This is a genomic window from Bacteroidota bacterium (assembly GCA_016721765.1).
In the GTDB taxonomy this organism is placed as follows: Bacteria; Bacteroidota; Bacteroidia; order UBA4408; family UBA4408; genus UBA4408.
Genome location: JADKHO010000002.1, coordinates 1,038,085 through 1,127,087, shown reverse-complemented (window position 1 = coordinate 1,127,087; position 89,003 = coordinate 1,038,085). Strand labels below are relative to the sequence as shown.

The 89,003-nt window shown below is 33.9% G+C and carries 63 protein-coding genes (1 of these 63 running past the window's edge); 28 read left to right on the top strand and 35 right to left on the bottom strand.

Translation table 11 applies throughout. The features are described from left to right. Positions 1–200, bottom strand: a 200-nt coding sequence (locus IPP32_12880) for a hypothetical protein (GenBank protein ID MBL0048979.1), incomplete at its 3' end; no start/stop codon positions are given. A gap of 70 nt (positions 201–270) precedes the next feature. Between IPP32_12880 and IPP32_12875 the strand changes: the two genes are divergently transcribed. Together IPP32_12875 and IPP32_12870 are read left to right on the top strand one after the other, a co-directional pair. Next, entirely contained in the window at positions 271–819 is a 549-nt protein-coding gene (locus tag IPP32_12875) for a T9SS type A sorting domain-containing protein (GenBank protein MBL0048978.1), read from the top strand. Positions 820–825: 6 nt separating this feature from the next. Then, the gene (locus IPP32_12870; protein ID MBL0048977.1) at positions 826–1,884 is read left to right on the top strand and encodes a hypothetical protein; all 1,059 of its coding nucleotides are present in this window, start codon (positions 826–828) and stop codon (positions 1,882–1,884) included. A gap of 251 nt (positions 1,885–2,135) precedes the next feature. On the opposite strand, the gene IPP32_12865 is transcribed toward IPP32_12870, so the two are convergent. The 3 genes from IPP32_12865 to IPP32_12855 all read right to left on the bottom strand — a co-directional run bounded on the left by IPP32_12865 (position 2,136) and on the right by IPP32_12855 (position 3,629). After that, positions 2,136–2,579, bottom strand: coding sequence for a hypothetical protein (locus IPP32_12865; GenBank protein MBL0048976.1), 444 nt, complete (start codon positions 2,577–2,579; stop codon positions 2,136–2,138). A gap of 444 nt (positions 2,580–3,023) precedes the next feature. Further along, positions 3,024–3,323, bottom strand: a complete 300-nt coding sequence (locus tag IPP32_12860) for a hypothetical protein (protein ID MBL0048975.1) — start codon at positions 3,321–3,323, stop codon at positions 3,024–3,026. Between the two features lie 24 nt (positions 3,324–3,347). After that, complete coding sequence (locus IPP32_12855; protein MBL0048974.1) at positions 3,348–3,629, bottom strand: hypothetical protein; 282 nt, start codon at positions 3,627–3,629, stop codon at positions 3,348–3,350. 145 nt (positions 3,630–3,774) lie between these two features. On the opposite strand from IPP32_12855, the gene IPP32_12850 reads away from it, so the two are divergent. The 8 genes from IPP32_12850 (at position 3,775) to IPP32_12815 (ending at position 9,802) form a co-directional block, all read left to right on the top strand. Then, positions 3,775–4,089, top strand: a complete 315-nt coding sequence (locus tag IPP32_12850) for a hypothetical protein (protein ID MBL0048973.1) — start codon at positions 3,775–3,777, stop codon at positions 4,087–4,089. Continuing rightward, positions 4,062–4,598 (top strand): hypothetical protein, encoded by a 537-nt coding sequence (locus IPP32_12845; protein ID MBL0048972.1) that lies wholly within the window; start codon positions 4,062–4,064, stop codon positions 4,596–4,598. Before IPP32_12850 ends, IPP32_12845 begins: the two co-directional genes overlap by 28 nt. Next, positions 4,595–4,993, top strand: a complete 399-nt coding sequence (locus IPP32_12840) for a hypothetical protein (protein ID MBL0048971.1) — start codon at positions 4,595–4,597, stop codon at positions 4,991–4,993. Before IPP32_12845 ends, IPP32_12840 begins: the two co-directional genes overlap by 4 nt. 653 nt (positions 4,994–5,646) lie before the next feature. Next, complete coding sequence (locus IPP32_12835; protein ID MBL0048970.1) at positions 5,647–6,861, top strand: site-specific integrase; 1,215 nt, start codon at positions 5,647–5,649, stop codon at positions 6,859–6,861. Positions 6,862–6,975: 114 nt separating this feature from the next. After that, positions 6,976–7,557 carry a hypothetical protein gene (locus IPP32_12830; protein MBL0048969.1) on the top strand — a complete coding sequence of 194 codons (582 nt, stop codon included), beginning with the start codon at positions 6,976–6,978 and terminating at the stop codon, positions 7,555–7,557. Positions 7,558–7,621: 64 nt separating this feature from the next. Then, complete coding sequence (locus IPP32_12825; GenBank protein MBL0048968.1) at positions 7,622–7,828, top strand: hypothetical protein; 207 nt, start codon at positions 7,622–7,624, stop codon at positions 7,826–7,828. 854 nt (positions 7,829–8,682) lie between these two features. Next, a complete protein-coding gene (locus IPP32_12820) occupies positions 8,683–8,967 on the top strand; it encodes a helix-turn-helix domain-containing protein (protein ID MBL0048967.1) in 285 nt (94 codons plus the stop codon). A gap of 379 nt (positions 8,968–9,346) precedes the next feature. Next, positions 9,347–9,802 carry a hypothetical protein gene (locus IPP32_12815; protein MBL0048966.1) on the top strand — a complete coding sequence of 152 codons (456 nt, stop codon included), beginning with the start codon at positions 9,347–9,349 and terminating at the stop codon, positions 9,800–9,802. Between the two features lie 319 nt (positions 9,803–10,121). Here the strand turns inward: IPP32_12815 and IPP32_12810 are convergent, their stop codons facing one another. Further along, positions 10,122–10,889 carry an HNH endonuclease gene (locus IPP32_12810; protein MBL0048965.1) on the bottom strand — a complete coding sequence of 256 codons (768 nt, stop codon included), beginning with the start codon at positions 10,887–10,889 and terminating at the stop codon, positions 10,122–10,124. Between the two features lie 483 nt (positions 10,890–11,372). Next, positions 11,373–11,618 carry a hypothetical protein gene (locus IPP32_12805; GenBank protein MBL0048964.1) on the bottom strand — a complete coding sequence of 82 codons (246 nt, stop codon included), beginning with the start codon at positions 11,616–11,618 and terminating at the stop codon, positions 11,373–11,375. A gap of 54 nt (positions 11,619–11,672) precedes the next feature. On the opposite strand from IPP32_12805, the gene IPP32_12800 reads away from it, so the two are divergent. The 11 genes from IPP32_12800 (at position 11,673) to IPP32_12750 (ending at position 23,008) form a co-directional block, all read left to right on the top strand. Further along, positions 11,673–12,149, top strand: a complete 477-nt coding sequence (locus tag IPP32_12800; protein MBL0048963.1) for a DUF2442 domain-containing protein — start codon at positions 11,673–11,675, stop codon at positions 12,147–12,149. Between the two features lie 92 nt (positions 12,150–12,241). After that, positions 12,242–12,844 (top strand): hypothetical protein, encoded by a 603-nt coding sequence (locus tag IPP32_12795; protein ID MBL0048962.1) that lies wholly within the window; start codon positions 12,242–12,244, stop codon positions 12,842–12,844. A 521-nt stretch (positions 12,845–13,365) separates the two neighbouring features. After that, a complete protein-coding gene (locus IPP32_12790; GenBank protein MBL0048961.1) occupies positions 13,366–14,574 on the top strand; it encodes a hypothetical protein in 1,209 nt (402 codons plus the stop codon). Continuing rightward, on the top strand, positions 14,549–15,376 hold the full coding sequence (locus IPP32_12785) for a hypothetical protein (protein MBL0048960.1): 828 nt from the start codon (positions 14,549–14,551) through the stop codon (positions 15,374–15,376). Before IPP32_12790 ends, IPP32_12785 begins: the two co-directional genes overlap by 26 nt. 257 nt (positions 15,377–15,633) lie before the next feature. After that, positions 15,634–16,056 (top strand): T9SS type A sorting domain-containing protein, encoded by a 423-nt coding sequence (locus tag IPP32_12780; protein ID MBL0048959.1) that lies wholly within the window; start codon positions 15,634–15,636, stop codon positions 16,054–16,056. A gap of 262 nt (positions 16,057–16,318) precedes the next feature. Beyond that, the gene (locus IPP32_12775; GenBank protein ID MBL0048958.1) at positions 16,319–16,723 is read left to right on the top strand and encodes a hypothetical protein; all 405 of its coding nucleotides are present in this window, start codon (positions 16,319–16,321) and stop codon (positions 16,721–16,723) included. Positions 16,724–16,838: 115 nt separating this feature from the next. Beyond that, a complete protein-coding gene (locus IPP32_12770; protein MBL0048957.1) occupies positions 16,839–17,243 on the top strand; it encodes a hypothetical protein in 405 nt (134 codons plus the stop codon). Beyond that, on the top strand, positions 17,183–18,040 hold the full coding sequence (locus tag IPP32_12765; protein MBL0048956.1) for a T9SS type A sorting domain-containing protein: 858 nt from the start codon (positions 17,183–17,185) through the stop codon (positions 18,038–18,040). Before IPP32_12770 ends, IPP32_12765 begins: the two co-directional genes overlap by 61 nt. A 157-nt stretch (positions 18,041–18,197) precedes the next feature. Then, complete coding sequence (locus tag IPP32_12760; protein MBL0048955.1) at positions 18,198–20,870, top strand: hypothetical protein; 2,673 nt, start codon at positions 18,198–18,200, stop codon at positions 20,868–20,870. Between the two features lie 2 nt (positions 20,871–20,872). Then, complete coding sequence (locus IPP32_12755) at positions 20,873–22,522, top strand: metallophosphoesterase (protein MBL0048954.1); 1,650 nt, start codon at positions 20,873–20,875, stop codon at positions 22,520–22,522. Between the two features lie 81 nt (positions 22,523–22,603). Continuing rightward, entirely contained in the window at positions 22,604–23,008 is a 405-nt protein-coding gene (locus IPP32_12750; GenBank protein MBL0048953.1) for a hypothetical protein, read from the top strand. A 579-nt stretch (positions 23,009–23,587) separates the two neighbouring features. Here the strand turns inward: IPP32_12750 and IPP32_12745 are convergent. The 5 genes from IPP32_12745 to IPP32_12725 all read right to left on the bottom strand — a co-directional run bounded on the left by IPP32_12745 (position 23,588) and on the right by IPP32_12725 (position 34,585). Next, positions 23,588–25,948, bottom strand: a complete 2,361-nt coding sequence (locus IPP32_12745; protein ID MBL0048952.1) for a T9SS type A sorting domain-containing protein — start codon at positions 25,946–25,948, stop codon at positions 23,588–23,590. Positions 25,949–26,578: 630 nt separating this feature from the next. Next, positions 26,579–29,623, bottom strand: a complete 3,045-nt coding sequence (locus IPP32_12740; GenBank protein MBL0048951.1) for a T9SS type A sorting domain-containing protein — start codon at positions 29,621–29,623, stop codon at positions 26,579–26,581. 125 nt (positions 29,624–29,748) lie between these two features. Continuing rightward, positions 29,749–30,576, bottom strand: coding sequence for a hypothetical protein (locus IPP32_12735; GenBank protein MBL0048950.1), 828 nt, complete (start codon positions 30,574–30,576; stop codon positions 29,749–29,751). 355 nt (positions 30,577–30,931) lie between these two features. Then, positions 30,932–31,054: a T9SS type A sorting domain-containing protein gene (locus IPP32_12730; GenBank protein ID MBL0048949.1), complete on the bottom strand. Its 123-nt coding sequence runs from the start codon at positions 31,052–31,054 to the stop codon at positions 30,932–30,934. 171 nt (positions 31,055–31,225) lie between these two features. After that, entirely contained in the window at positions 31,226–34,585 is a 3,360-nt protein-coding gene (locus tag IPP32_12725; protein MBL0048948.1) for a T9SS type A sorting domain-containing protein, read from the bottom strand. Between the two features lie 111 nt (positions 34,586–34,696). On the opposite strand from IPP32_12725, the gene IPP32_12720 reads away from it, so the two are divergent. The 3 genes from IPP32_12720 to IPP32_12710 all read left to right on the top strand — a co-directional run bounded on the left by IPP32_12720 (position 34,697) and on the right by IPP32_12710 (position 39,727). Further along, the gene (locus IPP32_12720; protein ID MBL0048947.1) at positions 34,697–36,496 is read left to right on the top strand and encodes a T9SS type A sorting domain-containing protein; all 1,800 of its coding nucleotides are present in this window, start codon (positions 34,697–34,699) and stop codon (positions 36,494–36,496) included. A 1-nt stretch (position 36,497) separates the two neighbouring features. Then, entirely contained in the window at positions 36,498–38,876 is a 2,379-nt protein-coding gene (locus tag IPP32_12715; protein MBL0048946.1) for a T9SS type A sorting domain-containing protein, read from the top strand. A gap of 272 nt (positions 38,877–39,148) precedes the next feature. Next, positions 39,149–39,727: a hypothetical protein gene (locus IPP32_12710; protein MBL0048945.1), complete on the top strand. Its 579-nt coding sequence runs from the start codon at positions 39,149–39,151 to the stop codon at positions 39,725–39,727. Here the strand turns inward: IPP32_12710 and IPP32_12705 are convergent. From IPP32_12705 to IPP32_12645, 13 genes are all read right to left on the bottom strand, one after another. Further along, positions 39,705–40,184 (bottom strand): hypothetical protein, encoded by a 480-nt coding sequence (locus tag IPP32_12705; GenBank protein ID MBL0048944.1) that lies wholly within the window; start codon positions 40,182–40,184, stop codon positions 39,705–39,707. The two genes, IPP32_12710 and IPP32_12705, sit on opposite strands and share 23 nt — an antisense overlap. Positions 40,185–40,186: 2 nt before the next feature. Beyond that, positions 40,187–52,927, bottom strand: a complete 12,741-nt coding sequence (locus tag IPP32_12700) for a hypothetical protein (GenBank protein MBL0048943.1) — start codon at positions 52,925–52,927, stop codon at positions 40,187–40,189. A 16-nt stretch (positions 52,928–52,943) separates the two neighbouring features. Then, complete coding sequence (locus IPP32_12695) at positions 52,944–53,696, bottom strand: hypothetical protein (GenBank protein MBL0048942.1); 753 nt, start codon at positions 53,694–53,696, stop codon at positions 52,944–52,946. 1 nt (position 53,697) lies between these two features. Then, positions 53,698–55,722 carry a hypothetical protein gene (locus tag IPP32_12690; protein ID MBL0048941.1) on the bottom strand — a complete coding sequence of 675 codons (2,025 nt, stop codon included), beginning with the start codon at positions 55,720–55,722 and terminating at the stop codon, positions 53,698–53,700. Positions 55,723–55,736: 14 nt separating this feature from the next. Then, the gene (locus tag IPP32_12685) at positions 55,737–58,769 is read right to left on the bottom strand and encodes a hypothetical protein (protein ID MBL0048940.1); all 3,033 of its coding nucleotides are present in this window, start codon (positions 58,767–58,769) and stop codon (positions 55,737–55,739) included. 42 nt (positions 58,770–58,811) lie between these two features. Then, on the bottom strand, positions 58,812–61,409 hold the full coding sequence (locus IPP32_12680) for a hypothetical protein (GenBank protein ID MBL0048939.1): 2,598 nt from the start codon (positions 61,407–61,409) through the stop codon (positions 58,812–58,814). Next, positions 61,406–62,095 (bottom strand): hypothetical protein, encoded by a 690-nt coding sequence (locus IPP32_12675; protein MBL0048938.1) that lies wholly within the window; start codon positions 62,093–62,095, stop codon positions 61,406–61,408. Before IPP32_12675 ends, IPP32_12680 begins: the two co-directional genes overlap by 4 nt. Beyond that, entirely contained in the window at positions 62,092–62,619 is a 528-nt protein-coding gene (locus tag IPP32_12670) for an OmpH family outer membrane protein (protein ID MBL0048937.1), read from the bottom strand. Before IPP32_12670 ends, IPP32_12675 begins: the two co-directional genes overlap by 4 nt. Before the next feature lie 16 nt (positions 62,620–62,635). Further along, positions 62,636–63,730, bottom strand: a complete 1,095-nt coding sequence (locus tag IPP32_12665) for a hypothetical protein (GenBank protein MBL0048936.1) — start codon at positions 63,728–63,730, stop codon at positions 62,636–62,638. A 12-nt stretch (positions 63,731–63,742) separates the two neighbouring features. Beyond that, positions 63,743–66,487: a hypothetical protein gene (locus tag IPP32_12660; protein ID MBL0048935.1), complete on the bottom strand. Its 2,745-nt coding sequence runs from the start codon at positions 66,485–66,487 to the stop codon at positions 63,743–63,745. Between the two features lie 405 nt (positions 66,488–66,892). Continuing rightward, positions 66,893–67,093, bottom strand: coding sequence for a hypothetical protein (locus IPP32_12655; GenBank protein ID MBL0048934.1), 201 nt, complete (start codon positions 67,091–67,093; stop codon positions 66,893–66,895). 25 nt (positions 67,094–67,118) lie between these two features. After that, the gene (locus IPP32_12650) at positions 67,119–67,766 is read right to left on the bottom strand and encodes a response regulator transcription factor (GenBank protein ID MBL0048933.1); all 648 of its coding nucleotides are present in this window, start codon (positions 67,764–67,766) and stop codon (positions 67,119–67,121) included. A 119-nt stretch (positions 67,767–67,885) separates the two neighbouring features. After that, positions 67,886–68,119, bottom strand: coding sequence for a hypothetical protein (locus tag IPP32_12645; GenBank protein ID MBL0048932.1), 234 nt, complete (start codon positions 68,117–68,119; stop codon positions 67,886–67,888). Positions 68,120–69,166: 1,047 nt separating this feature from the next. On the opposite strand from IPP32_12645, the gene IPP32_12640 reads away from it, so the two are divergent. Continuing rightward, positions 69,167–70,528 (top strand): alpha/beta hydrolase, encoded by a 1,362-nt coding sequence (locus tag IPP32_12640; protein MBL0048931.1) that lies wholly within the window; start codon positions 69,167–69,169, stop codon positions 70,526–70,528. Between the two features lie 887 nt (positions 70,529–71,415). Here IPP32_12640 and IPP32_12635 read toward each other — a convergent pair. The 8 genes from IPP32_12635 to IPP32_12600 form a co-directional block, all read right to left on the bottom strand. Continuing rightward, a complete protein-coding gene (locus tag IPP32_12635; protein MBL0048930.1) occupies positions 71,416–72,486 on the bottom strand; it encodes a hypothetical protein in 1,071 nt (356 codons plus the stop codon). After that, complete coding sequence (locus IPP32_12630) at positions 72,483–73,793, bottom strand: hypothetical protein (GenBank protein MBL0048929.1); 1,311 nt, start codon at positions 73,791–73,793, stop codon at positions 72,483–72,485. The genes IPP32_12635 and IPP32_12630 overlap by 4 nt, the downstream gene beginning before the upstream one ends. A 125-nt stretch (positions 73,794–73,918) precedes the next feature. Beyond that, positions 73,919–74,806 (bottom strand): hypothetical protein, encoded by an 888-nt coding sequence (locus IPP32_12625; protein MBL0048928.1) that lies wholly within the window; start codon positions 74,804–74,806, stop codon positions 73,919–73,921. Between the two features lie 3 nt (positions 74,807–74,809). After that, a complete protein-coding gene (locus IPP32_12620; protein MBL0048927.1) occupies positions 74,810–75,568 on the bottom strand; it encodes a hypothetical protein in 759 nt (252 codons plus the stop codon). 18 nt (positions 75,569–75,586) lie between these two features. After that, the gene (locus tag IPP32_12615) at positions 75,587–76,309 is read right to left on the bottom strand and encodes a hypothetical protein (protein ID MBL0048926.1); all 723 of its coding nucleotides are present in this window, start codon (positions 76,307–76,309) and stop codon (positions 75,587–75,589) included. 12 nt (positions 76,310–76,321) lie between these two features. Continuing rightward, positions 76,322–77,242, bottom strand: a complete 921-nt coding sequence (locus IPP32_12610) for a hypothetical protein (protein ID MBL0048925.1) — start codon at positions 77,240–77,242, stop codon at positions 76,322–76,324. Positions 77,243–77,246: 4 nt separating this feature from the next. Beyond that, positions 77,247–78,542 carry a hypothetical protein gene (locus IPP32_12605; GenBank protein MBL0048924.1) on the bottom strand — a complete coding sequence of 432 codons (1,296 nt, stop codon included), beginning with the start codon at positions 78,540–78,542 and terminating at the stop codon, positions 77,247–77,249. Between the two features lie 443 nt (positions 78,543–78,985). Beyond that, on the bottom strand, positions 78,986–79,561 hold the full coding sequence (locus IPP32_12600; protein MBL0048923.1) for a hypothetical protein: 576 nt from the start codon (positions 79,559–79,561) through the stop codon (positions 78,986–78,988). 475 nt (positions 79,562–80,036) lie between these two features. Between IPP32_12600 and IPP32_12595 the strand changes: the two genes are divergently transcribed. Then, the gene (locus tag IPP32_12595; GenBank protein MBL0048922.1) at positions 80,037–82,181 is read left to right on the top strand and encodes a T9SS type A sorting domain-containing protein; all 2,145 of its coding nucleotides are present in this window, start codon (positions 80,037–80,039) and stop codon (positions 82,179–82,181) included. A gap of 164 nt (positions 82,182–82,345) precedes the next feature. Here IPP32_12595 and IPP32_12590 read toward each other — a convergent pair whose 3' ends face one another. The 3 genes from IPP32_12590 to IPP32_12580 are packed head-to-tail and all read right to left on the bottom strand — an operon-like array spanning position 82,346 to position 84,665. Continuing rightward, positions 82,346–83,107 (bottom strand): ATP-binding protein, encoded by a 762-nt coding sequence (locus IPP32_12590; GenBank protein MBL0048921.1) that lies wholly within the window; start codon positions 83,105–83,107, stop codon positions 82,346–82,348. Between the two features lie 16 nt (positions 83,108–83,123). Beyond that, complete coding sequence (locus IPP32_12585; protein MBL0048920.1) at positions 83,124–84,320, bottom strand: IS21 family transposase; 1,197 nt, start codon at positions 84,318–84,320, stop codon at positions 83,124–83,126. A gap of 51 nt (positions 84,321–84,371) precedes the next feature. Next, positions 84,372–84,665 carry a helix-turn-helix domain-containing protein gene (locus IPP32_12580; protein MBL0048919.1) on the bottom strand — a complete coding sequence of 98 codons (294 nt, stop codon included), beginning with the start codon at positions 84,663–84,665 and terminating at the stop codon, positions 84,372–84,374. Between the two features lie 244 nt (positions 84,666–84,909). Here IPP32_12580 and IPP32_12575 point away from each other — a divergent pair, with 244 nt between their 5' ends. Beyond that, positions 84,910–87,000, top strand: a complete 2,091-nt coding sequence (locus IPP32_12575; protein MBL0048918.1) for a hypothetical protein — start codon at positions 84,910–84,912, stop codon at positions 86,998–87,000. Between the two features lie 125 nt (positions 87,001–87,125). Continuing rightward, a protein-coding gene (locus tag IPP32_12570; GenBank protein ID MBL0048917.1) for a hypothetical protein crosses the window boundary here: on the top strand, positions 87,126–89,003 show its 5' portion. The gene runs 279 nt beyond the window's last position; 1,878 of the gene's 2,157 nt are visible here — the first part of the coding sequence; it begins with the start codon at positions 87,126–87,128; its stop codon lies beyond the right edge, outside the window.

Genomic DNA, 89,003 nt, shown 5'->3' with positions numbered 1-89,003 from the left:
TTTGGCAGCTTTAGCGTATTGGCCAGTTTCACTGCACGTTTCGCATCGCTTATTGAGCTTTCAAAATTACCTTGCTCTCTATTTCGGATACTACTTTTAATTAAATCAGACAACTCTTCTTTGTTTTCAGCCACTGCCAAAGAAGTTGATAATAGAAATAATAAAAAATAAGGAATAAATTTTATAGGAGATAAAAACATAACACAAAAATAATTTTTAATATTATAAATTATTATTTTATTTGTTGCGTATTTCTACTAATTCATCGGCATGAAAACAATTTTTATCGTCACAATTGTTCTGATTTCATCAATGCAAATAGTATTCGGACAAGCTGAAATGAGAAGACCTGTTTTTACTGGTGGAGGCTCTACCAGTAAAGGTGTAGCATTGACTATGGGACAATCATTCGCTGGCAATAAAAAAGCTGGATGCAAAATAATACAAATTGGTGCACAGACAGGTGTTGATTGTGATTCTCTCACCTTTAATGGCAATTGTGATGTTCTTGGCTATTGGGTAAATGGAACTTATATATTAACCGGAATCAAAGAAAAAAACCTTTCAATTTTAACCAATGATTTTAATGTTTATCCAAACCCAACTAATGATTTGCTTTATTTGAGTTCAGCTAGAATGAATTCAGATTTTATTGTACAGCTATATTCCATGAATGGTGAACTTGTGATTACTGACTATTGGGTCAAGGGCGAAACAAAACTTCTCAACATAGAAAATCTTTCACCTGCTATTTATCTGATACGGTTCGTTTCAAAAGATTGGAAAACAATCAATAAAAAATTAATCAATAAACTTTAAAACAAGATGAAAAATTTAATCTTTTCAATAGCAATTATATTAGCAGCAACTTTTGCATTAAATGCACAAACCTCAGTAGTTCCAAATTCAATCAACTTGCAGGCCATAGCTCGTGATGGATCAGGTAATATAGTATCAGGCAATGGAACAACTAACAATATACAGGTAAGACTCACTTTTATTGATAGCATTTCCTCAATAGATACGCTAATAAAATTGATATACAATAGGCCTACTGATGCCTTCGGTCAATTTAATATTGAAGTTTCTCAGCAAACTATTACTTCACAGGTAAATGGTTCATTAACCAATATGAACCAAATTGACTGGAGTAAGGGTAAGAAGAAAATCAAAATTGAATACAATAGTTGTATTGCATGTACATGGAACGATTTAGGAGTTATTGATGCAGCTTCTACCTTTTATGCCTTTCATAGCAGAACAGCAGAGAAACTTACAACAACTGGAAATAATGGTGATGTGCTAAAAAGGGTTAGTGGACAATGGGTTGCTAGTAATGACAACGATAATCAAACGTTATCGCAATCGGGTAACACTGTAACACTTAGCAATAGTGGTGGCTCAGTTAATGTTGACCCAATTCAAGATTATGCAATATTAATTGATTCAGTGGCTAATGGAGTCAGTGGAGGAACCAATACTCCAGGTAGCTGGCAAACAAGAAGGTTAAACGAAATTTCTTCAGTATCAGGAACATCAATTTCTTTGCTTCCAAATAATCAAATACAATTGGCAGTAGGTAAATATTATATTGAAGCAAGTGCCCCAGCTCATCAAGTGGGTGGTCACGCATGTCGTTTTAGCAAGGTAAGTGGTACTGCCACTCCTCCTATATTGTGGGGTAGCACAGAGTATTCTTACAGCGGCGGGGGCACATCAAGGTCAATTATTAAAGGTGTAATAAGTGTTAATACATCATCTATATTTATTATTGAACACTTCACTGAAGTGCAAGCTAATGCAAATGCTTTAGGTGTTAATAGCACTGCTGGCATGGTGGGTCCTAGTATTTTTACGCAAGTTCGCATTCAAAAAATCCAATAATCAACTGAAACCAAGGTTATATTTTGACACATCTGTTATTGGTTAAGTTTATGACGAAGAGTTTGAACTAGTTTCAAATTTATTATGCTAAACACTAAAACATGGTGAAATTATTTGGGTGTATTCTAATTTTTTGGTAGTTGATTTAAAAAATGCTCCTAAAAAAGTAGGAGAACCAACTGAATGGAATATCGAAGAAATGTTGCCTTTGGCTTCTGAAATTCCATCCGCTGGATTACCAGCTAATTTGCCTAAACAGTGTTTCCACTTACATTATATCGTGCTACAAAAATCTCAGTATTTGCGGAATTAGTAAGGGTTATTCCGTTTCCAAAGTTAATCGTGGCATTGAATGTGCCTACAACGTATATTCGATCGTCCTTATCTATTGAAATTCCGTAAATAGTATTATCAAAATAGTGCCCATAAATTGTTCTCACCCATACCAATGAGCCCAAACTATCAGATTTTGCAATAAATCCATTCTTTTGATTTCCTGTCGTTACAGTTGTTCCGGAAAAGGCTACACTTCCACCACTAATACACCCAACATAATAAACATTGTGTCTACTATCGGTTGCTGTTCCATAAGCCTCAATTACGCAAGTCTCCGCGCTTAAGAAAAAATGAAGGGAATCCGCAAGGGTTCCCTTTTTAATTAGCTGGTAATCAGTATAATGAATTTTTAATTGCACCTCCAAAGGTCGGCCCGTCCACCCGATTTTTATATACCTGGAATCAACAAGATGCTCTAGCGCTGAAGTGATTTTGCCAGGTCTAAAATAATCATAAGTGGTCAATTTTTTGGAGCGTTGGAAGATCCTAATTTAGGAGCGCGGAATTCCAAACTTGAATTAATATTCGATAGGTTTTTCCATTCATCGAATTCGTGAAAAATTTTCAAGAGAATCGCCTTCCTTGCTCGCTCGTTGCCTAACTTTACTGTAAAGCATCTAAGTAGATGCACTTTAAACAATGGAGGTTCTTTTATTTGGTTGTGTTAAGTCCCGCAAGGCTGAGTTTCAAAAACTCACACAAAACCAATCCGGCATGAGTTGATGTACAAAGTTAAAGTAAAACGAACTTCTTTGATAACCTGGTAACTTTAGAGAGGAGCCAGGTTTTTTTTTACCTTATAGCTATTTTATACCTAACTTTTCGATGAACTCCTTATCATTTGGGTCATTAATGTACTTGAACATTTGTGCTTTTGACCATTTATCCATATCAATGATAGTAAATTTTCCTTGTACCGCTGCTGTAATAAGCGCTGATGCTTCTAATGGTTTTGGAAACTGAATTACAGCATGAGGATATTTTCCAAAAATGTATGCAGATAAAACATTTTCTGTGGGAGTTCCATCAAAAAAACGACTGTAAGATAAATTTTTAGCCGGTCCATTTGGATCAGACAAAGATTCTTGAATTAGAAAATACATATTACTATGTTATTATTAAAAGATTTAGGATTGAACTAATCTCAAACACTCGGCAGTTATATTCCTTGCTGAAATAAAATTATCATCTGCGGCACCATAAATTGAATAGTCTCCTTTAACGCAAATCGGTATCTCATTTTCCATTTCCCAATCGCTCTTTATAAGTCTTTCTAAATATTCCATCATTTCCTCATTGTTAGAAGATGCAATGAAAATATAATCAATTTGCTCATCGACCATATCTGAAACAAACTCATTATCTATTTTGCCGTCTACAATTATTTTTTTTGCTTCGCTTAAAGTCATCTGATTAATTTTGTTAAATCTAAACATTTTTACTCATTTTTTCTTTGGTACTCTAACGACATATCTTGTCTTATCCTGTATGTACTTTTGTTCTAAAATAAGTATATTGTGAATTCAAAATTGATTATAATACAATCTAAAAAATATGGAAAGAACCCTTGTATATACCGATGAGGTATCAGCACTTAAAGACTTTATTGATAAATACTGTAAAGTGGTTAGAATTGCTTGTGAGGAACTTGATAAAAAGGAATATGACTCAGAAGTACAAAAGCACTATTTCATGTTCCTTGAAAGATTCATTTTTGGATGGCGAGATATAAATTCAATTATGTTAATTGAGGGGGACAAATTCAATTCCCTGTTTTCTGTTCCCATTCTTGTCAGGGCGATTATTAATGACTGTATAGTGGTTCAATACTTGGATTCAAAATGGTCTTTTCGGATTCCGGTGAAATAGCTGATGATACAGAGTTCTTGAAAGTATGTTTCGATTTAGATGGTGCCTTTTTAAACGCTGTGTTTGAAATGGCGGCTCTTGGAGGGATGGGTGCCCCTGAATATAAAGCAAATATTAAGAGTGAATTTCCGGATTATTTTATAGATGGATCTGACAAGGTTCAACATGGAAAACTAACTACCAAGGACGCATACACTAAAGTTATTGGCAATGCACTGTTATCGGAGGATAGAAAAGCTAAGATGTTAGATTCCTACTATCTTTTTAAATATTATTCTCAATACGAACATTGCTCTCCACTCACCAAACATCGCTTGTATAAGGATGATAGGGTTAATTTTCATCAATTTTTGACCGCATTTGCTATAACTGTTTCTTGTGGACATTTAATTTTGCAAAGATTGAAATATGACGGTGCAAAAGTGGACGAATTAGCACAACTTTATGTCGATATATTTGAATTTTTTAATCAAAAACATGAAGCAGAAATCCAATCAATTCTAGAATGAAAAAACCATTTCCAACAGCAGAAGAGTTCCTGGATATTCAAGATAAATTTTTACTTGATATCAGGGATGAGTATGATTTAAAAAAAGTAGCATCAACTGAGTTCATTCAATTGCTTGTAAATTCAGGAGAAAAGGAGTCATACTACATTTTTGGCTACGATTTCAAGTTATCACCATTGCCTTTGAGCCATAAAACACCTGATTTATTGGTGATTTTTTTTAGAAAATATTCAGATGAACACAAGAATAAAATGGAACGTTTATTCAAAGACCTTGACACTAATTTTAGAGCATCAATGAAGGCAATGAATTTTAAGATTTCCATACATACGTTTAGAACACCTAATAGCAAGTTCGACAATGGCAAAAAGATATATTTTAAAAGATTAAAGTAATATCCCTTTAGTACGAGGGTCTCACAACTCTCTGATTTGTAAATACTTACAGGGGTGCTTCCTTTTACCCCTAAAATTTAACACATTTCTGGAGCGCTGGAGAAGCTTTTGTTGGGGTCTGGAGCGCTCAAGGTATTTGCATAGAACTGATGAAGTTTTTTTCAACCTTGTCTCAAAGCAGGAATCAATGGTTTCAACCTCTTCTCTAAAAACACCTCAACCGCTGCGACCCAATGATAATCTTTTGCATCTTTTACATTAAACAAGATCACCTCTGCGTCATCGGATGATTCCAAGTCTTTAATCGAATGAATATCATTTCAGGTATTATGAACACATATTTTATTTCAAGCGGAAGGGATGAAAAAAGGACGATTTTGAGTTTAGCAAGTAATAGGGGATAGGACCCCAAAAAGCCGCATTGAAGCGGCTTTTTTAGTGTAATAAATGCCCAAGTTGAATCTATACCCTCAGGGTTAAGGGTCTGAGTCAAGGAACTTCTCTTATGCCTAATGAAAATCATAATTAATTGAAAATCAGTATAAATATAAAATGCAACTACATTTATTAATGGAAAAAAGCCTAAAAATGTTTAAGCTATGTTTAACCCCTTTCGTTTTTTTTTGTATTTTTACGGGGCAAATGCAAAATGTATGACCAAGGCCAAAATCATCCTGTATAAAAATAAACGCAATAAAACCAAGCATCCTCTTGCTTTGCGCATAACCAAGAATAGAAAATCCAAGTATATGTATTTGGGCGTTTCAATAAGTGAAGAGGATTGGAATGCTGAGGAAAGCAGAGTTAAAAAATCTCATCCGAATTATAAGCAGATCAACCATCTGATATTAAAAAAATTAACCTCGTTGGATGATATCATTCTCGATTCGGAAGCCAATGAAAAAAATTCAACTATTCTTGAGATAAAGAAGCAAGCGAAGCGAGAGAAAGTGCATAATTCGTTTTTTGAATTTGCTAAGGAACAATTTGAAACCCTTAAAATGCTTGGTAAATATAATGATGCCATTAGCAGTGAATCCCGTATAAAATATTTTAAGGAATTTGTTGGCGGTGTTGATATACATTTCAAAGATATTACTGTTTCACTTCTGGAAAAGTTTAAAGTGTATTTAAAAGTACACAGGGGAGTGGGGGAGAGGACAATTACCAATTACATGATTAAAATTCGTTCCTTGTATAATAAAGCAATCAGAGAAGGGCTTGCTTATCAGGTTGATTATCCTTTCGGAGGTAATCAAATAAAAATCAGGATACAGGATGGTCTTAAAATTGGTTTGGATGAACAGGAGATAAAAGCAATTGAAAATTTGAACCTGATGGAAGGAACTCCCATTTCACATGCCAGAAATTTATGGCTCTTTTCTTTTTATATGGCAGGTATGCGCATTTCCGATGTGCTTAGGGTAAGGTGGAGCGATATTGCAACCGGTCGATTAAATTATACTATGGGTAAAAATAGTAAGGCGGTAACCGTTAAAATTCCGGATAAAGTAGTTTTGATTTTAAATCAGTACAGCGAACAAAAAATAGCAAATTCTGATTTTGTGTTTCCGGACTTAAAAAAGGCGGATCTTGAAAACTCTAGGGATTTGTATGTAAAAATTCACACGGCAACCCGGCGAGTGAACAATTATTTGAAGGAAATTGCGAAGCTGGCAAAAGTTGAAAAGCAGTTATCCTGCCATATTTCCCGCCATTCTTTTGGAAATATAGCGGGGGATAAAATTTCGCCACAGATGCTTCAAAAATTATATCGGCACTCTGATATTAGAACCACCATGGGCTACCAAGCTAACTTTATTCACAAGAGTGCAGATGAGGCGCTGGATGCAGTTTTAAATTTCTAATTTGAAAATGCAATTTTCTAAATCCTCCCATATTTAAATGGATGTTAGTGCTTTTTGATTTCGAAAAATGAGATAGGCATTTCGACTTTCTTCAATTTATTTAATACCTAAAAGGTGGATAAAGTAAAAATAACTTTCTTCGGCATTGGTTGCAGGGTAGCAATCGGCAAATTTAATCCTGAAGATTGGGAAAGGCTTCATGGGATAGCTGAAATACTCGCAGTTCCATTGAGTGAAGCAGTTTTTGATTCCACTTTTTTTGTGCATTTGGCTGACAGCAATTACAAACAATGGTTTGACTTGGGCAACCATTTCAAAGTTTTTGGATTGCTTAATAATTATCAAAGTACCATCGAAATTCGTATTAATGGCAAGAAGCAACGCAAAATTCTTTCGAATGACTTGATAGATGATAACTTGCTATTCCCGCTTTATAAAACTGATATTTTAGCATCATCGAAATTTCATCAGGACAAAGGTGATTTAATCATTGTAGAAAAAGAAATAGGAACGCTTGCAAATTATAGATTTGAAACTGAAAGCTTTTCGATTGATAAATTATATTTCTCCCTGCAGTCCATCCACCTGAGCATAGACATGAAATTTTCGCTTTTGACTAATTTAAGTTACGCTGGAAAAGAATTGATTAGTAAAAAGTCCGATACGCTTGTTAAGGAAAGATTTGCATTACTATAATTTGAGATTAAATTCAGTTTATCTTTGGAATACAATAGTTGTTTGAACCTTAATAAATTAAAATATGAAAGAACATAAAATTGGCACATACAAAGTAAGAGTTCGCAATTTAACTATAGAGGATGCAGTAGAGTTCAACACTACCACAATTGATAAGCATACACGAATTATTGAAGTATTTCACCCAGATGGCAAAAATGCTAAGGGAATTTATCAATCGGATGCCGAGTCAATAATTACTGCTCAAAAAAGAATTGAAGTTAACTTGTGATCATTTTCGAAAAGAATATCCTTAAATAATATACATAGGCCAAGATTTCATAAGCAAAAACCTTTTACAGGAAAGATTTGCTTTGATAGTTGCAACACATAAAATCTCTAACCAAAATTTTATTATCCTAACAATAAAACTAATCAAACACAGATTATAGGTTATTTTGAATTTATTTTTGCCACTATCCTGTTTAGTGCAGAATTAGCACCAAATCGAATTTCTTATTAGCGATTTTTTATTTTGTTTTTCTTGAATATCTGTGTGCAGAGAAAACATAAAGCATAAAATCAAAACCAAATCTTCTATTGGAATATTCAATTATGCTTTAAAAAACGGGATCGCTTAATTGAAATAAAATTCCTTAAGTATAACAAACGCTTTTTTATAATTAAAACAGGATGAATTCTTCCCGTTATAATCAAGATATGAATTAAGTTTTTGATTGAAAAATCAACACTTTCAAAATTAAATTCCTTCAGAATCAAAGCATTTTTCATTTTTATTAACAAATTGATTTTGTTTCATTTAAGCAACAAAATTGATTTCCGAAAAAAATAATTGCCGGTCATTGAATCCTATTTAATGTTACCGGAAAAGAATTTACATTCTTAAAAGCCGCGTCAAATCATAATAATCCGTAATTCTTCACTATGATATTACATGTTTAACAAATAGACATTCAAAATTATATGACTATTTTAAGAAAATTATTTATTGCCGGCAAACCTTTACCGGTAAGTCTTTTAAGCCATAACTGAAAGTTAGTAAATATTTTTTCCTCTCGGCAAAATCCTCTTTTTGAGATTTAATTTTATGTTGTAAAATTCACTTAACAACAATAGATTATTTAAATGGAATTAATCGTTATAGATTCAGAAGCATTTCAGCAATTAAAGATTGATATGAAAATGATGATAAAACAGGCAGTTACTGAAGCCAAATTTGAGCTATTAAAAAAGCAAGAAGACGATTTAGTAAGTTGGGAAGAAGCAAAGAAAATCTTGCCCTATAAATCAAAATCCTCATGGCAAGAATTCCGTGACAGCGGCAAAATAAAGTTCGAACAAATCGGTAGAAAAATCATGTACTCTAAAAAGAGCCTCATTGAGTTTTTGAAACAAAAGAATAAATTTTAACCAGATATAAATAAAATGATAGCTAGAAAATGTTTAAACCCAGAGTGCCCAAATCCGGATGTAGAAATCAGGCGCACAAATAAGCTCTTTTGTGACCTAAAGTGCAAAAATAGATATACTTATCTAACCAAATTATTTCTTAATCCCTATGAAATTGAAATGGCAAAACACCGGAATAACAACAACACCATTCTTAAATTCCTACTGAACAATGGTCATTCAAAAATTGGTGTTCTGGAACTGACTACACTCGGCTTTTATTTTCCGGCTTGCTTCGGTTCCACAAGAAACTATAACACATATGAAGTATTTCGCTTTAATGACATTGAAATATACCAAGACTCTAATTCTAATATTCACCTATCTAAAATTAATAACGATGACACAATTTGCTAGTACATTTAATTTTTATGCGCATCCTCTTTCAATACCGGAAATTGGTAGGCTTCAAATCCTTCAGGAAAAATTTAGTGGAACTACTTTCCTGTCGAAAGAAAGTCTTGCTGGTATATCTCCCGAAAAATATGCAGTAATTAAGGCAATTCAAGCTTCCCAAAAAATAAATCCATTAGGAGCTGCCACCGTTGAAAAAATTAAACCATTTACTGTTGAGGATTTTCTAATATGGGGATTAATTATAGGTGGAGTAATAGTAATTTTTATTGTTGCTAATCAAATTTATGATTCACGAAATAAGAAGGAAGAAGTGTTAGATTTTAGTAAGTTCAAATTAAGGAATACCGAAATAATACCGGAACAAAGAGAATCTTATGATAACACTAACGAAAACACCATTCGTATGAGTGAAGTCCTGGATGCTGAGGAAAACGACTAAATCTTTTCGTATTTGATCAGTCTGAAAAGCGCGTTAATTCTCATGGTAAAGCACTTATGTCAAAATAAGAAGCGTTGACATCGATCAGAATCAAATCATAGCTAATTCCTCCAATCAGATTAATTATCAAGTCAAATTTTAAGCCATCACCTTTTAAAAATTTCATTCCTGTGCCATTCCAAATTTTCACGTGATGGCATGTAGCTTTTATTTTGCGGTAATAAAATGCTTTTTCCAGCGAAAGATCGAATGCTGTTGATTGATGAATTTTCTGTAAAACTTGAAGATACTATTTCTTCATAATTATTATTGATGCTTATCAATCCCTGTCAAAGGCACGATGCAGATTAGGACATAAGGCAATGCCATTTGTAATCGTGTCATTGTGAGACAGGGCAAATGATTTTATGTGGCAGGCATCCACCATTTGAATATCATACCCAGAAACAATGCGCATACCGCTAATGCAGCAAGTGTAATTGTAGATCTGAGGCACAAGCTTTTTAAAGACTCCACCGCGCACAAAAATCTCCTCCTCATTTGCTTTTTCTATCTTATTCTGATAAACGCCTGCCGAATCATGTAGAATTTCCTGAGCCACTTGATTAAATAATCCAGACTGGTCATAATTTATATGACCGGCACTAAAATACTTCTGCAAAATCAAATGGTGAAGATATTCCCGGCTCTTTTTGTTTAACAATAAAACAAATAGAGCCTCGTCCAAATAAGCATAAGCAAGCACATCTTTTAACTGAGAAAAACTTCTGATGGAAGAAGAATTTGTAAGGGCAATTTCCTTTCCAACCCAAGTTTTTAAATGCCAGAAATTATCCGAGATCAGATGATAAAAAGGCAATGAAAAATTGGGTTTGAAAAACTCCTGCTTGACTAAAACATTCCAGTTGTCTTTGAAGCGTGCAACCAGCTCCGGTGTGATTTCTATTTTGTTTTCAATAATCTCCCTTGCATCAATTGTCTGAATAATGGATAAAAGTAAAATTGGTTTATGTGGTGCTTTACTCCCATTTTTGGTAGCGCGATTTAATTTACAAAGGGCTTTCGAATAATAGGTTAATGCAAGCATTTGATTCGGTTGCCTGTAAATGTATAATTTTAATGGAAATCCGATGTGTTCTTTTTTTTAATACAATTATGAACGAACCCAATCAATTAGTTTAGGAATTGTTTCAGGTGCAGGTTTAAATTTAAGGATAAATAATCCTGGATGGATAATTTTTTAAAGGGATATCAACTAAAATAAAACAATATAAATCGTTAATTAAATTTATGCAAAGCATAAACTAAATAGCATATTTAATTTCAGGTTTAAATCCAGTACGTAAAAATTATATGGGAAATACTGATAACACTATATGCCGGTAGTATTAAGTAATATGGAAATTCATATTACTTATTTTATAAAAAAAAATCCAATTAATTGCTGCTCTTTAGGAATATGAAAAATAGGAATTAAGCTTTTTTAAGCGGAGCTAATTGTTTTTAATTGATTAAAAGCGATTTTCAGCGGTTTTAATTTTATATAAAATACCCGGATAATATGGCACTTTCATAAGAATAAATTGCAATAAAACAGGTTGGAGCAAAAAATGGGAGATGGACCTTCCGTCATCAAACCACCGCTTATATTTTCAGTCAGCCAATTCAATAAAATATGCACTATCGAAAATTGCTTCGGATAAAGGAGCAGCAAAGATTTTGCCGCCTTATGAAATTTCACCCATTGCTCGGTGGAAAACTTTCCGATTGCAATTTTGCATCCAACACCAAAGAAGGTTATTTTTACTTTATCCACTTATCTAATATTTGACAGAATAATCAAGCACTAAAGTAGTTAACTATTTCTCAAATGAAACAATCAAAAACACATTATACAGTTTCGACAAGATGTCCAGAAAGTATCGAATTAATGAACTCATATTGGGATAAATGGAATCCTCCAAGTGCCAAGATAACTGCTGAATTTATTAAGGAAAAAGAGGAGCATATAAAGTATATGGATAGAATGGGAAGAATACTTAGAAGAGAGGCTTTTATAAATAATTGTATCGGTTTTGGATGGACTGAAAAGCTTCCTAAACACCGAGTTGTCAAAGTGAGTTATTTATACGGTTACAAGCTAAGAATAACCTTTGATAACGATGTAGAACGGAATTTAGACTTCGAGAGATTTGTATTCAGTCCTAAGTATGAAAAATTTGAACCTTTACAGAACATAGAAGAGTTTAAAAAAGTAGCAGTAGACCATGATGAACTTTACTGGGATGAATTTGTCCTTGATATTAAAGCAGATGACCTGTATAGATGGGATTTTGTTTCGTATTAATTTCGACTTCTGGTAGTGACGTGTTGAAAATTAAACTTTGATATATTTGCTGAAATACGTGCTTCATAATGAGAAAGGATTACAATCAGGCAATGGAAGACCGTCTTCAAAAAATGAATGAAGATGAGCTAACAGAAATGTTTCTTTACGGTATTACAAAAGAGATTTTCCCAAATGATGAAAATGATGCGTTCAGAAGATATATTTTGGAAGATGAAAATTTTGTTGATTGGCTTTTGAAGTTATTTGTTAGGCAGGGGCTTTATACTTTCTCAAACAATAAGTATGAGTTTACAAATAAATATTCAGTTGTTAAAAGAATAGGAGGGTGGGCTAATTATAGGAACAGACAGCTGCGGGATGAGGAAAGAACCGCAACATTGGAACAAACTGGCATTGATGCTAATATAAATACCGTAAAAACAAACAAAATTCAGGTTGGGTTTTCCTTACTAATGATGTTCTTTGTGCTTGTTAATTTGTTGTATGTGGCATTCGGTTACGATGTAGCTAAAAAATCACAAGAAGACCATGTACAAGATGAGATATTAAAATCGGGCTTGCAGCGATTAGATTCAACCCAAAAAATGATTTTAAATTCAATTCAGAACTATGTTTCTTTTCAAAAGCAACAATCGCAACAAGACAGCCTAATGAAAACAAAAACATTAAAAACCGTTTCAAAAAAACCTTAATTATCATCTTTATTTTTATCACGTAGTAGCCTTTACTGGTCTTTTAGTTACAGGATTATTGTGTAAATAATTAAGTCGCTGTTCCATCCTTTCATTGGTTGATAGTTCTACAGGATTATTATCTTGTTGCCAAAACTGGTTCTTGGTATTATTAGAATTTCTTCTTCCATTTTCTTCAAACATTTTAACAACCATTCTCTCCGGCTTTCTTTAGGATTTTCAAGAATGGCTCCCAGTAGTTTAAAGGAGGTGATTTTTTTCATGTCACGCATAATATCTTCCAACTTTGCAAATGGTAGTTGGAATGTACAAGATTGGTCTAGTTTATCTGCATACCCCGTAAAAATACGGGGTAAATTATTAAGTAATTCACTTTAAATTGCCGAAATTAAATTTTAACCTTCATCATTTTTATAGACGATACTAAAAATGAATAGAAGTAGTTTAATCTGAAATTATTTTTAATTTTGATAGTAATGCCTTTTACTAAATTTATTTCTTTACATAAAAAAATATTGACCTTGAAAAAAATCCGCCCGCGCTTTCTCTTATTTTTGTTAATTGGCGTTTTTCAAGCAAATTTTTCCAATGCACAATTGGGCAGTTATGTTTTCACTAAGGATACAGCAACATACATAACCATTACTGGGGGCACAGCGTTGGGACCTACTCAATCCTCATCACCAGTAGGTCCATATAGTAGCTATTTTTTTGGCAATTTGGCGAACCTTAATGGGTCTTCAAATTCCGCCCCTTTACCTGGTTTTCCTATCGGATTTAATTTTGTTTTTGATGGGAATACGTTCGACAGATTTATTATTGGTAGTGATGGTTGGATAAAATTGGGGAATAGCGGACAATCTATTAGTACCTGTGGTGGTTTTACAAGTATAAATTATATGTATTCTACCATGGCACTGTCTGCGATAAGTTGTGCAACAAATATTATCTCCATTTTTCGAATCGATCTATCTACTTGGGAATTAGTGCCGCAGGCATCAGGAGTCGGAAGATTAAGGTATTTGTTATCGGGAACTTCGCCTTCCCGTAAACTCATTATTCAATGGGAAAAATTTAATTTATTCCACTCTTGGAATGCAGGCGAATTTTATAAAGTAAATTTTCAGCTTACACTAAATGAAGGAACCAATTCCATTCAATTTCACTATGGACCAATGACTAATCATTATGGCATATCAGATTCACTTGGAATTGAAGTTGGAATAAAAGGGTTGGGACAATTTAATGGCTTAATGTGCCAAGCTGATTCAAGCTGGGATTCAACTCAGGTTTTTTTAGGAACACCTGCGAAATGCAATCTTTCTCCAACTGTTAAACCTTCAAATGGATTGCGTTTTACCTTAAGCCCCGGGTCAGTTTGTGCTGGTACACCCAATGCAGGAGTTGCTATTTCCAATTTAAAATATGTATGTCCTTCTGATAACGATACCATTTCACTTGTTGGAAATGATTATGGTGCAGGAATAAGTTATAAATGGGAATCCTCAAATGACACCCTTCTATGGTCGCCGATTAGTGGAAAAATTAATCGATTTATGGTTGTGAATCAAAGCGCAACAAAATATTATCGCTGTATTGTAAGTTGTTCGTCCGGAAGTTCTGATACATCTGAATTTGTAAAGGTAACTCAAAAGCAAGCTTATTTATGCAGTTTATGCAAAGGGTCGACTGCCACCTGTAAATTTGCAGGTAATACTTCTCCCCTTTAACGATATAAAGATTATTGGAACTAGTTTTAATTTTAATTCCACTAATTCAAAATATTATGATTGTCAGTTCAGTGGCTCAGTATCTAATAACAGTACTTGTTTTGATCCTATTGATTCCAATACTGCTAATTTAATTCAAGGATTGAGTTACGTTTTAAATTTTACGCCAGGTATTAAGGCATATTATCCAAGTATCTGGGCAGATTATAATCACGATGGTCTCTTGTCATCAGCAGAATTCATCTTGCTAACGGATAGCTTGATGCCTTTTGTTTCGCATAATATTTCATTTACCATTCCAAGCTTGGCTTTTAATGGATTTACAGAGTTTAGGTTTATGACCAGTGAGTCTAGAACCGAAGTTATTACAGCTTCCGGTTCATGTACCTCAAAATCAGCTTGGTTTGGATGCGATTTTATTTTTACCATAGGGTCTCAATTGCCCTGTGTTAGCCCACCAACCGCTGGTTTTGTAACAATAAACAAAAACAATCTTTGTGCAAGCGATAATGCCATTATTTCACTCTTAGGCAGTTCAACTGGTTTAGGGCAAACCTACAATTGGCAATATTCTTTGGATGCAATAAACTGGCTGCCGACAGCGAATAACACTAATCCAAATATTACTCCAACGCATTTAGCCGACACAATTTATTACAGATGTGTTTTGAATTGTAGTGGAATTGATGCCTACTCCAACATTTTAAAAGTATACTATAAAAAAGTTACCTGTGTTATTGTTACAATAACCTTGGAGGCAGTTCCTGTGCTGCTTCTGATTTTATTCTTAAAACTGAACTAGTTGGAACTGCACTCAATAATTCAGATACATTATGTAATCTGCAAAGTGGAAGCAACCAAAGTATATTTGAAGCATCGCTAAATACAACAGGTGTTGTTAGCCAATTATCAAGCTACAAGCTTTTAGTTACCTGTTCTAAATCCAACACAAATGTCTCTGCATGGATTGATTATGATCATTCAGGCACTTTTACTACTGGAGAGTACATTCATTTTCCTAACCAAACGATAGCGTATGTTCCGGATACCACTACATTTTTGGTCCCTTCAAATGCACTCCTCGGTATAACAGGTTTACGTATTAGAAGTCATTCACTTCCGGGCAATAATTTCTCTTGGGCCGCGTGTACATTTTCAACCTTCGGGGAATTGGAAGATTATTTTGTTACGATTGATTTGTTCAACAAAGTGAAAGAAATAGAAACCAAAGAAATAAAAATAATAGCATACCCCAACCCTGCAAGCCAACAATTAACCATTAAAATTGATGGAACAATTAAAGGCAATGTACGCTTAAAAATGTTAAATATAAATGGCAAAGAAGTGTATACAAAGGAAATTTTAAATTTAAAAAATACAGATAGGATACTGCTTAATCTAAGCAGTTATACCGAAGGAATTTATATTTTGCAGTTGGTGTATAATGAAGGGGTTGTGATGCAAAAAGTCATAATTGAATAATAATAGACAATATGCATAGTCAAAAATTGTATGCTCAAAAGTATGTTCGTTTTTCGGTTAAGCAGCAACTTACTATTGATGTTTGAAATGTTGCAATGGGAATTTATTTTTTGAAATTGAGTAACACAAATTATGTCGCAACAATAAGACTAATTATTGATTTAAGAAAAAACATATTTGCAATTAAGTTAAATTGCTTTAGTGCTTATTCATCCCATTTTTTACAATTAAATTAATTAACTAACAAAATCCTTATCCAATTATGAAAACAAACCTTAAAAAATTAGTAACAATAATAATTTTTACAGTAGGTGTTTGCACTAACACATTTGCACAAACCTTTCAATGGGCTAAAAGTTTTGGTGGGGCAACTAATGAGGCCGGTAATGCTCTAGCAATGGATCAATCTGGTAATATTTTAATTGCCGGAAATTTCACAAGCACTGTTGATTTTGATCCAGGTGCGGGGATTTACAATATGATTGCGCCATTTGGTTTGAGCGATTTGTTTGTTACCAAACTCGATCCTTTGGGTAATTTCATTTGGGCTAAGAAAATTGAAGGAACAGGTATTGTTGGAATAAGGGCTTTTATATTGGATACAGCCGGAAATCTTCTAATTAGCGGATTTTTAAGGGAACAGCTGATTTTGATCGGATACAAGTAGCTATCACCTGACATCTAATGGGAATTCTGATTTTTTTGTTTGCAAATGGGATTCAAATGGCGCTTTTATCTGGGCTAAAAATTTCGGTAATTCTGATGATAATTTTATGATGATAATGGCGCTTGATAAGAGCAATAATGTTTTCCTTTCCGGTGGTTTTACAAATACAATTGATTTTGATCCGGATACCGGAATTTATAATTTGGTTTCCTCGGGCAATAATGATATTTACGTTTTAAAATTAAACTCTAATGGTATTTTTAAATGGGCTCACCGATTTGGAAGTACCGGATGGGATTACACTACAACAATAGTTATAGATAAAAGTAACCGCATCTGGCTCACCGGTGCTTTTGAAAATCAAATAGATTTTGATCCGGGTGCCGGGGTTTTTAATTTAACTGCAACTGGCACAGTGAATAATTTTATAGAAAAATTAGATACAGCCGGGAATTTTATTTGGGCAGGCAAAATTGCGGCGACAGGAAGTACAAATTTAGTTTCTCAAAATCGACCATAGATAGATTTGGAAATTTTTTGCTTTCAGGCAGTTTTTCAGGTTCAGTTGACTTTAATCCAGGTGCAGCTGCTAATAATTTTACACAAACGCTTGGTAATGCTAATGGATTTTTGTTAAAATTGGATTCTGCAGGAAACTATATAAGAAACCTTCAGTATGTAACGGATCATGGTGAAGTTTTTTGGAAATCATTGTTAACTGATGTTTCGGGAAACCTTTATGCTACCGGTGGATTTGAAGGAACGACTGATTTTGATTCTGGGATTGGCACGATTAATTATACTGCAGACTTTGGCTATCCCCAAATATTTATTTTAAAATTGGATTCGGGTGGTATTTTCTTATCCATAAAAGTGATGGGAAAAAGTCAGGTGTATAATTTCGTTGCTGCAACCATGTTCGATAAATTCGAAACATCCCTCTATGTAACTGGTGGTTTAGCGGATACTCTTGACTTTAACCCTCCCTTCGCAAACAACCTTATTGCGGTTGGAATGCAAGATGCATTTGTTGCAAAATATACTATTGGCGGAGTTGGAATTGACGACAATAAAAATTTAGGTCCCAATTACCTCATTTATCCCAACCCAACATCTGGCAGGTTAACAATAAATTTAAAAGAGCAAACAAAATATGCAGAAGTAAGCATATTAAATTCACTCGGGCAAGAACTTAGCACTACAAAGTATTTCAACATTTCATCGCTTGAAATGCAATTGGAAGGAGCAATGGGCTTATATTTTGTAAGGATAAAAACAGATAGTAAAATAACTTGTTTGAAAGTGATGAAAGAATAGGTTTTATAAAAAAGTTATTTGAAAATAATCACGGTTTTATTATGAAATATCATATCAAGAGATTAAATGCTCGTTATTTAATTGAAGAAAGTGTTAGCTGTTTTTTACAAAAAATAAATGTAAATGGAGTTTAAAAAGGACAAAATATTTATCAATTATGAATCTATCTAATTTAGGAATCCATATAGCATTTTCGAAGTATCCTTTAGGTAAAGAGGCTGAGTATTTTGAAAGCTTAAAGTTACTCTACAATAATTATAGAGATAATATAATTAAATATTTGAAATTAAACACAGATACAAAAGCTGAAGATATAGTAGCAGCCGAAAAACTATATACCCCTTGTAAATTTCATTTGTTTTCACATTTTGATATTGCATTTATTTCTTTTGTGGATAATTTCAAATTCCCTCAACGGGTTTTTGAACCTGTTACAAAAAATAATGAAAACATAAAAAGTGTTTCTTATCAGATACTGTCTGGCGGCATAATTACAACTTCAAATTCTCAATCTCCTTTTTTTATTTTTGAATCTAATGCAGAATTCATTAAAATAATTCAATTAAAAATAAACAATGGCCTGCTGATTGGCAATGGATCTATTTTGTTTGAAGAATGTGTGAAACTAGTAGAAGGTGAATTAATTAGATCTGGGGTATCCAAATATTTATTAATAAACTCTTTTAATTGGGGGGAATTTACAATTATATGTGTCAATGTTACTCCAAATGTATTAGCAAAATGTTTGATGCGTATTCGTTTATTGACAATTGATAAGATTGAAAATCAAGTTTTGAATAAACAAATAAAGAAAAATAGTTTATACAATCAATGGGCTTTAGGAGAGTTAACTGGGGCACATTTATTTAGCGAAACATTCTCCTATTTAGGTGTAAATTATGATAATTATCTAAAATTAAATCCAAAAATACATTTCAATACAACTATTGAGTGGCAAATAAAACCGGGGCATTTTCCATTTTTTGCTAAGGCAATGAAAAATTCTCCTTTAGATTTTGATACGAAATTTACGAAAGCTTATTTTAAAAATGGTAAAACGGATTATCTGATTTTCGAAAAAAAGCCGAAACTCCTTGAATCAAATCAAGAGCTATTTAAAATCCTCCGGAAAAACAAAGGAAGTATTTTGTCACATATAAGAAAAATTAAAACAAAGCCATTGTTTTCAATTGATGATGACGTTATAAAGGAATTAAATAAAGTTAGTAAATCAGCAATTGAAGGCCCTTGTGATATTACTAAATATTTGGCAGCATATAAAATATTGGAACCCAAGGAAGTGGCAATATACCTGCGAAAATTGAATGTGTCGCGAAATACGCGAAAAAAAATTAATAAAATAATATACAATTATAACCTAGGTATTGAAGACCCGATACTGTTTATTTATTTTATTGACTTATACAGATTATTAAAACAGTTTATTGAAGATTTGAAACATTTATCTAATGAGACTGAAAATTCAATACTGAAAGGGAATTTTGCAAGTGAACTAAATTCTAAAACTTACATTCCACTAAAAACCGTTATTATTCAAAAGGAACTAATAAATATTTATGTAAATGTTTTTCAAGAAGCTTTAGAGGACCGAATTTTAAACAATTACAATTATGAAGATATTAATGAATTTAGTCTCGACATCAATAGCTCACTTACTAATGTAGTGAGTTCAATTGATTCAATAATTAAATTTTATGGTGCATGTTTCAGAGATAATAAAGGCAATTCAATTATAACCACAATCAACGAAAATGAAACAGTCTCAAATAAGTTAGCAGTAAACTATAACATAGAACATATTACAAATGTTCCCCTAATTTTTGCAACACTAATTAAGGAAATTCTAAATGTACAACAATTGCAATACAGCATTGAAAATAGTACTAATTTTAAAAATTTAAATATTGAATTTGCAAATGCTTTATCGCAATTACCGGCAGGGGAGATAAATTTTCTAAATGAATTTTTAAAGGCAATAAGCTTTGCGTATTTTGAAATTGATTATAAAAAATATTATTTAACTTTTTTAAAAGACACTAATTTATATATTTTTTGGCATTGGACTTATGCGTTGCAATGTACACACCTTTATAGTTCTATCGGGTATTTTGACGAGCATTATTTCACCCGAGAATTGTTTCGATTGATTTTGATTATTAAAGCAGTGGATCAGTCTAAAGTAGAAGAATTATCGTGCCCAATTCCGGAACTGAGAACCTATTGGGATAAATACTTTAATAGAATTCTCAGCATTGTGGAAATAATTGCAGAAACGAATGCATTTAAGGAAATGTGTAAAAGCTTAAAAAACCAAACTTTTTCTGTCTTGGATAATCTTTCAAATAAAGCAGCCCCTCATAAGGAAGTTATTGTAATATCGTATAATAAAGTTGAAGATTTTTTATCTCGGCTTTTTGCCAATAGTAGCATTAATTCTGATCTGAATCATGATGACTTCTACAAAGAAATAAAATCTCAACTCTCTGTTTCAATGGAATCATTTCACTCATCTGAATCTTCATTTTATCGCAATTTAACTTATATATCATTCTATAATCTTAAATACATACAGAAAAAATTTGACTCTAAACATAATGTTTTAAGGAGGGATTATTCCACCGGAAAACCGCTTGAACATTTCTTAATAAATAATAAGAAATGGTACATCGATCCTTTTGGCGGTTTTTTCGTAAATGATTTTGATGAAAGGAAGGAAAATATGAAAATCAACAATGATATGCTTTATCTAATTTGGCACATCGGTACATTATTAAAAAAGGAAAATTTTAAAATTGATTTAGCAAATTAAATATGAGAATCCTTACTTTTTCAGATGTTCATTATAAAGAAGGTTATAATAATAATCGATTTATTAAAAATTATATTGCCGCTTTTAAATCCAAAATAGAATCGCTAATTGAGGAAAAGGAAATTGATTTGTGTGTTATCGGTGGAGATATATCATTTTCAGGTTCTGTAATTCAGTATCAAGAATTCGCTGAAATGATTAGAAATGTAATTCCAAAGGAAATCCCAATCTTTAGTATTGTCGGTAATCATGAAGTTGATTGGACTTCCCTTTCGGCTGCATTAGGCGATAAAACCTTACTAGATTTATTTGAGATTCCTAAAAGTGAAATAAACAAAAATATTAACGAATTTAAAAAGGTATTCTCCAATTACTTTTTATGTTTTCAAAGGGACATTAATAAAACAGCTTCATTAAGCTTTTCGTATAAATTTAGCGATAAACATTATGCAGGTTATGTTTATAATGAGGAAGAAGAAGTTCTTATTTTACTTTTGAATAGCGCTTGGTATTCTTTTGGCCCAGGAGTTGTAAAAGGCTTTTATGAAAAGTGGATTAGTGATAAAAGCAACATAGAGATTAAAAATCAAGCATTTTCACTTTTGGGTGACGCACTATCTCAAGAGGGTAAACAATCCTATTTTTTGGACCACTTTCCATATTTTACTGAGGTTAATGATTTGCTTGAAAATAAACCTTCTACTAAAGTTATAACATTTGCTCATCACCCTCCTTCTTGGTTAAAATGGGATGAGTTGTATAATGATAAAAATTATAAAAGAGATTTTTCTACCCTAATTAATATGTCGGATGCATTAGTTACAGGTCATGTGCATAATCCGGTATCGATGCCCTCAGTTCTCCAGAATAAGTGTTTCCATTTTAATAATGGAATATTCATGGATTATCATTTTATTGATGAAGACGCAGATAAAGACAACCCGGATGATATATTTCCTAATAATTGGTTTAATATTTTGGATATTGAAAGCACCGAGATAAGTCATTCTTCCTACAAATTTTTTGCGGAAAAAAAGACTGTCAAAAATGTGTCGTTTGAATATCATTGGAAAAAGAAAAATGATGAGGATTCGGTTTACTATTTTAAAGATTTAAAAAAGGTTTCTGCATCAGCTGTTGGACAAAAAAATAGCCCCAAAAAAGTAAAGAATAAGAACCTTGCTGAACCTATAATTCCATTTTTTCCAAAAACGATTGAGGAATTGATAAAAATACTTAAAAATAAAAGGAAGAATGCTTTTATGAATCCCAACCCGGAGATTAAAAGGTTGGACTTAACTGAACCCGTGGAATTGCTCTTCAACAATGAAGTTTATTGTATTTTAGTGAATAAATTGGACGATTTTTTTTCCCATATACATGCTTCTGAAACTTATGAAGAATTGAAACAAAATCACCTCTTTAAGCGTATACTTGAAAAAATTGAAAATGAACCGGATGGAAAATTGCCAATTATTGCTTTTTACGATCTGTTGCGAACAGTAAATGAGGAAGATACAGATGCGTTTGAATCTTATGAACAAAGTCGTTTTATAACTTTTCAAGCTTTTAAACATAGATTTTTTGTGAATTTTCCGGCATTACATAAATTTACCGAATTAAATATTGTATTTGACACAATTTTGCAGTAAAATGAGCGTTAATTTTATAAAATATTCTTATACTTGCACTCCCCAATTTTTTGATATCACTAATTTCTATACTAACGAGTTATGGCAAACGAAATAATCTTAAATGCTAAAAAGCAATTTGTTGCTTATATAGAAAAAAGTTTCAATATAAACCCTAATTACAGAGTGGATTACCTTGTCAACAATTTTCTTTTCGATTCAATAACCCTTCTAAGAGATATAAAAGTTGATGGTTTCGATAAAAATTTGTTATTAGATTATTCTTCAAAAAATAAAAAGCAGGAAGATTTTGTTAAGGCCGCATTAGTAGAATTTACAACACAACTTTATAAAAGCCGCGCTAAAACCGCCTTGCGTTACACCATTCCAGCCGATGAACTTAATTCGGTGGATGATATTTTTTTGGGGCTAGAATTTTCAGGTAATAATGATACAAGTTACTCTAATTTACCTTCTGCTTTGTCTTTAGCAACTTTTAATGTTTGAATTCCTCCCCTTAGGTTGCCTGATTTTTCTTCAATTCGTTTTACAAAGGGCTTCATTTTGAGTTAAAAAGGATACTGCTGGTGCAGTGTTTTAAAGAATAAAGCTTACGATATGTGCGAAAAAAGGGAACGCATTATAGACTGTCCAGCAAAACTTCTCGTTTGAGTTATTCAAAGCTAAGCGGTTACGGATGATTTAAAATAAACAGCTCATTACCCAAATGTATTTTTTAAATCAGAACTTGTGTTTATTGCATTACAAACACAAACTTTTACTCTCCTCGTTTTTAAATGACGAAGAGTGCGAGTAAATATGACCGGTGCAGTTCTTAAGAATCCTTCCTTTTTTGTTGTTATTGGTATAGTTTCACGAGTTGGGATTCCCTGTTAAGTCATAAGATTGCATCGTTCAAAGATTTAACTTTTCCATTGTTTTTCTAAATAAATTAGTTGGTAAACTGTGCAAGAGTTAGTTCATACTTCAAGAAAAAACAGACAATGAGAAATTGAAAAATTTAGATTGGAAAAGTATCTTTTTATGTTCAGTTTTTTAAGGTTATCGTCATAAAAAATAATCAAATTATTCAATTATTATTTTTCGGTTGATTATTTCGCCCTGCAAAATCACTTGGAGAAAATAAATCCCCTTAATAATGTGAGACACATCAATTACACTTTCCTTAAGGTTTGAATTTTGAATGATTTGCTCCTCAAAAATTGTTTGCCCTGCAAGGTTTAATAACTTGATTTGTGTATTTCTGACTGCAGAATTTGGAAGCGAAATCTTTAGTTCTTTTGAAGCAGGATTAGGCCAAATGTTCAATTGAGTCCCTTCATAACCTGAAGGTAATTTTGTAGGAAAATCAATACTTACAAAAAAATCTTCGGTTTCACCTACGTTGAAAAATGTGCAAGCATAGTTGGGCGAAAAAAATGGGGGAGATGGAGGACGGCCTGACCTTACTCTCATTCGTGTGGTTCCGATTGGTATTCCTGCGGGTACTGTAAAAACTACAGAACTGTAATTGAATGAAGTCATTGTGTCAATTGAAATGTATTCGGAATTCGAAAACTGGCCATCCTGATTATAATCTATCCACGCCGAAATTGGCAAACCATTTTGTACAACAGAGACTTCAATGGTGTAGCTTTGCGTCCTTAATAAAGTTGCAGTTGTAGATACTGTTAAAGGGTAGGCAGTATAGACATTGTATGGTGAAGCTCCGACTAAATTGCATGTATTAACAGAATTATTATTAAAAGGAGTATTCAATATCTTTACCCTATCAATATTAGAGCTTATAAAACATCCATCGCCACCAAGATTGTTAGTGCAATAACTGCATACTGAATTATTCTGAACTAGCATGCTTGTTGAAACTGAAGAGATTCCACCACAAGTTAAGACACAGTGATAATAAACAGGGCCTGCAATTAGCGCGGAATACATAGTGTCATTTGTACCACTGATATTCATCCAATTCAAATTATCGGTAGAAGATTGCCATTGATAGGATTGCCCCACACCATTCGAAAATCCATACATTGAAACTTGTGCCGTATCACCTGTGCATAAAACGGCATTAACTGCATATGCGGTTCCTGCTTGCGGAGGAGATATACAAGCAGAACCCTGAAGAACGTTGATGAGGTAATCTTCTGTTTCACCTTTGAAATAAGTACCACAAGACGACTGAGTTCCATTTACTATTTCGATTAATACAATACGCATTTTTGTAATACCGGTTAGTGATGTGTAGGGAATCACAACATTCCTACTCAATATATTATTTGCGTTGGTAGTATTGCCAAATGCATAATGCTCATCGGAATCAAATATAGCATTGTGATTATGGTCAATATAAACATCTATATAACTAGGGGTCGTAACTGAACCACTTGTTATTTGGGTAATGGTCATCGGATTACTTATCCCCTGTGTTACGGTGATTGGAGACAAGCCTGTAAAATCGGTATATTTCTTTGCTGAATTCATATTGTTTACAGCAGGTGTCCCTACTCCATTGTTTAATGTTAAAAAATTTACATTGCCTATATCTCCGCCTGTTTGAACGTTAGCTGCGGAACTACAGAAACAATACACAAAGTTAATCGTTGGAACAAGCAAAGCAGCGGTTGTATCACTAAATGCCCCACACTTTACCACGCAGCGATAGTAAGTATCGTTTGTTTGTTTGCCATTATAGGCAATGTAATTGGCACCACTCAAAAGAGACCAGTTGATATTATCGGGAGAAGATTCCCATTGGTAGCTATAGCTGGGTGCATAAGGGCAACCTGTGAGTTTAAGATTGATAGTTGTCACTGCACAAAGCGGTCCATTCAAATTTGAAACTGCTCCTGCAACCGGAACTCCACTGCACCCGGAGCCCTGAATTAAGTTAACAGTATAATCTTCCGTTTCACCATCAAAGGATGAGCAAGCATTCAAGGGCCCATTAGGATCCAAGAAAAAGTTACTTCTAATTCTCATACGTGTATTGCCTGTCAATGCTGGAGCTGGAATAGTAATCGAGGCCATTGAGGGAAAGTTCACAATTGTGGTGTCGTCCAATAGTGTCCATTCGTTCGCATCGAATGTGTAGTTATGATCATAATCAATCCAAACGGATACATTGGCCATATAAGAGCATTTCAAAAGCACTTGATAAGTCTGTCCAATCTCCAAGTTGGCTGTAGTGTTGCCTGTGGCCGGATAAAAAGTATAAGCAGTTCCCGTGAGTGCAGCACATCCAGTTCCTAAATTAGTGAGTGTTGTACCGGCAATTGAAAAATCTTCAATTTGATAGCCAAAGCAAGCACCAACCTGGGTTGGAGGGCAATACTGTGCATTTGCTATAGTTGCAAAGAAAAGCAAAATTGGTAATGCAACATAAATCATCCTGCAGGAGATTTTTCTTTTGTTTATATTTTGGCTCATTTGTATAAGTAAATTAACTGATGAATTACATTATTAATTTGCTGTTAAGATTTGACTAGCACAGGTAAATTTAGTAAACAAATTCGAATCTATACTTCGCCAAATTAATGTTTGTATTGCACTTCTCTCTTCTCTCGCAAGGCTGTGACTTGTGCGTTTATTTAATTCTTTTTCCAACGAATATATTGTTCTAATTAGGAAACTCAATATCAATAAATCTCTCAACTCCCGCATAATCGTTTGAGCAGACTTCGGCGAGAGGGAATAATATTGGGGATTGAGTACCTGGTATTAGCCAAAGAAATATTTTATAACAATAACGCACAAGTCAGCAGACTTGCGCGAGAGGGGGTTTTGATTACATTAGCGCACAAGTCAGAAAGACTTGCGCGAGTGGGGATAGATATTTTTGCAAACTTTTCCATGAACAAGTCCATTTTATAGTTAATAGTGAAAGACTAGAAGGAATGATGAACTCTTAATAGAATAAAAGCCCTTAGTAAAACTAAAGGCTTTCACTTTTTGGAAAATTCAAAATCTACTTCAAAAATACACAAGGTAATATTTCGAGTAATCGCTTCAACTATTTTTCCACAAAAACAAATGATATGGTCTTCAAATAAATATTACTTAAAATTCATTGGAAACTAATTTTAAGCGTTTAACCCTATTTCCAATATGTATTTCTAAAAAATATATTCCATCGACAAGATCATCTGCAATAATTTTGATGTTGTTTGTGCCTGTTTTTAATACAGATTCCTGTGAAATAATTTTTCTTCCACTTAGGTCAAAAAGTGAAATTAAGGCAATTTGATCCGACTGACTTATAAATTCAATATTTAGGTTCTTGTTAAATGGGTTTGGATATATTGAAATTTCCTCTTCTATTGCACTCTCAAGAATCTCATCATTTGTATCATCAGTTGTTCTACACTTAGTTTTTGAACTGATGTTTCTACTTGCTATCGATGTGCCGCAACCCGACAATGTTGCAGTAATTAGAAATGGAGTTGTTGAATATATTTTAGCAGATTCATTTTTTGTTCCGGAATAGGATAATATTTGAGAATTGCCGCCGGATACACTCCATGAAACATAGCTAACACCAGTCAAAGGATTAGCATTCGGATTGGCACTATTACTTTGGCCAATTGTATAGATTTCATTTTTATTTTGACATTTTGGATTAGGTCCGACAACAGTTGAATAAACTGTTGGACCAGCGTTTATAAAAATGACAGTACCTGTTGTTGAAGTACAATTAGCATTTTTAGCATAAACAATAACGTCATACTTTGTATTTGCAGCAACATTAGTAGGGAAACTTATTTTAGCTCCAGTACCTGATTTGGAAATAATAGTAGCTCCTCCACTCGAAGAGCTTCCATGTAGAACTACGTACCAAATGTAATCAGTAGCGTTAGTAACTGGGGTGCAATTAAAATCTATGGTTCCACAAGCACCCCACCCCCCATAAAAGTTGTTGATAAACCCAGGGTAACTTATACTTTGTGGAGCACTTGGCGTTTGAGTTACATTAATTTTAGCAGCAACAAGACTAGTTTGTTCGCCACAATAAGGCAATGAAAGACTCGTGACCTTAACTGTATAAGAACCGGCTGTAGATGCGGTGTATACTCTATTTATCTCACCAGAAATGATGATTCCATTTTTATACCATTGATACTTGAAATTTGATCCGTATGACGTTGGATATATTTGAACAGGAAGAAAGTTTGAACAATAGTCAATTGTTCCTGAAATATTAAGCGTTGCATCAGGCAGAGGATTAACTGTTATCGGAATACTGTTACTTTGAACTCTCGCACTGCATTGGTTGTCCATTTTTACTGAATAATTTCCAGGTTGAACAGCTAAAATTGAATTAGAAGTTGCCCCTGTTATAGTTGAGGTCCCTAAATACCATTGATAATTCATGTTAGCCAATGAAGGTGCGATTAATGTAACAGAACTTCCATTGCAAAGTATGGTTGAACCACTAGCAACTATACTTAATGGTTGAGGGTATTGAGGAGAATTTACAACAGTCACAATGTTAGATATTTTTGTTCCACATGATGATAATCCAGAAACAAAATAAATTCCAGCTGTACTAATATCTAATTGATTGCTCGTAGAACCTTGAAGCAGCGTATAATCCTTATACCAACGATAGGTTGAACCACCAGATGCAGTGAGTGTTATAGTAGAACTAGGGCACAAAATTAAAGTGGAAGAAGAATTAATTGTAACTACTGATTGCGAAGAACATATATTGCAGGCCGATGTTGAAAATGATGGATCGCTCATCTCTACTTGGGGCGAAATCCCTCGAATGGCATAATGGCCATGCCCTGATAAATCTCCAAACACCTGCCCATTTTGATTGTCACAACGCCAATACCCCTCTAGATTACTTTGAACTGGGTTAACTATATTATTGTTATAATTTGCAATGACTTCATTGTCTGTTAATACTCGCGTCCATCTTCGAATCTCCTTAAGATTTCCTTTGAATAATTGCGATCCAGTTTCACTACTTCCGAGAAAAATTTTACCGCTTGTGTTAATAGGAGAACAATTAGCTTGGAAATATTCACCGTTTTGATAGACACCGTTTATGTAATATCGCGCATATTTTGCAGTTGCATTGTATGTTAGCGTTAAGTTAATACATCCAGCAGAACGTGCATCAAATCCTGACATTAAATTTATATAATTTCCATCGACTGATCCTCTAATCCTGCCATCGATATCAACGAACATTGTAACACCATCTTGAACAGATCCTTCAGTATAAAAAAACTGCCTGAAATTATATGATTGTGATACAGTGTTGCTTATTATAATCTCAATAGTAAAATCGCCAATGTTAAAGTTATCTGCTTTAATTACAACTTCGTCATCTGTTCCATCAAATTGCAAACCATTACTTGAATTAGAATAAAAATTAGCCGAGCAACCTGCAGCCCAAGATGGGTCTGATCCTTCAATTTGGTTAGTGCTCCCTAATACACCACTATTTCCAGAGCCCGATAAATCTAAAAAGGTCTGACCAGCTCCATCTTCGCAACTCCAATTTCCAATTAGATTAGTCTGAGTTAAGTTAGTAAAGCCTTGATAATTGGATGCTATTTCAATGTCAGTTAATATTCGATTCCAACGCCTAAATGATTTCAAATTGCCTTTAAATTTGGTGCTCATCTCGCCACTTCCTAATATGATTTTACCAGAATTATTGAAAGGCGATGAGGAAACTAGATAGTCCCCATTTGTATAGGTTCCAGATAAAAAGAACCTTGATTGTTTTGTTGTATTATTATATGTTAAAGCAAAACTCTGACAACCCGAACCTCTAAAGTCGTAGTTTGCAAAACATGTTGTCATGTTTCCATCAATGCAAGCTCTTAGCCAACCATTATTTGCGTTCAAAAAAATTCGAATTCCATGTATAGAATCACCTTCTTGAAAAATAGTTTGTTCTAGTGAATAAGATTGGCTAGAAGTGCAATCAAAAATTCCTTCTATGGTAATGGCGTTAATTGGACTATTAAACTGAATGGTTGCTTTATCATCATTCCCGTCAAAATTTAATCCCATTAATGATTGAGCTTTTAGAACGATAGTTTGAAAAGTAACTAAAAGCACCAGAAGTTGTATTTGCTTTTTCATTTTATTTATTTTTAGGGGGGTTAGGAGATTTAATTTGAGTTTCAAATTTCTACCTAAAAAAAAGATAAAACAATTTGCACTACCTAGGGTAGGCATAAAACAGTTGAAATAAACTTACAAAAGTTTTATATAAGAGATTGGTTCCTTAAATACTCAGCTAAGTTTAGAGAATTTTTAAAATCTTTATGAAATACATCCTTAGCTCTTTTTAATAATTCTTTGTTATGAGATTTAATAGTGTTTTGTGTCAATTCAAGATTATCCGCAACACTTTTGGAAGTTTTTTCTTCCAGATAAGCCAATTGGCGCAAAACCGGCATATGAGAATCTAAAAATATTTTTGATTCAATAAAGTTCTTTATTTTTTCATTTTTAAGCAACTCAAGAATATCCTCTCTAATCTTAAGTTTATCAGCAATACTAGAACTAAAATGTTCTCCTTCCCAATTCTTCAAAATGCTAAATTGATATCCATATGAAATCGCTTTTCCGCAATCTGAAATCTGAAAAATAAAAGCGTTGCATGTACAAAATAGAAAGCTCCCATCTACATGCTTTAGCGCTAGCTGATGAACAAATTGAATGTCATCAAAAGTTGCAAATTTCTTGTGTTTATCCAATAGATTCCAAATGGACACTCCTGTTATCCAGTGTTCAATTGAGTGTTGTGGATGAGTTAATCCCAAAAAATCAGCAATTGAAAATGTATCTTCTGAGTATCCCAAATATTTACTTATTCCAACGGGGTGAATTAGCTTTTCACTAATTCCATCTATTACAAAACTAAAAACTCTATTATCCGAATTCATTCTTAGTCTATCTAAAACCTTCTTTTGTTTTTCATTACTAATTTGAGGATTGTAAGATTTATTCAAAGGGAGGTATTCCCTAAGATTCTTTAGGAAAGTTTCTAAAACTGAACTATTAAAATTTGGAATTTTATTATGCTTCATAGGTATGAATTTTTGAAATTAAATTGAAGAAAATAATCACAAAACGAAATATTTTGCCTAAATACCTTTTAAATTGTTATGCTCTGCATTTCTACGTTGGCAAGTATCTGAGCCAAAAAAGATGATTGAATATCCTAACATGCCTTTATATATATATAAACAGTAAATAATAGATTCACAATTTTTTAATTACTCCTTCTTGCCTTGGTAAATTAAAATAAAAATTATTTTGCATTTACCCCGTATTTTTACGGGGTGATTGAAACCAGCGAATTGTGGCTAAGAAAATTTGATGGAAAACAATAAATGCACTCCAATAACTGAATTTGTAGACAAAGTAAAATTGGAAGTAAAGTTATTTCTCAATAACAATTTTTTGAAAAGAGTTAACTGTGTCCGAGCTAACCTGAACTATATACATTCCTCGCTTCAAGTTTGCGATATCGATCGTTAAATCATCTGATGTATTGTTACTCATTTTTTCAGTTAAAACAATTTGGCCGCATGGACTTGATTTTATTTTTTTGAAGATTTGAACTTTTGAAAGTACGTTTTTTTACCAATAGCTCTTGAATAGGATTATAGGCTCCCAACAAATTACTTCTTTGCATACTTCTTCAGTTACAACTATTATGCAATCAAAGCACTCCTACTCAAACACAATCTTTTTGGTAAAAACTCGATCATCCGTAATCCACCTAAGGATATACAATCCCTTTTGAAACCTACTGATATCAATCGTCTTTTCAACAACTGTTTTCGATTTGGCAATACCTTCTTCATAAATCAATTGTCCCTTTACAGTATAGATTTCTAAGTGTGATTTTTCGGATTTGTTTTGTTGGATTGCAATGGTGATTATATCTTTTGCCGGATTGGGATAGATAACAATTCCATTTTCCAGATTCGGGTTTGTAAAACCTGTCGACAAGCCCAATGTTATTTTGTATTCTTCAGTTTCGCCGCTTGTAAAATTAGTACATGCATCAGCGGCAGCATTTTGACTGCCATATGCACTGTTGCGAATACGCATTCCCGTTAAACCGGGCGTACTTCCCCAAGGAACAGTAATGCTAATAATACTGGGTACTGCAAAAATCGAACTATCTGAAACTAAAAACCATTCACTTGCTTCATACTCCCCATTTGCATTAAAATCAATCCAAGCCGAAATTACGTCATTGGAATAGGTTGTAACACTTAAATTATAAGTGTTTCCAATGATTAGGGTGCCAGTCCTAAATGCAGTGGGTGCAAAAGTATTAATGGAGCTATAACTTGCATTTAGGGTACATGTAGGGTATGAATTATTAAGTGTGGTTCCGGGAATGGTAACATTGGTTATGGGCCTGGTTGTGAATGCGCAATTTGAACCTCCCAAATTATCAAGGCAATAACAATTTGGTAAAGGCTCTAATCTTTCTTTAACAACATTGCTTATATCTACAGAGCCATCCGTGCAATGAACAGTACTTCTATAATATTGTGTTGACACAATTGTATCATTAAATGTATTTAAAAGAGAAGTAGCTAATTTTACCCAATTTAGACTGTCGCTTGAATATTCCCAAGTGTAAATAAAACCGGAATTTTGTTGCTGTGGATTGGTAATTGTAAAGTCAACAATTTTTCCGGGACAGACCTGAAGTGCGGATGAACTAAGCGTTGTTCCGGAAATTCCCTGACAAAAATCTGTATCCGATGGCAGAATTAATAAGGTATAGTCTTCTGTTTCCCCTTGAGTGTATGCACCACAACTTCCAAATAGTCCATTTCGAGCCGTGACACGCAATCTCACTTCTCCCAATTGTGAATTAAATGGAATCGGAATAGTTCCATAATATGTCAATGGATCTGAAGTTTGTGTATTTACTGTCGAGCTAAAATATTCATCACTAGTAAATGTTCCGTCATTGTTAAAATCAGCCTGCACATAAACAGAATTTGTACTTACAGCAGTAGAACTTATAACAGTGGTTATTGAAAATTTGGTTTCACCCTGTCGAACAGAAAATACTTTGTTGGTAAAGTTACTATAAGTTTGTGTTGCTAGGCTGTTACTACTGGAATACAAGATAGATGCGGATTGATAGGAATCACCAGCAAATTGGAACTTTCCAACATCAGGCCCAATTGTAGTGGTAGCTCCTGAAGTGCAATAGTCATGACATGGAATAAATACTGCATTTGAGAAATCTGATAAAGTTGAGCAGGATACTTTGCACCGATAATAAAGTGGACTCAGGGCTTGAAATGAAATTGCAGGAGCCAATGGAACATTTAGAAGATTTGACCAATTGATTCCATCGGGAGAACTCTGCCATTGATAAATAGTACCGCTTCCTTTAGAATATCCTGAAATTTTTAAGTTTATCCAGGTGGTAGGGCTAATATTAACGTTTTCCAATGAGGAACTCGCAACTCCGGCAATTGGTTGACCCGAACAAGATATAGACGGTATTATATTAATTGTAAAATCAATTGTTTCTCCTTGATTGTAATTATAACATCCTGTGATGGCTACAAATGGATTATCGACCAAAATTATCCGCATTCTTTTGTTTCCTATACTGGTGGTCAATGGGATTAAAATAGAACCGGTAATTTCATCAGGTTGCATAAATGTATTTGCCTCGCCAAGGACAAATCTTTCTGTGGAGTTCTCAAAAGTAAAATTGTTATTAAAATCAATAAATGCAACAACAGTATAAGGCACAAAACTCTTTTTTGATGAAATTCTATTAACCTTCATAGTGTAGGTAGTACCAGCATGAAAGTTTTTTGCAGGAAGGGCGGTATTATCTAAATATATTTCATTCGCCATAGCATTAGCGTATATCAAGGGGTAAGAAGTGCCATAATACAGCGAGTCCATTAAAATTTCGCTAATGTCGCTACCTATTTGATTTTGTGCGGTTGAAATACAATAGCACTGATTGGACGGTGTTTGATAAACAAAAGCGGATTGAGAATAAGAAGTTTGACCGGAACATGTTGCGGCGCATCGATAATAAGTAGATACACTCTGCGGTGGAACAACACAGCTTGTAAAAATTGAATTTGGAATATTTGTCCAAGTGAGTTGGTCGGTTGATTTTTGCCATTGAAACGATTGCCCTACTCCATCGGAGTTACCAAACAGAAAAAAATTTAATGGAGTATAACCACAGGTAGAACTAACCGCTGCCACTGCTGAACCGGCTATTGGTGGTGAAGTGCAATTGGGCGGAGGTGTCCAGGTAAAAGTTAATCCTTGATTGGGCATCACTTGCGCTCCTAAAGTGCAAACCGCTGAATGCATTGTATCGGCTTGACTTATATTCCAATCGACAGCTAGCGAACGAGCTTGTTTTCTATAACCAAAGGATAATCCCACTTGCATATTTGAAGCAACATTGCCAATTTGCATGGGGCCATACACCGCTTCTATCTTGTTTGAATTTTCGTATAAACAGATTTGAAAATTAATTGTATCCGACAAGGAAACACTTCTTGAAAATTTTTCCCATTGTACAACCAAGGTTCTGTTTGGTGCCGCTCCAATAACCTTATATGAGAGGCTCGAATTTGGGTTAGCAACCAGCTTTCCAGCGAATGCAGCTATTCCTTCAAATCTGGAGCTTATTCCTGGAGTTAAGTCTGCGAATGGTTTATCAAATCCATATAAAACCCCATTCATTACGCTTGTATTCTGTATGCCTAACATAAGCCAGCCCTTTGAACAAACAATAAAACGAGTATACACCAAAGTATCGAACTTAAAATTAAAGCCAATCGAAAAACCGTTTCCTGCAACCGGCGAAGATATAGTTGCTGCAGTTGGATTTAATGAATCATAGTAGCAACCATTAACATTACCGGGAGTTCCAAATTGTTGACCATTCAAAATAGGGGAGTAGGTTCCGTTACTGGACGAAAAATTATAGGTTGCTATTGCAAAACTACTCTTCAATTTAAAGAAGCAAATTAGAAGCAGAACAGCAATGCGAATTGGGTTTCTGTTTTTCATGGAAGTATGCTTAATACGTAAGAATTCTATCAAGTAAAAAATAATAAATCATTTTCATAAATGTATACTTTTATTTAATATATTTACTAGATTAGCCATTAAAAAAAAGTTATGAAATCAATCTTTATTGCTTTTTTAAAATCAACATTAAGTAAAGTTGTTTTTTTAGGATTTATGCTTTTTAGTGTGTTTCCTTTAAATGCGCAGCATTTGCAATGGTTGTTTCAACCACAATCTACCGGATACATCGGTTTTTCCGATGAAATAATTGATAAGCATGGAAACATTCTTGTTACCGGCATATATACCGGTATTGTGGATTTTAATCCGGACAGTGTTGGCGTTAAGTTTTTATCCTCAACAAATTCGAATAGTTATTTCATAGCAAAATACTCACCTGGAGGAGCACTAATTTGGGCGAAAAAGTGTGCGCGTAGCAGTTCTAATATTTTACTAGATACCAAATTAAAATTAGATAAGTTGGGAAATATTTATCTGTTTGGAATGTTTAATGGAATAATTTATTTTGATACTATTAATGGTTCTAACAATTATCTAAATGGTTATTTTGATCTTTTTGCGGCAAAGTATGATTCTACCGCGCAAATTATTTGGGCCAATAGTTTAACTACTGACAGTGTTAATGATTACATTGGAGATCTCGAAATCGATGGCTTAGGAAATGTATATATGACAGGTGGTTTCCACGGTAGAATCAAGTACTTTAATGGATCAACTTATACCTATACTTCGAGTACAGGTAATGGAACCACCTTCGATATTTTTCTTGTTAAGTATGATATCAATGGAAACCGTATTTGGATAAAAAGTATAGGGTCAACCAATGACGATTATGGCAGACGACTTTTAATTGACTCACTTGGAAATATAATAATTAGCGGAGCTTTTGCGGGAACAGTTGATTTTGATCCTGGGCCAGCTTTGCATAATATTACTCTTATTGGTAATCCGCAAGCTCAAACGTTCTTTGCTAAATTTAACTCTCTCGGAGGGTTTTTATGGGCAAATGCTTTTCGAGCGCCAATAGAGTTTATTAAAATAAATAAAGCGGGTGAGCTTGTTATTTTAGGAAGAATTACTTTTAATAATATTGATTTTGATCCTGGACCCGGTGTTACAATTATTCCATTTTATATTTATCAATATAATCCAATTTATATGGCTAAATATACTTTGAATGGTGCTTTTAAATCCATTAAATATCTGCCGGAATATTCGGATGATGCGAAAATTGTTATTTCAGCTGCATGTTTTGATAGTAGTGAAAATATTTTGATAGTTGGGTCTTATAAAGATTCAATTGATTTTGATCCCGGTGCAGGTGTTAATTTAAAATGCACAAGCGATACTACATTTAATCCGTTTCTTGCCATGTATGATACATCATTTGCTTTGATTTCGGTGAATGAATTTTATGGAAGAACAATGCGTTACAATTGGTCTGAACATTTAGTATTTAAAAATATTCAATCAGATTTAAACAACAATATATATATCGTTGGATCTTATATCGATACCATTGATTTTGATTTAGGACCGCAGAGTTATATTAAAGTAAGTAATGATACCCTCTTTTACAATCCTGTTTTTGTGAAGTATGACGGTAACCTTATTACAAGTAATAAAACAAATGCAATTGAAGTGAGCGACTTAAAAATGAAAATTTACCCCAATCCATCTCAAGGAAAATTATACTTACAAGGAAATTCTGAAAAGAAAAGAATGGAAGCTGAGATAATAGATTTATTGGGTAGAAAACAATACAGTTTTGTCTTTTATGAAAGTACCTATACAATTGATTTGATGAACTTGGAAAACGGACTCTATTATCTTAAATTAAATAGTTCTGGAACCACTAAAACAATTCCTTTTCAAATAATACACGAATAATATGAAGAAATGCTACATGATTAATTATCTGATTTCTACAAGAATAATATTGTCTTTCATTTTCACAATATTATATTCTTTTGCTTCAGCGCAATATTGTACCAACAATCTGGGGGGCAGTGGATGCAATGGTACTCGATTAATAACCGACTTTAAGATTGTCGGCACTACTTTGTCCAACTTAAATAATGGCTGTGTAATGCTCGGAACGAATACTTATAGCAATTTTCCTGCAAGTGGAAATACAACAGCATCATTGCTATTAGGCGGAGTTTATACTGTTAAGGTTACAACTACCGGTACGACTTCAAAAAAGTTATGGATTGATTTTAACCATAACTCTTTATTTGAAGAATCTGAATCAACTATGATATGCGTTTCTTCTGTTGCCGGAATTGTTGACTCAGTACAGATAACGATACCAACAAACGCAGTTTTGGGCACAACCGGATTGCGGGTAAGGTCAACTTCAAATTACTTTGCTCCGCCGGCATGCGAATATAGAGCATCCGGTGAAACCGAAGATTATACCATATCAATTGTGCCTCCTGCAGGTAATTGTAATGGTGCTCCCAATGCAGGAAAAGTGAGCATAAATTTTCCAAGTCCTTGCACCAATACTCCATTCACATTAAGTTTGATGGAGAACATACAAGCTTATGGATTGAGCTATACCTGGCAATCTTCAACGGATAGTTTAGCATGGATAAATCTTCATACAGATACTACTGTTGATTACATCACTTCTCAAACACAAAGCACTTTTTACCGTTGTATTGTATCTTGTATTTCTGGTGGTGTAGATACTTCAGCTACACTTTTTTTTAAAACATTATGTTACTGTAGTTCAGCGCCCACACATTCTAATGACGATGATATAGGCCGAGTTAAGATCGGAACACTGGATAACCAATCTGCAAACACTTTAGACGCCACTGGAAATCCCGGCTCTACACACACCTACACTGATTTTACGGCACTTCCTGCACCAAATTTAATTCAAGGGCACAAGTATCCAATTGCAATTACTCAGATTAATTCTAACTTATGGTATAACTGTTTTATCACTGTGCATATTGATTTTAATCAGGATGGTTTGTTTAATACCACAAATGAACTTTTTCCTATAGGGAGCACAATATCTGCCGGTTATAACACTCTTTATGATACTATTTTTATTCCATTCGGAACGCTTGGTGGGCTTACTCGTATGCGAATTGTTTTAAACGAAGGTGGTACAGCTGCACAGAGTCCATGTGGTTCCTACGGTTATGGCGAAACCGAAGATTATACAGTAAATATTGTAACTCCTCCTGTTTGCAGCACTCCGCCTCTCGCAGGTGCAGCCATTGCCAACGATACTGTAATATGTTTACCAACTACAGTTGGACTTTCGTTACAGGGTGTGAACATTTCATTGGGACAACACTATCAATGGCAAACATCACCCGATAATTTAGTGTGGACCAATGTGGGTTTACCATTAATTTTTTATGATACCGTTTTTAATGTGAGTGCCAGCACCTATTTCCGTTGCCAAGTAAGCTGTTCCGGATTTACTGCAAATTCAAATTCGATTTTAGTTGATTTTGTAAGCATTAACCAATGCTATTGCCCATCAGGAGAAAGTACACCTCCTTATAATAATACAAATTTTGATATTGGTAAATTTACCATTGGGAATTTTGTGAATGGCACTGATACCGCTATGCAGTATAACCCAGCAGCAATTCATTCGTATAGTGATTTTATGTCCTTGCCACCCATAGTTTTAAATAGGGGCTCAAATTATAATACATCCATAACAATAATTTGCGATACCGCTTTAAGTGGCATATTTGCATTTACAGGATACAAGTATCTCGGAATAGATTACAATCAAAATGCTGTTTTTGACGGCACAGATGTATCAGGGTATACTACTCCTGTTATTACTATTCCCAATCTATTTAACAATACTATTACGGTGCCTGCTAATGCTTTAATTGGCCTTACTAGATTGCGTGTTTTGGTTCGAAATTCAACAACCCCAACTTCTTCTATGTTTTGTGGCATATATGGTGTTGGAGAAACAGAAGATTACTTGGTTTATATTGATTACCCGCTAAGCTCTGCTTATGAAATATCGACAGCTGTAAGCAATGATTTAGTCGTTTACCCTAACCCTGCTGCACAAACCCTTAACATAAGCCTTAGCAATGCCAAGGATGAAACAGCCCAACTAAAATTATTTAACCTTGCAGGACAATTAGTGTACGAAGAAAGCTTTGAAGGAAAATACAACAAAGCAATTGATATAAGCCGCTTTAGTGCCGGATTGTATGTGTTGCAAGTCGTTTCGGAAACTAATTTTACAACTAGGAAAGTTGTGATTGAATGATGCAGAATTGAATTATACCATTTATATTTCTCGCGCAAACCTATGACTTGCGTGTTTAATTAATTCTTTTCCAAGGACTCTATTTTCTTAGTCAAGAAGTTTAACATAAAGATTTACCCATTAGCTTACATATAATCGTTCGCACTGATATAAATAATCTCTTGTTATTTTTTGAATTGGCAACTTGTGCCCTTGCGAATTGAAATACAATAACGCACAAGTTGGCAGACTTGCACGAGAGGGGAGTATTAAACAATATAAATTAAAGCTTTATGAAAATTTCTTTTATTGTTAGCATTATTTTATCAATTTGTTTTTTTGGAGCGGCTCAAAATTCTATAAATTTAAATAACAGCGCAAAGACTCATGATTCACTGTTGGTGGGGTATTTGAGTAGTAACCCAAAGCAAGATGAACTGTTTTGTAAGCAAGCAGAACAGTTGATGCAACAAAAAAAATATACCGAAGCTTTTGCTAATTTTTCAAAAGCTATTGCTTTAAACCCTATTGCCAAATATTACTGCAAACGTGGTGCTTGTTTAATGTTGCAAAATAAATACAACGAGGCTTTAACTAATTTTGATAATGCTATTTCTAATGATACCAACTATTCCGAAGCCTATTTTTTGAAAGCTACTGTTTTTCAGTTTACTAATAAAACAAATGAGGCTGTTAATTTTTATTCTAAAGCCATTACCATAAACCCTAATTTTACCGAGGCTTACCTTATGAGAGGCTTACTCTACGCCACTATTAAAAAAAATAAACAAGCTTGTGACGATCTTCATAAGGCTCTCAATCTTGGTTCTAATAAAGCGCAATTACATATTAATGAAGTGTGTGGGGGGTAATTTCAAGTAGTTTAAGCCAAATATTTGGCACGCCTAAGTAATAGTCTCTTATTCTATCCTCAATATGATTTGATTCCCATACAGCAGCACATTCCAATCCTTCACACTGCTCTCTAGTCGCCTTAATTACTTCTCCTGTGTTTGGATTGTATAATTCAAAATTATTTGGATTTATAGCGTCTTGAATATATTTCATTGGTTGATTTTTTAAATCTTCTCTGATTTCTAACTTACCCACTTTGAGCCATTTCCCTTGCGTTATAACATCATTATAAACCATCACAATAAATAAAACTTTAGATTGTCTAAGAATAGAAAAATCTGTCAATTTCTCTTTTGATTTATAATCAAAAAAGGCATAACCAAGACCTTTTACTAGTATTTGAGCATACACATAATATTGATTTTCAATATTGATTTCTATAATTGAACCCTCTGTTATTCTTTGCTTTGCCATAATTATTTACCAAATTCCTTTTTAGCGGCATTATCGTATTTTTGAGCATTTTTATTCTTTTCTGCTACACCTCTATTTGTGTTTCCTGAAGTTCCTCTTTGTTTCTTTGCCCCACCATTTTTATCAATCAAATTTTGCTCTCTACCTCTTATTGCATCGGAATTAGAAGACGATTTATCTAATTTTGCTGGACCATGAGTCTCATTCATGTGATGATTTTTGTCTCTATTAGCAACATTCTGCTCTGGAGTACCCTTACCACTTGTTTTACCAGAGTAAACTCCATCTTTTGGATTCTTAGGTTGTTTAGTATAAGTCTGATAAGTTTTTTGCGTTTTAGCTTCCGCCTTAACTAAATTCTTCTCTACCTTACTAACCTTTTCAGTAGTTTTAGCAACTTTGTTTACTTTAACAGCAGCTTTTTCAGCATCCACTATTTTATCAGCTGCCTTTACTACTTTAACAGCCGTTTGCGCCTTACTAACTAAACTACCTACACCTAAAGTTAATCCATCAATTACAGCAGATTCAAGTATCTCACCACCGTCAACATCAGTTAAGGCATCACCTATACTTTTACCTTCTGCCACATTCATTATCACTTGAGTGGCATATTCTTGTACAGCACCTTTTATAAATGCAACGCACCAAGGGCAATCTCCGTCAGGGTCTGTTTCGGAAATCGGATTATTCTCCATTGCCGCATAAGGACTTTCGTCTGGGTATTCATCAACTTCAGGGTCAACGCTAAACCATCTTCCTAATCGTGGGTCATAAATACGGTGTAGTGTTGTATAAGAGTTTCCACCTCCCTTAACTTCATCGTCCTTCTCCATTCCATTAAACCCAAACCTATACCCCCCCCCCTCCGCATTCGAAACATTCAAAAATCCAAATTTAGGAGATGCATCAATCCAATTATCAATACCGTTGTACCAATTGTCTACAAAAATAGTATTTCCATCCCGGGTATAAGGAATATTATTTGCGATAAAATAATTAACGATTTCCTCCACATAGGTTTCTACTGTTGGATAACCGCCAGATACTTCAATTGTTCCTGAGCCACCTGCTGTATGAATGTATAAATTCTCGCTAGATAGAAGAGGGCGGTCAATTTTGATGGCAATATTTCCGGGTTTTAATTCATGAAACGTTCGGGCAGGCATGGGCGCTCCAAAGGGATAATAATCGCTTGCCGTAATCAATTTGGCTTCGTTATAATCCACAAAATCACCATCCGAAAAACTTAGTGGTATTTTATAATCAGTAATCGTTGCCAGCACATTGCCCAAATGGTTGGTACATTCGTATTGTTTTAGTCCTAAGGTATTCGAATTAGAATAGGTACTGCTTTCGGTTTCAAGGGTTATTGCTTCTAATTCTTCCGGCGAGTAATCGCCAAAAGGGGTTGCATTTCCTATCAGTTCAATAGGGGTAATATCTGTTCCCAACCTGCTGCTTCCATAAATATCATGCTCGAGTAATTTAAAACTTTCGGTTTCGGTTACTGTGTTGAGTTTATTTGCATAAGTTGCCATTATATTACCCTGGGCATCGCGCGTGTAATAAGTACTTTGAATAAAATTATTGTAGCTATCACTTTCGTGCTTCGCAATGCGGTTGCCACTGGGGTCATAATCAAAACTCAAGTTATGCTTTGTACTACCTTGCGGGCGAATAATTTGCTTTATTTTTCCACTAACCGTCCACTCAATATTTTCAATTTCTTCTTCTTCATCAAATCTTAAATTTCCTAATTCATCATATTTATAGGGTGTTTGGTCATTGATGTGATCGGTTTTAAAAATTCCGGTACCATCTATGTCATCAACTCTTTTATAGGGTAAAATATTTTCTTTAATATGATATAACCTGTTTTGTAAAAGATTTGTGCTAGCATCTTTGTTATAACCATACTCTAGGTCATCAAAAGTAGTTCCGGTTTCGTCATTGCGGCTTTGTGTTAAAATGTTTCCATTGGCATCATAACTAAAAATATTACTATACATGGAACCATTACTTGTAAGTCCATTGTTGTTCGAAAATTCCCAAAACAATCCGTTTTGATTACTGAAGGAATTGGTTTTAATTAAACGGTTCAATTGATCGTAATTGTAGGCTGAGCCCAAAATATACTTTGGAATATTGTAGGGTTCTCGATTACCGGTTAAAAATTGAACAGGCTCCATAAGTGAAGTTACCATGTGACTTATATTTCCATTATATAAGTTATGCCTGGCATCCAATAAATTACTAACATGATAGGGTATCGCATTATTTCGTGTATACAACTCAAAATACGTGTCCTGCTCACGCATTGTTCTGTCAATAGAATGGTAGTCTCCTTCAAAATATCCTAAGGTATACCCAAAAACATCGGCGGCAACATAACGATTTTGAGGGTGTTCGTCAAGAGGACTATTGTATATTCCATCGTGACCTAAATCGTTATATGGGAGCAACTGATTACTATTAACCCCTTTTATCCATCCTTGCAAGGTGTAAGCATAATCAATTCCTTGTACTTTGTTTTCGCCTAATTCAACACGCGCTAATGGTCCATGCTTGTAGTAAAAATATTTGGCATCCCGGCTCCAAAAGGTTTTATCGCGGCTTGTTTTAACTTCGGTTAAACGATTATCGGCATCGTAATCGTATTTATGGTAGAACTGATCTGAATAATTGCGTTGATAATCAACTTCATTTACCTTCCCACTAATCAGGTCGTATTTATACTCTGTTTTTTTGAATTTTTGCATCTCCACCGGAACTTCCTTGTTTTCTTGCAAAAGGGTTTTAACATTTCCATGAATATCATAACTATAGTGCGATGCACTTGCATAGTTTTGATGTTCCGGGTCATATACTTTTTCGAAAATAACCGATGAAACCCTGCTTCTTAAATTTTCTTGATTAATTGGTAAAGTGTAAATCGCTTTGTCATAAAAAGTATGCGTTACTTCCACCTTGTCTACCAATTGTATCCACTCTTCAAACTTGGTTTTATTGATTACTGCAGGGTTAAAAGCATCGTCCACAATATCTCCAAATATTTTTCGGATAGGGAAGTTGTTATTGGTTTGCGCATTTTGAGCATGTAATTCACCTACTTCCGAAATTCTGCCGAGTTCATCATACAAGGTATAACTATAGTATTTTTTGTTTTCGGAATATTGCTTTGTATTCTGAGATAAAACCATTCTGCCCAAGCGGTCGTACCAAAAGCGGCTGCTGTATCGTCCTGTTTCATCCAAAGCAACGCGCGCATAATTTGCATGGGTCAAATAATTTTTTCCGCCAATAAAGCATTTGCTTCTCGAAGAAAACGAAAGGCAATTAATATTTATATCAGAAGGATTGCTGTTCCACTCGTCTGTCAAATTGGGCTGGGTCCAGTCATTGCCCGAGTAGCTTCGATGCGAATAAACCGATAAATTGGAATGGTAACGAAACAGTTTTCCATTTTTACCTACTGCATATCCATTTTTAGTATCAAAAAAGTGCACAGCCATTAAGTCATTTAAGTTTTGAGCCGGATACAAATTCCAAACATTATAACTCGGATTGGAACTATTGCTAATATCCATAGCCAAAAAATAGCCCGCGTTGCCACTCACAATTACCCGCTTTTCTGAAACCATTTGAAGGTTGTTGAATACTGCACCATTAGAACCTGATACTGCTCGCCATTGTGAAGTAGTTACACCGGCTGTAGTGGTTATTTGTTCAATACCGGCACTTGCCGAACCAACGGCCCAGCCATTTTCGGAAGCGTTGAGCCTTATTTTAACTGCGGTGGTAGCCAAGCTGCTTCCTGAAACAAAGTTAGTTCCATTTAATTTTAAGGAATTGCCGGAGTTTTGTAATATGCGGGCTTTAGCGGCTTTAAAAGCTGTTACGGCAATTACGTTCGTGTTATAAAAATCTATATTATTGGGTACTGATTGCCAATTGGATGCGCCGGAGTTTGTATAGCGAATAAAGGAATAATCACCAACAACATATCCATCAAGTAGACTGCTAAAGTTTACTTCATTTAATTTTACAGGAAAAATATTCTTTAATTGCATTCCTGCATTTCCTGCATATTTAAAAATGCTACTTCCATTGCCAACAGAAATTATGGAGCTTAAATCTTTCTTAAAACAAAGGCCGCTAAAATTGCAATTGGCAGGCTGTAATCCTGCTAAAATTGGGGCATTATTCGGGTTCGTATAATCATTAAAGTAAAGTATTGTTCCATTATTTCCACAAGCATAGGCTTTGTAATTAGTACTTAATACGATATCGTTTAAATTATTATTACTCGGTACATTCAATACCTCAGTAGCAAGATTAGTATTTATAGTGGGTTTGGCGATTCTCCAAATTTTTCCTCCATTTCCTGCCATTAAACCAATTTCATGATCGGTAAAATTTATGGCTTTAATATCATTTACTATACCTTCGGTTAGCACGTTCCAAGGTGCTCCCCTTTCAGATTGATACAGCACCATACCATCCTTTCCAACTACCATTTTAAAAGGCGGGTTATCTGGTGATATATAAATATCTTCTAACTCAAGAGGATTAATATTGTCACTTGATTTAGGCACAATATCACCGGATTGTTTATTCATTTCAAGAATGGCACCGGCAGTTCCACTAGCCAGCATCATATGAGAATTATTTAATGAAATGAATGATTTAATTGATCCATTATAGTGACTGCTGAGGTTGTTATTAAAGGATAAGTTTGTTTTGTTTAATTCAACCATGGTTTGGGTTGTGGCGCAATAGCCATAAACATAATTTGAATATTCTTGTATGTCGTTAATATCCGAGTAAATTGAATTACCCGTTAAACTTCCTAAAAGAAGCTCATTTTTGTACAATTCACCACTGGTACTTAGTGCCAAAAATTCATTTGAATTATTGCTACTACAAATAATGCTTTTGAAATTTAAATTCGTGTTACTATTGTAAATAGAGCAAACAACATTTCCACCATTAACATTTTGAAGGTACCCAAAACGTCCATCAGCGGTTCCAATCCACATATCCGTATAAGTAGTAGTTGCCACAAAAGGATAGGAGGCGGTAATATCTAAATTAGACGGAATAATCGAAATGTTTGAAAGCACAAATGGATTTAGGGAAATATGCACAAGCTTACTATTACTTCCAACTGCATATCCATAGGCGTCACCTGCTTTGAAATACAATTGATTATAGTGGTCTGTAGCATTGCTGAAAAGCGTCCAATCATTTCCGCCATTGCTCGTTTTCCAAAGCTGGTTCAAACCATTGCTGTTTTTTTGGATTGCGATACCTAATGTTGCGTTATAAAAATAAACATCCATGAAATTTCCGGCGGTTTTGCTTTCTATAAAATCCCAAGTTGTTCCACCGTTTATAGTTTTCAATAGCGTTCCATCATCTCCGGCTGCAAAACCTTCAGTATTAGAAATGAAACTTAGTTTTTCAAGATTTGGGCTTTGGTAATTATTTTCTCTTGTCCAAGTGTGACCACCATCGGTACTAATATAAACACTTCCCAGTCCATTTTTATTTGCTGTAGCATACCAGTTTTCTAAATAATCCATTTTTACTGATGTAATATTTTCATCGGCAGGTATTCCGGCTCCGAGTTGAAAATTCACTCCACCATCTGTCGTATAAAATACGAGTCCTAAATCTCCAACAATTACACCTATATACTCGTCTTTAAAATATAAATCATTTAAACCAATTTCTGTAACATTACTTGGCACACTCAGCGGTAAACCAGGGTCATAAACTTTTGAGTAAAGCGGTATCATATCCCAATTATGCCCATCGGTTGAGCGTAATACTATACCATGATTTCCTATTGCAAATAGATAATCTTTATTTTCAACTACACGCTGAACTTTTTTCAAATCAGTGGTTACTGTATTTGAAACGAGTGTCCAATTAAGTCCACCGTCATCAGTAGTATATAGCATCCCACGTTCAATATTATCGATTGTTGCATATCCGGTTAAATAACCCTTATTTGTAGATACAAATTGTGTGGAATTTATTTCCAAACGACTATCCAAACCATTCGGAAGTGTTAACTCAAATACATCCATTTTATCATGATCCGGAATGCTTTGCCGAATTAATTGATTCAAACTATTGTATTCGTAAGTAGAGTATAATGTATGCGAGGTGGAAAAATTATGCGTATTGTTTTCACGGTCGTCCTTAACTGCATCAAATTCCGTTGAAGTGCTTAGTAATCTAACTCCTTCGGGTGGAACTGTCCGAACCAGGTTACCTGCTTGATCATAATAGTAAAGTGTATAATGATACTCCTTATCAAAATATCTTTCATTTAACTTTTCATGTAAGGCATGTAGACAATGTCTATTGTATGCGGAGGTTATTTTGTTTTTTTGGAAAAGGATATACTTTTTGTAGGCCTCATCATTATTTAATCCTGCAATGTGCAACTGTTGTTCTTCACAAGGGTCTACCTCCGGAATAGAGATGGGAGAACTGGCGGTCTGATCGGCTGGTTCAGGAACACATACAAGAGTAGGTTTTTTTGCACAAAAAAGAGATACATTTTTCAAACTATCAAAAATATCTGGCGTAATGGTGCGAGGTGTATTTATTACAGTATACATATAGCCGGCATACTTTTGAACGCAAGCACAAACATTTAATCTTGTAAGGTAATCAACCGTTTCTTCATATTCAATACCACCATTTGGAAGAACACCAATTTGAAGATAACCAAGATTAGCAGGTGTCAATTGATAGCCCCCTGAAGCATAAGCATTGTACTTGGCCACCATCTTGTCAAAAAGTACGTGTGATGCTTTGCATTCAACATAATTTGTCCATGTCCAATTATCCTTACAAGGTGGGAACTGAGCCAATTCAACTGCCGGGGGAGGAGTATAAATCCCTCCGCTCCAAATTCCCATGTAAAAATTTTGTAAATAATAGGCATAGTTTGGCGCGCATTCGCAATACTGTTGAAAAATGCTAAAACTTGGAAGAATAATCTGTGAATAATTATTGCTTAATGCCCAAATATTATAATTATCTATAATTTCTGGGAAAATACAATAATACCAATCTTCACAACTTCCAATAGGGTATTCACAATTTGAGAGTCTATGGAAACCTTGAGGAATTTGATTATTACCTGAATAGGAGTTTTGTAAAATTGTATCTGAAAAGTTTGCCGTTTCTTTAAATGCTATTCTTTCATTTGCAGCTGAGGGATATGTTAATTTGTCAAATTTCGATGAGGACTTCGTGCTTATAAATTTTGGAATTGAATTCAAAGAACTAAATTCTTTCGATACAATAAGTTTACGCGAATCCATTGCGACTTTTTTAGCAGCTCGGTCATGTCTTTTTCTTTCTTGAATTTCATCTGTTGATACGATATAAATATATTTTGTGACAGGCTCACAATCTACACCTTTACTAATAGAAATTTTAACTTCATAAGTTGCTTCTCCACTATAAGTATGGGTTAAATTGGAAGTATTACTGCTTCCATCTCCGTAATTAACCGAAATAGTATAGCCGCTTAAATCACAATTGTAGCTTGGGGAGTCAAAGCTCAGTGTAAATGAGTTCCCAGCTTCAACAGAACTGGGATAATGTATAGTGAAGTTTTGGCAAGGGATACATGGCGGAGGAGGGTTTCTAAAACAAGGGTCACATTCTTTAAGTGGGAGGCAAGATTTTCCAAAAATAATTCCTGTATGAGCGATGCCATTAATAGTGAAAGTTGCATCGCAGTTAAATTCATAATAATTTCCATCATTATCAGGGCTTCCACTTAAAAATAGTTTAGTAATGCTGGTAAGTTTTGTCAAATCTTCTGAACTCCATAATTTAAATTCACAGGAATTAAAACCGGCCTGTATTTCAAATTCGATTTGGTAATCTGCACTTGCACTCGAAAAATTGCTGGTAGTTGAAGTTAATCCATGAGGAAAGTAAGATTTTATTAAATTGGTGAATTTATAACTGGTTGTTAAATCAATACTGGATTGATTGGCAATGCTAGGGCTAATGTCTTTTAAAAGTTCAAATAAATCGGTCTTTAGTTGATAAGCATCTTCTTTGCATTTTTGGGGCAATGGCAAACCACATGCACCCATTTCAATTCCTTTTTCAGGAGGTGTAAGATTAGGATCATATAAAGTTACAGTACCTCTAAAGTCAGTGAAAATTTTTCCATATTCGTTAAACGCAGCGATTTTGAAGTAATTTAAATAATCACCTTTAATTAATTTAAATCCGAATATTGACGGGAATAATGGATCAAAATCTTGAATTGGAATTGTTGGAGGATTGTTAGGTGTTGGATATAAAGATGGAATTGTAGGGTAGCATGCAACATCAAGGTCTTCAAAATGAATGATGAGCTTTTTGTTGGGATTGCTTGAAACATAAATTTCATATTGCCTATTATTTTGAGGGTCTGCATTATTAAAAGTTAATTCCCATTTTAAATTTGTTGAATTTGTAATTCCAAGCACATTGCGAATGTTATTGGTAATAAAAGGGTCATAGTAACTGCTTGGTCCTATATCAATAGGACTTGGAATATTATAGTTAGCATCATACGCAAATTGGCTACTGCCGGCTAATGCTGAAAACAATTTTTGTAAATCTTTGGCTAAATCATTGGGTTTGCAAACTTCATTAAAAGTGCAATTTTCCAAATCTATTTTAGTTGAGCCATTAATGGGGGTATAATGAATTCCTAAAGCATCGGTCACCTCAAGATCGGCAGTAATGTTATAGTCGAAAGGCGAAGTAGAACCACTGGTTGAAATCCATTTAAAATTAACCATTCCAGTTACTTCCGACCAATCGAAAGAACTATTTGCAGTATTCAAATTTAAAACAATTGTTTTTGAAGTTTGACCTGCTATAGTAATGGTTATTGTTGATCCCTGGTTACTAACAACAGCAGAGTAGTAGCAAGGAGTGTAAGTGGTTGAAGAAACAACCGTATTATAAAGCTCTTTAGTAAATTCAGGATACAAGGATAGAGATAAAGGTGTTGCGTTTGGAGCATGTGTTAATTTCCCATCACTAATTATGGCGTTTAAAAATGCATTTACATGCATTACATTAGGGCATTGCCCTGTTTGTTGATAGATTTCATATTGTACTTCCTCTTGCGTGGGACTATCCTCAGGTATAATGTCTTGCTCGCCCATAAAACACTTTTTCTTTCCGATATAGAGATCTTTGTAATGAACAGAACAAGGTTGCTTATATTTAAAACAGGGCGAAAACATTGCAGTGAGACCAGGAAAGGAGCTAAAAAAATACATTCCACTGGCGATTGGGTCAAAATTACCATTACTAAAACATCCATTGTATCCGCCCGAATAGGCAGCAATAGCCCTTAAGTCAGCCTCTTTCATTTGTTCTTTTCGTTTTTCGGAGAGGTAAGCACTCTTTAATAAAACCCACTCACGGTTTCGGATTTTTGTATTCAGTGCCGCATCTGTGTTATAATTGGTGCCAAAATCAATACAGCTTCCCACCGCAGTAGAACCATATTGCGTACCACAACGTGCAGTATAAGCCGAAGCCTTCACCATTGACCAATTAGCGCCTGTATTTCCAATATCGGGCATATACCCAGAAAATCGGTTTTGAAATTGTGAAACATGATCATGCGGAAAACTATATTGATTATAAAGGTGTATTAATGAGATTCGTGGACCATTATTTAAATAAGGATCCTGGGTCATAAAATAAACTGAACTAGGAGTAGAATTAGAGGATGCTGGAGAAATTAAATTAGCAGCTACTGCTTCTTCAAAAGTTTCTGCATTTAATAATTTTACATCAAATTTATTGCTCTCGTCAATTTCCAAGCAGTATTTATAATATTCATACTCAGGGTGCATTCTAACGAGCGATTTCGCCCAACTTGTTCGCCATGATAAGACAAAATCTTCAATATTTTTTAGAAATTGGGGGTAGGTATAATATCCATTAGCATCAGAATAAACAGGCGCTCCTGTATATGCTAATTCCGGAATATATTTTATACCATTAAAGAATAAATCAATTTTAGAAATTGAACCATCAGGGTCAAGGTAATTTGAATAATAGGTTCCATTTATTAAAACTTGAGGATTTTTCCAATGATTTTGCCCTACAATGTTATTGTTTACATCAAGGTTTGTTGGTAAACTATTACCTAGATTGAAAACAGAAAGAGGTTCATTTGGATTTGTGTAATCGCCATATTGACCATTGGGCGAAACATCAGCCAACATTTTCTCATAAGCACCCTCACACCAAGTTTCAACTTTGCAGGGTTCTAGACATTTCTCCATAAGGTAATCATAGTCGAATCCGGTCCCTTTGCCTGTATTAATCCAATCATTTCGTGTTCCTAATGCAGCTTCACACCCTGAACAATCATCTAAAATATTGCAACCGGATAAATCTACACTTGGGTTAGTTTTAGGAACCAAACAATGGTTGTAACTAGTATTTAAAAATTTTTCGACATACGAATCTCGTGCTGCTGAATTTACGGTTAAAACTTTACTGATTGTGTATTCGCCTGGCTCCAAATCACTATAGTATAAATTCAGAGGTGGGTGGGTGTTATCTCCATAAATTGTATTAGCTACACTGCAACTTGGGTTGAAATGCAAAACTCCATTAACAACAGTAACTTGACCACCTACTACTAATTTGTCAGGTTGATTTGAGGCATCAGGTCTGATCTCATTACCACATTTATCGGTAAGTTGGATGCTAAGGTCGTATACACAACTAAAACAGGTACCAGTGTTAAGACAACTTTCTGGAAGCAGGGGAACATCAAGTGAATAGTTAAATTCATAATCACTCTTGTATGCGACCAGAAGTTGTGCAGAAAAAACAACTGAATCTCCTTCAACTTGGTTTGAAAGTGTATCTGAGCTTTTATTAGAGAGCAGATTAACAATCACCTCTTTATTTGCATTGCCTATTTCCGCTAATTCTTCAAGAATGGGTCCGGAAGCATCACTTGGTCCGTCACCTGCCAAAGCAGTAGCAACAGTTCTGCCTTGATTATCTAAATAAGTCACACTGCTTTGCCCATTTGGATCAATAACTATATTTTTTTTATAATTTGTGGCGTCTCCAGCTTCTGAGCCAAACATACGATCGAGCTGCACTTGATCAGGCTTGCCATACAAATATTTGGTAGTATGTCCATCTGCACCCAAACGAAAATCTCTCCCAACATCTCCTTTTTCCTTTATACGTCCTGTATTATCGGGTGTATATTCGGTTTGAGAAAATGGAAAGGTCTCTGCATCCGGCACATAAGCTTGAAAATTTGATTTATTAGGATTGGCATTTGAAAAATAATTTGAAGCTCCACTCTGGTCAGAAAGCCCTAATGGAGAAGGCGTTGAGCATTGACTGGATGGATTATCAACATCAAAGTAATTTTTCGAAAATTCATTTGAAGACCCATCATCTGCTTTATTAAATCGAACATAATATTTAAGCGGAGGGCCAAATCCAAAAGCAATTGTTTCCTCATCGTTACAGTTAACTGGAGCGGGTAAGATATTTACTGCAGGCCTTCCTTGGAAGTCATAAAGTGTTTGTCCAACAATTGTATTTGTGTCTGAACTAACTTTGGTAACTGTTTCATGTGCACGTAAACTTCCATCAAAATAATTTATTACTTCTTTTCTTTTACCTTCTTCAGCATAGCTTGCAGCATATTGCCAGTTTTTATTTTGCTCATGCGAGGCGGATATATAAACCTTGTCATCATTTAATGCACCGGCTTCCGGAATGCTCCAATTTCCATAAATAGGGATATTAAGATTTCCTTCAGGATCAACTCCTACAGGTCGGACCCTAAAAACAACATACCCATGTTCGAACACAGAAGATATAGTGTAGTGGTTTTCTTTCGTTGTGATTCGGGTGTTGTTGTTTTTAAAGTTATAGGTTAGAAGACCTTCGTCTTTATATGCACCTAAACTAATATCATAGTCATTAACATAGGTCCATTCAAGTTGGTATTCTTCTGGGCAAACAAAGGCTCCACCTATTTGTAAGCATGGACTCCATATTAAATTTATTTCACCACCATCCGAACTCTGTGATACATTATCACATCCAGTATGCAAAACTTCCTTAGTTGTAAATGACAGGAGGTGATCCTCAGCTAGTTTCATGTCGCAATATCGATCTACTTCAATATCTCCATCAATAAATAAATTTGCAGGCAAATCATCAACACCCACTCCATTAATCTGAATACCTTTTACTTCAAAAGTATAATCAATTGCATGATTGAAAGTATATGCAGACTTATCTTTAAATGGAATTATAGTTGATGTTGGAGCATCAAAGGGGGCATAATTAACCTCAAGAACTGTTGTAAATGTATATGGGCATTGCGCATTATCACAAGTATTCACAGTAACAGAAAGTTCTACAGAAACTGTATAATTTTGAGGTATAAATGTATAGCAAGAATGATCTACTCCGAGTGTTATTCGGTCCTTAAAATATTTGGTACAAGAATTCCAACCTGGGTCTTGGCTTGAATAAGCGACAATTGATTTCACATCACCATTTTTTACAAGAGTTCCGTCTTCAGCAACCTTCATACGTTCATTAAATGACATATGAGTGGCATAAAGTGATTGAAATAGTAGGAAAAAAAATAGGATTAAAAACCGCTTTTGAGGTGATAAAATATGTTCCATAATTGATGTTTTTTAATTATTTAATCAGTAAGCGCTGGTCACTTAATTTATAATATTTGTATGCTTGATTGAGCATTAGTTTATTTTTTGAACCATATGAGATGTATTTTTTTTCATCAAAATCCTCTTTATAATCGAAAGGAGGATTTAATTTATAATTTGAAAATATTATCTCGAGACGTGGCCTAACCTCCATTTCTTTTCTGGTACTCTCATCTTTTAATATTTCGTGGTTATAATAAATTACTATTGATTTAAGCAAACCTTGTTTGTTTAACTTAAATTCATAGGCACCAACCATATTTTTTTCATCAAATTCCAAACGATAAATTTTTTCAGACTCCAAATTGCGCTGTAAAATTGAAGTGCAATAGTTTAGTGTAAGAATATAATCTTCCGCAGTGAAAACCGATTCTAATTGTTTATCCGCAAAAGCCAATGTCATTTGCTTAGACGCACTATCAATAACAAGTTTTACATTTTCATTTTGTATCGAATGCACGCCTAATAGAAAACTATGAAAGTTGGTCTTGTTTTTTTTTACATACCCAAATGATTTTTCAAATGGTGAAAGCGAACTAAAGTCATTATAAGAATTATGTGCAATTGAAATGGAATAAGCATCATTTTTATACCAATTGGAAATTCGAACTAAAATCTGAGCCATTTCATCTTTTGAGATGTTAACCCATTTTACATCTGTTGCTGACCTTACTTGTAGAAAGGAGTAAAAAAGAAAGCAAAAAAGTATAGCAATTATTTTCTTCATTTTATCTTTTAACTGAACTGTTGCGATTTTCTTTTATAGTCATAATACCGCGCTCTGTTTCCTTTTTAAGACGAATCAGTTTTCCTTCTTCATCATACTCATAAAAGGTTGCATAATTATTTTCATCCAGTTCGGCTACTAATTTTAAACTTACAGGATCGTACACGTAAGACTTCATATTTCCATTTATTGGAAACACTCTCACATCATCAAAATAGCTTGTTGTATTATATGAATTCAGTCCAATTGTAATTTCGGCTGCATTATTAGGCACTGTAAACTTCTCTTCAATTCGCTGCCAGCCATCTATAATTAGCCCTTTGGCATAATAATTATGGCTTTCGACAACGCTTTGTGAAATATCTTTATGCAATACAGTAATGTAAGGGTTGTCATAGGAAGTTTTTGAAGCAGGTGCTCCTTCTTCTTTCACCCATCCGCTTATTATATATTCTTTACCTGGAGTAGGTGCAAATGAACCTATACATGATTCACAGTCATTAAGTATAGGGCATTCCCGAACATCAACTGATAATTCATAATTATTTTGAATGCATGAATTATTAGTTGACGGGTCTTTAATTTGGAGTGTTATTGTTTTTATACCAAGTGTAGAAAAAGCATAGCGTACGTGCGAAGCAGTTAATATTGGAGAACCTTCTTTAAAGTCCCATTCAATGCTCAGGGGAATTTGTCCATTTGTCTCGCAATCTACACTAACATTAAAATCTATCGTGTCGTTAGCACATACATAAATCTTTTCACCGCTGCCTAAATGAGTATCGCCTCCTAAAACACTTATTTTTAAATCAGAACAGCACGCATGGGTATTTAAATTAATAATCTTTGGTATTGAAAAATCTGAGGTACCATCTGTATTTGTTCTAGTAGCTAGAAAACTCTTACCTGCATAATCAGAATTATAATCAACTTTTAACTCCCAAATAATGGTATTTGAATTACTTGGCAAATAAGAAGTAACAGTTCCAATATATCTTTCAACATCCGTATTTTGTCGCAAAGACTGACTTGTTCCGGTGAATTGATTTTGAGGGCTCTTAAATGTATAACTGCCGCTTGTCATAAAAACTTCAATTACATCTCCAGCGTTAAGAGAGGTACCCAATATTTCGAGTTTTGTGTTATTCTTTTGAACTTTAGTAATTGCAGGACGCGAAATTCCATTATTGCCTTCAATAATAGTACTTTCAAATAAATTAATATTTCCTCTGGTATCATTATAAACTGCATTAAAAAATAAGTTTCCTGATATTTTATTTCCTATTCCATAGCGAATCTGTAGTGAAGAATTAGCTGATGACATATTCCAAAATGTGTTTGCCTTATTTGCTTGTGTTCCTCCGATAGTATTGTTATTCGGTGCATCATCTGTATTGGTTATCGATTCTTTAAGGATAAAATTTTCTTTTGGGCTTTGATCGCTTGTTGTATAGTGAATTAGTCCTAAATGATTAGACCCGAAAATATTTCCATAAAAAAAATTTCCATCGGCATTTCCAATTAACAAAACAGTATTATCTGTATTGAAAATAACATTGTTTTCAATCAGATTTACAGATGAACCTTCTAATTCAATGCCGGTTTCGAAGTTTTGAATAAGTAGGTTTCTTATAGAACAATTATTAGCTGAGGGCTTTAAAAAAAGCCCATGTAAGGCATGTCCAACTGGAATGCTACCACCATTGATCCAAATTTTGGGTTCAGGACCAGCATATCCGTTTGCAGGTTGAGTATTTCCATCAATTGAAATACTATTTGTTATTTGAGGAAGTTCATCAATGAGGTTAATAACAATTGGGCAAGCATCAAAAATTTCAAATACGATGCTTGATCCTGAAACCTGATTTGCTAGCTCTATCGCCCACCTCAATTCTCCTTCAATCGAAGGGATGTTATCTGAAGCGCTCGTAACTTTAAATTGTTGGGCTTTCAAATTAATAGTGAATAAAATGCAAACCAATAGCAATAAAGCTTTGCTTTTTAATCGGTACATGTAGTTTTTCATAGTTATTAAATTAATTAATCGCGGTTATCAATCCACTCTACTTTTTTGCAGCCATAAAAATCTGTTATTGTAACTTTTACTAAAACATTACTTGATCCGTTTAAATCAATAGATAATGTTTCTGCACCAATTAAATCTATTAAAGGATTACCCATGATTACTGAATATTCAAAAGTGTAAGGAGCATCTCCCATGGCTAAAATTTCGTATAAATGTGCTTCAGGTGAATAACTTAAGAAGGATTTCAAACTGCAAGATGTAAATTCAGGGCAATCCGCGATACCACGCACCAATGCTAAACTGCCGCCCGCCTCAATTTTTCGACTAAAGCTACCAGAGTGTGCAGTTACATTAGTAGTATTTTGTGGCCATTGTCGAAATTGAAAATGCTCCCCAATACCATCAGAATAATTATGATCTTCAAAATTATCCACTCCAATATCCGCGAATTTTGAGTTGGATGCTACAGCGGTTGGTAATGAATTATTGTATCCATAGGTAGCTGACTTATAATTTCCTAAAGCATCTTTGTTTTCTAATTCGGCACCATATGGACTAAACTCGGTCACTTCAGAAGTGTATGTCCAGTTTGCAGAATTCTTGTCCCACTTGCCACCGAATAATCGATAGTAAGGCGTAAAAGAAGTAAACACTCCATCCTTGCGTATATTGGTATTGTTTTCAACATCGGTTTGGCTTCTGTTAGTTAGGTGTAAAAAGTTCTTTTTAACTTTCCACAAACCTCGAGTTCCTTGAATAAATGGATTTGTTGAGTAGCTAATGTTTCTATCATTTCCATTTATGGTAAATAGTTCGCAAAATGTTCTTGCTTTGTTAGTATACTCTACAGCTGTCGCCTGCAATACATCTTCATAATCGTTTGAACTCGCTCTTAGACTTTTTAATGGATCTGAAAATGAAGTAATGCTAGCCATTGGAGCTGACAATTGATTTCGTCTTCCTGAGCGAATAATTTTGGCATTATATGGTCCTCCACTAATACGACTGCCATCGTGTTCAATGCACGTTATACTGTTGGGAGTTACTTTGCTTACCCAAACTTTATGAGAGTTGATATTAAGTTCATCACCTTCACAAAAATATTGTGAAGCATTATTTGTAATCGCTTCTCCATTTGTAAAAGTTAAATTGGTAGCAACATAATTTATGTTTTTCGATGCAGGCCCCATTCCATCGTAATACCAATGCGCAGGAAAAGTTAAGGAATACTCTGAATCACTAAAGTTATTTTGTATTTCAGTTGCAATTACTTCTCCGGTTTCTGAATCGTAAGCTAAATTTGTGGAAATCGATTTGGCTCCTAAATCTGTGGATATAGTTTGCTGAAGCAGTCCAAATCTTTGAATTACCTTAGTTACCACCGCTGATCGAAATTGCGTGTATTGTTTTGTGCGGGAGGGTATTATCATAGGAAACGGAATAGGTAATACAGAAACCAAAAACCCATCAATATTTGTATTTATGGATGAGGATATTGTAGAAGTTTTACTCTCTCGCATGTCCGATACCATATCAAAACATAATCCTACGGTCGCATCATCCTTTATTGTGCCATCCGGGTATATAACGGTTGCAGAATTGTCCAACCTAAATGCATCATTATAGGGCGTGCACTTATAATTGTAACGAATTGTACTAATGGCTACATCTTTATTCTCAGGATAAACACTAATTGATTTTGGTTTTCCATTCATGTCATTTAGTTCAATTACGTATCCTTGGCTAGCTGTAAGGTAATCTTTGACATTTATTCTTAATAAGGATTTTATACTTGCAGGAGAAGATTTGTCTCGTGTTGCAGATAAATCAGTTCTGTCAACTATTGTTGGGAAATCTTTGCTGGTATAAAATTCATTAACAGTTATGCCTGTTGCATGCGCATTTACGTTTGTGTTAGAGAGGTTTCTAACGGTTACTCTGCTATAACCGATTGAGGGGCTTGGAAAAAAGGATTCCCCAAATGGTTCTTCCATGTATTGGGTATCATCCGGAGCAAGTAAGTGTTTGTCTTCAAAAAATACGGGAATTTTCCAAGGATTTTCATCTCCTCCAATTAAAGGTTCATAGGAAGCAACACCTGAAGAAGTTATACCATCGGAGCTTAAATAGGAATACTCCTGCCCATAGTAAAATTCCTTTTCAAGATTATTGGTCATGCCATTCCATTCATCGCACATTTTTATTTGTTTCACTCTTGCTCCACCACCCAGTTTTTTCTTATCAGGATTATTTAGGCGTAAAAAGGAATAGTTCATTATTGCTTTCTCACCAACATGATTATTCTGATATAATGCTCTATTAGGTCCTTGAGCGGATTGAATAATATTTTTTACAATACTAGAACCAATAATGGCTTTTAATAAATCAGAACCGAAACTTTCACCAGCTCCTGTTAAGTCATCTCCCCAAACGTCACGTGACATATTTAACCTTCCAAACTGTATAGCAGCTTTTGTCATTGGGCTTATATCAACTCCATTCCCATCCCCAAAGGCAACATTGTTAAATGCAATGCACGCATATTCTCCATTTGACGAGACAACACAGTTTTTCCAATGTATATTACCAACAGGAACATATCCCGAAACATATTCATATTTTCCAGGCCTCATCGCTGCAAGGAAGCGGAAATAAAAATGATTAATTCCAGCCAGGTAATCATGTTTAAATATTTCGTTTTTCGCACCACTTGTAATAGCGTTTTTTAATTTGATAATAGCAATGGTCTCATCGTTATTTCCAGATAAATCAACTGCTTTTAATGCTGTTGATGGAATGAAAGCATCCAATCCTGCAGATGAAAAAGTGGCACTTGAAATAAATCCAAGATTAACAACTTTGAACATTTCCATCGCTCTTTTATTTTGCACATATGCATAATCGTCCGACTCATAGTCAACATTAATTGACCCTCCACTTGGGAGTTTTATTTTAGTTAGTGTCCATGCCTGTGCATAATCATTTTCAAAATATGGATCTTGTTCCGTGTATGGAAATTCTGCTGTTCCAATTTCATTCGAAACCATTGGATCGAAGCTAGTTGCTTTATTTGGTTTGTAATTGCCCCATCAATCATAGCTTTTAATATTGTAATCAGGGTTTTTAGTTGGTTCCGAATTATAGGTAAATGTATAAGGACTAAAACGACCTTTATTTGAATTTTGATAGGTAAAGAATATCTTTCTTAAGGTAAGCTTACCGCTATTTTTGTTTGACAATGTTAAATCTAGATTAGGGTCACCGGATTGTATTGCGCCCGGGTTAAAATTTGGTATTCCTTGGCACAAAGAATAGTCATAAACAAAATGAACAACTTTAATAGGAATAGCAGCAGGACCACTGTTTTTATAATAGTCTTTTTTTGAATAGAGACTAATTGATTTTAATAATCTTGAAGCTTTATTTAAATTGGTTTCCATTTCCCCATTTTTATCTTTAACTCCATTCGCATCTGTCCTAGACCCTAATTCAAAAACCGCCACATAGTTCTTTGTTACTATGCTTTTAAGATACCAAAGTTCTTTTGTACCATATACATAGCTTGCTTTGTCATCATATTTAATTGATTTTAACCCTTCGTTATAATTGGCTTTGTTTTTTTCCACAGGAACTTTCCAATTATAGTCTGAAACCAATTTTTCGTAATTAAATTTGGTGTAGTTACCGAAATCATTATCACTTGGACCCGCAATTTTATCACAGTCTATATAATCCGGTGATAAAACGGCAGTTAATAAGTATGAATGTGCGTAAGGTGGCAATTCAGTATTTGAATAGTAATTGTCCAACCCTTTTGAATTAGAGAGAGAATTGTCGTCACCACCATAAGATACAAGACCATCGACTGCATTTGCAGATATATTCCCATTGCCATCAAGATTTGACCCAATTGCAAAAGACACATCTTCCTGCTTTGTGTTATATGCTGCAATTCCATATACATAGCGAGCGCCATCATTCCGCAAGGTTGTTATTTCAGCTATATGATGATTTGGTGCGGAATATAGATTGGGTATTGTATCAAGCCCTTCAACAATTAGATCGCCTTTTTTTACGAATGTTATATTTTGACTTCTTTTATCTCTCTTTTTTCTGTAGCTATCACTTGGTATGTTTTGTGAACTTTGAGTTGTAGCATTGTAATAATTGTCTTCAGCATAAGCATTAAATTTTGTTGCTGTATTTATATTCACTCTTTTTGCATCAAAGCCATTAGCTGAGGCAAAAAATGTAGGATCTGATTCAACAGATTTTTCATTCGCCTCTTTAAAATAAACTGGCTCATATAAGGGGTCTCCATTTGAACTTTTAAAATTTAATTTGTTAATAGCATTGTTACCTTCGCGCCATCTGCCGCTGGTGGTATTTACATCTGTTTGAGCTATATCAACACCAACATGCCATATATTCCCAACTCCAACTTCACCACTAAGAGAATAACTGTCACTTGTGGTTGATGATTCTGCATCATAAACATGTCCTATATCACTTCTAAATGGGCGATAACTGCCACCAACACCTTGTCCCGAAACAGAATAAATATCATAGGTGAAATTTGTGACTGGAAGCGCAGGAGTATTTTTGGTGAATATCCCATCCTTTTCTCTATTGAAATCAAGTATTGCATTGTCATAATTTTCTCCTACTTCAGAGTTCATATACCCATATGCTGGATTTTCGATATTGTTTTTTTTCAAACTCTGTTTTGAATAGAAACCACCTACAGTAAAGTTAGGATGTACACCAAAAGCCTCAAATCCTAATTTAAAACTACCTGTCGCTGAAAAATTCTCCATTGGAAGGCTAACTTGAGGAACATAGGTTGGCATACCAAAATCGAAATTAGAGCTAACAGATTGACCATTACTAACTGATCTATCCTTATCATTTTTATTACTTTTGGATGCAGTTAATGATGCCCCAATAGTTAATGATTTTAATCCTGACCTCGAATTGAAGGAAGTTCCAACATTCAAACCCATTCCAACACTTTCTTTTGAATCGGAAGAACAAATTGTAGCTGATAAGCCAACAGTAGGTTGAATTGTAAGACCATCATCACTACTAGAAGTTATTCCTAAACTTCCATTAAGCGGGCTAGAACCATCTTTTCCAGCACTTAACGAAACATTTAGAGATTGTTCCATACTAATTCCAGTGTAATTATTGTAGCGGACACCTATTGAATAGTTGAGGCCTAATTTTAATTTACTTGTCCCAAATAACTCAACACCTGCACCTGTATTAACTCCAAATGTTTTATTATCCTTAATTTTAAATTCTTTTTTAATCAGATCACCATTGAAATCATCTGGAATTCCCCTCATGTTCCTATTAATAACACCAGGGTTAATATTCCATCCTAGTCCTACCCAACTCGCTTCTTGGTCCATGCTTATGCCGGAATGATAGCTTATGTTAACTGGATAGCCATCAACATCTAGCAGTGGAATATTATAATTGAAATCTCCTGAAAATAAATCCACCATTTCCGATGTCCCAACTGGTTCGAAACTTTGAACTTCTGGTTGGCTTGGTCCACCAGTAAGTGCCCATGAACAGGTTGGATAAAGGCCATCAAATAACACCAAAAGTGCAAGGTATACTACTGATATTTTGCGCAATTGGGCTCTCATTTTTTTCCTGAAAAACTTTCTTAGTTTCATAAGGTTTTAATTTTGGGTGTTGATTTTAATGCTAATGAGTTGAAATTGAATTTTATAATTCCTTTATGGAATAATTTGTCTTCGAAAACCAAAGTCATATTTTCACCAACTTTGTCCTTTGGCTTTTCGAATCCTAATATAAATCTTGCTTCAGGTGAGGCATCGTAGGCTCTTTCAAAATGAAATAGCGCACAAGGAATTATTTCATTACCATTTTGTAATGAAATATCAGATTGCATTTTAAAAGCACAATAGTTTACATTTTCTTGATATTCATTCTGTGAGTTAATCCCGTATTTTAGAAATTCTTGCTCATAATCCATTAACTTAATTTTGAAATCAAAATATTCCATACCTTCCAATTCCTTATAATTTCGGACTAGAATTGAATCTTTTATGCTTTCTGTTTCGAGCTCTTCACATATTATATAGTCTATTGGTTTGTATTGTATGGAATAAATGACATTATCAATAGTTTTAGTTTTTAATAATCCGTTTTCCGGATTTTGAACCCATCGGACTAATTCTCCTGGATTTAGCCTGTTTGCTGAGTTTGTACTATTTTCAGATGAAAATAAAAATGGAAAATAGTTTCCGCTTTTTCCGTTTTCACACGAACAGAAAAGCACCGTGAGAACTACTGTAAAAATTCTAATAAGGAATGATTTAGGGTAATTTGATTTCATTTTATTCCTTTATACTTAGAGTTAATATATTCTAAAACCTCCTTTGAAATATTTTTATTCTCACTCCCAAACATGAGTGAACCATTTCCATCATTACCTAATATGTATGTATAGTTTTTCTCTTTTCCAAAATCCTTTACATATTGATTTAACTGTGAAAGAATTTGTTCGTCGTATTGACTTGTTAAGTTTTGATTGTCTTCTTCAAAAACCTTTTTCTTTTGAAAAAAATCTTCTCTTTTCAAATTATACTCTGAAATTAAGTCACTATTTTTTTGATTTTGAGCTTCAATTTTTTTACCTAATAATTTTAAATCAAAGGCAAGGCTATCCAACAACTTTTGACGTAAGTTTTTTGTTGAAATGAATTTTTTTTCCATTTCTTTTTTAAATTCAAATCCATTGTAGACCTCTTGGATAACAATAAAGCCAACTTTGGGAGTATTTAACTGATTATATGCAATCCAACACGCTAAAGTGGCGATCAGGACAAATGATATAATTTGAATATTTTTTGAGTTCATAATTTTATTTTAAAATTTATGGAGCTAAAAAGCGCAATAAGAATGTTTCATTTTTGGAATTCTTAATGCTTAAAGTGTAAAAGCCGCTTTTTATTTTTAGATCATTTAAATCAATACAAAATTTATTAAAGCCAAACTCCTTTAAATCAATTTTGGGATTTTCGGAGTCAGTTTTGGTAGTTGGTTTAATTTCTTTCATTCTATCATCATAAATTGAACACTGTATTTTATCACTAGTGTATTCTTCATCAAAAACAAAGAAAACTTTATTATTCTCAGCATAGTAATAACCAGGGTCTAAGCTCTTCTTCAACCTTACATATTTCATATCTGATTTCACTTTTTCCTTAGCCAACACAAACTCCCAAGCCTCCGACTTTGCAATTATAATCCCGTTCGAAATTTTTTGAACTTGCCAGGCGTAATGTTTTCCGGGTTGCAATTCCTTTGCATCATAAGGATAAAGCAGTTGGTGACTTGTCATATAATTTTTCATGAAGAGGGGAGTGTTCGTTATGACTCCTGCTTCGGTACTTTGATCACTCAGTAAATCAGTTACCAGCATTCTAAAATACTCTCCGGGAGCAAGTAAGTTAAAGGGCTCGCTGTGTGTCCATACTAGCATGGGATTTGGGGTGTCGATCGTGTCTTTGTCCATCGGACTAATCAGCGTAAGAAAGGAACTGATGTCGGATTCTAAATCAATGCAGTATTCATCTCCAGGCTCACCGCCAAGCTGAATAAGCGTGTAACAGGCATTGTATTTTCCCGATGGCAAAGTGTGTGTATTCTTAATGTATTCAGCCTGTTTTGAGGAACTATAATCAACGTTAGAAAATTGAAATTTAAACCCGGAGAGGGAATTCATTCCTTTTCTGAGCAGGAAAGGCTGAGTTTTCAAGTTAAGCAAAAGTTCATTGGCCGAATTAAAAATTTTGCTTTCCAGAAATACCATTGTTTCCGCATCATTATTCATTACATTAATTTGAACAATAGATTGCGGAGTAACATTGTAAGAATTAATTCCGGAACTCAAAATAGAAATTTGAGCGTTTGAAATTCCTGCCAATGAAAGGAGCAAGGCAATTAACAAGTGATTAATTTTTTTCATGTTAAAATGTGTTTACCAGTTAAAAATTAGTTTAGCGTACATATAGTAAGGGAACTTATCAATTTGCTCCAATAAATAGTTGTTGTAAAAATCACCCAGAACAATTTTTTCGCCCGACAGTTCAAAAGCAAAATATTTTTTAATGGGTACATAAACTTTCAAGTTGTATCCGGTTTGAATGCTACCTGTCTTACTTTGCGAGAGCTTACCACCAAGAGTAATAACATACTTTTTCTTTAACCGAATTGAAATGTCATCTGAATAAAGCATGAAACTTGTAACAGTTGAATCCGGTATATTAGAATCGAAATAACTTAATGCGAATTCATTTTTAAACTCCCCTATACTAAGTGAATTAACAAAGGAGTAATTCTGGTAAATCGAATTTTGTATGCCATCATACAGTTTAAAATAATTATAGAGCAGGGTAAAAGTGGTTTGGTTTTTTTTGAGTTTTGGCGAATAAGAAACAATAGCACTGCTGATATAATTCTTATTCTCAATGCGCACAATTTTATCTTCCGAATTCACACGTTGCAACACCGGACTAAATGAGAAACGCACAGTTAATTGGCGCACTGGCCGATAAGTAAAGTAACTGTTAAGGGTTTGTAGATTGGTTGTTAAATAATTTATGTGCAATAAATTATCTTGTTCCTTTTTATAAGAAGCTCCAATTTTTAGTTTTCTGCTGATGGTTTGATCTACTTTTAATTCATACCTAAAATTATCAGAACGCATAAAACCTACTCCAAAGCTCTTGAAATAGGGATCAACGTATCTCGAAGTTAACTGAATGCGTGTGCTGTTTAAGGATGCAGTAAATCTACCCAAACCAGCATTTGTATGTTGGTTTGATTTTGAAATGGCATGAAAGCCTTTATCTGAATCAGGTTCAGTTATTTGTTGCAAATAGGATTTCCCATAAATTAAGTCTAGTGTGAATTTGGAATTGAAAACATATTTTCCGTCCAATTCTATGACATAATTTTTTTCTTTTTCAATTGCGTTGGTAGGAGCATTTTCAGAGGTAAATTGATAAGAGTTCTGTCCAATCCCATAAAGAAAACCTGCATGAAAATGCGATTTTTCTTTGGCTCCGAAACCCAGTTTAAATGCAGTAACTCTTCTACCGCTACTGACTTCTCGGAAATCGAAAAAATTATAAAGATTCCGTACATTTTGTAAATTGTTTTGAACCACATTGTTAGAAAATAGCAGGTTGTTTATCGTCTTGCCATACGTAAATGCAAAATAGAGTTTGGACTTTTGCATCTCCAAATTCAAACCTTTAACACCAGATCCGCTTATAAGAAAAGTGGAATAGTCCGGGTAGCACAAGCCAATTTCAAGTTTCTTTACATAGTCGAGGATGTTGTATTTCTTGTATTTGGCAAGCATAGGATTCGAGATCGAATCAGGATGCTGGAGCATTTTTATTTTTTGGTTTATCTCCTCAATTTGTCCTTGAATTTTATCTTTTTCGGATTTGTATTTTTGAATTACCTGATTCACACTATCGGCACGCTGTTGCATTTTTTTTGCTTTTACAACAGTTTCGTCTTCTTTCGAAAGTTGATTGAGCGAATCAGAATAGTTTTTTGTTTGCAAAGAATCTGTCGAAGGGAGTTTGGTATTGCCGCTATTCTTTAAATTCGAAAGCATTCCGGAAGTATCGCCCAAAGTTTGGGAATAGGAGGATGGAGTAATTTTTTCGGAATTAAGTTGTTGAGTTAATTCACTTGTATTAAAGTTCTTTTGATTTTGAATTGTTTTTAAATAAAGAATCTTTTGCTCTAGAAGTTGTCGAGAGGAATACAATTCACCTAAGTTTGATTTTAAGCCTTGTACCTCATCATTTAATTTAAGCTGTGCGTTCTCCTTATATTTCGGCACATCCAATGAAAGCCTGAAGTAATTATTTAATCCGCTAATGTTTTTAATATTGGCATAATAGTAATTAAATTGTACAGGAATTTTCAAAACATCAAAACCTAAATTTCCATCGGTTCGAACAAATCCTGAAGGCGTTTTACCTCCCACAACAAAGGGAACAACACCGTAGTCATATCCAACATTTACAGTACCAGTAGTTCTATCAAAATAGCTTGAAGGTTTATGCGGCACTAGTTGATTCAGCGCATCTTTTTTATTTTTCAGCTTTGCTTTTTGATCTGCAACAAGTTTATCTTTTTTACTGCTGTCTAAAGTGAGATTATTGCGCACAAAATCATCTTTAGCTTTTAAAAGGGAGGAATCTGTTACATTAAGTTTATTTTTTAAGGAGTCTTTTGAATACTGCGAGAGTCTGCTCTTATTAACCTCCTTAGTTTCTTCGTACTTCAATTTCAAAAGCGTATCGCTTTTCGATAAGTCTACCTTTAACGAATCTTTTGAATAATTGCGAGCGCTTGCACTTGCATTTGACTTTACAGTATCAATTGCATTCGTTGCGCTTTCTTTTGATTGAGCAGTTTTATTTTTTAACCGAGCTCGTCTAGTTTGCTTTTTATCCTTCTTCTTATCTGGAATAGTATCGTTGTATGCTGTGGTATTTGAACTATCACGAAATGAAAGCTGTTTTGAATTTTTATTTTTTCGCAAAGCACTTTTTTTGTGCTTTGTTTTTGAATCGGGATTTTGATTTGTAATACTAGAAGTGTCGTTTACAACAACACATAGAGGGGCGGATAAACATGGGTTTAAAGCAATAACCAACAAATAAAAAATGAAAAAGAAGGGTAGTATTCCTTTCATAAAGTGGCTTGGGGTTGTCGGGTAAAAGTATTAATTTAATTGTTAAATCAAAAAAAATGTTAAAAATATCAACAGGTATATGTTAATTCGATTTTTCAAATATAATGTTGCATGGTATAGCTTGTACCCCGTATTTTTACGGGGTACAAGCTATTTTATTGTAACTATTTGAAATTCAGAATAAAGAATGGTTTCAAGAGTCGAAACACCGTTAGTTTTGAACGAAAATTCAAAAAATAGAAGGCTAGAGAAATGCTATAAAAAATCTTTTAATGGCTAGATTTTGATAATAAATCTAAGAATGGAGGATACCATGATCTAACTATTTCAACCTTGAAAAGTAAAAGAGTGAATTAACTAATTTGAATTTATTTCAACTTAACAAGTTTATTTTTGAGTGCAAATTTATAGAGACCAATTGAACTTTTTTACTTTAACCTTTACCATTATTTTGGCTCTAATCCATTCAAGCGTGCGTATTTTTATAGTAAGTATTTCTGCAATTTCAGTATTTGTGTATTCCTGACATATTAGAACTATTATTTTTATTTCTTTTTCGGTTAATGGCTTTAGCCTTTTATTTTCAAGTTGTTTCGAATGCGCCATGAATGTATAATTGTGAGTGAGAATGTTAATCTACAAGTAGGTTTTTTACAGCATAATAAACGATGCCGGCAGTATTTTTGGATTTTGTTTTTTCAATTATGTTTTTTCGATGCCAATCCACAGTTCGTTCAGCAGACTTTAATTTTGATGCAATTTCTTTAGTCGAAAATTCATGACAAATTAATTGTAGTATTTCAAGTTCACGTTTTGTGAATTCAATTTGTTCGATCGTTTTTGGTGTTCGGCTTTCTTTTTCGGCTGCCTTCTCTATCACATTAAGCACTCTAGGAGTAAAATAATAATCTTTTGAGTACACGGTATTTATCCCTTCAATAACAGCCTCCAAAGAATCGTCTTTCATTAAAAATCCATTGGCTCCTTTACCAATCATTGTTTTAATGGTAACATCATCGTCGTGCATCGTAAGCACTAAAATTTTAATGCTTGGGAAGCAGAATTTAATTATGTCAAGCGCTTCATCGCCGGAAATTACCGGCATTCTCAAATCCAATAAAAGCACATCTACTTCAATTAATTTTAATGCTTCTAATAAGGTTTTGCCATTTTCGGCTTCCAGAACAATTGAAAATAAATTTTGATCCTGCAGCAAGGATATCATACCTTTTCGGAATAAGTGATGATCATCGGCAATTGCCAATTTTATTTTATCCATGCAGGGTAGGGTACTATTTTATTCAAATTTATTATTCTAGTAGAAGCAACTATGAATGAAGTAAAGTAAATAAATTCAAAAATAATAGTTAAAAGCAATTCTATACAGTACTTCAAGTACTAACTCAATACACAGAGGTAGTCAACAATTCGCAAATAAAGAAAATAATCGCTGCTGTTCAGTTTTTCAACTTTCCTCAAGTCTGTAATTTTTTTCGCACAAGCCGGACAACAACAGGCACTTAGCCCTAAAATCCAGTCCTTAGTGTCTATTACTTGAGAGATATCCCATGAATGCTTAATAGCGCAACCATTTATTGCACATTCATTTTTGTCTAAATCCTTATGTTCCATTTCATGGCTTTTTTGTAAAAATAATTATTCAGTTTTCTTTTTAGTGGGGGTGTTGAAAACTAATTAAAATTTTTAGGTGGGGCGGGTGAGTTTGAAAGTGATTAGGATTGACTAGAGAATAATCTCATAAAGTGAATTGGTTTAAAGCTATTATTGGATTGGCTGCATCTCTTTAAATGAGCTTTTAATATTTTCCTGAAAGTGATACAACTGAGAAAATTATTTGTACCCCGTAAAAATACGGGGTACAACCTATTAATTGTTGAGTTAAATTTGAAACTTCGATTTTACTTTTAATCCAATTGATTCATAATTGGCCAACTAGTGAAAGGATAAAGGATTGTCAAGATAAATAACAGAAAGCCTAGTATGCTTATAAAACTTATCAATAATCCCAAGTACTATTCTTGATTTCAAAATTGAAGAATGCTGAACTCATCTGACGAGTGTGGATTTTTTTCTAAAGTGTGTTCAAAATTATTTTGAATGGCAGATGGCCTGAATGAAAAGCTGATTTGAGTCGAATCGTAAATTCCCAAATTTATAGAAACCGACAATTGAAAGCATTCAAAGATTAGCTTTCCGATGGAAATAAATGAGTGAAATTAGTTATCATCTAGGTCCGTTTTATTTGGGATTACTTTGAAAGGGTGAAAGATAACTTAATTGTGTTTTGGATTAAGCAAACAGGGAAATTTACTACTGACTGGAAAAGTTGTGTAAGGCAGTTGCTAATCAATTTCAAAACAGCTTTGGACTTATGGTAATAATAAATCAACAAGAAAGCGCAAGCAATTACAGCACATAACCAAAAGGTGGGGTTTTGTGTTCCAATGAAAGTTTTGTGGCAAAAGCCCTGATCTTCAAGTATCATCAAACAATTAGCCGTAATATTAAGACAACTCAACGAAACACAAATACTTTTCAATACAATACGCAATAGATTGGGCTTAGAACAAACTTTTTATGCGGAAATGATTAGAAAAGGAAAACAATAATGGTTCAAGTTAAATATTATATTAGTTTGAAACTCAAATGTAAATAGTTATGGAAGAAATGAACTTTATTGAGTTGGCACCTCCTTATTTTCTTATCATAGGTGTAGTAATTATTGGAATTATCAAGTTTAGGGATTTAGACGAATACCTTGAAACCTTAGCATTGAATTTTGCAATAATTCTTTTGATTTTAGGAGGCATTTTTTTTTGGATTAATTCACACAATGATAAAAAGACATTAAACGAGATGGTTAATCATTGTAAAGATTTCCAGAGTCCAATGACTAAGAGAGATTCCGAAGAGGTATTCGCAAAGGCTATGGCAGATACAAGCTTCCCCTTAGAAATAATTAAATCCAACAAACGAAAACATATTAGTGTAATTAAACCAAATATAATCAAACAACATGATTATTTTATTGTTCCTGTATTTTATGGAACCGATAGGAATCCCACGGGATCCCAAGAACTTGATAATTATTATGGTAGTAAAAGGAATTTAACGAAGGATTTTCAAGTAGGAATTGTAAACGTAACACTACCCATAACACATGAAATGGGAGAACTAGAGAGTCCCTGGTTTGTGGGAATGCAAAACAGATTTTATGATTATACCGATATTAGTAAGTATGTTACATTATTGAACATTGATACTTCAAGTGCCAGAGCCTACAGGAGACTTAAGGCATTGGTTTTTAACTCTGATGAGAATGATGCATTCGTTTTTATTCATGGTTATAATACATCCTTCAAGGAAGCAGCAAGAAGAACTGCACAGATTGCGTATGATGTTGGATTTAATGGTGCACCGATCCTCTACAGTTGGCCTTCAAAAAACAAAACTGTCGACTATTTAGCTGACAGGAATGAAATTGAGTGGACAATACCGCATCTTATCAGGTTCTTAGAGAAAGTAGTTGCGTTATCTAATGCAAAAAAAATCCATTTGATAGCCCATAGTATGGGAACCGATATATTGACAAAGGCTCTTAAGAATTTTGAATTTAATAATAGTGATATCCAGTTTAATGAAATAATTTTAGCTGCACCCGATATTGATGTTGAAAGTTTCAGAAATAACATTGCGCCTAATCTTGTGAGGAAAGCCAAGAGAATTACAATATATGCTTCATCCAACGATAGAGCTCTAGTTGAATCAAAGAAAGTGAATGGCCATAATCCAAGATTAGGAAATACGGAGGGAAATAATTATTTTATTATGAAAGGCTATGAACTCATAGATGCTTCGAACCTCGAGATTTCTGACTTTTTCAATCATAGTTTGTATGCAAAATCAAGGGCTGTATTAACGGATATTACTGAACTTCTTCACTCTGATACTCCTCCTTTGAAAAGAAATTTAATCCCTATTAGTTTTTCTAAAGGAACATATTATCAATTTAAGAAATGAACCTTGCATTCTAGCTTCTTCTTAAATGAAGAGAAGATTTTAAGTTTATTCAAATTTTTTGACCGCAGCAAAAAGTTAATCAGGTCTTGCAATCACATTGGTTTTAGAAAAGTTTTAATTAGGTTTCCTAGGTTTTTTACTTCTCCGAAATTAGTATCGTAATACTATCATAATCACAGCATCAATAGCTCCAAATGCTGCATGTTCTTGCCAGGTATCGCAAAAGAAAATAACTTTAATGGAGGTGAGGAATTAAACGAAATTGAAAGACTTATTAAATATTGGATTTTCTAAATAAGTACTTGCGAACCATTAATCGATAACTAATTATTATCTTCCTTTTATGGTTCATTTTATATGAAAATGCGTTTCTAATTTCCGTTAATCTACAATGCTGGAAAATAAAAACTTACATTTTGAAATCCCGAATGGCATCTATCGTTTTTGAGCTTTGCACAAACGCGTGCAGCAATTATCTAGCACTATACTCGCAAAAAATGGAGTTTCAAAATGTCGTCATATTTCGGAAATTGTCGCACAAAAATTTTGTAAAATAGGGATGAAGAAAAAATTAAATTTCAGAGGAATTCTCGGAAAATCATATTTTATAGAGGTATTTTGGCAATTAATTGCAATTATTAATAATATGAAAATCCCTAATCTAAGATATAAAATCATATGAGAATTAGACAGGAATTTTCTATATGTGTTTCTTCTCGGTAATATTCACTCTTTTAGAGCGATTATATTAAGAGAGGAATATAAATCAGTTTATATTATTTTTATAGGTAATTAATTATAAAAATATGAAAACCAAAGCTACTGCATCACTCAATTTCAAGGCAACAACTAAGTCTTTAAAAATTTGCAGATTCATTGAAGTTTCTTTAATAATGCACCCACCATTTATAAACTAAACCTACATCACAGCCAAAACTGTAAGGTCTTGCACCTATTTCATCTTCTCCGGTATAATCTGCATTAGCCCTGAAATTGCTTCTGAAATATGGAACAGTATTCATATACAAATTTTTCGACCATAACATAAATGATAATCCTAATCCTAATTTATACACATCATTTCTGCTTTTCTCTATTATGCCATAGCTAGCTTCTATTACTGGTTGCGCACAACGACTCATATGAATGCGTTGATAGCGGTAACTTAAAAACATTCCTCTATTGAGCGTACCTCCGTATATTATTTCTCCATCCGTTTTGAAATGGTTGTAAAATTGCGAATATGCCACTGTAAAAGAATTTCCTGTTCCAAAGCCATAGCCAATGCCAGCGTTCCATTCATCACTTGCATGGGTAACTGATTTATCTTTTTGCTGCGCTTTTTCAACAAAATCGTAATACTCTGTAGTTGGTTTTATTGCAACAAGTCTTCTATAGCTTGTATTCGGGCTATAGTTTCCAAAGAAATAAATGGATTTTGCATTTTTGTATTCATACATCATATTTATGTATTGGTTGCGAATATCAAGGTGAGAATATTCTCCATCTCTAAGGTGATGCTCCTTAGCTATTGGGGCAATAATTTTTTCTGGATCAGTCTTTTCAAAATTAAGTGAATCAATATCATATCTGGGGTTAATAAGGGTATAATCACTTTCAAAAACTTTATCTTTCTTTTGAATCTTTGATTTTGCAGTAGTTGGGTTGAGAACTATCGAAATTTTAGGTCTTGAATCTGTTTTATATATTATAGTTTCTTTTACAGGGATTTGATAAATTAAGCCGTCTTTATCTTTTAAATAGTAAAAGCAAGTGAATTCACTTTTAAAACCTGTTTTTACTATATACTTTTCCCAAAAAGTTTTTGAGGTATAAAAAGGGATTGAACTCGAATTTTCAATTGCGACAATTGATGTTAGATTTCTCATTTGCTCATATTGAGCAAAAACCTGTGTGCTACAAAGCACTGATATTAATATAAGTAGTGCCTTTTTCATTTTGCTGTGTATTTAAGTTTATATGAATAACCAAACTGAAACTGAGGATAAAATGTGTTCATATCGCCCACCTGCCATGTAAGTCTGAAACGTGCAAAAACTTTGTTACCGGGATTAGTTTGGTCGGGCAGGTAGCGCGCATTAAATTCAAATGTTTCAGTATATCTAGAATTCGGTTCTCTAAAAAATGCAGTTGTATTGCTTTTACTATAACTTGCCACTGCATTGTAAAGATTATTACTGAGTAAGGTACTGTTGTTAAGCATAAAGTTAACATCAAAACCCAAGCGGTTGTCCGATTTAATATCGGCACTTAACTTAGGATACCAAGTTACAAGTCCTGCTGCCGGCATATTACTGATGTATTCAGCTCGGTATTCACTATTAACTACTTTTCGAGTACTATCCTGCACAGGCACTCGGCTATAGCGCACACCCATATCAAAATAAAAGGATACTTTGCCATTGGGCACTCCCAGAGTAACTATATTAGTTTCCATACCAATGTTAAGTGCTTCATACTTTAAGTAATCAATAGTAGTGGCATATGATGGAGATACCAATTGATTATTCACAAAATTTTTATCGTTTTTTAAAATCAGAAAGCGTTCCTTATCTTCAAGTTTAGTAATGCAAACAGTAGGTATAAGGTAATTTACATATCCTATGTTTACCAATTGAGTTAATTGATATCGATTAGTAAATAAATTGAAGCGTCTGCGGATTTCTGTTTGTACCAAACCATTAGGATTTTTATCACTCAATCCAAAGAAATCTGTATAAATTCGGGTATCAAATAAATTCACCGATTTATCTTTAATGAGCGTTACTATTGGGGTTTTGTTGGGTATTAATTTATTTATAGTAGTATCGGCACAGGAATAATCTCTGCGGTTATTTTCGAGCAGGTTTTCGTAAGTCATAAGTACTTCGCTTAGGTAAATAAATTTGTACTCATCAACGCTATGCTCGTCATTCCTAATAAAAAGTACGGTTTTATCAAACGAATCGTAATTAAAGTTGGAGGAAAAACCAATTGGGTAAGAATTTTCAAAAAGCATAAGCGGGTCGGTATTGTTTTCAATTGTAACTTGTATGCTTTCAATAAATCCGTTCTCAAACTGCACTTTTATGTTTTGCACTTTGCTGAGCCCATCATATTCTTTTAATCCTTCATGTTCGGCAATTTTTGTTTCCTTTGCCTTAAGGTCTTGAAGTTTTTCTTTTAATGTCTTTAAAATTTTAAAATCTTCTTTTAAGGTTCCAATAAGGTAATTTTCAAATGTTTCATCTTTTGCTAATTTCAAATCTCCATTGGCTACTTTTTCAAGATGTTCTTTTGCTTCTTTTCGTTTTGCTATAGTTGAAGAATTAATATAAATTTTATCATCTTTTGATTGTTCATCAGCAGTTTTGGCTGTTTGAGCATTAATTAGTTTAGCAATATTTTAATAGAATCCTTTATAAAATTAAGCTCTGTTGCCAAATTGTTTATTTCAAAGGATTCCCCATTATTTTTTTTATTGATCAAATCTATAACCTGAGGAACGAGGATAGTTTTCTTAAATAGACTATCTTTAGAAAGTTCTAGTGATTTAGCTGATTTGGATGCACCAGCCAAAGCAATTACTTTATTTCTTTTTGTAAGAATTTCTTGATCTAATTTATTTAAAATCTCTCCTCTTGTTTCAGCATCAATAGGTACAAGTAATTCATTTTTAATTGCCTCTTTCACTTTTACTTTTTCGGCAGTATAATTGTCGAGTTCGTTATAATATTTTGTATTTGTTTGGTTCACAGGTGTTTTATGCTGATTAATATCATCGTATAATTTCACGAAACTATTCAGGTGCAAGTAGCCACTTATGTTGTTATCTTCAAAACCATTAGTGCTTCTTATCATCCACACATATACTTCCATCATACTTTCGCGCGTAATAAGTTGAATACTGTCTTTATCATTAGGGTCCAAAGCACTCTTTATTAACTTACTTGCATCATCAATAAAAAAATTCACATCGAGAGGGTCGGCAAAACTTTTAATGTTTTTATTTTCCTCCTTCTTATCTGCCTCTCCATCTTGTGGCACTTCTAAAATGTATGGTTCTTTTTCACCTTTTGTATAACTCGCTTTAAGACTTACTTTGCGAGCAACTGTGAAGTTTCTTTTATCTTTCCCGGTATGCATTACCAAATTAAAATCTTTGGTATCACTGTAAGTTACTTTGCTACTGCCATCAGCTTCCACTTTGCTTAATAGAGTAAGCATAGTTATGCAAAGAGCAATGGCTTTTATTTGTTTGAGTATAGTATTTTTCATAGCTTATTTATTAAGTGTTATAAATAATGTGTCACCCGCGCCACTACTATTAGTTGATTTAAGATTAAACTTTAAATAACTATTTGTAGCTTCAAAAAAATTCTGCTGAGAGTTCACTAATAACTCCATAACATAGTTATCATTGCTTCCATTCTTGATTCGTTTGCAATCAGAGCAAAAAGAAGGAGTATTCTCTACTAGTTTTCCTGTTATTAATTGTGTTTTGTTTTTGCTATCATTTAACCAAATACTGAAAATTCCATCGGCAGCCATAATTGCTTTACAGCTTCCCTTAGCCGTATCTTTATATTGAAAACTTTTATAATCTCCGCTTGCATAGTAGTGACCAAATTGAAAAGGAGTGCAACTTTTCAGGCTTGGATTAACCTTGGTAATAACAAACCCTATGTTATTATTTTCAAATAGGTTGGAAATATCATTTTCTGTTGAAGTGTCCAATTGTTGGCTCATCATCTTTACACTATCGGGATCGTAACTTTTACCTGTTTGAAACCATAAATAGGCTTCTATTTTATTTTTATTAATCGCTAGTGAATCATTTATTATTTCAACTTTTATGTTAGAAGTATCAATATTACTTGATTTACCAACCTGTACTAAGCATCTCAAATAATTATCACCACAAAGCATTGCATATAGTTTATACTCAATAGGGTTTGGCTTTATAGGTTTTAATTCATTGCTATTCTTATTGCACCCCAGCAAAAAGAGGAGGCAAAAAAATGGGAGTAGTTTTTTCATAATTACAGTTTTTTTTGATTAGTTATCGGAAGTTATGTGGTTATCTTTTTTTATCCATTTAGTTAATTCAATAGAGGTATTATTGCAAGGGGAATTGCTTATTTTAAGAAATTGCATTTTGAAATTATCGCCCAAAATATTTTTAAATCTATTCTCAACTCGTTCTACATCACCCTGTATATAATCTTTATTGCTGTTATATTTAAATGAGTTTATTAATAATACATTGTCCGTTATAAATTTCCCAATTAGGCAAAACCGTTTATCGCCTGCAAGGGCTATCTCAATTCTTTTGATAGTTGTATCTGTATCATATTTTAAAGATCCCCCATAAATGTGAAAAGCATAATTCTTAGAATCACCACTTAATCGATAATCCTTTTGACTATTGATATTGTAAATAAAGCCACAGATATTATCAATATACACGCTACTGGCAATAGGGTTTAAAAAATAAGGAGAGATTAAAAATACCTGATAAATAGGCCTATTGTTTTCGGCATTGGTTGCAACTTGATTATCAATTATGAGGTAGTATTCATCAAACATTTCATTGTTAAAATTATTGATTGTAGTAGAATCAATATACCGGAACGAAAAATCATTATCTGGAGTATTCAATGACTTTGTGTTTAAAGCAAAATGATAAATACCAGCAATATTGGGTGACTGGGCACTAAGAGTATTTATATTAACCTTCATTAGTAAGCAAAGCACACAGAAGTAAAATAGCTTTTTCATTTTAGCTGCGTTTTATTTGTCATTAATTTTATTGGCTGTATTCAAATAGGAATAACTTCCACTATAAGTAAAACTAGGTGCTACAACTTGCGGATGTGTTACCATTCCGCGTGTAGTGTGAATCCAGTTTTGTATATCCCAATTTGGATTGTCAAAATATCCGAATCCCAGTTCTACTCCATTTTTCCATTGAAAATTAAACGACCAACCGCTTCGGTTGTATCCAAACTGATTTATATCTCGATATAAATCTTTATTCAAACCAAAGGAGTTGGAAAGCTCAAATGCAAGCGGACTATAGCCTGTGAACTTATCGTAAGCAAATTGCATTCTGAAATCTTGGGCATAAATATCAAGTATGCCCCCACCTGTCCACCATCTATCCAACCCATCACCTGTTCTGAACCAGTGATAGGGAGTGCCGTCATTGTAATAAGCAATTTGAAACTTGTCGGCTTTAAAACCCACTTGGCCTACCCATTGATTTTTTCTATGATTATTAGCAATAAATGAACTGGAGTAATTTATGGCTGTATTATATTTATTGGTAATACTCGGGATTTGAAATTGTCCTACAATATAAAGTGGGGCATTTGCAATATCTTGTGGAGGGCGGGTGCTAAAAGGAAAACTGATAGTCATTCCATTTAGCCAATCGAGTTCGTATTTATAACGTTCTTTAGCAAATACAGAACTTCCAACACCACCTTGATATAAAGAAATGGAGTTTTGGTAAGTAATGGCAACTTTGTAACTGCCAAAAAAACCAACCTCTCTTTGCAATGCTCCTCCAACTGAAATTCTAATTGACTTTAAAGGTGCATGTGCCATTATAAATGTAACTTTTGATGTAAAACCAAAACTCGTTATTGCTTTTACAGTTACAGATAGTATAACAAGAAGCAAAATTGCTATAAGTTTGATTGCTTTCATTTTTTTATTTTAATAAAAGTTTAAGAGACGCTTTTAGTTTAGGATTATGGAGGTAATAAATAAAATAATGGTCAGGATTGTTGGTTAGGTCTAAAAGGTACAGTTGTTTTGACTTATTGATTTTTTGAAATATTAATGGAGTGTTTACTGTTGCTTCCCCTAAATAATCGCAACCAAGCGTGGTTGAACCAAATTTTGGGACCAGCTTATTGCGCAAGAATTTTTCTTTCAATAACATTAGGTCAATACTATTATAAGCTATGCAATAAGTATTATTATTGTTCTTATTCATATCAATAAAAGTGTTCCACCCTGGCATAGCGGCTGCAATAAATATATTAGTTAACCCGGCAATAGGAGTGTTATTGGAAGGCAATAAATCGCTATCACAAGCTAGATTGCGTTTATATAACTTGTCAATAAAGTCTATATCCAATGCATCAAAGTTGGGTTCATTTATTTTTTTATATCTTTCAAAAATTATTGCCTTATCGGCTTTTTCTCTTCTTCTTAAACTTAGTTTCGAAACCTGATTTATGGACAATTCAGCAGCTACATTGCATCCTAAGCTATGAGCTATTGTGTACATTTTATAAGTGTGAGGACTTGGAAGTGAACTTTCAAGTTTATTAATAATTTTCCTAAGCGTCAATCCTACTTTATAAGTTGTATAAGCCTTGTTACTAAATTCAAAACCCATTCTTTTGGGGTTTTCATTTGGCTTATTTATTTTTTTCATTCCACCGGCATCCCAAACAACTCTTACAATTAAGTAATTACTTGTGGCATCAACAGAGTTAATTGTTTTGGCAACTTCATCACCAAAATACCAATCTAATTCACCCGGAACATTAAAACCATGAATCTGAAAAACGATTTTAGTATTACTTTTTACCTTACTCGCAATATAGGCTACAACTTTAATTAGTATTGCTGTATCGGGATTATTAGTAATTCCTTTTTCACGAAAATCTTTTTTATCCTTTCTTGATTGTAAAAACCATTTCTCATTGGGATACAAAACACCATTGCGATTAAAAAACAAACTAACAAATTCTACATTAGTAACATTAGGTAGTGGTCGGTTAAGTAAAAAGCTATCCGATAAATAATTTATCGGACTATTAGGAACATAAAATGAGGGGGCATAAAGAAATGAATAATCATTATGCTTGCGGTTAAACTTTTTGCTCACATTCCCGTGCTCATTTTTAAAGTAGTATTCGTACTTAATAGATGGCTGGCAAAATGCAATTGAGGTAAAAAAAATAATAAATAAAATTGAGGCTGTTTTTTTCAATATTTAATTTTTTAGTAAATAATTAATTGAAGCAAATGCGATAATAGAAATACTAGTTGCCTTTAAGACAATAAAATTTAATATCGAACAAAAAAATATATGAAAGTAAGCGTGTATCATGTCTGGTTGTTTGTGGGAACATTTCCAGCCTTACATTGCTTCAAGTAGATTAAAATTTGAAGCATCAATCTCTGCGCAATCGTAAAAATTAAATTTCATTAAACCAAATTAAATATTATTAATCGGCTTTAAGTTGCTGATAGTCGGCAAAATAAAAATGATTAACGAGTTTAATTAAAACATGCCAAATTCAGTTTTTACTAAGAAAATCTTTTTATAATAAAATAATAAGCAATTTATTAATAAGATACTTTTTAAAGAATTGCCAATGAATTCAATGTTAGAAAATCCAAAGAAGAAAATCATAACAACTTCTTAAAAAGCTACAAAAGCACAAAGCGCTCTTTGATCAGGGTATCCGTTTTTTTGCTTTTTAGGGTTTGGCCGTCATAGTAAATTTGGGATAGGATGGTATATTTTAAATCACTCCGAATTTCTATCGTATGAAGCTCAAAGTTTAGTTTTTCGAAGGTAAATTTCTCCACATCTAATTTGTAGGATGCAATGGTGCCGATTTCTTTTTCTATAATGCTTAAGGTTTGATTTTGTCTCCCTTCGATTAAGCAATGACTTGTATTGTAAATGGGAAATAGCACATTTTCATGCTTCAAATCTTGCATAAAAATCTTTCTTTTTTGGCGGCTGTTCACTTTTTCTTCTATGCTGCTTTGGTAACTATCTAGTAATCCATGAATCTTTGTTTGATTTCCCAGGTCCGGCCAGGATTTATGCTGCTTTGAATTTAGCTCATTAAAAAATGCCTCATCAAAAAGTGCTTCCTGAAGTGGTGATTTTAAAGCATCAGCAGCTAATTTGAATTGCGACAGAACATCCTCATCAAATTTTCCTTGCACAAGGTGGCAGCCAATACCGAAGAGTTTAATATTTACTGTATCCATTGTTGTTGGTGTGCTTTTATTTCAATTGGAAAGGAGTATAAAGGTAGAGAATGTTAGGGCAGAAGTTCGCTTTTTAATTACCGATAACGGTTTGCCTTCAAAGAACTAAAATTATGTTTAAGTAAAATTTTGTCAATACAAAGGAATCTTAAAAGTATGTTTTTACTAACGGGTATAATTTTATTTAAAAATTTTAATAAGGAGGAAAATTATTATTGCAGCACCTAATATAGTTAATTGGAATACAACCGGCATTGAAATGAAAGAATGAAATTAATTGCAAATACAAAAAGTAAAATTACATTTGTCTAAGATTATAACATTTTTATGTGTAATTCATATTATTTGGTCGTATAAACGTGCCTTGAATGGAATAGAAAACTCATAAAGGACATGATAAATTATAGAGCATTGTAGTATACATTAAATACCATTAAAACTAAGATTATTAAAATCGATTTAATCCCCAACCAACATGAAAAAATTTTACGCCCTTTTTAGTTCTTTACTATTTTTCATAACCATGGCTTTTGCTCAAATTCCTAGTTATGTTCCTTCAAATGGACTCGTGGGTTGGTGGCCCTTTAATGGAAATGCTAATGATGAGAGTGGAAATGGGAATAATGGAACTTCAAATGGAGCTAGCCTCACAGTAGATAGGTTTGGAATTTCTAACAGTGCTTATAGCTTTAATGGAACAAGCGATTATATAAGCCTTATAAATGCACCCATTACAGGTACTGGTGATTGGACAATTACATTTTGGTATAAGTCAACAACACAAGCAGTGCAACATATTTTGGCTTTTGGCGATGAAAACAATTTTCGAGATTGTATTCAAATTTTTATTGGTTCGGATAATAAACTGCACTTTGACTTAGAAGCGGTTTCAGGACCTAAAACTATTAATACAGTAACAGATGGAAGTTGGCATTTTGGAACTGTAATTGTTAAAGCCGGAAATGGTTATATCTACGATAATAGTAATGTAAGTGATTCAATAAACGGAATGAATCCCAATATCACAAATGCTGTTTCAAAATTTATCGGTAAAGGAAGGCTGGCTATTGGTAACGCTGCTTCCTTTAACGGAAAAATTGATGATATCGGAATTTGGAACCGAGTTTTGACTCAACAGGAAATTAACAGTGTTACTAATAGTTCAACTCAGAATTGTTATGCTATTTATGATGGCTTTGATAATAACATTGGAGGGTGGGCTTATAAAGAATATGTAATTCCTAATGGTTACAAGATAGATTCAGTTTATATGGGAGCAACAAGGGCTGGATATCCAGTTTCTTCGATGGATTACATTTTTCGATACAACCCTGGTACAAATGTTATTAATCTGAGTACATCCATTGAACCATTTTCTTATCCATTAATTAATACATCAATGTACGATACCTGGTTCAACCTTACATCATTTAATTATACTTCAAAAGGTGTTGTGAGGGTTTTTTTACCCGTAAATTCAGGAGCAACATGGAATAATTTATGTTTTGCAATATCTCCATTTTTATTTGATACCTGCCATGTTACGGAATATGACACAATTACAACAAATATTACTGTATACGACACAATAACAACAAATATTGCGGTATACGATACAATAAAAGTATATGAGCCTGTTTCAGTTCCTACTTATGGATTAGTCGGTTGGTGGCCTTTCAGCGGAAATGCAAATGATTTAAGTGGAAATGGAAATAACGGAATTGTAAGAGGAGCTTCACTTAGCACAGACAGGTTTGGCCAACCAAATTCTGCATACCAGTTTTCAGGAAAGGATAGCAACCTGGTAAGCTATATTATTGCGAATCATAATAACCTTCCTTCCGGCAATAGCCCAAGGACTGTATCTCTATGGTTAACGCATAACACTTACCCTGTGTCAGGAGGTTCAGGTAATGATGGTCACCCGATATTGGGATATGGTTCTCCTCTGACAAATTCAGCTATTGAAATATTATATGGTCATACTAACTCTAATTCTGATTTTATTAGATTTTCTGGGTTTAACAGTGATTTTGACGTGCCTGTTACTTATAACCTGCAAGATTGGTATAATATTGTAGCTGTTTATGACGGAACCAATGCGTCAATATTTATTAATAATGTACTGATTGGAACAAGTGCTTTTCCAGGATGGAACACCTTGCTTGACTCCATTGTGTTTGGTTCACAAACACCCCGCTCACGTTTTCACAACGGAAAAATTGATGACATTCTTATTTACAATCGTGCATTCAATCCTGCTGGAGTGGATTCACTTTTCCATGCTAATATTTGCCGTCAAACGATTACTGTTACTGATACATTATTAATAAATTTCCCATTAACCGCTTTCAACCCGGTTGCATTTCAACATACAATAAAAGTTTATCCTAACCCTTCAAAAGACCGTATAACTATTGATTGCGGAAACTTCTTCTCTTTAGCCGGATATACAATTAAAATTACAAATTCACTTGGGCAAACAATGTTTACGAACCCAATAAACCAGGCGCAATTTGATATTGATCTGACAGGCTGGACCGGACTTGGAATTTACTTTGTGCATATAATTGATCCGCAGCTTAACACTGTTGAGATTAGGAAGATTGTTCTGAATTAATTTGATAGCTAATTTTAATAGGCCGCAAACATTTTATATATAGTGTTTGCGGCCTATTGGATATTTCACTCAAACTGACCCCAGCATTTCACTTTAAACTGACCCCTCTATTTGGGTTGCCATTTTTAGTTTAATTGTAATCTGTTTTTCATTCATCGGCTAAGTTAGTTTTTTAAGTTTTCCCAATCAATTTCTACATCACCTTTTGTATGTCTTTTCTTTCTTAAAGACTCACCTTTCATCTCAATACGATGTGCATCATGAACGATTCTATCTAAGATTGCATCAGCGATTGTTTGTTCACCAATAACCTCGTGCCATTTGCTTACCGGTACCTGTGAGGTAATAATAGTGGATGCTTTTCCATGACGATCTTCGATAATTTCCATTAATGCTGAACGGCTTTGTGCATCCAAAGGTTGTATTCCAAAATCATCAATCAAAAGTATGTGTTGTCTTTCTATCTTGGCTAATTCCTTCAGATAGGTGCCATCAGCTTTAGCGATTTTCATACGACCAAAAAGTTTTGTGCTGTGCTGGTAAAGCACGCGATAACCCAGTGCGCAAGCCCGGTGGCCAAGTGCGGAGGCAATAAAACTTTTACCTATTCCCGTGCTTCCGGTGATGATGATATTTTCTTTTCGCTTTATAAATTCGCAATCTGCTAAACGCTGAACTTGATTTTTATCCACTCGATTGTCATCGTAATTAATTTGTTCAATACTTGCCTTGTAGCGGAACTTAGCCGCGTGAACAGAGCGGTCTAGCTTTCGATTGTAGCGTTCATCCCACTCTGAGTCTACCAAGTGAGCAATCATTTCATCGGGAGTAAACTTTTCATTCTTGCCCGATTCAAGCGTTAGGTGGAAGGCTTTTGCCATTCCAAGAAGCTTCATTTGCTTCATTTTTGTTAAGATTTCTGTCATTTTATGTTTGTTTTAGTTATTGATAATAGGCTCCACCACGGATGTTGTCGTGCGTTGGCATGTTCGAGGGATCTGATTCTTCTTCGTATCTGTCCAGATTTTTTTTCAAGATGTCTTCAATGATTTTGTAGTTGTAATAACCAATCTCATGTGCTCGCTTGCAAGCATTAATCAACCTTCTGTTGCCTACACGTTTGGCCATGGATAATATACCCATACAAGCTTTGTAGGATTGTTCAGGATGTTGTTTTTTTTCAAGCACCTGAGTAATGTAATGTTCCACAATGGGATCAATGGATTTAGCTTTCCCAATAAAAAATGCGGGACTCCATTCTGTAACATAGCGATGCTGCGAAGGCATGTGTGCAGGATTGGTGTCATAGTTATGCGGACTTCTGGTGCGCTTATGTGAAGCTACAAGCTCATACTTTAAGTAAATTTTTACCTCGGTTCGAGAGTAGTGTAAACTCAGTTTTTTACCAATCAACTCATAAGGTACACTGTAATAATGCTGGTCTTCGTTAAGATAAATATGACCGTTCTTCAACACTGTTACTTGTTTTATTTTTCTCATTTCATAGTAGGTATCCGGCAAGGCTTGAAGCGAGGATAATTCTTGCATCCATTGGTCTGTTCTGGAGCATGATTTTCCTGTTAAAGGCGCATCATTAAGCAAAGTAAGTTGTATCCATATTTGCTCATTGAGTTCCTTTAAAGGAACAATTTGATTTTCCGGAAGATGTGTGTAAATCTTCTGATAGGTCAGTTTTACCATGTTCTCAACATGTGCTTTATCTTGCGGTTTACGTGAACGTGCCGGAAGAACACTTGCTCCATAATGCTCTGCAAAGGCGTTAAAGTTTTCGTTTACCTGCGGCTCGTATCTGCTCGCTTTTATTACGGCCGACTTTAAATTATCCGGTACAATTGCTAGTGGAACTCCTTTAAAATAGCGGATTGCATTTTCACAAGCGGCTATAAAATCTTCCACCGTTTGGCTGGGCATGGCTTCTACATAAGCATATTGGCTCCACCCTAAAATTGCTATAAACACTTGAGCGTTCTTTAATTCTCCTGTATCTATATCAACGTAAGGTAGCGTCGTTCCAGCATAATCTACATACATTTTATCGCCAACTTTATGCTCAATGTGCATCGTGGGATTTACTTTTTTTACGCCACAGGTTATAATAAAAGTAAAAGGATGTTTCACCAAAAGCATCTGTGTGTTTCGCCTTGTATTGCTGATATTGCTGCGATACAGTCATTCCTGGTCGACGCATTGGTCCTGCCATGGTAGGAAAAATTCATACAGGTGGCGCATACGATCGCTCGCTGGTGCGCTTTGAGGTGGATGAAAAAGTTTGTTCAGTTCAAAATCACTTAACTTAAACAACTCTTCTTTGGTTGTCTTTAATGCATGAAACTGACGGATATAAAGCTTCACAGTGTTCTTGGACATGCCAAGTCGCTCTCCGATTTTTTTCTTTCCCATTTGCTGAGAATAGAGCTTGATGATTTGACGTACATTACTCATAGTTATTGTTTTATTCGCCATGATTTATTAGGTTTACTGAACCGTAAAATTTACGATTCAGAACCAAAAAAATCTGCTTGATAAAACAGTACAATCAAACTCAAAATGGTGGGGTCAATTTCGACCGAAATAGTGGGGTCAGTTTGCTCCGGTCTTATGGGGTCAATTTAAACCGGTCAACTGGGGTCTGTTTAAGCGGAATTTCCATGCTATTTCAAAATATCCTAAATTTGGTTTAATAAAAAAAACGCAACAATTCATTTTTATGACCGATTTGGTTTTTTTAAATGCACTTAGATCAAAACTAAAGGGCGGAAACATTCGGTCAATTCATTTAAATGCACTTCCCGGAAGATTTGCTACAAGACTCGATTTATCAAACTTAAATTACATCAAACCTGATTTTGCTGAAAATTTTTTAGAACAACTATTTATTATTTCTAGTTTTGAGTTTAAAATTTCCTTTGATAGTATAGACCTTAATAATATTCAGATTGAGGAACAAAAAAAACTTGGTTTACTTTCTAAACGATTAAATTCTCTCCATATTGAAAATGAAGATAATTATAAAGAGCATGGAATAAAAACATTCGGATTTGGATTTCCTATTTTAATTAAACCTTCCAAACAAGACCCGACAAAAATTATTAAGGCTCCTATATTTATTTGGCAATTAGAAATTGTAAAAGCTTCTAATAAGGTTAACACATGGTCAATTTTACGAAATAAATTCAGAAATGAAGCCGGAAGAATGGTAGATGAGGAAATTCATTCTGTTGGATTAAATGAAGTTTTGCTATCTTTTATTAAAACGGATGAAAATATTTTTATTCCTCAAATTAATGAAGAGCTTTTAGAAGATGCAATTATAGATAGAGATGAATTGATTGCAGAATGTATTAAAGTATTAAAGGCCTTAAACTCTAATGTTTCCAACAATTTAGCTGAAGATTTAACTTCTAAAATTGGCATGCCTTTAATTAATATTCCTGAATCAAGTGCTTTAGAAGCAATCTCAAGTAATCAGGCTTGGATATACTTTGGAGGAGTTTTCGGCTTATTTCGTACTCAAAAGGAGAGTATTATTAATGATATTGATGTACTCATTGATAGATATGATGAATTTAAATTCGAGAATTTAGTAGTAGAAAAATTTACCGGTACTTCATTAAGTGCTATTGAAACCGACCCAAGCCAACAAGAAATTTTGTCAACTCTTGGTATTGAGCCAAAAAAAATAATTCAAGGACCACCTGGAACTGGAAAAAGTCAATCATTAACTGCACTAATTACTAATGCTCTAGCAAATAAATTAAAATGCTTAGTTGTATGTGAAAAGAAAACAGCCCTCGAGGTAATAAAAAGAAATTTGCACAAAGAGGACAATAAACTGGGAGAATTGGCCGCTTTGATAGAAGATATTAATAAAGATAGGGACGGGATTGTAAATTCAGTAAGAGATAGACTTAATTATTTATCATATTCAACTAGATTTAACCCTATTTCTTATACTTCAGTTCGTGACATTGCGGAAACAAAAGTTGCTGAATGGAACAATAATCATAAACAGCTAGAAAAAAATCTTTATCGTGGAAAATATTGGACAGAACTAGTTGGAGATTTTTTATCTAAACAGAAACGGGCTGATTATTCTTTATTGAAAATGAAATTGGACCACAAACAGTTCAAATTTGATGAAGATGAAAATGAACTCACTGATATTGTTGAGATTCTAACATCTGCTAATGAACTTTACAATAGTATTGGCAAATTAAATCATCCACTTGAGATTTTAAATGATGAGTTATTCAATTCAGCAAACATCATTGCGATTCAACAAAATCTTTTAGAAGTAGCTAAAAATGTATTATCAAGGATAACTTTAGCTAAAATAGAGCTTTCAGAACAGTTGCAAGTTTATGCGAGTTGGGTGGATAGCCACTTTTTTGAATACTATAACGAGTTAAAAAAAGAGAGTAATAAATACCTAAGTTTTATTGATGCAAATTATAAAGAATTTGGCGAGGCATTCTATAAAAATGATCCATTAACTAATTTTAAAATTAGTGTCTTAAGCAAGATATCTAATTCGTATAAGAGCCTTCAACAAAACAAATCCGAAATTACAACTAGAATTAACGAAATTATAGGATTGCATAATTCATTAAACTATTTTGAACATACTTTTATTGATACTGGTGAAATAAAAAACAATAGATTATATATTGAAAATATTAATAAGCTATTAGTTAGTGCCGATAATTGGTTTAACGAAAATGAAAAGACTAGATCGAAATATAAAGATGAATTTTCATCAAGTTATTTCCATCCACTTTTCCAGATTTTTCTCAAATAGCTAGGATTGAAGAAAAATTCAATGAAATAATAAGTCTAATACCTGATAAACTTCTTACACGGGTAAGCCCAGAATTAAGAAATCATAGCACAAAAATTAGTGAAGCTGAATTGCTATTTTCAGAAATGCTGATAATTATTGATAATTTAAGTGACTTTCGCCAATTTTTTTCATGGAGAAAATTTCGCAACCAACTTACTAAGAAACAATGGGATGTAGTTCTTGCCTTAATTGAAAGTAATTGCACTGATTGGATTCAAGCATTTGAGAGCTGGTATTACTACTGGTTACTAGCAAACGCAGAGAGTAAACTTGAATCCTTGCCTAAAAGTGAAGATAAAATTAATGAAATAAATAGTTACAAGAAACAATTAAAAAGCACTCAGATATATAGTATTATCTATGATTGGTCAAATAGACAAAAAGTATCTGTTCAAAATTCTTTAAGTAACGGAATTAGTCCGGCAAGCCTTTTTAATAAAAGGGGTGGTCGGGGTGAAAGAAGAAACTCACTTCGTAAAATTATAATTTCCGATTTTCAATTATTTACTGATTTTTTTCCTGTTGTAATGGTAAGCCCATCGGTCTGTAGTTCGATTCTACCATTAAATGAAGGAATTTTTGATGTTGTAATTTTTGATGAGGCCAGTCAATTGAGGTTAGAAGATACATTTCCAGCATTGGTTCGAGGAAAAATTAAAGTTATTTCTGGCGATAGTCAACAAATGCCTCCATCCAATCATTTTCAAGGAGGAGTTTCTCTTATTGCACCATTGGAGGAGGAAGTAGACGAAGATTTAATACCGGAAAATAGAAATTTAAACCAACGTAATATTAATAATTCACTTGACCTTGCCGATAGTGAATCACTTTTAGTTTATGCCGAAAATTGCAGTTATAAGCAATCATATTTAAAAGTCCATTATCGTTCTCATCATCCCGATTTAATTGAATTTTCTAACCATGCTTTTTATGGAAAACGATTAATTCCAATGCCTGCCAAAATTGATTATACACCAATCCAATTTATTGAGGTAAATGGTGTATATGAAGACCAAGTAAACCGAGATGAAGCTAGGCAAGTAGTGGATATTTTATTACACCATATAAAGCCATTCAAAAATGGAAAATATCCTTCTGTTGGCGTTGCTACTTTCAATATTTACCAAAGAAATTTGATTTTGGAGGAAATTACGAAGGTTAGGCAGTTAAAGCCCGAATACGATAGAAAAATTGCCGATTTAGGATCAGATTTGTTTGTAAAAAATTTAGAGAATATACAAGGTGATGAACGCGACGTTGTTATTATTTCCACAACATTTGGTAAAAAAAGTGATGGCTCATTTCGCCAGCTATTTGGCCCAATTGTGCAGCGGAATGGATACAAACTTCTCAATGTGATTATTACGCGAGCTAAATATAAAATATATGTTTGTACATCAATCCCAAAGGATAATTATAATTTATACTCTTCTCTTCTTAAGGAAATGCAAAATAACGGTAGAGCCATTTTCTATTCTTATTTAGCATATGCAAAGGCTGTTAGTGAAAACAATAAAGAAACAAAAGAATCAATTTTGAATCAGCTCTATGAAAATTGCGAATCTAAATCTTATGAATTGGATCATAGTGTCATGGGGTCAGAATCACCTTTTGAAGATGAAGTATATTATAGACTAGCTGAAAAAATTGGTCAAAATCGATTGCAACAACAATTTAAAATTGGTGGTTTTAGAATTGATTTAATTGTTAAATCAAAAATTACAGGAAAACCTGTAATCGCAATAGAATGTGATGGTGCGAAGTATCATAGTAGCAATGAAGCATACGCATGGGATATGTTTAGACAAGCTCGACTTGAAGAACAAGGGTTTACATTTTATAGGATATGGTCAACAAATTGGTGGTATTCGGCAGAAAAGGAAATAAAGAATTTAATGGAGTTTATCTCAAAATTTGATACCGATGAAAAAATTGATTTAAGCGAAACAATTGATGAGTCT

Coding starts and splice junctions, on each gene's coding strand:
- IPP32_12875 (MBL0048978.1), top strand. CDS start 271: ATGAAAACAATTTTTATCGTCACAATTGTTCTGATTTCATCAATGCAA.
- IPP32_12870 (MBL0048977.1), top strand. CDS start 826: ATGAAAAATTTAATCTTTTCAATAGCAATTATATTAGCAGCAACTTTT.
- IPP32_12860 (MBL0048975.1), bottom strand. CDS start 3,323: ATGTATTTTCTAATTCAAGAATCTTTGTCTGATCCAAATGGACCGGCT.
- IPP32_12855 (MBL0048974.1), bottom strand. CDS start 3,629: ATGACTTTAAGCGAAGCAAAAAAAATAATTGTAGACGGCAAAATAGAT.
- IPP32_12850 (MBL0048973.1), top strand. CDS start 3,775: ATGGAAAGAACCCTTGTATATACCGATGAGGTATCAGCACTTAAAGAC.
- IPP32_12845 (MBL0048972.1), top strand. CDS start 4,062: ATGGTCTTTTCGGATTCCGGTGAAATAGCTGATGATACAGAGTTCTTG.
- IPP32_12840 (MBL0048971.1), top strand. CDS start 4,595: ATGAAAAAACCATTTCCAACAGCAGAAGAGTTCCTGGATATTCAAGAT.
- IPP32_12835 (MBL0048970.1), top strand. CDS start 5,647: ATGACCAAGGCCAAAATCATCCTGTATAAAAATAAACGCAATAAAACC.
- IPP32_12825 (MBL0048968.1), top strand. CDS start 7,622: ATGAAAGAACATAAAATTGGCACATACAAAGTAAGAGTTCGCAATTTA.
- IPP32_12820 (MBL0048967.1), top strand. CDS start 8,683: ATGGAATTAATCGTTATAGATTCAGAAGCATTTCAGCAATTAAAGATT.
- IPP32_12815 (MBL0048966.1), top strand. CDS start 9,347: ATGACACAATTTGCTAGTACATTTAATTTTTATGCGCATCCTCTTTCA.
- IPP32_12810 (MBL0048965.1), bottom strand. CDS start 10,889: ATGCTTGCATTAACCTATTATTCGAAAGCCCTTTGTAAATTAAATCGC.
- IPP32_12800 (MBL0048963.1), top strand. CDS start 11,673: ATGAAACAATCAAAAACACATTATACAGTTTCGACAAGATGTCCAGAA.
- IPP32_12795 (MBL0048962.1), top strand. CDS start 12,242: ATGGAAGACCGTCTTCAAAAAATGAATGAAGATGAGCTAACAGAAATG.
- IPP32_12775 (MBL0048958.1), top strand. CDS start 16,319: ATGAAAACAAACCTTAAAAAATTAGTAACAATAATAATTTTTACAGTA.
- IPP32_12770 (MBL0048957.1), top strand. CDS start 16,839: ATGGCGCTTGATAAGAGCAATAATGTTTTCCTTTCCGGTGGTTTTACA.
- IPP32_12760 (MBL0048955.1), top strand. CDS start 18,198: ATGAATCTATCTAATTTAGGAATCCATATAGCATTTTCGAAGTATCCT.
- IPP32_12755 (MBL0048954.1), top strand. CDS start 20,873: ATGAGAATCCTTACTTTTTCAGATGTTCATTATAAAGAAGGTTATAAT.
- IPP32_12750 (MBL0048953.1), top strand. CDS start 22,604: ATGGCAAACGAAATAATCTTAAATGCTAAAAAGCAATTTGTTGCTTAT.
- IPP32_12745 (MBL0048952.1), bottom strand. CDS start 25,948: ATGAGCCAAAATATAAACAAAAGAAAAATCTCCTGCAGGATGATTTAT.
- IPP32_12740 (MBL0048951.1), bottom strand. CDS start 29,623: ATGAAAAAGCAAATACAACTTCTGGTGCTTTTAGTTACTTTTCAAACT.
- IPP32_12735 (MBL0048950.1), bottom strand. CDS start 30,576: ATGAAGCATAATAAAATTCCAAATTTTAATAGTTCAGTTTTAGAAACT.
- IPP32_12730 (MBL0048949.1), bottom strand. CDS start 31,054: ATGAGTAACAATACATCAGATGATTTAACGATCGATATCGCAAACTTG.
- IPP32_12725 (MBL0048948.1), bottom strand. CDS start 34,585: ATGAAAAACAGAAACCCAATTCGCATTGCTGTTCTGCTTCTAATTTGC.
- IPP32_12720 (MBL0048947.1), top strand. CDS start 34,697: ATGAAATCAATCTTTATTGCTTTTTTAAAATCAACATTAAGTAAAGTT.
- IPP32_12715 (MBL0048946.1), top strand. CDS start 36,498: ATGAAGAAATGCTACATGATTAATTATCTGATTTCTACAAGAATAATA.
- IPP32_12710 (MBL0048945.1), top strand. CDS start 39,149: ATGAAAATTTCTTTTATTGTTAGCATTATTTTATCAATTTGTTTTTTT.
- IPP32_12705 (MBL0048944.1), bottom strand. CDS start 40,184: ATGGCAAAGCAAAGAATAACAGAGGGTTCAATTATAGAAATCAATATT.
- IPP32_12700 (MBL0048943.1), bottom strand. CDS start 52,927: ATGGAACATATTTTATCACCTCAAAAGCGGTTTTTAATCCTATTTTTT.
- IPP32_12695 (MBL0048942.1), bottom strand. CDS start 53,696: ATGAAGAAAATAATTGCTATACTTTTTTGCTTTCTTTTTTACTCCTTT.
- IPP32_12690 (MBL0048941.1), bottom strand. CDS start 55,722: ATGAAAAACTACATGTACCGATTAAAAAGCAAAGCTTTATTGCTATTG.
- IPP32_12685 (MBL0048940.1), bottom strand. CDS start 58,769: ATGGTTTCGAATGAAATTGGAACAGCAGAATTTCCATACACGGAACAA.
- IPP32_12680 (MBL0048939.1), bottom strand. CDS start 61,409: ATGAAACTAAGAAAGTTTTTCAGGAAAAAAATGAGAGCCCAATTGCGC.
- IPP32_12675 (MBL0048938.1), bottom strand. CDS start 62,095: ATGAAATCAAATTACCCTAAATCATTCCTTATTAGAATTTTTACAGTA.
- IPP32_12670 (MBL0048937.1), bottom strand. CDS start 62,619: ATGAACTCAAAAAATATTCAAATTATATCATTTGTCCTGATCGCCACT.
- IPP32_12665 (MBL0048936.1), bottom strand. CDS start 63,730: ATGAAAAAAATTAATCACTTGTTAATTGCCTTGCTCCTTTCATTGGCA.
- IPP32_12660 (MBL0048935.1), bottom strand. CDS start 66,487: ATGAAAGGAATACTACCCTTCTTTTTCATTTTTTATTTGTTGGTTATT.
- IPP32_12655 (MBL0048934.1), bottom strand. CDS start 67,093: ATGGCGCATTCGAAACAACTTGAAAATAAAAGGCTAAAGCCATTAACC.
- IPP32_12650 (MBL0048933.1), bottom strand. CDS start 67,766: ATGGATAAAATAAAATTGGCAATTGCCGATGATCATCACTTATTCCGA.
- IPP32_12645 (MBL0048932.1), bottom strand. CDS start 68,119: ATGGAACATAAGGATTTAGACAAAAATGAATGTGCAATAAATGGTTGC.
- IPP32_12640 (MBL0048931.1), top strand. CDS start 69,167: ATGGAAGAAATGAACTTTATTGAGTTGGCACCTCCTTATTTTCTTATC.
- IPP32_12635 (MBL0048930.1), bottom strand. CDS start 72,486: ATGAAAAAGGCACTACTTATATTAATATCAGTGCTTTGTAGCACACAG.
- IPP32_12625 (MBL0048928.1), bottom strand. CDS start 74,806: ATGAAAAATACTATACTCAAACAAATAAAAGCCATTGCTCTTTGCATA.
- IPP32_12620 (MBL0048927.1), bottom strand. CDS start 75,568: ATGAAAAAACTACTCCCATTTTTTTGCCTCCTCTTTTTGCTGGGGTGC.
- IPP32_12615 (MBL0048926.1), bottom strand. CDS start 76,309: ATGAAAAAGCTATTTTACTTCTGTGTGCTTTGCTTACTAATGAAGGTT.
- IPP32_12610 (MBL0048925.1), bottom strand. CDS start 77,242: ATGAAAGCAATCAAACTTATAGCAATTTTGCTTCTTGTTATACTATCT.
- IPP32_12600 (MBL0048923.1), bottom strand. CDS start 79,561: ATGGATACAGTAAATATTAAACTCTTCGGTATTGGCTGCCACCTTGTG.
- IPP32_12595 (MBL0048922.1), top strand. CDS start 80,037: ATGAAAAAATTTTACGCCCTTTTTAGTTCTTTACTATTTTTCATAACC.
- IPP32_12590 (MBL0048921.1), bottom strand. CDS start 83,107: ATGACAGAAATCTTAACAAAAATGAAGCAAATGAAGCTTCTTGGAATG.
- IPP32_12580 (MBL0048919.1), bottom strand. CDS start 84,665: ATGGCGAATAAAACAATAACTATGAGTAATGTACGTCAAATCATCAAG.
- IPP32_12575 (MBL0048918.1), top strand. CDS start 84,910: ATGACCGATTTGGTTTTTTTAAATGCACTTAGATCAAAACTAAAGGGC.